General features: G+C 70.5%; 100 protein-coding genes and 1 pseudogene (1 of these 101 only partly in view). 46 read left to right on the top strand and 55 right to left on the bottom strand.

Annotation, left to right across the window (positions count from 1 at the left end; translation table 11 throughout):
* The 5 genes from D7044_RS12915 to D7044_RS12935 form a co-directional block, all read right to left on the bottom strand.
* Positions 1–778, bottom strand: partial view of a ketopantoate reductase family protein gene (locus tag D7044_RS12915; protein ID WP_233564967.1) — the 5' portion only. 212 nt of this gene lie to the left of the window's left edge; only the first 778 of its 990 coding nucleotides appear in the window; the start codon lies at positions 776–778; its stop codon lies off the left edge, out of view.
* Between the two features lie 177 nt (positions 779–955).
* The gene (locus D7044_RS12920; protein WP_233564968.1) at positions 956–3,499 is read right to left on the bottom strand and encodes a DUF6493 family protein; all 2,544 of its coding nucleotides are present in this window, start codon (positions 3,497–3,499) and stop codon (positions 956–958) included.
* On the bottom strand, positions 3,496–4,830 hold the full coding sequence (locus D7044_RS12925; RefSeq protein ID WP_120689247.1) for an SWIM zinc finger family protein: 1,335 nt from the start codon (positions 4,828–4,830) through the stop codon (positions 3,496–3,498). The genes D7044_RS12920 and D7044_RS12925 overlap by 4 nt, the downstream gene beginning before the upstream one ends.
* Before the next feature lie 80 nt (positions 4,831–4,910).
* Positions 4,911–5,744, bottom strand: coding sequence for an oxidoreductase (locus D7044_RS12930; protein WP_120688983.1), 834 nt, complete (start codon positions 5,742–5,744; stop codon positions 4,911–4,913).
* A gap of 177 nt (positions 5,745–5,921) precedes the next feature.
* Positions 5,922–6,440 carry a CGNR zinc finger domain-containing protein gene (locus D7044_RS12935; RefSeq protein WP_233563048.1) on the bottom strand — a complete coding sequence of 173 codons (519 nt, stop codon included), beginning with the start codon at positions 6,438–6,440 and terminating at the stop codon, positions 5,922–5,924.
* A 91-nt stretch (positions 6,441–6,531) separates the two neighbouring features.
* Between D7044_RS12935 and D7044_RS12940 the strand changes: the two genes are divergently transcribed.
* From D7044_RS12940 to D7044_RS12955, 4 genes are all read left to right on the top strand, one after another.
* The gene (locus D7044_RS12940) at positions 6,532–7,404 is read left to right on the top strand and encodes an alpha/beta fold hydrolase (RefSeq protein ID WP_120688984.1); all 873 of its coding nucleotides are present in this window, start codon (positions 6,532–6,534) and stop codon (positions 7,402–7,404) included.
* A gap of 161 nt (positions 7,405–7,565) precedes the next feature.
* A complete protein-coding gene (locus D7044_RS12945) occupies positions 7,566–9,938 on the top strand; it encodes an IPT/TIG domain-containing protein (RefSeq protein ID WP_158609984.1) in 2,373 nt (790 codons plus the stop codon).
* 224 nt (positions 9,939–10,162) lie between these two features.
* On the top strand, positions 10,163–10,486 hold the full coding sequence (locus D7044_RS12950; RefSeq protein WP_120675778.1) for a plasmid stabilization protein: 324 nt from the start codon (positions 10,163–10,165) through the stop codon (positions 10,484–10,486).
* Between the two features lie 380 nt (positions 10,487–10,866).
* Positions 10,867–14,052 carry a glycosyl hydrolase family 95 catalytic domain-containing protein gene (locus D7044_RS12955; protein ID WP_233564969.1) on the top strand — a complete coding sequence of 1,062 codons (3,186 nt, stop codon included), beginning with the start codon at positions 10,867–10,869 and terminating at the stop codon, positions 14,050–14,052.
* A gap of 116 nt (positions 14,053–14,168) precedes the next feature.
* Here D7044_RS12955 and D7044_RS12960 read toward each other — a convergent pair whose 3' ends face one another.
* Positions 14,169–14,570 carry a hypothetical protein gene (locus tag D7044_RS12960; RefSeq protein WP_120675776.1) on the bottom strand — a complete coding sequence of 134 codons (402 nt, stop codon included), beginning with the start codon at positions 14,568–14,570 and terminating at the stop codon, positions 14,169–14,171.
* A 286-nt stretch (positions 14,571–14,856) separates the two neighbouring features.
* On the opposite strand from D7044_RS12960, the gene D7044_RS12965 reads away from it, so the two are divergent.
* Together D7044_RS12965 and D7044_RS12970 are read left to right on the top strand one after the other, a co-directional pair.
* The gene (locus tag D7044_RS12965) at positions 14,857–15,246 is read left to right on the top strand and encodes an ester cyclase (protein WP_233563090.1); all 390 of its coding nucleotides are present in this window, start codon (positions 14,857–14,859) and stop codon (positions 15,244–15,246) included.
* A gap of 188 nt (positions 15,247–15,434) precedes the next feature.
* Complete coding sequence (locus D7044_RS12970) at positions 15,435–16,553, top strand: phosphatidylinositol-specific phospholipase C1-like protein (protein ID WP_199716602.1); 1,119 nt, start codon at positions 15,435–15,437, stop codon at positions 16,551–16,553.
* Positions 16,554–16,617: 64 nt separating this feature from the next.
* Here D7044_RS12970 and D7044_RS12975 read toward each other — a convergent pair whose 3' ends face one another.
* From D7044_RS12975 to D7044_RS13000, 6 genes are all read right to left on the bottom strand, one after another.
* Positions 16,618–17,358: a hypothetical protein gene (locus D7044_RS12975; protein WP_120675770.1), complete on the bottom strand. Its 741-nt coding sequence runs from the start codon at positions 17,356–17,358 to the stop codon at positions 16,618–16,620.
* 224 nt (positions 17,359–17,582) lie between these two features.
* Positions 17,583–18,821, bottom strand: a complete 1,239-nt coding sequence (locus D7044_RS12980) for a DUF1501 domain-containing protein (protein WP_120675768.1) — start codon at positions 18,819–18,821, stop codon at positions 17,583–17,585.
* A gap of 13 nt (positions 18,822–18,834) precedes the next feature.
* On the bottom strand, positions 18,835–20,136 hold the full coding sequence (locus D7044_RS12985; protein ID WP_120688986.1) for a DUF1800 domain-containing protein: 1,302 nt from the start codon (positions 20,134–20,136) through the stop codon (positions 18,835–18,837).
* Positions 20,137–20,233: 97 nt separating this feature from the next.
* Positions 20,234–20,998 carry a hypothetical protein gene (locus D7044_RS12990; protein ID WP_120688987.1) on the bottom strand — a complete coding sequence of 255 codons (765 nt, stop codon included), beginning with the start codon at positions 20,996–20,998 and terminating at the stop codon, positions 20,234–20,236.
* Between the two features lie 95 nt (positions 20,999–21,093).
* Positions 21,094–21,390, bottom strand: a complete 297-nt coding sequence (locus D7044_RS33275) for a LysR family transcriptional regulator (RefSeq protein WP_120675763.1) — start codon at positions 21,388–21,390, stop codon at positions 21,094–21,096.
* Position 21,391: 1 nt separating this feature from the next.
* A complete protein-coding gene (locus D7044_RS13000; RefSeq protein WP_120688988.1) occupies positions 21,392–21,904 on the bottom strand; it encodes a CGNR zinc finger domain-containing protein in 513 nt (170 codons plus the stop codon).
* A 109-nt stretch (positions 21,905–22,013) separates the two neighbouring features.
* Here D7044_RS13000 and D7044_RS13005 point away from each other — a divergent pair, with 109 nt between their 5' ends.
* Positions 22,014–22,691, top strand: a complete 678-nt coding sequence (locus D7044_RS13005) for a type 1 glutamine amidotransferase domain-containing protein (RefSeq protein WP_120675759.1) — start codon at positions 22,014–22,016, stop codon at positions 22,689–22,691.
* Positions 22,692–22,866: 175 nt separating this feature from the next.
* A complete protein-coding gene (locus D7044_RS13010) occupies positions 22,867–24,135 on the top strand; it encodes an Nramp family divalent metal transporter (protein ID WP_120688989.1) in 1,269 nt (422 codons plus the stop codon).
* A 131-nt stretch (positions 24,136–24,266) separates the two neighbouring features.
* On the opposite strand, the gene D7044_RS13015 is transcribed toward D7044_RS13010, so the two are convergent.
* Positions 24,267–25,592, bottom strand: coding sequence for a radical SAM protein (locus D7044_RS13015; protein WP_120675755.1), 1,326 nt, complete (start codon positions 25,590–25,592; stop codon positions 24,267–24,269).
* A 145-nt stretch (positions 25,593–25,737) separates the two neighbouring features.
* On the bottom strand, positions 25,738–26,142 hold the full coding sequence (sodN, locus tag D7044_RS13020; protein ID WP_120675753.1) for a superoxide dismutase, Ni: 405 nt from the start codon (positions 26,140–26,142) through the stop codon (positions 25,738–25,740).
* A 224-nt stretch (positions 26,143–26,366) separates the two neighbouring features.
* Between sodN and D7044_RS13025 the strand changes: the two genes are divergently transcribed.
* A complete protein-coding gene (locus D7044_RS13025) occupies positions 26,367–27,248 on the top strand; it encodes an NAD(P)-dependent oxidoreductase (protein WP_120688990.1) in 882 nt (293 codons plus the stop codon).
* A gap of 94 nt (positions 27,249–27,342) precedes the next feature.
* Entirely contained in the window at positions 27,343–28,227 is an 885-nt protein-coding gene (locus D7044_RS13030) for a ribokinase (protein ID WP_120688991.1), read from the top strand.
* A 147-nt stretch (positions 28,228–28,374) separates the two neighbouring features.
* Here the strand turns inward: D7044_RS13030 and D7044_RS13035 are convergent, their stop codons facing one another.
* Positions 28,375–28,662: a winged helix-turn-helix domain-containing protein gene (locus D7044_RS13035; RefSeq protein WP_120688992.1), complete on the bottom strand. Its 288-nt coding sequence runs from the start codon at positions 28,660–28,662 to the stop codon at positions 28,375–28,377.
* Complete coding sequence (locus tag D7044_RS13040; RefSeq protein WP_120689249.1) at positions 28,659–29,123, bottom strand: hypothetical protein; 465 nt, start codon at positions 29,121–29,123, stop codon at positions 28,659–28,661. The genes D7044_RS13035 and D7044_RS13040 overlap by 4 nt, the downstream gene beginning before the upstream one ends.
* 95 nt (positions 29,124–29,218) lie before the next feature.
* Here D7044_RS13040 and D7044_RS13045 point away from each other — a divergent pair, with 95 nt between their 5' ends.
* Positions 29,219–29,689, top strand: coding sequence for an SRPBCC family protein (locus D7044_RS13045; protein ID WP_120675743.1), 471 nt, complete (start codon positions 29,219–29,221; stop codon positions 29,687–29,689).
* Positions 29,690–29,796: 107 nt separating this feature from the next.
* Here the strand turns inward: D7044_RS13045 and D7044_RS13050 are convergent, their stop codons facing one another.
* On the bottom strand, positions 29,797–30,678 hold the full coding sequence (locus D7044_RS13050; RefSeq protein WP_120688993.1) for a helix-turn-helix domain-containing protein: 882 nt from the start codon (positions 30,676–30,678) through the stop codon (positions 29,797–29,799).
* 149 nt (positions 30,679–30,827) lie between these two features.
* On the opposite strand from D7044_RS13050, the gene D7044_RS13055 reads away from it, so the two are divergent.
* Positions 30,828–31,781, top strand: coding sequence for an aldo/keto reductase (locus D7044_RS13055; protein WP_120675739.1), 954 nt, complete (start codon positions 30,828–30,830; stop codon positions 31,779–31,781).
* A gap of 119 nt (positions 31,782–31,900) precedes the next feature.
* Positions 31,901–32,320 carry a hypothetical protein gene (locus D7044_RS13060; RefSeq protein WP_120688994.1) on the top strand — a complete coding sequence of 140 codons (420 nt, stop codon included), beginning with the start codon at positions 31,901–31,903 and terminating at the stop codon, positions 32,318–32,320.
* Here the strand turns inward: D7044_RS13060 and D7044_RS13065 are convergent.
* The 5 genes from D7044_RS13065 to D7044_RS13090 form a co-directional block, all read right to left on the bottom strand.
* A complete protein-coding gene (locus D7044_RS13065) occupies positions 32,317–32,769 on the bottom strand; it encodes a GNAT family N-acetyltransferase (RefSeq protein WP_120675735.1) in 453 nt (150 codons plus the stop codon). The two genes, D7044_RS13060 and D7044_RS13065, sit on opposite strands and share 4 nt — an antisense overlap.
* 103 nt (positions 32,770–32,872) lie before the next feature.
* Positions 32,873–33,166, bottom strand: coding sequence for a transcriptional regulator (locus tag D7044_RS13070; RefSeq protein WP_120676697.1), 294 nt, complete (start codon positions 33,164–33,166; stop codon positions 32,873–32,875).
* A 68-nt stretch (positions 33,167–33,234) separates the two neighbouring features.
* On the bottom strand, positions 33,235–33,933 hold the full coding sequence (locus D7044_RS13075) for a hypothetical protein (protein ID WP_120675733.1): 699 nt from the start codon (positions 33,931–33,933) through the stop codon (positions 33,235–33,237).
* A 338-nt stretch (positions 33,934–34,271) separates the two neighbouring features.
* On the bottom strand, positions 34,272–34,616 hold the full coding sequence (locus D7044_RS13080) for an STAS domain-containing protein (RefSeq protein WP_120675731.1): 345 nt from the start codon (positions 34,614–34,616) through the stop codon (positions 34,272–34,274).
* 333 nt (positions 34,617–34,949) lie between these two features.
* On the bottom strand, positions 34,950–35,435 hold the full coding sequence (locus D7044_RS13090; protein WP_120675726.1) for a DUF2975 domain-containing protein: 486 nt from the start codon (positions 35,433–35,435) through the stop codon (positions 34,950–34,952).
* Between the two features lie 156 nt (positions 35,436–35,591).
* Here D7044_RS13090 and D7044_RS13095 point away from each other — a divergent pair, with 156 nt between their 5' ends.
* Together D7044_RS13095 and D7044_RS13100 are read left to right on the top strand one after the other, a co-directional pair.
* Positions 35,592–36,137 carry a VOC family protein gene (locus D7044_RS13095; RefSeq protein ID WP_120688996.1) on the top strand — a complete coding sequence of 182 codons (546 nt, stop codon included), beginning with the start codon at positions 35,592–35,594 and terminating at the stop codon, positions 36,135–36,137.
* On the top strand, positions 36,121–36,924 hold the full coding sequence (locus D7044_RS13100) for a MerR family transcriptional regulator (RefSeq protein WP_199716603.1): 804 nt from the start codon (positions 36,121–36,123) through the stop codon (positions 36,922–36,924). Before D7044_RS13095 ends, D7044_RS13100 begins: the two co-directional genes overlap by 17 nt.
* Positions 36,925–36,955: 31 nt before the next feature.
* On the opposite strand, the gene D7044_RS13105 is transcribed toward D7044_RS13100, so the two are convergent.
* Positions 36,956–38,734 (bottom strand): glycoside hydrolase family 15 protein, encoded by a 1,779-nt coding sequence (locus D7044_RS13105; protein WP_120688997.1) that lies wholly within the window; start codon positions 38,732–38,734, stop codon positions 36,956–36,958.
* Positions 38,735–38,840: 106 nt separating this feature from the next.
* Between D7044_RS13105 and D7044_RS13110 the strand changes: the two genes are divergently transcribed.
* From D7044_RS13110 to D7044_RS13135, 5 genes are all read left to right on the top strand, one after another.
* Positions 38,841–38,984 carry an LPXTG cell wall anchor domain-containing protein gene (locus tag D7044_RS13110; RefSeq protein ID WP_120675718.1) on the top strand — a complete coding sequence of 48 codons (144 nt, stop codon included), beginning with the start codon at positions 38,841–38,843 and terminating at the stop codon, positions 38,982–38,984.
* A gap of 333 nt (positions 38,985–39,317) precedes the next feature.
* Positions 39,318–39,797 carry a nitroreductase/quinone reductase family protein gene (locus tag D7044_RS13120; RefSeq protein WP_120675716.1) on the top strand — a complete coding sequence of 160 codons (480 nt, stop codon included), beginning with the start codon at positions 39,318–39,320 and terminating at the stop codon, positions 39,795–39,797.
* 404 nt (positions 39,798–40,201) lie between these two features.
* The gene (locus tag D7044_RS13125; RefSeq protein WP_267901604.1) at positions 40,202–41,671 is read left to right on the top strand and encodes a YcaO-like family protein; all 1,470 of its coding nucleotides are present in this window, start codon (positions 40,202–40,204) and stop codon (positions 41,669–41,671) included.
* The gene (locus D7044_RS13130; protein ID WP_120688999.1) at positions 41,668–42,327 is read left to right on the top strand and encodes a TfuA-like protein; all 660 of its coding nucleotides are present in this window, start codon (positions 41,668–41,670) and stop codon (positions 42,325–42,327) included. Before D7044_RS13125 ends, D7044_RS13130 begins: the two co-directional genes overlap by 4 nt.
* A gap of 169 nt (positions 42,328–42,496) precedes the next feature.
* A complete protein-coding gene (locus tag D7044_RS13135) occupies positions 42,497–43,150 on the top strand; it encodes a response regulator transcription factor (RefSeq protein ID WP_158609325.1) in 654 nt (217 codons plus the stop codon).
* Positions 43,151–43,171: 21 nt separating this feature from the next.
* On the opposite strand, the gene D7044_RS13140 is transcribed toward D7044_RS13135, so the two are convergent.
* From D7044_RS13140 to D7044_RS13175, 8 genes are all read right to left on the bottom strand, one after another.
* Entirely contained in the window at positions 43,172–43,504 is a 333-nt protein-coding gene (locus D7044_RS13140; protein ID WP_120675710.1) for a hypothetical protein, read from the bottom strand.
* A 28-nt stretch (positions 43,505–43,532) separates the two neighbouring features.
* Entirely contained in the window at positions 43,533–45,503 is a 1,971-nt protein-coding gene (locus D7044_RS13145; RefSeq protein WP_120689000.1) for a TOMM precursor leader peptide-binding protein, read from the bottom strand.
* Positions 45,493–47,598, bottom strand: coding sequence for a YcaO-like family protein (locus D7044_RS13150; protein ID WP_147434646.1), 2,106 nt, complete (start codon positions 47,596–47,598; stop codon positions 45,493–45,495). Before D7044_RS13150 ends, D7044_RS13145 begins: the two co-directional genes overlap by 11 nt.
* The gene (locus D7044_RS13155; RefSeq protein WP_120689004.1) at positions 47,595–48,983 is read right to left on the bottom strand and encodes a SagB family peptide dehydrogenase; all 1,389 of its coding nucleotides are present in this window, start codon (positions 48,981–48,983) and stop codon (positions 47,595–47,597) included. Before D7044_RS13155 ends, D7044_RS13150 begins: the two co-directional genes overlap by 4 nt.
* Positions 48,980–50,080, bottom strand: coding sequence for a thiopeptide maturation pyridine synthase (locus D7044_RS13160; protein WP_120689006.1), 1,101 nt, complete (start codon positions 50,078–50,080; stop codon positions 48,980–48,982). Before D7044_RS13160 ends, D7044_RS13155 begins: the two co-directional genes overlap by 4 nt.
* A 3-nt stretch (positions 50,081–50,083) precedes the next feature.
* A complete protein-coding gene (locus D7044_RS13165; protein ID WP_120689007.1) occupies positions 50,084–51,055 on the bottom strand; it encodes a lantibiotic dehydratase C-terminal domain-containing protein in 972 nt (323 codons plus the stop codon).
* 1 nt (position 51,056) lies between these two features.
* Positions 51,057–53,636, bottom strand: coding sequence for a lantibiotic dehydratase (locus tag D7044_RS13170; protein WP_158609986.1), 2,580 nt, complete (start codon positions 53,634–53,636; stop codon positions 51,057–51,059).
* A gap of 186 nt (positions 53,637–53,822) precedes the next feature.
* A complete protein-coding gene (locus D7044_RS13175; protein WP_199716605.1) occupies positions 53,823–54,008 on the bottom strand; it encodes a thiomuracin/GE37468 family thiazolyl RiPP peptide in 186 nt (61 codons plus the stop codon).
* A gap of 422 nt (positions 54,009–54,430) precedes the next feature.
* Here D7044_RS13175 and D7044_RS13180 point away from each other — a divergent pair, with 422 nt between their 5' ends.
* The 3 genes and pseudogenes from D7044_RS13180 to D7044_RS32970 all read left to right on the top strand — a co-directional run bounded on the left by D7044_RS13180 (position 54,431) and on the right by D7044_RS32970 (position 56,284).
* Entirely contained in the window at positions 54,431–55,462 is a 1,032-nt protein-coding gene (locus D7044_RS13180; protein WP_325050642.1) for a JmjC domain-containing protein, read from the top strand.
* Positions 55,463–55,530: 68 nt separating this feature from the next.
* Positions 55,531–55,668, top strand: a pseudogene (locus D7044_RS32965) (IS5-like element IS4811 family transposase); the annotation flags it as partial.
* 196 nt (positions 55,669–55,864) lie between these two features.
* A complete protein-coding gene (locus D7044_RS32970; protein WP_120689011.1) occupies positions 55,865–56,284 on the top strand; it encodes a hypothetical protein in 420 nt (139 codons plus the stop codon).
* Positions 56,285–56,358: 74 nt separating this feature from the next.
* Here D7044_RS32970 and D7044_RS13190 read toward each other — a convergent pair whose 3' ends face one another.
* Positions 56,359–57,789, bottom strand: coding sequence for a serine/threonine-protein kinase (locus D7044_RS13190; RefSeq protein ID WP_120689250.1), 1,431 nt, complete (start codon positions 57,787–57,789; stop codon positions 56,359–56,361).
* 202 nt (positions 57,790–57,991) lie between these two features.
* On the opposite strand from D7044_RS13190, the gene D7044_RS13195 reads away from it, so the two are divergent.
* A complete protein-coding gene (locus D7044_RS13195; protein ID WP_158609323.1) occupies positions 57,992–58,525 on the top strand; it encodes a DUF2690 domain-containing protein in 534 nt (177 codons plus the stop codon).
* A 182-nt stretch (positions 58,526–58,707) separates the two neighbouring features.
* Here D7044_RS13195 and D7044_RS32125 read toward each other — a convergent pair whose 3' ends face one another.
* Positions 58,708–59,592, bottom strand: coding sequence for an AfsR/SARP family transcriptional regulator (locus D7044_RS32125; protein WP_158609322.1), 885 nt, complete (start codon positions 59,590–59,592; stop codon positions 58,708–58,710).
* Positions 59,593–59,866: 274 nt separating this feature from the next.
* On the opposite strand from D7044_RS32125, the gene D7044_RS13205 reads away from it, so the two are divergent.
* Complete coding sequence (locus D7044_RS13205) at positions 59,867–62,713, top strand: AfsR/SARP family transcriptional regulator (RefSeq protein ID WP_158609321.1); 2,847 nt, start codon at positions 59,867–59,869, stop codon at positions 62,711–62,713.
* A gap of 88 nt (positions 62,714–62,801) precedes the next feature.
* On the opposite strand, the gene D7044_RS13210 is transcribed toward D7044_RS13205, so the two are convergent.
* Both D7044_RS13210 and D7044_RS13215 read right to left on the bottom strand, forming a co-directional pair.
* Positions 62,802–63,659 (bottom strand): helix-turn-helix transcriptional regulator, encoded by an 858-nt coding sequence (locus D7044_RS13210; RefSeq protein ID WP_120676691.1) that lies wholly within the window; start codon positions 63,657–63,659, stop codon positions 62,802–62,804.
* A 93-nt stretch (positions 63,660–63,752) separates the two neighbouring features.
* Positions 63,753–64,754 carry an aldo/keto reductase gene (locus D7044_RS13215; RefSeq protein WP_233563046.1) on the bottom strand — a complete coding sequence of 334 codons (1,002 nt, stop codon included), beginning with the start codon at positions 64,752–64,754 and terminating at the stop codon, positions 63,753–63,755.
* A gap of 167 nt (positions 64,755–64,921) precedes the next feature.
* Here D7044_RS13215 and D7044_RS13220 point away from each other — a divergent pair, with 167 nt between their 5' ends.
* Positions 64,922–65,725, top strand: a complete 804-nt coding sequence (locus tag D7044_RS13220) for a metallophosphoesterase (RefSeq protein ID WP_120675686.1) — start codon at positions 64,922–64,924, stop codon at positions 65,723–65,725.
* 56 nt (positions 65,726–65,781) lie between these two features.
* Here D7044_RS13220 and D7044_RS13225 read toward each other — a convergent pair whose 3' ends face one another.
* Both D7044_RS13225 and D7044_RS13230 read right to left on the bottom strand, forming a co-directional pair.
* Entirely contained in the window at positions 65,782–66,168 is a 387-nt protein-coding gene (locus D7044_RS13225) for a hypothetical protein (protein ID WP_147434648.1), read from the bottom strand.
* A 222-nt stretch (positions 66,169–66,390) separates the two neighbouring features.
* A complete protein-coding gene (locus D7044_RS13230; RefSeq protein WP_120675682.1) occupies positions 66,391–67,329 on the bottom strand; it encodes a LysR family transcriptional regulator in 939 nt (312 codons plus the stop codon).
* Between the two features lie 73 nt (positions 67,330–67,402).
* Here D7044_RS13230 and D7044_RS13235 point away from each other — a divergent pair, with 73 nt between their 5' ends.
* Together D7044_RS13235 and D7044_RS13240 are read left to right on the top strand one after the other, a co-directional pair.
* Complete coding sequence (locus D7044_RS13235) at positions 67,403–68,413, top strand: DMT family transporter (RefSeq protein ID WP_120675680.1); 1,011 nt, start codon at positions 67,403–67,405, stop codon at positions 68,411–68,413.
* Between the two features lie 153 nt (positions 68,414–68,566).
* On the top strand, positions 68,567–69,916 hold the full coding sequence (locus D7044_RS13240; RefSeq protein ID WP_120675678.1) for a M14 family zinc carboxypeptidase: 1,350 nt from the start codon (positions 68,567–68,569) through the stop codon (positions 69,914–69,916).
* A gap of 144 nt (positions 69,917–70,060) precedes the next feature.
* Here D7044_RS13240 and D7044_RS13245 read toward each other — a convergent pair whose 3' ends face one another.
* Together D7044_RS13245 and D7044_RS13250 are read right to left on the bottom strand one after the other, a co-directional pair.
* On the bottom strand, positions 70,061–70,375 hold the full coding sequence (locus tag D7044_RS13245; RefSeq protein WP_120675676.1) for a TraR/DksA family transcriptional regulator: 315 nt from the start codon (positions 70,373–70,375) through the stop codon (positions 70,061–70,063).
* Between the two features lie 33 nt (positions 70,376–70,408).
* Positions 70,409–71,224 (bottom strand): rod shape-determining protein, encoded by an 816-nt coding sequence (locus D7044_RS13250; protein WP_120675674.1) that lies wholly within the window; start codon positions 71,222–71,224, stop codon positions 70,409–70,411.
* Positions 71,225–71,754: 530 nt separating this feature from the next.
* Here D7044_RS13250 and D7044_RS13255 point away from each other — a divergent pair.
* Both D7044_RS13255 and D7044_RS13260 read left to right on the top strand, forming a co-directional pair.
* Positions 71,755–71,979 (top strand): hypothetical protein, encoded by a 225-nt coding sequence (locus D7044_RS13255; RefSeq protein ID WP_233563045.1) that lies wholly within the window; start codon positions 71,755–71,757, stop codon positions 71,977–71,979.
* Positions 71,980–72,033: 54 nt separating this feature from the next.
* Complete coding sequence (locus D7044_RS13260) at positions 72,034–72,264, top strand: potassium transporter TrkA (RefSeq protein ID WP_120675670.1); 231 nt, start codon at positions 72,034–72,036, stop codon at positions 72,262–72,264.
* A gap of 4 nt (positions 72,265–72,268) precedes the next feature.
* Here D7044_RS13260 and D7044_RS13265 read toward each other — a convergent pair whose 3' ends face one another.
* Positions 72,269–73,498, bottom strand: a complete 1,230-nt coding sequence (locus tag D7044_RS13265) for a PucR family transcriptional regulator (protein ID WP_120675668.1) — start codon at positions 73,496–73,498, stop codon at positions 72,269–72,271.
* 327 nt (positions 73,499–73,825) lie between these two features.
* Positions 73,826–74,317 carry a winged helix-turn-helix transcriptional regulator gene (locus D7044_RS13270; RefSeq protein ID WP_120675666.1) on the bottom strand — a complete coding sequence of 164 codons (492 nt, stop codon included), beginning with the start codon at positions 74,315–74,317 and terminating at the stop codon, positions 73,826–73,828.
* Between the two features lie 72 nt (positions 74,318–74,389).
* On the opposite strand from D7044_RS13270, the gene D7044_RS13275 reads away from it, so the two are divergent.
* Together D7044_RS13275 and D7044_RS13280 are read left to right on the top strand one after the other, a co-directional pair.
* On the top strand, positions 74,390–74,977 hold the full coding sequence (locus D7044_RS13275; RefSeq protein ID WP_120675664.1) for a dihydrofolate reductase family protein: 588 nt from the start codon (positions 74,390–74,392) through the stop codon (positions 74,975–74,977).
* 17 nt (positions 74,978–74,994) lie between these two features.
* The gene (locus D7044_RS13280; RefSeq protein ID WP_233563044.1) at positions 74,995–75,804 is read left to right on the top strand and encodes an MBL fold metallo-hydrolase; all 810 of its coding nucleotides are present in this window, start codon (positions 74,995–74,997) and stop codon (positions 75,802–75,804) included.
* Between the two features lie 186 nt (positions 75,805–75,990).
* Here the strand turns inward: D7044_RS13280 and D7044_RS13285 are convergent, their stop codons facing one another.
* On the bottom strand, positions 75,991–77,211 hold the full coding sequence (locus D7044_RS13285; protein ID WP_120675660.1) for an MFS transporter: 1,221 nt from the start codon (positions 77,209–77,211) through the stop codon (positions 75,991–75,993).
* Between the two features lie 62 nt (positions 77,212–77,273).
* On the opposite strand from D7044_RS13285, the gene D7044_RS13290 reads away from it, so the two are divergent.
* The 4 genes from D7044_RS13290 (at position 77,274) to D7044_RS13305 (ending at position 82,482) form a co-directional block, all read left to right on the top strand.
* Entirely contained in the window at positions 77,274–78,032 is a 759-nt protein-coding gene (locus tag D7044_RS13290; RefSeq protein ID WP_120689013.1) for a DeoR/GlpR family DNA-binding transcription regulator, read from the top strand.
* Between the two features lie 4 nt (positions 78,033–78,036).
* Positions 78,037–78,654, top strand: coding sequence for an HAD family hydrolase (locus D7044_RS13295; protein ID WP_120689014.1), 618 nt, complete (start codon positions 78,037–78,039; stop codon positions 78,652–78,654).
* 154 nt (positions 78,655–78,808) lie between these two features.
* Complete coding sequence (locus D7044_RS13300; RefSeq protein WP_120689016.1) at positions 78,809–79,522, top strand: hypothetical protein; 714 nt, start codon at positions 78,809–78,811, stop codon at positions 79,520–79,522.
* Positions 79,523–79,641: 119 nt separating this feature from the next.
* Positions 79,642–82,482: an FtsX-like permease family protein gene (locus D7044_RS13305; RefSeq protein WP_147434649.1), complete on the top strand. Its 2,841-nt coding sequence runs from the start codon at positions 79,642–79,644 to the stop codon at positions 82,480–82,482.
* A 255-nt stretch (positions 82,483–82,737) separates the two neighbouring features.
* On the opposite strand, the gene D7044_RS13310 is transcribed toward D7044_RS13305, so the two are convergent.
* The gene (locus D7044_RS13310; RefSeq protein ID WP_199716607.1) at positions 82,738–83,571 is read right to left on the bottom strand and encodes a sulfite exporter TauE/SafE family protein; all 834 of its coding nucleotides are present in this window, start codon (positions 83,569–83,571) and stop codon (positions 82,738–82,740) included.
* Positions 83,572–83,583: 12 nt separating this feature from the next.
* Between D7044_RS13310 and D7044_RS13315 the strand changes: the two genes are divergently transcribed.
* Positions 83,584–84,486 (top strand): LysR family transcriptional regulator, encoded by a 903-nt coding sequence (locus tag D7044_RS13315; protein WP_120689019.1) that lies wholly within the window; start codon positions 83,584–83,586, stop codon positions 84,484–84,486.
* 162 nt (positions 84,487–84,648) lie between these two features.
* On the opposite strand, the gene D7044_RS13320 is transcribed toward D7044_RS13315, so the two are convergent.
* Positions 84,649–86,292 carry a carboxylesterase/lipase family protein gene (locus D7044_RS13320; protein WP_199716608.1) on the bottom strand — a complete coding sequence of 548 codons (1,644 nt, stop codon included), beginning with the start codon at positions 86,290–86,292 and terminating at the stop codon, positions 84,649–84,651.
* A 112-nt stretch (positions 86,293–86,404) separates the two neighbouring features.
* Between D7044_RS13320 and D7044_RS13325 the strand changes: the two genes are divergently transcribed.
* Positions 86,405–86,839 (top strand): VOC family protein, encoded by a 435-nt coding sequence (locus D7044_RS13325; protein WP_120675646.1) that lies wholly within the window; start codon positions 86,405–86,407, stop codon positions 86,837–86,839.
* 110 nt (positions 86,840–86,949) lie between these two features.
* Here D7044_RS13325 and D7044_RS13330 read toward each other — a convergent pair whose 3' ends face one another.
* Both D7044_RS13330 and D7044_RS13335 read right to left on the bottom strand, forming a co-directional pair.
* Entirely contained in the window at positions 86,950–88,515 is a 1,566-nt protein-coding gene (locus D7044_RS13330) for an IPT/TIG domain-containing protein (protein ID WP_147434650.1), read from the bottom strand.
* A gap of 189 nt (positions 88,516–88,704) precedes the next feature.
* On the bottom strand, positions 88,705–89,688 hold the full coding sequence (locus D7044_RS13335) for a helix-turn-helix domain-containing protein (protein WP_120689025.1): 984 nt from the start codon (positions 89,686–89,688) through the stop codon (positions 88,705–88,707).
* Between the two features lie 245 nt (positions 89,689–89,933).
* On the opposite strand from D7044_RS13335, the gene D7044_RS13340 reads away from it, so the two are divergent.
* The gene (locus D7044_RS13340; RefSeq protein WP_120689026.1) at positions 89,934–91,139 is read left to right on the top strand and encodes an MFS transporter; all 1,206 of its coding nucleotides are present in this window, start codon (positions 89,934–89,936) and stop codon (positions 91,137–91,139) included.
* 171 nt (positions 91,140–91,310) lie between these two features.
* On the opposite strand, the gene D7044_RS13345 is transcribed toward D7044_RS13340, so the two are convergent.
* The 3 genes from D7044_RS13345 to D7044_RS13355 all read right to left on the bottom strand — a co-directional run bounded on the left by D7044_RS13345 (position 91,311) and on the right by D7044_RS13355 (position 93,636).
* Positions 91,311–92,105 (bottom strand): maleylpyruvate isomerase N-terminal domain-containing protein, encoded by a 795-nt coding sequence (locus tag D7044_RS13345; RefSeq protein ID WP_120689027.1) that lies wholly within the window; start codon positions 92,103–92,105, stop codon positions 91,311–91,313.
* Positions 92,106–92,307: 202 nt separating this feature from the next.
* The gene (locus tag D7044_RS13350; RefSeq protein WP_120689028.1) at positions 92,308–93,210 is read right to left on the bottom strand and encodes a DUF2470 domain-containing protein; all 903 of its coding nucleotides are present in this window, start codon (positions 93,208–93,210) and stop codon (positions 92,308–92,310) included.
* A 129-nt stretch (positions 93,211–93,339) separates the two neighbouring features.
* On the bottom strand, positions 93,340–93,636 hold the full coding sequence (locus tag D7044_RS13355) for a DUF1540 domain-containing protein (RefSeq protein WP_120676684.1): 297 nt from the start codon (positions 93,634–93,636) through the stop codon (positions 93,340–93,342).
* Between the two features lie 632 nt (positions 93,637–94,268).
* Here D7044_RS13355 and D7044_RS13360 point away from each other — a divergent pair.
* The 3 genes from D7044_RS13360 to D7044_RS13370 all read left to right on the top strand — a co-directional run bounded on the left by D7044_RS13360 (position 94,269) and on the right by D7044_RS13370 (position 101,397).
* Positions 94,269–96,161: a CocE/NonD family hydrolase gene (locus D7044_RS13360; protein WP_233564970.1), complete on the top strand. Its 1,893-nt coding sequence runs from the start codon at positions 94,269–94,271 to the stop codon at positions 96,159–96,161.
* 121 nt (positions 96,162–96,282) lie between these two features.
* Entirely contained in the window at positions 96,283–97,776 is a 1,494-nt protein-coding gene (locus tag D7044_RS13365; RefSeq protein WP_233564971.1) for a glycoside hydrolase family 43 protein, read from the top strand.
* Between the two features lie 315 nt (positions 97,777–98,091).
* A complete protein-coding gene (locus D7044_RS13370) occupies positions 98,092–101,397 on the top strand; it encodes a glycoside hydrolase family 97 catalytic domain-containing protein (protein WP_120689031.1) in 3,306 nt (1,101 codons plus the stop codon).
* A gap of 173 nt (positions 101,398–101,570) precedes the next feature.
* Here D7044_RS13370 and katG read toward each other — a convergent pair whose 3' ends face one another.
* The 3 genes from katG to D7044_RS13385 form a co-directional block, all read right to left on the bottom strand.
* Positions 101,571–103,847 carry a catalase/peroxidase HPI gene (katG, locus tag D7044_RS13375; RefSeq protein WP_120689033.1) on the bottom strand — a complete coding sequence of 759 codons (2,277 nt, stop codon included), beginning with the start codon at positions 103,845–103,847 and terminating at the stop codon, positions 101,571–101,573.
* The gene (locus D7044_RS13380; protein WP_120689035.1) at positions 103,844–104,299 is read right to left on the bottom strand and encodes a Fur family transcriptional regulator; all 456 of its coding nucleotides are present in this window, start codon (positions 104,297–104,299) and stop codon (positions 103,844–103,846) included. Before D7044_RS13380 ends, katG begins: the two co-directional genes overlap by 4 nt.
* A 354-nt stretch (positions 104,300–104,653) precedes the next feature.
* Positions 104,654–109,819, bottom strand: a complete 5,166-nt coding sequence (locus D7044_RS13385; RefSeq protein WP_199716609.1) for a peroxidase family protein — start codon at positions 109,817–109,819, stop codon at positions 104,654–104,656.
* Positions 109,820–110,569: 750 nt separating this feature from the next.
* Here D7044_RS13385 and D7044_RS13390 point away from each other — a divergent pair.
* On the top strand, positions 110,570–111,037 hold the full coding sequence (locus D7044_RS13390; RefSeq protein WP_120689038.1) for an SAM-dependent methyltransferase: 468 nt from the start codon (positions 110,570–110,572) through the stop codon (positions 111,035–111,037).
* A gap of 86 nt (positions 111,038–111,123) precedes the next feature.
* Positions 111,124–111,666 carry an RBBP9/YdeN family alpha/beta hydrolase gene (locus D7044_RS13395; protein ID WP_120689039.1) on the top strand — a complete coding sequence of 181 codons (543 nt, stop codon included), beginning with the start codon at positions 111,124–111,126 and terminating at the stop codon, positions 111,664–111,666.
* Positions 111,667–111,755: 89 nt separating this feature from the next.
* Here D7044_RS13395 and D7044_RS13400 read toward each other — a convergent pair whose 3' ends face one another.
* Together D7044_RS13400 and D7044_RS13405 are read right to left on the bottom strand one after the other, a co-directional pair.
* Complete coding sequence (locus tag D7044_RS13400) at positions 111,756–112,526, bottom strand: SDR family NAD(P)-dependent oxidoreductase (RefSeq protein WP_120689040.1); 771 nt, start codon at positions 112,524–112,526, stop codon at positions 111,756–111,758.
* 135 nt (positions 112,527–112,661) lie between these two features.
* Entirely contained in the window at positions 112,662–113,267 is a 606-nt protein-coding gene (locus tag D7044_RS13405; protein WP_120689042.1) for a TetR/AcrR family transcriptional regulator, read from the bottom strand.
* 217 nt (positions 113,268–113,484) lie between these two features.
* Between D7044_RS13405 and D7044_RS32360 the strand changes: the two genes are divergently transcribed.
* Positions 113,485–114,315 carry a tautomerase family protein gene (locus D7044_RS32360; RefSeq protein ID WP_158609987.1) on the top strand — a complete coding sequence of 277 codons (831 nt, stop codon included), beginning with the start codon at positions 113,485–113,487 and terminating at the stop codon, positions 114,313–114,315.
* A 121-nt stretch (positions 114,316–114,436) separates the two neighbouring features.
* The gene (locus tag D7044_RS13415) at positions 114,437–114,736 is read left to right on the top strand and encodes a hypothetical protein (RefSeq protein ID WP_147434651.1); all 300 of its coding nucleotides are present in this window, start codon (positions 114,437–114,439) and stop codon (positions 114,734–114,736) included.
* 90 nt (positions 114,737–114,826) lie between these two features.
* Here the strand turns inward: D7044_RS13415 and D7044_RS13420 are convergent, their stop codons facing one another.
* Positions 114,827–115,195: a GNAT family N-acetyltransferase gene (locus D7044_RS13420; RefSeq protein WP_120689046.1), complete on the bottom strand. Its 369-nt coding sequence runs from the start codon at positions 115,193–115,195 to the stop codon at positions 114,827–114,829.
* Between the last annotated feature and the right edge of the window lie 148 nt (positions 115,196–115,343).

A 115,343-nucleotide genomic window follows, 5' to 3' on the forward strand; every position in this document is an offset into this window, starting at 1 on the left:
CCTGCTTCGGCACCGGATAGCCCGCCGCTGCGGCGACGGCAGCGGCCTCGGTCGCGATCTGCCGGCCGAGTTCCTCGCCGCCCGGGACCGCCGCCGCATTGCCCACCGAACCGCGGACCAACGTGTTCAGCGCGCCCAGCGTGCTGATGAAGACCCACTTGTGCCACATGGCTCGGCGAATGTCCGACGATACGGAGAATTCGAAGCCGGCGCCGGCGAGCGCTTCGGCGATCTGCTCGACGCGCTGGGACGTGCCACCTTGCTGTTCGCCGATGACGATCTCGGCCAGCGTGCCCAGCCGGACGATGTCACCCTCGGCGTCGAGTGTGGTGAGGACGCGGACGACGCCTCCGAGCACGGCATCCGAGGTGAACCGGTCGTTGAGCGTGTCCATGTGCGCCACTCCGTTCAAGAACGGAACCACCGTGGTGCGCGGGCCGACCGCGGCGACGACGTCGTCGAGCGCCGCCGGTAGCGCGGTGGCCTTCACGGAGACGAGGACGACGTCGTAGTGTCCGTCGATCTCGGCGGCGGTCAACAACCGCGGTGTGAGTACCGTCTCGGCCCCCAGGCCGGTGATGCGCAGTCCGCGTTCGTGGAGCACATCGGCGCGCTTCGGTCGGACGAGGAAGGTGACGTCTCGGCCGGCCTGCTGAAGTTGGGCGCCGAAGTAGCCTCCGGTCGCGCCCGCACCGACGACAAGAATCCTCATGCGCCGAGACGTTACTCGTCCGGCTGCACACAGAGGCGCGGCCGTACTTGAGGGGTGTCCGCTCACGTCAGGCCACCTCAACCGTCGACTCTTCGATCGGTTTCGGGCCTCACCGAGCGTGTATGCATCACGAATGCAGAAATGGCACGACGGCCGTCAATTCGCTTCGGCGACCTGCGGCCGTCGCAACAAAACCGGACCGGTGTCGGCCCGCCCGACGATACGGGCGGGCCGACACCGGGGTCAGGCGGCCAGCGCGGTGGTGAGCCGGCGCGCCTCGGTCACCAGCCGACTTCCGCCGCCGCGCGCCACCACGTCGGCGAGGCCCGGCACCTCGATGCGTACGCCCGTCGCGCCCGCCGTCTCGGCCGCCAGGGTGAGCAGGTCGGGCGTGCCGCGCGGCGGGGTCGACGCGGCCAGCAGCGGCGGCACCGCGGCGGCGAGCAGCCGCCACACGCTGAGCCGGGCACCGGCCGCGACCGCGTCGCGCAGCGGCGTCACCGCCCGGGTCAGGGTGACCTGGCCGTCGGCCGCCAGCGCGCCGAGCTGACCGCCGACGCCGGGGGCGTCCAGGTCACCGGCGGCCGCCAGCATCAGCAGGGCATCGAGGGCGGACACCCGGTCAACCTCGTGCCGGGCGCACAACCCGTACGCCAGCGCCAGGTCGAGCGCCGGGCCACCGGCGCCGGTGCACTCGGCGAGCACCGGCAGGACGGTGGCGGTTTCCCGGGCGTTCTCCTGCGCGGCCAGGGCGATCCGGGGTAGCAGGTGGGCGGCGACCAGACCCCGGTGGCCCGGCAGCAGCGCCGACCACAGGTCGCCGCGGCCGCCGTGCCACTGCCCGATCTGCCGTGCGGGCACGGTGAGCAGGCCGAGGGGGTCCGCGACGCCGTCGGGCGGGACGCTGGCGACGAGGGTCCGCCGGAGGGGCAGCCGGTCGTAGCCGTGATAGTAGGAGCCAGTTCGTTCTTGCCGGCCGACCGTCACCACCTGCTGCACCGGCGCGGGCAGGGCGTCGCCGCGCAGCCAGCTGGCAAGCTCGTCACCGGCCGTGGTGCCGAGCGCCGCGGCCCGCGACGCCAGCGTCTCGTCCACTCCGACCGGTAGCCGCAGCAGCGCTTGGGTGAGGTCCCACCGCCACACCGGGCGGTCGCCGAGGGCGGCCAGCCGCTCGTAGAGCGCGGCCGGATCAATGGCGCCGGTGGCCAGAGTCGGGGCAGCCAGCAGTCCCGGATCATCCCGGCCGTCCAGCCGCTGGCCGATCTCCGCGAGCCGGGCGCAGTACAGCAGCGTGAGCCCGGACTGGCGGGGTGGCTCCACGGCCGGGCGACCCCGGAACGGGCGCAGTGTTCGGGTCAGCGAGTCGCTGAGGATGCCGGACCACTGGTCGCGGCGGGTGGCCGCCTCCGCCGGCGCGGCGGCGGCCAGCAGGACGCCGTGCAGCTGGACCGGCAGGTTGAACACCGCCCACGGGTGGTCGTAGACGCCCACCTGCTCGCGCCGCAGCAGCGGCAGCAGGGCGGCTGCCAGCCGGTCGCGGTCGGTGGTGGCCAGCCGGACCAGCCCGTCGAGGACCCGCTCCACGGCCGGTGCGGACCACCGGTGCGCGAGCAGCGCGGACACCTCTTCGGTCAGCTCGTCCACGTCGGTGATCGGTGCCGATGCGGGGGCGGGCGGGACCGGCGACGGCAGTTCGTCGTGGGCTCTCGGAGCGGTGACCGTGGCGACCGGCCGGTGACCGTGCCGCTGCGCGAGGGCTGCCGCCCGGTCCCGCAGGTCGGCCGCCGGGTGATCGGCACCCACGGCGAGGACTTCGGCGATCTCCGCGGCCCGGTCCGGCCGTTGCCGGGCCAACCGGTCGAGCCAGGTCAGCTGCGCCCGGACGAGACCCTTCTCGGGTCTACTGAGAACGGTCCGGGCGGCGTCGAGGACGGCCTCCAGCTCGACCGTCTCCCCCAGGCTCTGCAGGGTCCGCTGGGCCAGGGTGGCCACCGGGCCGGGCGCGTCGGCGAGCAGTCGCAGGTAGGGGGCGGTTCGGTCGGCCGTCTCCGTCGGGGTGGGCGCCAGCAGGTCGTGCAGGGCCAGGAACGGGCGCAGCGCTGCCGGCCGGTCCCCACGCAGCAGCCGTCCGAGCACCCCGTCCAGCAGCACCGACCGGTCCAGCCGCCCCTGCTCGGCGAGAGCGGCCAGCGCCTGCGGCACCCGCTGCCGCTCGTAGGGGGAGTTCAGGTAGTCGCCGATTCCGTCCACTTCGAAGAGCCGGGGCAGCAGCACGTCGAGGAACGGATCGACGCGAAGCCGGTCGGCCAGCGGGGCGAGTTCCCGCGGAGAGTTCCGCCACCACATGGCGTACGCCCAGCCGGAGACGAACGCGTCCCCCGCCGGTGGCGCCGCCCGCTCGGCCAGCAGCAGCGCCTCGACGAAGAGCCAGTTCTCCCAGGGCCGGTTGCGTTGCAGCCGGTCTGCCAGCTTGTACGCCAGGTCGGCCAGCCAGGTGACGCCGCGCTGCCGCGCCACGGCGATCACCGGCTCGCAGTCGACGTCGCGCAGCTCGACCGACCGGCGGCCGAGCAGCGTCGCCGCCTTCGAGGCGGTGCTCAGCGTGCCCACGGCCACCACCGCCAGAGCGGTCGCTTCCTTTCCCGACCACCAGTTGTCCCGCAGACGCCGCACATGAGCCACGAGCTCGTCGCCGAGCGCCCGCCGGGCGGGCTCGTCCAGCCCGGCGAGCATCGACTGGACGACCGGCACGTCGCCGCGGCCCAGCGGGCCGAAGATCTTGTTCACGCCGGCACCTCCGCCTGCGCCGTCACCATGGACACCGCGAGGGCGTGCTTGCACGGGCCGCGTTGTCCCTGGTGCCGCGCCCACCAGCGGCAGGAGCAGGTGAGAACCCCATCGGGCAGCCGGCGCACCCGGTACTCCTCCTCGCCGCTGCGTACCGTGGCGTGCTCCCCGTCCCGGCGCACGGCGTCCTGCTCGACCAGGGCTCGCGCGGCGACCAGACGTGGGTTGTCCCGTTCGGCGCGGCCCGCGTCGTACGGCATCACCCGGTGGAAGTACGCGCCGTCGGCGACGTCGTAACCGACCCGCCCGGCCGTGCCGAGCTGCGCCAGGGCGGCGCGGACCCGATCGTCGGGCAGGCCGGCCGCGTCGGCCAGCGCGGCGACGTCGATCGTCGGGTCCCAGGAGAGCAGGGCGCCCACCAGCTCCGCGTCGTCGATCACCTCGTCGGCGGCGAGCGCGAGCAGGGCGGCGCCCTCACCGGAGAAGCCCCGGTACGGCTCCGGAGAGAGGGTCAGCGACAGCCGCATCGCCCCGGTGTCCAGCTCCCAGGTGCTCGGCACGGCCGGCGAACCGGGGCGCACCGCGGGCCCGTACACCCGCAGGGTGCGGGCGTGCCGGACCAGCCCACGCAGCGCCGCGAGCCGTCCCGCGCCGGCCAGGCAGACGGCACCCGGTGCGGGCCGTGAGGTCAGCCGGAGGGTACGCCCGGCCGGTAGCGCCCACAGCACCGAGCGGTCGCCGGCGCCGGGCAGCCGGCGCAGGAACGCGGCCGCCTCGGCGGCGGGGATCTCGGCGCGTGGCTCGAACCCGGCCGTGAGCACGTGCACCTCGGCGAAGCCACGCAGCCACCGCCCCGGCAGCGGTACCTTCCGCTCCACCACCGCGCCGTCGATGGTGGAGACGGTGAGGTCGTCCGGGCCGACGGCCATGTGCAGCGGCTCGATCCCGCCGACCCGGGCGAGCGCCTCCCGCAGCGGCGGGTTGACGTCGACGTTGGTGGTGCCGTGCCCGACGACGTCGCCGTCGAAGCCGGCCGGGCCGACATCCATCCGGGCGTAGACGCCGCAGCAACCGGAGAAGGACTCGAAGCGCAGCCGATCGCGGCTGCCGGTGACCACCGGATCCAGACTGGCCGGACTGACAGGCTGGTGGTAGCGGGTGCGAGCGACCTCGGCGACGGCGAGGAGGCCGGCGGCGGCTGCCGCCGGGGCGGTGAGGAACCCGGAGAAGAAGCGCGGGTTGGCCGCCGGGCCGCCGCAGGTCTGCAGGTCGAGGCCGGTGGCGCCGAGGGCGGACGGCTGAAGGTATCGGTACGTCTGGACGGCATTCACGGCGCACACCGTAGGGCGACCGACCGACATCCTCACCCGGGGACGGCCGCAGTCGACGCTGAGCCCTACGGGCCACGGCGCTATTCCTCGTCGTAGCCGACGGACTCGCTCACGGCGCGCCACTTGGCGTCGGAGGCTGCGAGGTTCTCCGCGGCGGCTCGTGCGACCGCGACCGCGTCGGATCCGAGCAGCAGGTGCAGCGGAGGGTCCGGGGCCTCGGTGAGGTCCAGGATGACCTGCGCGATCCGCGCCGGGTCGCCCGGCTGCTTGCCGCTCGAGGCCTGCATGCGGGCGACCGTGGGTTCGATGACCGGCTTGTAGGGCTCGCTGATGGGGTGGGTGGTCATCGAGGAGCCGGCCCAGTTCGTACGCATACCACCGGGCTCGGCGATCGTGATCTTGATGCCGAAGGTGGCCACCTCTCTGGAGAGGACCTCGGAGAACCCACCGACCGCCCACTTGGCCGCCTGGTAGGCGCCCAGACCTGGGCCGCCCACCCGGCCACCGACCGAGGAGATCTGGATGATGTGGCCGCCGCCCTGTTCGCGCAGGACGGGTAGCGCCGCACGGGTCACGTTGACCACGCCGTAGAAGTTCGCGTCGACCTGAGCGCGGAACTCGTCCTCGGGCATGTCCTCGATCGAGGCCACGTCCGCGTAGCCGGCGTTGTTCACGACGACGTCCAGGCGTCCGAACGCGTCGGTCGCCTCCCGTACGACACCGCGGGCCGCGGCGGCGTCGGTGACGTCCAACGCCAGGGCACGGACCCGGTCGCCGTGGCGTTCCACGAGGTCGTCGAGCTGCTCAGGGCGTCTGGTGGTCGCCACCAGGCAGTCTCCGGCCGCCAGGACGGCCTCGGCGAGTTCGCGACCCAGCCCTTGAGAGCTTCCCGTGATCAGCCACGTCTTCGCCATCGGCGTCCCCTTCCTCGTGATGACTACGATCGTCCACGACCACGAGGGCTGAGCGCGGTTCTTCGAAGTCGTGAGCGAGCAGGTGACGGGCGGGTGCGGGGAAGCGCCTGAACATGAGTTGGCCTCCACCTCGGTCTGCACCGTCTGCGACGCACCTGCCGTCGCGTAGCCCCTGTTTCAGCCGGCTTGCGGCCGGCGGCTGCGCTCGTAGTGCCGGCGGGCCTTCATCCGGTTGCCGCAGATCGCCATCGAGCACCAGCGGGCGCTGTTGGACTTGCTGTGGTCGACGAGGAACCGCCGGCACTCCTGGTTGGCGCAGGGGCGCAGCCGGCCGGGGCTCGACACCCGCAGCGCGTCCCAGGCGAGCACCGCCCGGGCGGCCGCCGACCGCCCTCCTGGCAGGTCGAGGGTCCAGGTGATCCCGTCGTCGACGATCGACGGCCGGTAGCTCACCCCGTCGACGAAGCGCGCGACGGAGCTGGCGGACCCGTCTCCTCGGACGAGACGCTGCAGCGCACGGCGCGCGTCGAGCAACGCGCGCCACTCGCCCTCGGTGGGCGGCTGGCCGTGGGCGGTGAGCCACTTCCGGGCGGCCTCGACGGCGCCCAGGTCGTCGCGCTGCACGCCGTCCACAACCGGGGTGGTGTTGAGCAGGTCGAGCAGCAGGGTCTCGTCCGCCTCGTCAATCTTCGACACGACCACCATCCTAACCCCCAAACGGCAGTTGACAGGTTACGCCACCTCATGCTTGGGTTCTAACCGCCAGCGCACGCTTTGGAGGTTAGGAATGACTGTCGTTCACCACCGTTACGCCACCGTTCAGGGCCAGCAGCTCTTCTACCGGGAGGCCGGCCCGGCCGACGGACCGGCGATCGTGCTTCTGCACGGCTTTCCCACCAGCTCTTTCATGTTCAGGAACCTGATCCCCGCGCTGGCCGACCGGTACCGGGTGATCGCCCCGGACCACCTCGGCTTCGGGCTCTCCGCCGCTCCGCCGGCCGACGAGTTCGACTACACCTTCGACGCCCTGGCCGACCTCACCGCCGGACTGCTCGGCCAGCTCGAGGTGCGGCGCTACGCGATGTACGTCCAGGACTACGGCGCCCCGATCGGCTGGCGCCTGGCGCTCGCCGACCCGGCCGCGATCACCGCGATCATCAGCCAGAACGGCAACGGCTACGACGCCGGATTCCTCCCCGACTTCTGGCGCACCGTGTGGGACTACCACCGCGAGCAGACGCCCGAGACCGAGGCCGGCATCCGAGGCGCACTGACGCTCGAGACGACCAGGTGGCAGTACCTCACCGGCGTACCGGACGAGACGCTGGTCAGCCCGGACACCTGGCAGCACGACTTCGCGCTGCTGTCCCGACCCGGCAACGACGCCATCCAACTCGCGCTCTTCCGCGACTACGCGACCAACCCACCGCTCTACCCGGCGCTGCACGAATACCTGCGCCACCACCGCCCGCCGGTGCTCGCCGCCTGGGGCAGGAACGACCCGATCTTCGGACCCGGCGGCGCCCGCGCCTTCGCTGCCGACGTCCCGAACGCCGAGATCCACCTGCTCGACGGCGGCCACTTCCTGCTGGAGAGCGCCGGGACCGAGGTCGCCGAACTGATCCGTGACTTCATGGCCCGCGTGACGGCCCGTCGCTGAGGCCGCCGCCTCGCGCTGGGCAGGGATCACCACCGGGACTTGCGTCGCCGCGCCGACACGACTAACCGTTTCATAACGTTTTGTCCGCTTTCTCGTTCCATCTGAGGACGGGTGGCCGTTGCCGCCGTCAACTGACTCGAACGGGGGAAGCGGTGGGTTCTGTGCTGCGAAGATTCACTACGGCGTCGGTGGCGACGCTGGTCGGCGCGGTGGCCAGTGTGGGCGTGGGAGCGCCGGCACTGGCCCAGCCCGGCAGCGCCAGCGCCAGGGGCGTGGTCGTCGACCTGTCAGCGGACGTCCTCGGTGTGGCGGTCATCAGCGCCGACGCGGTCATCGGTTCGGCCACGGCGCCGCCGGGCGGCGGCACGGACACCTCGACACTGATCACCATCTCCCTGCCCGGCGCGCTGGGGGTGAGCGCGAGCGGGACGGTCGAGGAGGTGACCGCCACGCGGTCGCCCGGAGTGTCGTCCGCGCTGTCCCGGGTCAGCGGCCTCAACCTGAACGTGCTCGGCATCGACGTGGTGGACACCGCGGAGGCGACGGCGAGCGTGTCGTGCCCGTTCGACGGCGCGCAGAGCGCCGACACGACCTTGGTCGATCTGGAGTTGTTCGGCCAGGCGGTGACGTTGGTGGCGAACGGACCCAGTGTGGACGCCAGCGCGGCGGCGACGGTGCCCGGGCTGCTCGGAGCGGCTCTCAACGCCTCGTTGACGCGCACCGAGACCACGACCGCCGCAGGTGCGGCGGCGGCTGCCGTACGAGCCTCGCTCACCCTCAGCGGCTCGGTCCTCGGGCAGCCGGTGGTCATTCCGGTCGGCACGGTCGTCGTGGCCGAGGCGATCTGTGAGCGTCCGGACGCACCCCAGCCGCCTACGGCTGCGTCGATCACTCCGGATGAGGGTCCGCAGTCCGGTGGGCAGACGGTGACGATCACCGGCACCGGGTTCGTACCCGGAAACACCACCGTCACCTTCGACGGGACACCCGCCACCAACGTGATCGTCGCCCCCGGCGGCACCTCGCTGACCGCCGTCACCCCGCCCGGCGCGGTCGGCCCCGCGACAGTCGTGGTCACCACCCCCGGAGGATCCGCACCACCGCTGAACTACACCTACCTCGCTGACGGCAGCGACGCCGTCATCACCGACCTGACACCCACCACCGGACCCACCTCCGGCGGCACCACCGTCACCATCACCGGCACCGGCTTCACCGGCGCCACCGGCGTCACCTTCGACGGCGTACCCGGCACCAACTTCACCCTCAACCCGGCCGGCACCGCCATCACCGTCGTCACGCCACCCAACACCGCCGGGCCAGCCGTCGTCGAACTGGTCTTCCCCGCCGGGGAAACCACCGCACCCACATTCACCTACATCGCACCCACCATCACCTCCGTCGTCCCCGACCAGGGACCCAGCACCGGCGGCACCACCGTCACGATCACCGGCACCGGCCTCACCGGCGCCACCGGAGTCAACTTCGGTGACACACCCGGAACCAACCTCGTGGTCGACCCCAGCGGCACCTCGCTGACCGTCGTCACCCCACCCGGCACACCCGGAACCGTCGACGTCACCGTCCTCATCCCCGGCGCCAACGCCACCGCACCCGACAGCTACACCTACCTCGCCGCCCCACCGACCGCTGGGGCGATCAGCCCGGATGAGGGTCCGCAGTCCGGTGGGCAGACGGTGACGATCACCGGCACCGGGTTCGTACCCGGGGACACCACCGTCACCTTCGACGGCACGCCCGCCACCAACGTGGTCGTCGCCCCCGGCGGCACCTCGCTGACCGCCGTCACCCCGCCCGGCGCGGTCGGCCCCGCGACAGTCGTGGTCACCACCCCCGGAGGATCCGCACCACCGCTGAACTACACCTACCTCGCTGACGGCAGCGACGCCGTCATCACCGACCTGACACCCACCACCGGACCCACCTCCGGCGGCACCACGGTCACCATCACCGGCACCGGCTTCACCGGCGCCACCGGCGTCACCTTCGACGGCGTACCCGGCACCAACTTCACCCTCAACCCGGCCGGCACCGCCATCACCGTCGTCACGCCACCCAACACCGCCGGACCAGCCGTCGTCGAACTGGTCTTCCCCGCCGGGCAAACCACCGCACCCACATTCACCTACATCGCGGCCCCGCCGACCGTCGGCACCATCAACCCGGGTCAGGGTCCGACCACTGGCGGCACCACGGTGACCGTAGGCGGGTCCGGTTTCGTCCCCGGGCAGACCACGGTGACGATCTGCGGGCAGACCATTCCTGCGGATGAGGTGAACGTGGCCGCGGACGGACGTTCGTTGACGTTCCGCACGCCGGCCTGCCGGGCAGGTGACACGACGGTCGTCGTGACCACGCCGGGCGGCTCGTCGGACCCGATGACCTTCCGGTACGTCGGTCAGGTCCTGCCCGTGACCGGCAACGCGATCGGGACGCCGCTCACCGCCGGCGCGATGCTGGTGATCATCGGCGGCTTCCTGATGCTGCTGCACCGTCGTCGTAGCGTGGCGTAACACCTCGCCGGTTCGACGAACAGGAGTCGCCTGGGCAGGGCCGCGAGGCCCAGCCCAGGCGACTCCGTTTGTGCGCCGTGGTCCGCTCGCCCATGACGTTTCGGTATCCGGCGGTCAGGGCACTTCTGCCCAGGTCACGTGAGCGCGGACGACCTGGGCGGTGGTGCCCGACGGACAGCCGCCGGAGCAGTCGCCCGGTCCCGTACCAGCACCGGAGGCGAGCGATGCCAGCAGGAGCCAGCCCGAAGCGGGAACGGCAGTACCAGCACATCAAGGCGAGCGCGAAGAAGCGTGGCGCATCCACGGACCGGGCCGAGGAGATCGCCGCCCGGACCGTCAACAAGGAGCGTGCCCGCTCCGGCGAGGCCCGCACGTCGAGCCGCTTGTCCCGGGAGGACGTCTCGTCGGGGCACCGGGGCGGCAAGCGTTCGCACAGCGGCGCGCAGGGGCGCACCAAGGAGCAGCTGTACAACGAGGCGAAGAAGCGTGGCATCAAGGGCCGCTCCGGCATGTCGAAGGCGGAGCTGGAGAAGGCGTTGTCGCACTGAGTCCGGAAGCACCGCGCCGCCGAAGGCCGCCCAGGCCTCGGCGGCGCTTCGTCTGCTCCGGGCCGGTTCGGCTACCCGGCTCCGGCGCGGACTGCTCCAGCTCCGCGAGCAGCGCCGTGGCCGGGCCCGGCCGCCCTGCCGATCGGCCGGCATAGATCCGATGTCTCCACCTCGATCGACCTGCTACCTCAGGCCGGATCGCGCCAGATTCTCGGACGCGAGGGATTGACGCGCAGAGACGTCCGATGTTAACTGCTCGATACAGATGTGAGTCGATGTCTTTCCGGAGTCGGCGAACCCTCCGGGTGGGCACCGTCCCAGATCCGTCTCGACATCGCCCGCGTTTCGGCGGACGCGGCCCCACCGGGGCGACTCCCGGGATGCGAGGCATCATCCGCGACGATCCAGAGGAGATCGTGTCGATGAAGGTGACAACGCCGCTGCGCATCGCCCTCGCCGTCCTGCTCAGCGGTGGCATCGTGGCCGCCGCACCGAGCCGGCCGGCCGCCGCAGCCCCCACCGACGCCGCGTTCAACGCCAGCACCGGAGCGCTGAACGTCAACCGCGCCGCCTATCTGGCCAAGCACGACATCGTCTACAACCGCCCGAACACCAACCCCCTGCACGGCCTCACCGTCGGCAACGGCCGTACGGGCGCCATGGCGTGGAACGCCAACGGCCTGACCATGCAGGTCTCCGGCGTCGACCTGTCCCAGCAGTCCACCTACGCCGCCGGCCTGGTCAATCTGTACAGCAACCCGCAGCTCGACACCGGCTACACCACTTTCCAGCAGCGGCTCTCGCTCCACGACGGGACGTTGACCACCAGGTACGACAACAACCGCACCGTCACGGTCATGGGCGCGCCCAACTCCGAGGTGATGGGCATCCACGTCGAGGACAGCCGGCCCGGCGTGACCAGCGTCGGGCTCGACCTGAGCCTCTGGGACATGAGCACCGTCCAGAACATCGCCGACGTGCCCGACCTGAACACCTGGCGGACGGTCTCCACCTTCGCCGATGCCAGTGGCGTCGGGCTGAGCCGGGGGCAGACCGACGCGAACAACTTCGGCTACACCCTGGCGGCCACGGTCGAGGGCGCGTCCTACACCTCCCAGGTCGTCAACGGCACCCGGGTTCGGCTGAACATCACCCCCACCTCCAGCTACACCATCTGGTTGACCGCGGCCAGCCGGATCAACTCCCCCGGCCTCAACTCGGTGGCCCAGGCGAAGAGCCAGCTCACGGCGGTCAAGAACACCGGCTACACGTCGACGTTGAACAGCTACCGCGCCTGGTGGCACGACTTCTGGGCCAAGTCGTTCGTGCAGTACTCCAACACCGCCGGTGACGCCGACTACCTGGAGAACGTCTACTACCTGGCGACGTACATGATCGCGGCCGGCGGGTACGGCAACTACCCGATGCACTTCATCAACGGCGTCTTCCGCGCGACGCAGGACAATTCCAAGTGGAGCAACGGGTACTGGTACTGGAACCAACGCGACGTCTACAACTCGTTCCTGGCCAGCAACCACGTCGACCTGCTCTCCGGCTTCAACCGTCTCTACAGCCGCAACCTCGCCGCGCTGAAGTCGTACACCACCACCCGGTACGGCAGTGACGGGCTCTGGGTGCCCGAGACGATGGGCTGGGACGGCAACGCCCGCGGCACGATCAACAGCGACTTCGTCAACGACCTCTACTCCACCGGCACCGAGGCCGCCTACAACATGTACCTGCAGTACCGGTACAGCAACGACGAGGCGTACCTGCGCAACACCGCCTACCCCTACATGCGGGAGGCCGTGAAGTTCTACGAGGACATGCTGGACTACGACAGCGGCACCGGCCGGTGGTACATGGCCAACTCCAACGCACACGAGACGTACTGGGACGTCCGCAACGCCATCACCGACCTGGCCGCGGTACGGCTGCTCTTCCCGCTCACTATCCAGGTCAGCCAGCAGCTCAACCTCGACGCAGGGCTGCGCGCCGGCTGGCAGAACATCGTCGACAACCTGGCGCCGTACCAGGTGCAGAACGGTGCCTACCTGCCGCACGACCCGCCGTCCTCGCCGACCCGCAACGGCGAGAACGTGGCGCTGGAGCTGGTGTGGCCGTACGACCGGACCGGCATCGGCTACCCCGACCAGCAGACCGCCATCACCACCTGGAACGTGCGCCCGCACCCGTACGGCAACGTCTGGGCCAACGACCACGTGCACGCCGCCCGCCTCGGCCTGGGCAACCAGGCATTCCAGGGCATGCGGACCATGCTGCAGAAATACCAGAACCACCCGAACGGGATGACCAACAACACCAACGGGGTCTTCGAGTACCTCGGCATCCACCTGGCGGCGATGAACGAGTCGCTGATGCAGTCGTACAACGACAAGATCCGGGTCTTCCCGGCCGTGCCGACCGACTCCAGCTTCGTCGGGAAGTTCACCCTGCTGGCGAAGGACGGGTTCCTGGTCAGCTCCGAGCGGGAGGCCGGCGAGGTCAAGTACGTCGGCCTGCGGAGCCTGTACGGCAAGACCGCCCGGGTGGTCAACCCGTGGGGCGGGCAGGAGGTACGGGTCCGCCGCGCCTCGGACAACGCGGTGCTGACCACCACCACGGCCGCAGAGGTCAGCTTCGCGACGACGGCGAACACGGTCTACGTGCTGGAGCGCACCGCGAAGCCCCTGTCGACGTACACCGGCACGACGCTCACCGGCACCGCCAACCAGGGCGAGAAGACGCTGTCGGGCACCGCCTCGACGCTCGGCCTCGGCGGCCCCGGCGCGGGCGGGCTGGTCAACGACACGATGCTGACCTACGACTCCGGCTGGCACCACACCACCAGCCGCGGGTACGGCGACTACAACGACGACACCCACCACAGCACCACCGTCGGCGCGGCGGCCAGCTACACCTTCACCGGAACCGGGGTGGAGTACCTCTCCGAACGGTTCAGCGACATGGGCAACGTCGACGTCTACCTGGACAACGTCTTCCAGACCAACGTCAACCTCTACGTCGCCGGTCCCCGTCAGGCCCAGCAGGTCGTGTTCCGCAGGACCGGGCTGACCAACGGCACCCACACCATCCGCATCGTCAACAGGGCCACCTCGGTGGGGATGGTCGACGCACTGCGGATCCTCACCGGCGGCGGCCCACCGACGAGCGGGGCGGTCGCGCTGCGGGCCCAGGCCAACGGGCGGTACGTCTCGGCCGGCAACGCCGGGGTCGGCAATCTGGTCGCGTCCGCCACGGCGGTCGGCGGACCGGAGCAGTTCGACCTGGTCGACCGCGGGGGTGGAAACGTCGCCCTGCGGGCCCGGGTGAACAACCAGTTCGTCTGCGCGGAGAACGCCGGCGCCAACCCGCTGATCGCGAACCGGGCGACGGCCGGGTCGTGGGAGACCTTCGCCCTGGTCCGGAACACGGACGGCTCGGTCAGCCTGCGGGCGACGGTGAACAGCAAGTATGTGGTCGCCGAGAACGCCGGGGCCGAGGCGCTGATCGCGAACCGGGACGCGATCGGCCCCTGGGAGAAGTTCGACCTGATCACCGTCTGACCGTGCGGCGGTGCGGCCGGACTCCCGGCCGCACCGCCGCACCCTCACGAGCGCGGGCCACCCGACGAACAACCCGTCAGCGCCCTCGTCGACCGATTCGGGTCGCGGTGCAACCGTCAGTGGTCGTTGAGCCAGAACGCGACGTTCCTGAACTCGTAGTCCAACCCGCCGGTCTCCATCAGGCTGATCGTGAACTTGTACTCGGTGCTCTCGTACAGGTTGTACTCGCCGCCCTGAGAGGCCCGGTGCGTGATGCAGTTGCCGTTGCCGCTGGCGTAGTCCCACCAGCCGTTCCCGAACTCGTCGTAGACGCCCAGGACGACGTAGTGGCCGTCCGCCTGGACGTCACAGAGCTTGATGATGTCGCCGTACTCGGTGAACTCGACCCGGCCGCCGGGGTTGTCGTCGAGGGTGTACATGGTGTGGTCGGCGGCCAGCGCCGGGCTGCTCATCATGGACGTCAGCAGGATGGCCGCGGCGCTCGCCGCGGTCATCCGCCCGAACCTGCCGAGCTTCATGATTCCTCCGATGTGGTCGACCCGGCCGGAGCGCCGGGCCGTTGATGGTGGTCACCGCGTTGCGGTATCCGTCTGCGGTGGGCAGGGGAACAGCCGATCTGCGGAGCGGGTGCAGATCCTGGCAGCCAACCCTTGCCGCCTCCTTGCCACCGAACGGCTAGCCGCCGGCAAGATCCGGTTCACCATGACTTCGTTCGGCGCGTACCGTCGGTGCCCCTGAAACGGATCGATCGAGAGCAGCGTGCGAAGCTGATCCGTGATCAACGCAGACGTGACTCGCCGCGTTGTGGCGGCATTTCTCGACCAGGTTCGATCCGGTCGTGCCCCCGATCGAGCGGTCGAGCTGATGGCCCCACGAGTTCTGGCTCATCAGGTGCATTCGGAGCATGAGGTCACGATCGAACGGACTCCCGCGGACTATGTCGAGCACGTGCGGGAGATGCAGGCGACCTGGGGCGACTTCTCACTCGAGGTGCACGAGTTCCTGGTCGACGGGGCGCGGGCGTACGTCCGGCTGACGCAGACGGGACGCCACCTGGCCTCCGTCGACGGCCATGCGGCTACCGGCCGGCTGGTACGTCAGATCAACTCCGTCGTCTACCACGTCGAGAACGGCGTCATCACGCAGTACTGGATGCAGATCGACCGGGCCGGGCTGACGCACCAGCTGACATGACAGCGGTTACCCACCCTGACCGGTTGGCGAAGGTTCACAACCCGGATGGACGAGCCACGAGTCCCTGACACGGTCAGTTCACACCGGATTTCGAGCATGATCGCGTGAAGATCCAGTTTAGAGAACGTTCTTCCGTTGTCGGGCGACTCGGGGCGGTTGCCGCCGCTGTCGTGGCCGCCGTCGCCGCCGTGAGCGTGCTCTCGGCCGTGCTGCCGGCGCAGCAGGAGGCCCTCGCGGCAGGCGCCGCGAACGGCGACAACATCCGGATGAACCAGATCCAGTTCATGGGCGCCCACAACGCCTTCCACCGTGAGATGCAGGGCGCGGAGCTCGTGGAGTCGATCAACATCGACCCCGGCTACCCGTCCTGGGGCTGGTACTCGCACGCCTCCATCCCCGACCTGCTCGGTCGGCAGAACATGCGCGGCATCGAGCTGGACCTGCTGCCCGATCCGCAGGGAGGCCTCTACCGCAACCCGCTCGCCCGCCAGCGCGCCGGCCTGGGACCGATCGACGACCCGGCGATGGCCGCGCCGGGCATGAAGGTGCTGCACGTCGCCGACCAGGACTACAACAGCACCTGCCGTACCTTCGTCGTCTGCATGCAGCAGGTGCGGAGCTGGTCGCGCGCCAACCCGGACCACGCGCCGATCGTGCTCCAGCTGGAGCTGAAGCAGACCGACGACCGTTGGGAGAAGCTCGGCGGCGCGGTCAGCCCGGCGTGGGACGCCGCGCTGCTCGACGACGTCGACGAGGAGATCCGCTCGGTCTTCACCGAGAACGAGCTGATCACCGCTGACGACCTGCGCAAGCCCGGCCTCACGCTCGAACAGTCGGTGCTGAAGAACGGCTGGCCGACCCTCAGGTGGGCCCGCGGCAAGGTGATGTTCTTCTTCGACAACGGTGGGCCCGGCACGATCCGGGACATGTACCTCGACGGCCACCCGAGCCTCGCCGGCCGGGCCGTCTTCACCCGCGGAAACCCGGGTGACGCGGACGCCGCGATCACCATGGTCAACGACCCCCGCGGCGCGAACGCCGCGACCATCACCGACCTGGTCAAGCGCGGCTACATCGTGCGTACCCGGTCGGACGAGCCGTTGAGCACGGTGAAGAACGAGGAGTTCAGCCGGCTGGACGTCGCGCTGTCCAGCGGCGCGCAGATGGTCACCACCGACTTCCCGACGGTGGGCATGGCCGCCCGGTACGACAGCGACTTCGTCGGTGAACTTCCCGGTGGGGTCTCGGTGCGCTGTAACCCGGTCTCCGCACCCCGCAACTGCCACGACGGCAAACTCGAGCGCTGACGTCCGCACTCCCGGCCGGGCGCCGGTGGCTCGAAGCCACCGGCGCCCGGCCGACATCGTTCACTCAGGCCACCGAGCCGGTGTGGCAGAGCAGCTTGAGCTGGTCGAGGGTGAGTTCCTGGGTACGGTCGGCCGCCTTGCTGCTGATCCAGCCGTACACTCGCCGGTTCGGCAGCTCGGCCGGGGTTCCGGGGGTCACGTCGGCGCCCTCCGACCGCACGATCTTCTCGATCATCCTCGCCAGCTCGGTGGGGCCTCCGCCCCCGTAGCCGACGCTGTACCCGGCCCCCTGCGTCTCGGGCAGGAGGTGCAGGTTGCCCCGGTCGCTGCGCACCCAGACCAGGTCCGCCTCCCGGTCGATGATCAGCGCGTCGAGGCGTTCACCGGCGGCGAGCGCGAGCGGCGCGTAGGTGAGGTGCTGCCAGCTCTCGTGATCGCCGCCGACCGTGCGGTGGTGGTGCGCGGCGACCGGGAGCCAGGTCAGCGGATCGCGGTACGTCTGCCAGCAGGCGCATCCGTCGCCGGAGACGGCGGAGGGCGAGTCGGGGTCGTCACGGACGCAGGGGTGCCAGAGGTTCGGCGCATCCTTCGGACCGACGAGGGTGACGTGGAGGGCGTCGGCGTCGCAGGGGACCAGTCGTTCGAGCCACTCCGCCGCGTACCGGCTTCCGGCGGGGTCGAACCGCTGTGCGGCGTTGAGGGCGCTTCCCGGGCCGATCGGCGGTTCGATGTGCAGGACGAAGTTCCAGTAACCCCTTGCCGGGTCGTGCGTCAGGTGCAGGTCGCGCTCGTACTGGTACGTCATCGAGGACCTTCTCCTTCCTGACCGGCGCAGGCCGGAAGAGTGATCAGCACGGCACAGACAGTAGTTCGATCGGATGGGATGAGCCACCGCTGGGACCGAAGTCCCGCCGTACGATCCGACATCGCCCCGCAGTCGCCTCGCCGATCAGCCCACAGTGGAGGCAGTCCGGTGCGCCGCCCGTCCACGCCGGAAGTCGCGCCCCAAGAACGCCCGCACGGCAGCCGTCAGAGCACGCCGTCGAGGCGTCCCCGCCAGCCCGCCAGGACCTTGCCGGGGTCGGTGGCCAGCACCCGGTCGAGGATGGTCGCGTAGACGTCCCGGAAGTCGGTGGTGAACTTCAGGTCACCGTCGTCGAGGTCGGTGAGGCTCGGCGGCTCGCCGTAGAGGCCGCCGCGCACCGGCGCGCCGACGAGCAGCGCGTTCGAGGCGGTGCCGTGGTCGGTGCCGTCCGAGGCGTTGGCGCGCACCCGCCGGCCGAACTCCGAGTAGATCATCACGACGACCTTGCGGCCCGCGTCGGTGCGCGACATCCGGTCGACGAAGCGGTCCACCGCCCGGTCCAGTTGCCCGAGCAGCACCTCCTGCAGTTGCTTCTCGTCCGCGTGGGTGTCGAAGCCGCCGAGCGACACCGAGAAGACCCGGGTGGAGACACCCGCGTCGATGCACTGCGCGACGAGGTCGAGCTGGGCGTCCAGGGAGGACCGGGCACCGCCGGTCGCGGTGGCGGGGGCCGCCTCCCCCTCGCTCCCCTCCCCCGGCTCGGCCGCGTCGCGTACCCCCTTGATCATGTCGTCGACGGCGTGCAGGTCGGCGAAGCAGGCCGCGGCGCGGGCCCGGGCCGGCGAATCGTCCGGCGCGGCGGCGGCGAGCGCGGTCAGCGTCGGTTGCGTCAGCCCCCTGGCCGCCTTGCGTTCGGTCACCGGCACCGACGCGCCGGCGCTCCTCTCCCCGGCCAGCAGCGGTGGCAGCGCGGGCTCGAAGGAGACCGCGAGTCGCGGATCCCCACCGGCGTCGTCGAGCCACCGGCCCAGCCAGCCGGTGGTGCCGGGGCGATCCGGCTGGGCGGTGTGCCAGATGTCCATGGACCGGAAGTGGCTGCGGTCGGGCTTCGGATAGCCGACGCCCCGCACCACCGCGAGCTGTCCCTCGCCGAAGCGCCGGTGCAGGCCGGTCAGCGCGGGGTTGAGACCGAACCCGTCGTCGAGCCGCTTGACCTCCTCCGCCTGGTACGCCAGGTCGGGGCGCGCATCCTGGTACGCGGCGTCGGCGTACGGGATGACGGTGTTCAGGCCGTCGTTGCCGCCGTAGAGGGTGACCAGGACCAGGGTGCGGGCCTCAGGGTCGCGGTCACCGGCGGTGGCGAGCAGGTCCTCCAGGCGGTACGCGGCGGCGCCGGCTGCGAGCGCGGTCGCACCGACCACGCCGCTGGCCACCAGGAACCGCCGTCGGGTCAGGGTGTCCACGAATGTCTCCTTCTCAACTCACCGCGTACTCGGGACTGACCAGGCCGGTCACCAGCAGCCGGCGTGGGTCGTCCGCCAGCGGGGTCAGCGCGGCCCGGGTGCGCGCGCTCCATCTGTCGACCACGAGCAGTCGGGCCAGGGCGTCGGGACGCCCGGCGGTCGGCGCGGCGGTGAGCCGTGCCAGGACCGCCGGGGCGGCCGCACCGGCGAGCTGGTTGGCGAGGCGCAGTCGGGCCTGCAACGACGAGGTGGTCAGCCAGGCGGTGCCGGCCGGCCAGCCGCCGACGCTCGGTGGGCGCAGCGGCATCTGGTCGAGGGCGTTCAGTCCGGCCATCAGTTGCCGCCGGCCCTGCTCGGGCAGCGCGGACGGTCGTACGCCCAGCTGGCGGGCCGCGCCGACCAACCACTCCACCGGCTGTTTCACCAGGTTGTCCCGGGTCTGCGGGAAGGTCGGGGCGGTGAACAGGCGACGCAGCACGGTGACCGTGTCCGGGCCGGTGATGCCTTCCGGGGGCGGCACGTCGACGCCGGCGTAGCGGAACCAGAGGCGGCTTGCGATGAACCGGGCGGCCTCCGGGCGGCCGGCGAGCAGCCGCGCGTACGACCCGGCGTCGAAGGCTCCCCGACTCCCGAGGATCGTCTTCGGCGCCTTGTCGTGGCGTCGCTCTTCGAACCGAGCGACGGCGGTGCGCCGGTCGACGAGCCAGCCGGTGAGCGCCCGCGCCCCCTCCTTCACGTCGGCCTCGGTGTAGCCACCGCCGATGCCGAGCGTGAACAGCTCCATCAGCTCCCGGGCCAGGTTCTCGTTCGGCGCCTTGCGGGTGTTCTTCTGCCCGTCCAGCCAGAGGATCAGGGCCGGGTCACGCACCATCGCCTCCACCAGCGGGGCCAGCGGGCCCCGTCCCAGCCGGCGCAGGGTGTCGAGCTGGCGCAGCATCAGCGAGGCGGCGCGGACCTTCTGCACGCTCGTCGCCCAGTGGCCGTGCCAGAAGAACAGCAACTTCTCGTCGGTCTGGTGCTCGGCGGCGACCATCCGGTCGAGCCACCACTCGGTCACCGCGGTGACCTGCTCGCGTCGCTGCTGGTTGGCCTGCTGGCGTTGCTCGCGGCTCGCCCCCTTCTCCAGGTGGGCGGCCGGGTCGGGGCCGAGCGTCGGTGTCGGTGTGGCCGCCGCGCCCCGGTCGGTACCGCTCGGGGTGAGCAGCCGGTTGAGCGTGGCCGGGTAGCCGGCCCGCTCCGCGGCGTCGACCTCCTCGGCGGTGGGTCCGAAGGTCGCCCGGCGTAACAGGTGCGCGACCGCTTCCCGCTCCGTCATGTGACCCGACGCTAGACCATCTATGTTCGAGGACGGTCAAGGCGAGGTGCGGGACGGGTCTGGCCGACCGAGGCCAATCCGTGCCGCACGGCCGGTCTCAGCCACCGAGGCCGAGCTGGGGATACAGGGCGGCTGGCGCGGGGACCGCTCCTTGCGGTCGGACGACCTCGACTGCCTTTCCGAAGTCGGCGTAGCCCAGGGACGCGGCCGGCAGGCCGTCGGCCTCCGGGATCACGAAACTGACGAGCCGGCCCTCGGCATCCAACGTGGCACGGAACGGCTGGCTACGCACGGTGTCGGGAAACGTCTCGCCCGGATTCGGCTGGAAGTTGATCCCGTTTCCGGGGCGCATTCGGGTCACGTCGAGCGTCCCGGCGACCTGGGAGCCCTCGATTCGCGCGGTGACGATCGCGTCGATGAGGCGCGCCGAGCCGCCGGGGTCGTTCTTGCCCGGTGCGAAGCTCAGGGCGAAGTCCGACGGCACGCGGGCGGGGTCGAGAGACATCCATTCCTTGCCGACGCCAGGGAGATCCGCGTTGGTCTTCATGTAGATCGCGTTCTCGATCATCCGGATCTCGATGACCTGCCCGGACGCCGAGAGCTTGGTGGCGGCGCGCCTCTTGACGTTGTCGGCGTACGACCGGATCATCACTATTCCCCCGATATCGGTGTCGACTCGGAAGCTGGTCTCGTCGATGAACTTCGTACCCGACCGCAGCAGGTCCACGGCCTCCAACGTCGCGCCGGCGTCAACGCTCGCGTGCGGCGCGGCGGCCGGTTCGTCTCCGCCGCTCGCGCCCACCGAGCAACCCAGCAGAAGCAGCACTCCCACGGCGATCCCGCCGACCGCGCCCCGCGTCATGGCCGCATGCTAGGTGGGGTTCGCAAGCGGGATACGGGCTCGGTGTGAGCGCGGCATTGCCCGTCGTCGGCGAGCGGCGGCTCTCCGAGCAATCGTCAGCGCGGGGTTGTCGACGGTTGCGGGCACGCGGCCGGACACGGTTGACGCGCGGCGTCGCGAACGGCCTCGGCGGCGGCGAGTGCCGCGCGAGCACTGTCCAGAGTGGCGTGTCCGGTCTTCGTCAGCTCCACGTAGTGCCTACTGCGTTCGAACAGTGGAAGGCCGAGTTCGCGTTCGAGCGCCTGCACCGTACGGGAGACCGCGGACTGGGCGACGCGCAGGCGGGTGGCGGCCCGGGAGAAGCTGCGCTCCTCGGCCACCGCCACGAAGGCGTGCAGGTGGCGCAGCTCCACGTCAGGCCACCTTCCGTCGGTTGCGGTAGGCGCGCATGGACGCCTGCGAGGAGCAGGTGGGGCTGCAGTAGAGGGCGGACGTGTTGCGGGTCTTGTCGAAGAAGCCCCGGTGGCAGTTGTCGTTCTTGCACACCTTCACCCGCGTCCAGGCCCCGCGGTAGGCGAGGTCGGTGGCCGCGCCGAGCACCTGGGCGAAGCGGCCGAACGCGCCGTCGTGTGCCGGCACGAGCGAAGATGTGTCCGCCCCGATCACCGCAACCAGCGGATAGCGCGCCGCCACCTGACGTAGGTGGCTCTCGGCGGCCTCCACCTCGGTCGGATCCAGCGAGCAGCCGGAGTGTTCGCGCAGCAGCACGATCAGGCTGGCGCGCAGCTCGGAGGCGGCGGCGACATCCGAAGCGGCTCCGGCAGGGGTCGCCCCGGAATCGCCGAGCCACTCGTCGAGCGACCCGGAGTTCACGAACGCGAGCAGCAGGTCGCTCGCCTCGCAGACCACGGGCGGGCAGTTCTCCATGTAACGATCGTAGCGCGTACGGCTCTAACCCTGATGCCCAGAAAGCATAACAACGTGAGGTTCTAAGTTCGTAAGGTGACAACGTCAATCGGCGTAAGGAGTTGATCCCATGTCATCTGTTCTGATCGTTCTGTCCGGTGCCCGCTTCTGGACGCAGAAGGACGGCAGCCAGCGTCCCACCGGCTTCTGGGCCGAGGAGTTCATCACCCCGCACCGGATTCTCACCGAGGCCGGCGTGCAGGTCACCATCGCAACCCCGGGCGGTCGCGTGCCGGTCGCCGACGCGGTCAGCCTGACCGACGAGAGCGAGAAGACCTACCTGGCAGGCCTTCGTGACGTGCTCGGGTCGCCGCTACGGCTCGAAGACGTGGATCCGGCCGACTACGACGCCGTGCTGGTCCCCGGCGGACACGGCCCGATGCAGGATCTCGCCGTGGATCCCGACATCGCACGCATTCTGGAGGCGATGCTGCCCGACGAGAGCAAGGCCGTCGCCGCGCTCTGTCACGGGCTGGCCGCGTTCCTGCCCGCCGGGAACGAGGACGGCAGTTGGCTGTTCCGCGGCCGTCGGATGACCTCGTTCACCGACGCCGAGGAGGACCAGGTCGGGCTGGCGGCGAACGCTCCCTGGTTGCTGGAGTCCCGGCTGCGCGCCGCCGGCGCGGTGTTCGACGGCGGGCCGGCGTTCGGCTCCTACGTCGTGGTCGACGGCAACCTGATCACGGGGCAGAACCCGCAGTCGGCTGCGGCCGCGGGCGAGGCGCTGCTCAAGGCGATCACGGCGTAGCCGGCCGGTCGGGCCGCCGGGTACCCGAGGTGTGCTGTCGCCGGAGCTTGCCGGCTCCGGCGACAGCCGCCGCGTCGGTGATCCTGGCCCGCCCGGGCCGCCCGGTGGCATCAACGGGTCACTTCCCCGGGAAGGAGAACGACGCTCGTTCCCCGTCGTTCTCGGGAGGTGTCTGGTGGTCACGAACGAGGTAGCCGCGCGGCCCGCGTCGCCACTGCAGATCGCCCGCGCCCGAGGCCGGATCCGGGGCCGGTTGATCCTCCTGGGACCGGCGTTCGTGGCCGCTGTCGCCTACGTCGACCCGGGCAACTTCGCGACCAACTCCACCGCCGGCGCCCGCTACGGCTATCTGCTGGTCTGGGTGGTCGTGGTGGCGAATCTGATGGCCATGCTGGTGCAGACGCTGACCGCCAAACTGGGCTTGGCCACCGGGCGCAGCCTGCCCGAATTGTGCCGGGAGCGGCTTCCTCGTCCGGTGAACCGGCTGATGTGGGGCCAGGCGGAGCTGGTCGCGATGGCCACCGACCTCGCCGAAGTGATCGGCGGCGCGGTCGCGCTGTACCTGTTGTTCGGCATCCCGCTGCTGCCCGGCGGGTTGATCATCGGCGCCGCCGCCTTCGCGGTGCTCGCGCTGCGCTCCCGGGGCTTCCGCACCTTCGAGATCACCATCGCCGTGCTGCTCGGCGTCATCGTCCTCGTCTTCGCCGCCAGTCTGCTCGCCGCCGGCTCCGACCCCGGCTCGACGGTGGCCGGCCTGGTCCCCCGCCTGCAGGGCACCGACAGCATCCTGCTCGCCGCCGGCATCCTCGGCGCCACGGTGATGCCGCACGTCATCTACGTGCACTCCGCTCTCACCGGCAACCGCATCCCCGCCACCAACGACGCCGAACGCAAGACCCTGTTCCGCGGTCAGCGCACCGACGTGCTGCTGGCGCTGGCCGCCGCGGGGACGGTGAACCTCGCGATGCTGCTCATCGCGGCCGTCAGCTTCCACGGCACCGCCACCCCCGACACCGACAGCTTGGAGGGGGTGCACGCGGGGCTCGGCCAGACCGTCGGCACCGCGGCGGCGTTCGGCTTCGCGGTCGCCCTCCTGGTCTCCGGGCTCGCCTCCACCAGCGTCGGCACCTACGCCGGCGAGATCATCATGCAGGGTTTCCTGCGCCGCCGGATCCCCCTGCTGCTGCGCCGGCTGATCACCCTCGTTCCGGCCGTGGTCATCCTCGCCATCGGCCTGGACCCGACCCAGGCGCTGGTGCTCTCCCAGGTCGTGCTGAGCTTCGGCATCCCCTTCGCGCTGATCCCCGTGGTGGCGTTCACCCGGCGCCGCGACCTGATGGGCAACCTCGTCAACCACCCGCTCACCACCGCCGCCGCGGCGGTGATCGCCGCCCTGGTCATCGCGCTCAACACGTTCCTGCTCTGGCAGGTCGTCGGCGGCTGACCGGCGCGGGCCGGGAGCTGCCCACGTCGGCCGCGGAGCTGCCCGCAGCGGCGAGGGTACGCGCCGCGGTGCCCGGCCGGTTCAGTCCGGTCGGGCACCGCGGCGTTCGGGACGGGAATGCCCGAGCCCGCTCAGCCGTGAGTCGCGGCCTCGGAGTCAGCGGGCAGGCTGTCCATGAACGAGCTGACCGAGAAGACCGCCCGGCCGGGGCCGGCGGGGCCGTACCCGGGCGGGCTGGTCAGGCCGTTGGCCTCCATGGTCGCGCGGTAGACCTCCAGGAGACGGATGTGGTATTCGAGCGGCGCGCCCTGCGGGTTGGCCCGGCCGAGCGGGGTGGTCGGCTCCGGGCACCAGGTGGTGAAGCGCGGGGTGATCCCGCGGGACATGAAGTACTGCAGGCCCTCGGCCGTCGAGTCGATCGCCTCGTCGACGCTGGTGAAGCCGTGCGGGGCGGCCATCTCGACGCCGGCGACGAAGTTCGGGATGACGTTGCGGGAACCGAAGACCTCGGCGGAGTCGAGGATGCGCCGGTGCCACTCCTCGCGGCCGACGTACCGCTCCTTGCCGGGGCAATAGAGCTCGAAGAGCCGCTTGTCCCACACCTCGTAGTTCGGGTGGTAGATCCGGATGCCGTAGTCGTGGAAGCGCTGCACGTCCGCCCGGGGCAGGGCCTGGGCGACGACCTTGCCGATCCACCGGCCGGGGAACCGCTCCTCGATCGCCTGTGCGTAGCGGCCGTAGAAGTCGGCCTCGGCCAGCCCGTCGACCTTCGAGGTGATGCTGCCGCCGGTGAGCGTGTAGGCGTGTGAGGTACGGGCGGTGTCGTACTTGTCGATGATGGCGAGCGCTTCGAGGACCTCGTCGACGGGCTTGACGCCGGTGTACGGGCGGCCCGCCTGCTTGTGCTGGCGCCAGTTGTGGTTGATGTCGCAGTACTGGCACTCCTCCTTGGCGCCGAAGTACTGGCAGACCCGGAACGCGGTCAGGTAGATGAGGTAGCCCCACTGGATCGTGGGTGCGACCTCCATCACCGACTTGCCGTTGCTGAGGGTGTGCCGGTAGTACTCCGGCATCGGAGGCAGGCCCACCTCGGCGATCGCCCGTCCGTCCAGGAAGAGCATGAGCCGGCCGTCGTCGTCGGGCTTGACCCGGTACGGCGAGTCGGGGTTGGTGCGGACCGACACCACCGTGCGGCGAAGGTCGTACGGTCCGCCGGTGAGCACGATCTCCTCCGGCGGCCGGCGCAGCGCGGCGGCGCCCAGTTCGGGCAGCGTGCGGTGGTCGAACGAGAAGATGAAGTACGACTTCGGCTTGACGTCGCCGTTCTCGTTGTCGGTGAGCGCCGAGTCGTCGAAGGCCAGGCCACCGCGGAGCAGGTCTTCCTTGATGACCGCTTCGCGCGGCACGTGCGGGAATCGGCCCATGAGATCTTCGATGAGATCGGTACGAGATTGCATGGGCCACTCCTGAGGGTTGTGCGAAGGGCTTCGTCGGTGGGGCGTGGTCGGTGGGGTCCTGACTGTTTGAGCCTACTTCCGCCGGAAGCCTGCGGTTTCGGGCACCCAGGGTTGCCCGGCCGGCAACCCTGGGGCTGCCGAGAAATCAGCTCTGCTTCGTCTCCCAGAAAATCTTCGAGATCTGCTCGATCTTGGCGAGGAGCTGATCCGCGACGGCCGGGTCCGCGGAGCCCTTCGCGCCGCCGGCGCCGGCCAGCTTGGTGGCCTCGTTGAACAGCGTGTGCAGCTCGGGGTACTTCTCGAAGTGCGGCGGCTTGAAGTAGTCGGTCCAGAGCACCCAGAGGTGGTGCTTGACCAGCTCGGCCCGCTGCTCCTTGATGATGAGAGCCCGGGTGCGGAACTCCGCGTCGTCGTTGGCCTGGTACTTCTCGCAGACGGCCTTGATCGACTCGGCCTCGATCCGAGCCTGAGCCGGGTCGTACACCCCGCAGGGAAGATCACAGTGTGCGCTCACGACGGTGCGTGGACGCAGAAGGCGCGCCAGTCGCATGAGGTTCCTTCCGTTGACGGTGTTGTCTCTTCGGATCATCGGCCCTGAACCGCTCCTTGATCCACATCGCGACGCTAGAGCCTGAACCTCACTTCATGTCAAGCGCGGTCGCGCAGCCGTCGGCCCCGGGGACGTCCGTCACCAATCGTGGAACCACCGGAGCATGATCCGTAGGGTTACCGCAGCCACCCGGAGCAGCACGAGAGCCAGGAGCGTGACCAGCAATGAAGATCGGATTCGTCGGGCTCGGGGCGATGGGCAGCGCGATGGCGAGCAACCTGCTCGCCGCCGGTCACCCGGTCCACGTCTGGAACCGATCGCCGGAGCCGGTGCGGGAGTTGACCGACCGCGGCGCCACCGCCGCCACCGACCTGACCGAGATCTTCGCCTGCGACGTGGTGCTGAGCGCGCTCAGCGACGACGACGCGGTGACCCGACTCCTCCTCGACGAGGACCTGCTGGCCGTCGCCCCGGCCGGCGCCGTGCACGTGAACACCGCCACCATCAGCACCGAACTGGCGGCCCGCGCCCATCGGCGCTACACGGAGCTGGGCCTGCGTTACGTGGCCGCGCCGGTGCTCGGCAACAGCGAGGTGGCCCGCGCCGGAAACCTGACCGTGCTGGTGGCCGGCGACGCCGCAGCGACCACCGTCGTACAGCCCCTCATCGACGTGATCGGCCGTCGCACGTGGACGATCGGCGACCAACCGCCGCACGCCAACCTGCTCAAGATCCAGGTCAACTACCTGATCGCCTGCTCCATCGGAGCGATGGCCGAGGCGACCACCGTCACCGAGGCCGCGAAGCTCGACCCCACGCTGCTGATCGACATCATCAGCGACCAACTGTTCACCGGCGTGGTCTACCCGACCTACGGCCGGAAGATCGCCGCCCGCGACTACGAGCCGGTCGCGTTCAAGCTGGCGCTCGGACACAAGGACATGAACCTCGCCCTCGACACCGCGCAGGCGCACGGAGTGCCGCTGCCGCTGGGCGCGGTGCTGCGCGACGCGTACATCGACGCCATGGCGCACGGACAGTCCGAGCAGCACTGGCTCGCGGTCACCGAGACCGTGCGACGTCGCGCCGGCCTCGACCACGAATGAGCGACCGGACCGCAGGACCGTCCGCCGCGCCGCGGCTGCCGGCCGGCGCGGCGCGCCGACCCACCCGGTCGAGGGCGTACCGGCGGACGCCTCGATGACCGACGAGCGTGACGCCGTCGGCGGTTTCGACGTCACCTTCGTCGGCCGGGCCACCATCGACCTGACGGTCCGGGTGTCGCACCGCGCCCTCCCGGGACGCGCCGCCTTCGGCTCGCCGCTGACCGCGAGCCCCGGCGGCAAGAGCCTCAACCAGGCCATCACCGTCGCCCAGCGCGGCGGACGCGTCCGCCTGGTTGCGAACGTCGGCGCGGACCCCTGGGGTCACCAGATCCGGGCCGCGCTCACCGATGTGGGCGTCGACACCCGCCACCTCACGCTGATCCCGGCCGTGACCACCGGCGCGGCAGTCATCGAGGTAACCCCGGACGGCGAGAGCTACATCACCCTCGCCCTTTCACCCGCGACCGAGCTCACCACACCCGACGTCGAGCGCGTCACCACTCTCGACAGCCGCGTCGTCGTCGTCCAGCTCGACCTGCCTCCCGAACCGGTGACGGCGCTCCTGCGGCGGCGGCCCGCACCGACCGTCATCGGCAACCTCGTACCCCACGCCGATCTCGAACCCACCCTGCTGCGGCACCTCGACGTCCTCGTGGTCAACCAGCACGAAGCCGCCGTCATCCTGCGTACCGTCGGCGGTGAGCCGCGCGAAGCGGCCAAGGCTCTGCAGCGCCTCGGGCCACCCACGGTCGTCGTCACCGCCGGCCCGCACGGCGCCGCCTACGCCCACCCGCACGGGTCCGCAGCGGTTCCCGCGCCCACCATGCCGGTCGTCGACACCACCGGAGCCGGCGATGCCTTCCTCGGATCCCTCGCCCTCGACCTCTCGCGGGACATCCCACTACCGGAAGCCGTCCGCACCGCCGTGCAGGTCGGCTCCCGAGCCGTCGGACGGCGCGGCGCGAACACCGCGACGTGACCTCGCCGGCGCGGGTTTCCCGCCGCCATTCCCGGTGCCCGCAACACCAAGCAGGTCAGGGGACGGCCGGGGGCTCCTGCCCGTGCCGAGCCAAGCGCCCACCGGGCGTACCTGGTCTCCGGGCCGTCGGTCGGCGGGCCGGTAGCGCTACGCGTCGCCGATCAGCGCCCGTAAGGCCGCGCAGTGATTCTGGTAAGCGGTCTGTCCGGCGCGGGTTATCCGGTAGGTGGTGCTGCCTCCGCGGCCGTAGCCGGTCTTGGTCGAGCTGACGTAGCCGGCGGCCTCCAAGGTGGACATCTGCCGCGAGAGGTCGGAGTCGCTGATCTGCAGGTGGTCCTTCAGGAACCGGAACGTCACGGTGGGCGCGTTGGCCAGGACGGCCATCGCCGCCAGACGCTTCGGCACGTGGATGACCGGATCCAGCCCGTCGATCACCGCAGGCGCGACCGGGTTCTGGCGGCGGCCCGGGCGTAGCGCCGCTCGTAAGCGCTCAGCCCGATTGTCACGAGGACGAAGGCCGTCCCGGCGGCCGCCGGGACGCCGATCAGCCACCAGACGAGCCCGACGAGCAGAGCGAGCACGGGCAGCGCGGCCAGGAACTCGCGCCAGACCTGGGCGATCTCGGTGGGTGGTGTTCCGGTGCCCGGCATCGGAAGCGCCCTGTGCCGGCGCCGCATCCAGACGACGAAGAGGATCTCGACGGCGAGCAGGGCGGCGAGCGACCCCAGGAACAGGCCGGCGCTCTCGCGCCACCAGGTGAAGGTGCCGACCATGGCAGCAGACCAGGCGCCGACGGCGGGCGCGTACCACCACGGTGTGGGCGGGTAGGTGGTGTAAGGGGCAGCGGCGCTGCGCTCGGCCGTTCTGAGCGCCCCCTCCAGGTCAATACTTTCCATCACGGAAACTTATGCGATAACTTTCCACATCCGCAAGTACGGGTTTGACCCGCAGCCGCGCCGCGTCGCACCGGTCGTTCCCGTAGATTGCCCATGTGCCGCTGATCGACCTCACCACCGTCGTCCGGGCACCGGTGGAACAGGTCTTCGACCTGTCGCTGGACGTGAACGCACACACCGCTTCGATGTCCTCGGCCGGCGAGGAGGCGGTGGCCGGCATCCTGTCCGGCCGGATGTCCCGGGGAGACTCGGTCACCTGGGTCGCCCGACACTTCGGCATCCGCTGGCGGATGACGTCCAGAATCACCGCCTACGACCGTCCGCACCGGTTCGTCGACGAGCAGGTCGCCGGCCCGTTCCGCCGTTGGCGCCACGAGCACGTCTTCGTGTCGGATGCGGCGAACGGAACCACGATCATGCGGGACGTCATCGACTTCGCCGCCCCGCTCGGCGTACTCGGGTGGCTGGTCAGCAAGGTCCTGCTGCACCGGTACCTGCGTCGACTCATCGAGGACCGTAACGCCTACCTCGTACGTGCTCTCGCCGGCAACCCGGCACGGAACTGACCGAATCCCGGTCCTCACGCACTCGGAAGCGCCTGCGGACCAGTGCCCGTGTCTACGGGTCTACTTCAACCGAACCCGCACCACGGATCGGGTGCACGGCAAACCACTCAGGGCAAGTTCTCGTTGCGGTATCCATGGTTCATCGACGGAGCGGGGTCTGCTGCACGCTCTGCGCTGACAGCGATGCTGCCGAGCAGGGCGAGCGCCTGCGCCGAGGCTGTGCCGGGTTCGGCGTGGTAGATCACGAGAACCTGGTTGTCGGTCCCGGCGACAATCAGCTTCTCCCGGTGCAGGTCGAGGTCACCGACCTCAGGATGATGCAGGCGGGTCCGGCTGCCGGTGCGGCGGACGATGTCCTGCCGGACCCAGAGCCGTCTGAAGCGTTCGCTTCTGTTGGAGAGCTCACCCACGAGCGCCACCATGCGAGGGTCGGCCGCTTCAGTGCCCATGACCGCGCGCAGTTGACCCACGGCGGCAGCGGTGGCCTGCTCCCAGTCGTCGTGCAGTTCCCGGTCGTGTGGGTCGAGGAACGCGGCGGCCAGTCGGTTGATTCCCGCACGCATGTTCGGCGACAGAGCTTGCGCCAGTTGGTTCGCGGCGAGCACCGTCAGATAGCGGTCCTCGACGAACGCGGGCATCGGTAGCGCGTCGAGCAGGCGGAGCGTGCCTTCGGGGACCTTTTCGAGGCGGGCGTGCGGGCCCCGCTTGGTGCGGGCCCGGGTGAGGGCGTACAGAAATGTCGTCTCGTCCGCGTCGAGCTGCAGAACCCGGGCGAGGGCGTCGAGCACCTGGGCGGATGGGGTACGGTCGCGTCCTTGCTCCAGGCGCAGGTAGTAGTCGGTGCTAATGCCGGCGAGCATCGCGACCTCCTCGCGACGCAATCCCGGGGTGCGGCGGTATCCGGTCGTTGCGACGCCGGCGTCCTCGGGCCGCAACCGTTCGCGTCGCGCACGTAGGAACTCGCCGAGGGCGTTCGTCCGTTCCTCCATGGCCCAACAGTAGGACGGCTGCCGCACTCGGTGACTGTCCCTGATTATCCCAGGAAATCGGGGACCTGTTTGAGCAGATAAAGAGGGGCGATTCTGGATCAGTCAACCTCACATGCGGTTGTGCGGATCTCCGGAATGGGATGAACAATATGAAAAGGGTAGAGCTCGGCGGCCTCAGCGTCTCCGCAGAAGGGCTGGGCTGCATGGGGATGAGTTCCGTCTACGGCGCAGCCGACTGGGACGAATCCATCGCGACCATCCGGCGGGCTCTGGACCTCGGCGTCACGCTGATCGACACGGCCGCCGCCTACGGCATCGGTCACAACGAGGTACTCGTCGGGCGAGCGATTGCCGGCCGACGCGACGAGGTGCAACTGGCCACCAAGTTCGGCATGGACTTCACCACCGCCCGCGGCAAGGTCGTCATCAGGAACGAACCCGCCGCGATCAAAGCCGCCGCCGACGCCTCGCTGCTGAGGCTGGGCACCGACTACATCGATCTGTTCTACCTTCACCGAGTGAACCCGCAGGTACCCTTCGAGGACTCGATCGGCGCCCTCACCGAACTCGTCGAGGAGGGCAAGGTCCGTCATATCGGCCTCTCCGAAGTCACCGGAGAGCAGTTGCGCGCCGCGCACGCGGTCCACCCGATCGCGGCCGTGCAGAGCGAGTATTCGCTCTGGACACGCGATCCGGAGACGGTCGTGGCGGAGGCGGCCCGCGCGCTGGGAGTCGGTCTCGTCGCCTACTCTCCGCTGGGCCGAGGTTTCCTCACCGGCACAGTCGACCCTGCTCGACTCGCTCCGACTGACGGGCGCCGCCGCCTCGCCCGATTCACCGACGAGGCAGCCACAGCCAACCAGGCCATCGCCGACGGGGTCAGGCGGATCGCGGAGGGCAAGGGCGCCACGTCGGGTCAGGTGGCCATCGCCTGGGTCGCCTCGCGAAGCGGGACGCTGGGCATCCCGGTGGTGCCGATCCCCGGCACCAAGCGGGTGCCGTGGGTGGAACAGAACGCGGCCGCCCTGCAGGTGCAGCTGACAGCGGACGACATGGCAGCCCTCGACGAGTTGGCCGGTCAGGTCGTGGGTGCCCGCTACTAGCGCGCGCACGCACGCCCGAGGCCGTGGCCGACCACGACGGCGGCGCGTGAACCTGCCGCCCGGCAGTCGCGAAGGTCGCGGGCACGCGAGCCCTGCCGAGCGGGTCTAATATCCGCTCCATGACGATCAGCGCAGTCGATGCGACTGCTCTCCCGGGCCGTTCCGGCCGGGCCTTGGCGCGCGTGCAGTTCACCCTGGCCGCCGTCTACGTCATTGCCATCGGTGTCGCGCTCGGTCGGGCCGCCTCCTTCTCCGGTCACCTCTACCTGCCTCATCAGGGCGACGAGTTCACCGGTAGCGCTGACCTCTGGCCCGGCCTCTGGGCGCCGACGGCGCTAGTGATGATCGTCGTGATCGGCGTAGCGCCGTGGGCCGCCGCAGCGGCGTCACTCGTTGCCGGCACCCGGCTCCTGACGGCCGGGATGCGGGCCTCCGCGCACGGCCGAAGTCTCATCGTCGGCACGGTTCTCGCCGCCCTCGTTGCCGTTTCCTCGTTGACGCCGCAGGTCAAGGCGTTGCTCGGCTGGCTCCTCGACTAGTCCGGCGGTCGCTGTAGAAGCTGTCGGGACGACTCGAAGCCCAACCGTTCGTACACCGGCACTGCCTTGCGACCGGAACGGACCGTCACGCGAAGGGACCCGAGGCGAGTCGCGTGCGCCGATGCAGCGTCCACGAGCGCGGAGCCGATTCCCCGGCCTCGTTGATCCGGCATGACGAAGACGCTCTGAATGTCGGCGGAGAGCCGACTCGTCGCGCCGGGTCTCGGGACGCGCGGGACGAGCGCGACCCAGGCCATGCCGACGGCCTCCGGCCGGTGGAGTCGAGCGACGAACGCCAGGTGCGAATCCTGGTGGGTGGCCCACCACTGCGCCAGCTCCGCTGCGAATGCGGCGACGGACAGCTGTGGTGGCTCCTCGGAGTGGGTGTCCAACCACAGCAGCCGGGCCAAGTCTGCGACGTCGTCCGCATTCGCCTGGCTTATTTCCACGAGGCGAGTCTGGCACGGTCACGGGATGGCGCATCAACCGGCGACACCTGCGCCCCCACGACGAGCAGGGCCCTCCTTCGCCGACGGTCACCCCTGTGAAGCGTCACCCGGATTCCCCTGTCTCGGCGGCGTCGACCCGCGCGATGAGCTGCTTCAGGCGCCCGATCTCTTCGGCGAGCGCGGTGTTGCCGGCTGCGGTGAGCGTGATCCAGGTACGGCCGCGCCGCCCGGCGTACCCCTTCTCGACCTCGACCAGGCCGGCGGTCTCCAGCACGGTCAGGTGCTGGGAGAGGTTGCCGGCGGTCAGCTCCAGCTGGCCGCGCAGGTAGCCGAACTCGACCCGGCGGGCCTCGTGGGCGATGGTGAGGATGCCCAGCCGGACCCGCTGGTGCACCATGTCGTCGAGGCCGGTGGCGGGATGGGGGGACTCGGCGTCGTCCGGCTCGGAGGTGTTGGCGGGGCCGTTCACCGGGGGCGTCGCAGTCGTTGCGCCAGCGCGAACCCTACGCTGCCGAGCAGCAGCAGGCCGCCGTTGATGGCCAGCTGCGGGGCGAACGCCCAGTTCGGGCCCCAGCCGACCCCCCAGCCGAAGTTGATCGGCGCCAGCACGACCGCCAGGTAACCGAGGGTGAATACCAGTAGCTCGACGCGCCGCTCCAGCCAGGCCAGCATGAGCAGGGCCAAGCCGATCACGCCGGTGGGGTCGAGTAGCCGGAACAGGAGCTGGACGGAGGCGGGTGGGGCGTCGGGGTAGTACGGGTGGTCGAGGATGCTCCACACCGCGGTGGCGGCGGCGGAGAGCACGACGAGCCCGACACCGGTGAGCACGTACGGCAGCACGCGGGTGCCCAGTCCGCGGGCCCGGGCGATCCGCAGGTAGCCGCCGGCGATCACCACGTACGCGAGCAGCAGCGCCGCCCACCAGTAGAACTGCGCGGCCTGGAACCAGGCCTTGCACACCTCGCCGGTCGCCGTCGTCTGGCAATCGCTGAGGACCGGTTGGGCGAACCGGTACACCGGGATCGCCCCGAACGTCACCAGGGCCAACACCAGCAGCGGCAACCACGTCGCCTGTTGGGCGAGACGAACTCGGCGCGCGAGGGCGCGCGCATCAGCGAGGAGCCGGCGGGGGTCGCCGCCCGCAGGTACCGAATCAGCAGTCATGCCAATAGGTTTCCATAGCAAACCTGTTGGCGCTAGTAGTTTCTTGCTCTTCCGGTGGCAAGTGCTGAGGCGACCGCGTCCCGCATCGGGTGATAACGGGCTGAACCTGCGCAAGCGTCAGGCGGTCGAGATGAAGATCGCGGCGCTGGAGCGTCGGCTGACAAGGCTCCGGGCGTCCCGGCGAGGCACCTCGCCACTTTGCGCATCCTTCGGATCTCGCCCGGCGCACCCGAACCTTCGACGCACCAGAACGCTGACCGCCGTCACCTCCGGGGGCGATCGAGCGTGCGCGCCAGGTGACGTGAGCGCTCACCACCGAGGTGAGGTCGGGTGCCAGTTCAGGGACGCGGCGGGTAGCTGAAGAGTCGGCCGACCGCGGTGATCGCGAGGACCCGAGCCGGCGTGCTGGCAGCCGCGGTGATGCTCACCTGCTGACCGCGTGTCAACGCGGCCTTCCTGACGGCTAGCAGCGCGGCGAGCGCGGCGCAGTCGAGAAACTGCAACGCCGTGAGATCGAGGATGAGACTGGTCACCCACGCTGGAGCCAGCAGGAAGTTCAGCTCCCGCTCGAGTTGGTGGGCGTTGGCCAGGTCGGCTTCACCGGTCAAGGTGACGTACCGTGTGCTTGGCGCTACGTCGTAGTAGTCGTGCCGTAATACGCCGGGACCAATGATTATGTCCATTGAACGGCTCAGTCCCCGTCCGGCGAAGGACGAATGGTAGGGCCGGATGAGGTGGCCACCTTCGATCCGGCGCCGAAGAGGACAGAGCTGGCGTGCGGCGATGCCGACCCCGACGTGGCGCTTTGGGCGCCAACTCAGACGCTACTCTCGGCCGCCGCCACCCGCCAGCTTCCCCAACTGCCGCGCTCGCGCGGCCGCCGATACGCCACCCCGTCCCCGAGGCAGCGTTTCGCGATGGTCGGCGTCGTCGCCGCGGACTCGACGGACCACACCCGGCGGCCACCGCCGCCTTCCGAGTGACCGGCACCACGTCGAGGTCGGCGTCGGCCGGCGTCAGATCACGTCGTCCAGCTCGGCCCGCAGCTGCGTCGCCTCGACGTCGCGCGCGACGGCCTGGGCGAGCAGCATTCGCAGCACGAGCACGATGAGCGCGACCCCCAGGATGGCCACGCCGATCCCGCACATGATGACGGTGACGCCCGGGTCGTCCCGCTGGCCGGGGGCGTTGACGGCCGTGACCGCGAACCAGACGAGCGCAGCCGCCACGATCGCACCGATCAGGACGTCCACGTACCGGAAGGCGGCATGCGAGAAGACGGTTCCGCGTCGCACCATCGCCACCAGCCGCCATACGCAGACCAGGGCCACCTGGGCCGACACCATGCCCAGGATCGTGATCACGCGCAGCGGGGTCAGCGGGAGCGACCCATCCTCCGGGTCGGTGAACAACGCCCACACCATCGACGCCTGCACGAAGACGGTGCCGGCGAGCAACACCACGAGCACGGCGCGCAGCCCACGCACTATCAGCTTCCCCATGACCTCATCCTCCCATCGAGTGGCGACAGGAACCTATCGAATCTCGATAGGGAAGGCAAGATTTGAGCGAGCGAATGGGCGACGGTTTCGCAGCGTGGCGCGACCGGCATGGGCCGGCTTGACCCTCACGCGGCGTGAGGCCGGAGGGTGGGGTGCATGAGTGACTACTACAACGCCTTCGAGATCAGTCCCGTACCCGATCCCGGCCCGGACGCCGTTGCACCGGAGCCGTTCCGCGGCATCTACGGAATGCCCGCGTTCGTGACGATCCCGGCGAGTGACCTGGCCGAGTCGGTGGACTTCTGGATCCGCGGGCTGGGATTCTTCGAGCTGTTCAGCATCCCCGGCACACTCGTGCATCTGCGTCGCTGGGCGTTCCAGGACGTCCTCCTGGTCTCGGCGCCGAGCGTTCCGGAGCAGGCACCATCGATGAGCGTCAGCTTCGCCTGCGTACTCAACCAGATCGACCCACTCGTCGAGGCGTGCCGGGCGCTGAACCCGAGCTCCGTCGACGGTCCCCGGGACACTTTCTGGAACACCCGGGACGTGGAGGTGGTCACGCCCGAGAACGCGCGGGTCGTCTTCACCGCGGCGAAGCCCTTCGATCCGTCCAGTCAGGAGGCGCGCAACCTTGAAGCCATCGGCATCACCGCACCGAGCGCCGGTCGCGGCGACAATGAAGGGCATGCCTCATCTCGCTGACACCGACGGCCTCACCGTCGGTCAGGTCTCGACGCGTCTGGGCGTGACAGTCCGCGCGTTGCACCACTGGGACGAGACCGGTCTGGCGCGACCGTCGCTGCGCACGCCCGCCGGATACCGGCTCTACACCGCCGGCGATCTGGAACGCCTGCACCGCATCGTCGTCTACCGTGAGATCGGCCTCGGCCTGGACCGGATCCGGGCCGTCCTGGACGACCCGACTGCGGACGCCACCAGCGCACTACGCGCGCAGCGCCGCCAGGTCGCCGAACGGATCGACCACCTCCAGCAGCTCAGCGTCGGACTGGACCGGATGATCGACGCCCACGAGCGCGGCCTGCTGCTGACAGTCGAGCAGCAGGCCGCGATCTTCGGCCCGGAATGGAACCCGGACTGGCCCGCCCAAGCCCGTCAGCGCTACGGAGACACGCTGCAATGGCAGCAGTACGCCGAACGCTCGGCCTCCCGCACACCAGAGGAGTGGCAAGCTGTCGCCGACGCCAATGCCGGCCTCAACCGCGCGCTCGCGGACGCGATGGACGCCGGCGTCACACCGGGCAGCCCGGAGGCGAACCAGCTCGTCGAGCGGCACCGCGAAGTCTTCTCCTCCTACTTCCCCCTCACCCGGCAGATGCAGGTCTGTCTCGGCCGCAAGTACGAGGCCGAGCCGGCCTTCGCCGCCTACTACGACGACCTCCGCGCCGGTCTCGCCACCTGGTTCCGCCAGATCGTCGACGCCAGCGCACGCGCCCACGGCATCGACCCCGACACCGCCACCTGGCAGTAGAGCGCGCGCTACGCCTCGGCGGACGGCGGGATCAGACGAAGCCGGGTTTGGTGAGTCGCCAGGCCGCGCCGACCAGGCCGGCGTGGGAGAGTGCCAACGGCGTGTTGCCCAGGTGCGCGCCCGTGCGAGGGTCGATCTGCTCAGCGAACAACCCGAGGTCGTTGGCGCGAGCGACGGTACGTTCGAACAGCGCCTCGGCCCGCTTCAACTCGCCGGTCATCGCCAGGCACTCGACCAGCCAGAAGGTGCACACCACGAATCCGGCGGGGTCGTCCGGCCAGCGGCGGACCAGCCCGTCGGTTGTCAGCTCCGACGCGATGGCGTCGATGGTGGCCCGCATCCGGGGGTCGTTCGGCGACACCATCCCCGTCGACGGCAGGACGAGGACCGAGGCGTCCAGCTCGGGCGAGCCGATGGCACCGGTGTAGGCGCCGACCCGTTCGTTCCAACCGTCCCGCAGCACGGCGGTCCGGATCTCGTCGCGGACGGCGGCCCAGCGTGCGGGATCGGCGTGCTCGCCGAGCAGCGGCGCGAGTTTGATCGCGCTGTCCAGCGCACCCCAGCTCAGCGCCTTGGACGCCAGGTAGTGCCGGCCCGGGCCGCGGTCCTCCCACATGCCGGCGTCCGGCTCCCGCCAGTGGGTGGCCTGCTCGGCGAGACCGACGAGCAGCGCCTGGGTCTCCCGGGAGAGCTCGCCGAGCTGCTCGCGGATCAGGTGGGTGCCGAGCAGCACGCCGCCGGGCACGTCCTGCTGCCGTTGCCGCCAGGCGTCGTTGCCCACCCGGACCGGGCGGCTGCCGGCGTACCCGCGGAGGTGGTCGAGGGAGTACTCGGAGAGGTCCCGTTCGCCCGCCACCCCGTACATGATGGGCACCGGTCGGTCGCCGGCGTTCCCCGCCGAGCGGGCGGCCCAGTCGAAGAGCCGGCCGGTGTCCTCCTGGCAGGCGGCCACCCAGAGGGCCCGCATGGTCACGACGAAGTCGCGCAGCCAGGCGTACCGGTAGTCGTAGTTGTCCGTGCCACCGAGCCGTTCCGGCAGTGACGTGGTGACGGCGGCGACCACCGCGCCGCTCGGCCGGTACGTCAAGCCCTGCAGGACCAGGCCGCTGTGCTGCACCAGGTCGGGATAGCGCCCGTGGTACTGGTGCTGCCCCCGCATCGCCCGCCAGGTCTCGACGGTGTCGGCGAGGGTCGGCACCGGGTCGAGTTGCTGCGGCGGAGGTCCGTACGCCGGAGCGTAGGCCAGGTCGAAGCCGAGTACCTGACCGGCGGCGACGTCGAACTCGGCGTAGGCCCGGCCCTGCGCGCAGGCCAGCGGCACCGGGCCGCGGAGCGTCAGGGCGAGCGGCCCGGCACCGACCAGCACCTTGTTGTCGCGGCAGTGCAGGTACGGGACGATGAGCCCGTACTCCGGCCTGGGCACGAACTCGCAGCGCATCCGCGTCGTGCCGGTGAGCCCTTCGACCACCCGGACCAGCACTGCCGGTGAGTTGCGACCCAGGTCGTGTCCGCGTGCTCCGGGTTCGGCTGCCAGCGCCTCGGTCACGGCGACGCTGCCACCGCCGGTGTGGTGCACGGTCCGCAGTACCAGCGAGCCGTCGATGTACGCCCGCTCGGTCCGTGTGCTCGGCTCGGCCGTCACCGGGCCGAGCGTCCAGTGCCCGGCTTCCGGGTCGAGGAGCCGACCGAAGACCGACGGCGAGCCGAACTGGCCGGGGCACCACCAGTCGACCGAGCCGCCGCGGGTAACCAGCGCGGCCGAGGCGCAGTCGGAGAGCAGGCCGTAGTCGGCGATCGCTGACTCGGGCACCGGGGGCGGTTACCCGATTCTCGGCGGTCATACCTCGCACGATGGCTGACAAGCACTCGCCTCCTCGTGCGGTGTCACCCGTCGATCCGCCGGGTAATGTGTCGGCGTGGATACCTCGCCCGCGAGCGACGAGCCCGAGTCAAAGGCCCTGCCGGAGGCGACCGTCGCGGGCGACTGGACGATTCTCGGTGTCATCACGGTGGCGATTGCGGGCCTGCTCTTCTGGCGCAGGCGCAAGCGACGCGGCTAGGCCCTGTCTTCAACGTGCACAAACGTTGGAGTAGCGCGGCGATGGTGACGGTCGCCTAGAAATCGGCATTGCTCGGGGTCACTCCCGTTGCCCGGTTGCGATGTGCTGACGCCCCGCCTGACCGGCAACGGCGGCTTCTACGTCTCCGCCCCGGCGGGTCAACCCGGCGGCACCGGCACGACCGATCTCCTGCTCGCGTATGCCTGAGAGCGGCCGGTCAGGCGTGTCAAGCCACGTCCCGGGCGACGAAGGCCCGTTCGGCGTGGCGGGACTGCCCGAAGCTGCGATTGGCGACCCGTTCACACCGTGGCCTGATACGGGTGGGAGGTCATCATGTCGGTCAATGGCGAGGCGAAGGTTCCGAAGCTTCCACCGCGCTGGTTCATCCGGCTGGCCTGGAGGGTCCACCGAGGTTTGTATCGGGTCTTCCGCGGCCGGGTCGGGCTCTGGCAACCACGCACCGACCGCTGGGGCACGTTGCGGCTGACCACCACCGGACGCCGCAGCGGCGAGCAGCGCAGCGTCATCGTCGCGTATCTGGAGGACGGGCCGAACCTGTTCACGTTGGCGATGAATGGCTGGGGCGAGGGTGAGCCCGCCTGGTGGCTGAACCTCCAGACCCATCCGGATGCGACGGTCGACCTGGTCGACGGCCGGCGGCTGGTACGCGGGCACGCCGCAGCGGGCGACGAGCGGGTGCGGCTGTGGGCCCGCTGGCGTGAGATCGATCCGAAGATCGACGCCTTCGCGACGCTTCGCCCGTCCGAGACCGCCGTGGTGGTCCTGGAACCCCGGCCCGACGCGGTCAGCTGACCAGGAGCCGATCTTCCACGCCCAGCCGTGGTCGGCCTCGGGTCTCCTCGAAACGGCGGACTTGATCGGCGGCCGACGCATTCGGGCTGTCGCGGCATTTTGGCCGTCACTCCGACCACGGACTGACAGTGATTGGGCCGCTCGTGGCCACTTCGATTGCACCGTTTCCCTTTGGGCACGACCAGCCAAGAATTCCGTTGCGGACGATGGGAATTTCGCGCTGCTCGATATCGAACGGATCGGCAGCGGGGGCGCTCCAGCCCGCACCGAACGATTCCGAACAGTCCCGAACGGGCGTACCCCTTGCCGGCGTCCCACCTCTGGATCATCGTTGACACCAGCGCTGCGGCAGTGACGGGTATCTAAGCAGCTCACACGAGCCTGGCTTACATCGTTCAGGCGGAATGCAATTCTCGCCGGAGAGCGAACGCCGCAGTGGCAACGGCTGCGCCCCTCGGAGAGAAGAGGTCGATGAATGCCTGACCAGCCTGTCGACAACACCGTTATTCGACCGACGGTGGTGGCCGTTGAAGCTGCGTGACCGCGTCCCCAAGGTCGGGCCTACCCGCGAGGTGACCACGCTCCGGACCCTTGAGCGCGTCACTCCCCTACTACGGACCGTGGGAGTGGCCCGGGTCGCCGATATCACCTGGTTGGACCGCATCGGCATTCCCGTCTACAACGCCATCGTGCCGCGATCCCACGACCTGCTGTCGGTCTACAACGGTAAGGGACGCACCCACGATGATGCGCGGGCGTCGGCGATCATGGAAGCGGTGGAGCGTTTCGCCGCTTGGCAGCCCAGGACACCGGACCTCGTGGCCGCGTACACCGAACTGGGCGCCGCCGGGCAGGCGGTGTTGGACCCGGCGGACCACAACCTCGCGCCGGGCCACGCCTACCGCCCGGACGTACCGATCTCATGGGCCCAAGGCTACGACTTGCTCCACGACGAGCCGGTCTACGTACCGCTGAGCCTGGCCGGCTACTACATCCGCTTCCACGAAGTCCAGTGCTTCGCGATCAACAGCAGCAACGGGCTGGCATCGGGCAACTCGCTGGAGGAAGCCATCTGCCATGCCATGTGCGAGGTCATCGAGCGCGACGCCCTGACACTGGCGGATCTGGTCAGCAACCGGATCACCCACATGATGCGCAACAAGCTCGGCGCGTCCGCCACCCGAGGGGCGGTGACCACGCTGGAGGACAGCACCCCCAGCGTCGATCTCGCCACCCTTCCCGAAGCGGCACGCTGGTTCGCCGACAGGATCCAGGACGCTGGGCTGCCCCTGGTCGTCAGAGACATCACCTCCTCGATCGGCATCCCGAGCTTCGCCGCCGTGGTCAGCGAGTCGTTGGCCGACACCTTCTCGCCGGGCCACTCCGGATACGGAACGCATCCCAACGCAGAGGTGGCGGTCATCCGCGCGCTGACCGAACTGGCGCAGAGCCGAGCGGTGGACATCCAAGGGATGCGCGAGGACATCAGCCTGCCCGCGGGCGAGGTCGACAACTGGAACCACCACGTCTCCCGCGGCGGATCGGTGGACCACTCGGTGTGGCCGTGGCGGGAGTCCGAGTCACCGGCGCGCTTCGGCGACGTACGCAGTTTCCCGAACGACGACGTCATGGCAGACATCCAGCTGATGCTCGGCCGGCTGCGCGACAACGGACTGAAGAGGGTGATCGTGGTCGACCGCACGCCACCGGGCTTTCCAGTACACGTGGTCCGGGTGATCGTGCCGGGACTTGAGTCCTGGGCGATCGATCAGAGCCGGCTCGGACCGCGGGCAAAGGCGCACTGGAACGAGTCGCTGCAACTGGTGGCCAGACCGCGTGACCGGGCAGCGGCCCAGGCGGGAGCGGGACGGTGACCCGCGCCGTCGTCTTCGCCGGGCCGAGTATCGACGCCGCCGCGATCGCCGAGATCGCACCGGTGGAGGTGCGTCCCCCGGTCAAGCGCGGGGACATCGACCTGCTACTGGCCGATCCGGAGCCGCCGACCCACATCGGCATCGTGGACGGCCAGTTCCTTCAGGGGCTCATGATCTCCCCCAAGGAGGTGCTACGAGCCATAGATCGCCACCCTGGCCCCGTGCGGGTGTTCGGCTCCTCCAGCATGGGCGCCCTACGCGCGGCCGAACTGGTGACCGAGGGCATGGTCGGGGTCGGGCAGGTCTTCGAGATGTACCGTTCGGGCACGGTCTACGCCGACGACGAGGTGGCGATCACCTTCGACCCGGATTCGCTGCGCGCCCTGTGCGAACCCATGGTCAATATTCGGGTGGCGATCGCCGCAGCGGTGGCGCGTGGCGTGATCTCATCAGCCAGCAGCGCGATTGTGCTGGCGGCGGCCAAGGAACTGTACTTCCCCGACCGCACCTACGCCCGGATTCTGCGGCTGTCGGTCGTCCGGGACAAGGTCAGCGACCAGGAGTTGGTGGCGTTGCGGGAGTTCCTCGACACGGATGCCCCGAACGCCAAGCGCGACGACGCGGTCGCCCTGCTTCGCCGTATGGACCTCGGCTAGCCGTCGGAGAGCCCTCGGCCGGCGGCTGCGAGCAGTGGCCCGCCGCGGCCGCCGGCCGAGGGTCCGGTCAGCACGTCTCACAGGGGGCACCTTGTCGGCATTGCACAACCCGGGAGCGGACTCGCGAGAGGTTCCCCGGGGCTGCCCGCAGCAGATGACGATCGAGATAGTGAGCGAGACGCCGCTGCTTCAGCATGGCCTCGCCGAGTTGCTGAGAAAGGTGCCGAACTTCTTCGTGTACGACGACCGCCCGCCGCTGACCGCCTCCCCGCTGTTGGCGAAGGATCGGTGGCACACGACGATTCTGATCACCGATGCCGGTGATGAGTTTCCCGACGCGATGGTCTCACCCATCCTCGGCGAACGGCCTGACTCGAGGATCGTCGTCCTGACCGACTCTTCTGATCATCTCTTCCTTTGGAAGGTGCTCACCTCGGGTGCGCACGCCTGCCTGGCCAAGGGCGTGCAACTGGACGAGCTGGTCAGCGTCATCCACGCGGTGCACCGCAAGGAGGATCGTTTCATTCTCTCCGCACCCGTCGGTGCGCTCCGCAAGCTGCGTCCGGCCACCGCGGAGCCGGGTCCGTTGACGAACCGGGAAGTTGAGATCATGCGGTTGGTAGCGGCGGGCATGAGCAATCGGCGGATCTCCCAGCAGTTGTTCATCACGGAGACGACCGTGAAGCGACATCTGACGAACGTCTACGCCAAGCTCGACGTCACCTCACGGGTCCAGGCGATCCAGAAGGCGTTCGGACGCGATCTGGCCGACGTGGCGGCGGCACTCGGCGCGCTGGACCTCGACGGTGAGCCACTGCCCTGACGCAGAACCCGGGTGGGAAGCTCAGGCGAAGGCCCGGCCGAGGGCCATGAGACCGTCGTAGGCGCTCGCACCCTCGGCGATGGCTTCGACGTCGAAGACGCTGACCGAGGTTGGCGGGTATCCGATCAGCTCGACGGCTCGGCTCACCCGGGCCGGGCCGTCCATGTATTCGGCGCCGTCCCACAGGTACACCGCGCCCCACACCTGCCGGTCAGAGTTGGCGAACCACGTCTTCAGGCGCATTCCCGGGAGCTGTGAGTACGCCTCGACGGCGTAGTCGCGCAGGTAACCGCGCAGGTCTTCGACGGAGACGCTCGACTTGCTCAAGTCCCAGAGGACGAACTGCAGATACATCCCGGTGGGCTCCTTGATCTCGGGGTGGTCAGGGGAACGGGTGCGGGTGCGGGTTGATGTCCGAGGCCCGCAGCCGTCGATCGCGATATCCGAGCCGGTGGGGAATCTCGTGAAGTCGAGGTATCCCGTCCACTCGACGCAGGCTGTGACCGAAGGTCATCGGCAGGGTTCCGGGGATGATCACCTTGGCGCAGGCGAGGCCCTGTGCGTGCTGTTCGGGGGTGGTCTGGTCGACGGCGACCACGTCCATGCCCTCGTCGAGATAGCGGCGCAAGAGCTCCCGGAGATCGTCGGCGAGGTCGGCGTTGCGGAACCCGTCCGGCTGTGCCATCTCCGCGAAGCTCGTCCAGCGCGGCGAGCCGGTCAGGAAGTCAAAGCGGGTGAAGGCGGTACGTGCGGCGTAGAGCAGGGAGTGGTCTGCCATCTCGGTGACCAGCGTCCCGTCCCGCACCATCCGTTCGGCGCGCTCGCGTTGTCCGGGATAGCGGCGCATCAGGTCCACCAGGATCGCCCCCAGTTCGCTCAATGCGTTCTCGGCGGCGATCTCCGGGTCGAGATGGCTGCCGGCGGCGCAGACTGCCCTCGGCCGGTCGTCGTCGTCGGACGGGTCCACCGCCATCGCCCACACGCACGGGATGCCCTGTTCGAGGGTGATGTCGAAGGTGTGGACCAGGTAGCCCGTCTCCGCCTGGATGGCCTCGGCGATGAGCGGGACGGTCCGGCGGCACGCGGAGCGCAGGTCGATCCGCGGCACCGGCATGCGCGCGTACCACGTCATCAGAAACGCATCCCGCTCGGCGATCTCGAGAATGCCGTGCAGGATCGCCTCCTCCAGGCTTCCGCCGAGGGCACAGCCGTTGGAGATCTCGTACACGAACGGCGCCGGTTCGTTGTCGGAGCGGTGGATCCGGTAGTAGGCGTACGTTTCCGGCACCAGAATCGGCTCGTCGCGCCGGAAGGAGTGTCCCCATACCCAGCGGTACCGCTGGTCGACTTCGAAGGGGCGGTAGCGAAAACCGTCGATTCGGTAACGATCGGCCGGGTACAGGCCGAGGTGCCGGGGGTCGAGGGCCCGCTCGCGCAGGTCGGCGTAGCTGCCGTGCGCCGTCGTCCGCCTGCCGCCGGGCTCCATCCCGCCGTGTCGCTCCAGTGCCTCGAGGATCGAGACCAGCTCGCTGCTCCGATAGCTGCGGGTCCGTCCGTAGCCGCCCTCGGTCGCGCCGTCCGGCAGTCCCATCCAGGCCGCGGCGACAACCGAACCGGCGTTGTTGTCCCGGGCCAGCAGCCGGATGAGTCCGCACTCGGGGTCCACGTAGGTGGCGATCAGGTCGTCCTGGTGCTCGGCCAGGTTTCGGGTCCGGTAGCAGTCGGGCGCGCTCTTCGGGCGGGGTTGCAGCACGATCCGGGCCGCGTCGGCGTTGTCCTCCGGGAGGTTCCCACAGACCGGGCAGGACGGGTCGGGCAGGAACGGGTGCCGGGTCACCTCCAGGGACTTCAGGTCAAGACAGATCAGGGCCCATCGGGTCCTGGGTGCGTGCGGGTCCCGGGTCAGTCGCGCGATCTCGTCGTCGACCAGCGCGGCGACAGCGTCGGCGGCCAGGTCGGTGATCCAGGCGGAGGGCCGGCTGCCCAGCGTCGAGCGGCTGTCGGCGATCAGCGTGTCGTGGGCGCGGGAATGTAGACGGTTGCGCCGGCGCCGCCGTTCGGCGCAGTCCACGCAGCCGGGCTCACCTGCGCGTTCCAGGGGTCCGATCACCACTCGGCCCAGTTCGGTGCGGACCGGAAGCCAGGACGGCCGGTCCGATGTTCCCGCGGCGCGTACCGCCGTGCGGTCGCCGAGGTCCCAGGCGTCGGTCGCGGTCACGATGACGGTGTCGGTGCTGACCGACTTGGAGCCGGCGGGTTCGGCCACCGCGATCACGCCCGCGGGTCGGTGGACGTTGCGGGCGATGGCCTCGGCGAGGGTGCCGGTGCCGAGCAGCCGCACCTCAGCGGTCATGGGTCACCACCACGTGCACGGTGTTGGACATCATGGCGCTCACTTCCGGATCGTGGTCGAGCGGTACGGCCACCGGCTCCCTGCCGTGTGCCGTCAGGGCGACCACGACCGCGTCCAGGTCCAGCGGGTCGGGGTCGGGTCGGCGGTCCGGCCCGGGCGGGGACGACGGCGCACGGGCCTGGATCGACGGCGCGGGCGACGACGGCACGGGGATCGGTGGCGGCGCGTATACGGGCTGTCCGTGCAGCGACGACTGATAGGACAGCACCGCCTCGGCCAAGGCGTCGCGCACCGCCTCGGCCACCGACAGGCCGCTGGCGCAGCCCCGCGCCTCGGGACCCACCCGGCAGAACACGGTCGGCACCGCGAGCGTCCCGGTGATGTCGAGCACGAGCAGGCTCTCACCGACGGCCGCCAGGATCTCGCGGTATCGCATCCCGACCGGATCAAGAGCGACGGCGTCCACGTCGATCCCGGGAAACAGTCTCGGGGCCGCGACCATCTCTTCGAGGGTCAACCGCCTGACCTGTCCGAGGACGCCGGCCGTCACGGCCTCCTGCCAGCTGTAGGCGGAGGCGATTCCGGGCGGGAGTGGGCGGGCCCGTTCAACCGAACGCAGCGCCGGGAAGGCTCGCGCCACCGGCACCAGCCGGCTCCGTCCGTCGGTGAGCGCGATACCTGGCAGATAGCCCGCCCGCACTCCGTCGTCGCGTAGGGCCAGATCCGGGTCCACGTCGTCGGCGAAGAGCGGCTCGTCGTCGATGCCGACCAGCCGGCGTGGGTCTAGCATGAGCGCCCCGTAGGCCGAGAACGCGTGGAGCCCGGCCGCGAGGCGGGCGGCGGCGAAGTCCAAGCCGGTGCCGAAGACGCGGAGCGGAACGGAGCCCTCACCGAGCAGCCCCACCGGATCCGGAACCTCGATCTCGCACACATGCAGCGGCAGCTGACCGAAGTCGCCTTCCGCAGGTCGCCCGAAGACTCCAACTCGATCGTCCATACATCCGGCGGCACGTCGAGAGAAGATCTCCGGGTCCAGCGGTGCGGCGGCACGTCGTTGCGCGATGCGTCCACGTACCGCCTCGGCGGTCGGGTCCTCGGCCGCCGCCTCGAAGGGATGCGGCACGACGCAGTGCGCCTCACTGCTCAGGCTGGCCTCGTCGAGACGGGTGACCCCGGCCGGTTCCGGTCGTGCCGCGCCGGTTGCCGTGCGGAACGCACGGGACAGGAGCTGGGCTGCGGCGACGCGACGGGTCGTACCGTCCAGTTGCGCCGATCGCGCGGCGCCGGCGCCATGACGCGCGCGGTGCCGCCGCGCCACCGACGACCATCGCGTGCCGGTTCCCGCCCTGGGGCCGGATGACAGGAACCAGACGCCGTCCCCCATCATGAGCGCCTGGAACAGGTCGGCGCGCGAGGCCGCGCAGACCTGTTCCAGTAGCCGTACCTGGTCGACCGCCGGTCGGTCGCACATGTGCAGGACGAGGTTCGCGCCGTGCAGCGCCGACGTGACCGCCGCCGCGTCCGCTTCGGCGTCGAGGTGGGTACGGGTGACGCGTTGTGCGGGGTCACGGCGGCCGCGCTCGACGTCGGCCAGCAGCGTGTCCCACCCCTCCGCAGGTTCCGGCGCCACCAGGCGCACCTGGCTCAGCCCTGAACGCAGCGCGGCGACGGCCACGGCCGGTACCAGATTTGCCGGGCCCACCACCGCGACCGTCTCGCCGCGGTACTCCCGGAACGCCTGTGGAGCGGAGTCGGTCAGGTGGTTGAGGAAGGAAATCTCCCCGTGGTGGTCGTCGACCTGTTCGGTGCCGGCTGGGGACGCCTGCCCGTACGGGGTGATCGCGCCTTTCTCGACCAGCATGGTGATGAGCTGCCGCACCATGTCCCGCCGCGGGCCGGTCAGTTTGGCGGTCAGGTCGGCCAGGGAGTACCGGCCGTCCAGGTAGGGGGCCAGCCGGGCGAGCAGCGGATACGCGGAATCGCCGCCCACGACGACCGGCCCCTCGTACGTCAGCAGGTACAGGCCGTCCTCGGAGCGGGTGTAGTAGGTGTCGGGACGCAGCAGAAGGCCCATGGTCTCCGGTTGTCCGTTCATCGGGCGGTAGGACGGCTGCCGAGCAGGAACTCGCCCACCGCGCTTTCGTGCGTGTAACCGACGCCGGTCACCTCGTTGAGGGTTTCGCGGTCGCCGCCGCCGAGCCCACAGGCGGCCAGACCCATGGCCGTGGCGGCCAGGTACATCGTCTGATAGAGCACCCCGACGTGTTTGAGCACGAGCGAGTACGGCATCTGCTCGTAGGTCCAGGCCAGCCGCCCGAAGCGCGCCGCCACGACGATCAGCACCTGCGGCCTCAGCTGCTCGAAGGTGCCTCGACGCGCCGCGGCGATGAGGCGGGACATGCCGGGCCCAGGCCCGCGCACCAGCCGCAACGCGTGTTCGTGATCGTCGTAGTGATACACCCCAGCGGCTAGCCCCGAGGCCAGCCGCACCACCGGATACAGCTCCAGCTCGTACACGGAACCGCCGGACGGGTACGGCCGACCGAGCTGCCGCTCCCCCTCGGGACCGGAGCCGAACCGCATCCGCGCGCACCGGTAGAGGAACTCGCCGAGCTCCTCCAGGGTGATCGGGGTGTCGTCGTCGTGAGCTCGGATGGAACGCCGGTCCTCCATCACTGCGGCGAGCGGCGGGTCGACGCGACGCAGCTGCCCCAGATCGGGGGTGGGCAGCGGGACGACCGGTCCGGGATAGGGCTCGTGCTGGGCGGGCAACGGCTCGAACAGGCCGTCGGCCCATCGGGTACGGCCGTATCCGCTGCCCAGCCGGTCACGGTGCCCGATCCGGCTGCGCTGGTGAAACCACAGCTCGTGAGCGCCCCACTGGCGCAGGTGTAACGCCTCGTCCTCGGCGCCGCCGACCGGCACCGCCAGCCCGCACTGGTACAGGTCGTGCAGGAACCGAGCGGCGGGCGCCCGCGCCGGCGCGCCCGGGTCGGCCGGTACGGGCTTCTCCCCCGTCAGCAGGCCGAGCAGTGCGGGGTCGTGGACGTGGACCCGGGCCCAGGCCAGGGGCGACTCGATGACCAGGTCCCGCTCGTCGCGTTCCCGGTGCACGATCGCGAACCGCGACAGGAGCAGCCGGTCGGGGGTGGGGTGCGGTGCCGGCACCGGCCGTCGGGTGGGCTGGACGGCGTACAGCGGCCCCTTCTCCCGGCCGATCTCCGTGACCAGCCAGCCGCCCGCGCCCAGTGCTGCGAGGAACCCGGCGCGCTGTTCCTGCGCAGCCAGTTCCGCGGCCGGGCACGGTCCCGCCGCGAGCTGCTGGAGAAGGTCACGTTTCCAGGTCTCCGCGACGCCGAATGTTTCGGCCCGGGAGCCCGCCACCAGTCGCAGCCGATCGTCCTCGCCGACCGCGCTGTAGACACTGGTGACCAGCGACAGGCGTTCGGTGAGCGGCGCGTCCGTCAACGGCTCGATCATCGTGCCGCCTCCGCGGCGGTCACCGACGGGTCGGCGAGGGTCCTGATCAGCTCCACCGCCGACACCCCGTGCGCCTGCTCCACCGCGCAAGCCGCGAGGTGGCACAGCAGGAACCGTTCGACGGGGTTTACACCCAGCCGGGTCAGGTGCAGGTACGTGTAGTTGAGCACCAGCTTGTAGCTGAGGAACCACTCGGTGGCTTCGGTCTGCTCCTGCCAGGCGCTGGTGGCGAACAGTTCCCGGTGGAACGGACTGACCTGTGTCAAGTCGACGATATCGGCGTCGGCGTCGACCGGCGGGGCTTGGTCCATCAGCAGCCCGGCGCTGACCAGCCGACCGGCGCGATCCCGGTACGGTCGCAGGGCGTCGAGCCAGTCCCGCGCGTACGGCACGGCCGACGTCGCGCCGTCCAGGTCTGCGACCACTGCCCGGACACGTCCGACCAGCGTCGCTGCGCTGCGCCGGTAGTGCCGGTCCCACGCGTCGCGCAGGCCCCGCCCCTCGGGAAAGCCGTGTAGAAACGCCTCGGCGTGCGAACGGAAGGAGAGGCCGCCGCGGGCGAGCCCGACCCCGGACAGCGAGTGCGCCGTGGCGATCATGAGATCGAACGCGATCCCGAGCCGCCGCCCGCCGGCAGCGATCTCCTCGGTCATTCGGAAGGCCAGCTCGGTGGTGTCCGAATAGAAGTCCGCCAGCAGGCCGGCGGTCGTCGCCTCGGACGGCGGCGGGTCCACCTCGGTGCTGAGGTGTAGCGAGTTGTCCGGATACCACGGAAGCAGGTCGCCGCTCTCCGACTCCAGTTCGGCCAGCCGCCGGTGCATCGGCAGGTGCTCCTGCGGATCCAGGCGTACGGTCGACGGCACCTCGGCCAGGAAGCGACCGACGAGTTCGTCGATCGCCGGACGAGCGAGCGTTGCCAGGACCTCGGGGGTGCAGCGGACGTACAGCCGCACGTGCGGACCGCGCAGCCAGTGCCGCAGGTAGTAGAGGGAGTCGACCTGGTCGCCGAGCCGCCGCGCCACCGGCCGGATCGCCTCCAGGATGAGCCGATCCTTGTTGTCGGCGTGGTAGTAGATCTGGAAGCAGTGCCATCGCATGGTTCAGTCCCCCTCGGCGAGCGTCGACACCGCTGCCCCAGCCAGCTGGCGCAGGGAGATCTCCGCCGGCAGGGTGACGGCGAGGCGGTTGCAGACGAGGTGTGCGCAGATGTCGATGATGGTCAGCACCGAGGTGGCTGGTCCCGCGGTGACGATGCCCCCGGGCCCCTCCCAGCCCGCGGCCGGAGGAGCCAGTGCGCCCCGGTCGAGCTGCTCGTTCAGCACGTCCCGCAGCGCCGCGACCGAGCGGGCCCAGCCGGCGAGCGTTCCCGGGTCGCTGTGCCGGTCGTTGGCCGCCACCAGCGCCCGCATCCGTTGGGCCACGGACACCGCCGTGCCGAGCTGCGCCGAGGGCTGCGGCAGGTCGAAGGGCGCCGCCCGGTCGTACCCGGGTCCGGATTCGATCAGGTCGCGTAGCCGCACCGGGTCCGTTTCACAGGTGAGCCAGGCGATGAGGATCATGGCGAACGCGGCGGTCGAGCGGGCCTGCGCAGAGGCCCCCTGCCGCAGCAGACGCATCGCCAGCGCGCTGGACTGCACGAAGTGCCGCTCCACCGCCTCGATCGCGGCACCGTGACCGTAGCGGTGATGCTCCCGGCGGTACGGGACGTACGCGACCGAGTCGTTGGGTTGCAGCGAGGTGAAACCGGGTGCGACCTGCTCCCAGGCCGCCAACATCGCCGCGGTCTCCGCGTAGCTGTCCGCGGTCATCACCGGGTCCGAGGGATGGTCCCGGAAGTAGCCGTCCAACTGCTTGTCGGTTGCCTCTCTGATCTCGTCCGGGTCGACGCCGTCGGCCGGGAGCAGACGCAACCGCACGTGCGGACCGCCGTCCCAGTAGCGCAGGTAGAACCATCCGGCGGCCCGGCCGCCGGACATCAGCTCCGTCACCAGCGGATCGACCGCCTCGACCAGCAGGTGGTCCTGGTCGCCCTGGTAGAAGGCGTGGGCGCTGACCCAGTTCGTCTCTTCCATCTCACCCTCGGTCCGAAATCTCGACCAGGTACTCGGCGACGGCCGGCTCGTCGGCAGGCCCTGACACGTCACCCGGTGCGGGCAACGCCTCTTCGAACACCATCACCGGCCCCGGCGTTCGCAGCATCCGTTCGAACACCGCGAGCAGATACCAGTTGGCGAAGTCGATGTAGACGGGCTTACGGGACTTGTCCAGCACCCACCTGCCCCACTTGTCGTCCGCTGGATCGTTGCCCCACAGCCCGTCGGTCCACATCCGCACATAGCAGCGGTCCGGGATCCCGTTCGTCCGCAGCCACCCGACCAGGCGCACCAGATAGTCGGCGTCGGCCTCCGCCTTCTGCCGCGTCGGCACCTGCGCGGTCGGCACCCGCCACCGCGCCCGACGCAGAACGACCCGGCCGGTCTCCACCCTCGGATGGGTGGTGAGGCTCTCGGGCGGCGTCAGGTCGGTGCCGCTGGCCAGCGGCGAGAAACTGGGGTGCAGGTAGTAGGTCACCCCGAACGACCAACTCAGGAACTGAGCGATGGGCGGCAGCAGAACGTCGGCCATCATGCCCAGATGCAGCGGCACGACCTGCTGAACCAGCCGGGTCGAGACGATGTTCACCAGGTCGCTGCGCGGATCGTGGACCACCCTCAGATCCCCCAGCGGCAACCGCTCGGCGTCCGGCCGCCCGGTGACCGTGAACGGATAGTCGATCTCGTAGTCGGTGCTGGCCGTCCGGGCGTTCAACGCCGACGAGAACGTCCCGCTCAACTCCGCGTGAATCACCGCACCGGACGCCCCGGGCCAGACCCGGCCCGGTGGCAGGGTCCCACCGGCCAGGGTGGTCAACCGTGTCGTGCGGCTGCGCCCCCGCCCGTATCCCGAATGCGCGACGTTCAGCGCGAGCGCCAGCTGCGGACCCCGCTCGACCACCTGCACGTAGCAGCCCAGCGATCCGGGCGGGGTGACCCACTGCGGCCAGCCGGCAGCCATCGCCCGCAGCTTCTCGGCCGGCGTACGGATGACTCCGTCCGCCTCCACCGGACCCAGCACCCCGCGCCGGGCCGCCTCCTGGATCCGGCCGAGCTCCCGGAGCCTGCTCAGCGGACTCGCGGCCAGGGCGGTGCTGTTGGCCAGCGGCGACGCGCGCAGAAACTGCGCCACCTCCTGCCCGGCGGCGGACCCACCGGCCGGCTCTCCGCGCGCGATCTCCTCGTGCACCGCTCGGCACAGCTCCAGCACCGAGACCTGGGCGCCTGCGCCGAAGCGTTCCCGGAAATAGACGCCCAACGCGAGCCGCAGGGGCAAAGCCGGATCGAAGACCGCCAGCCAGCGCCGGACCGCGTCGAGGTCGTCCAGTGCCGGACGCCACCGCCCGGTCGCGCACTCGACCGGCGGGTCGGGAAAGACCGCGTTCTCGTGGTACACGGCCTTGCTCATTTCAGCCACTGGCTGGAAGGGCAACCGGAGGCGGGTGACGATGGCGGCCACCGCGTCCCGCAGCCGGTCCTGGCGGGCGCAGTGCCCGTCGACGTCGTCGACCGGCACCGGCAAGCTGACCTCCGTACGCAACCGGTCCAGCAGCACCGCGACGTCGACGAGCTCGTCGCCGCCGTGCGCGGCGACCCAGGCGATCAGATCTGACAGCGGGTCGAGGGCCTGATCGGTCACCGGGGGCTCAAGGATGAGCAGACCAGCTCGCACCAGCGCGTCCAGGAACGGCCGAACGTCAGCGGGCGTCCTGGCGCCGGAGGCGAGGCGTTCGGCCAGCCCGCCCAGCGTGCCCGGCGCACCCTCCGCAACCAGGCGCAGACAGGCGCGGATGGCGGGAGTCTCCGGCATGGTCACGATCGGTTCGCGTGGCGGCAACCCGGAGAAGGTGACCTTCCCTGCCGACCTGGTCACGCTCGGGTTCACCCGTACCCACAGCGACGCCTTGAGCGCCGGCGTTTCCCGAAGGGCCCGGATCATGTTCTGTAGCAGGAAGCCGTCCAGTTCCAGGATCCCGGCAACCGGCGCCTTGGCGGCGAACAGCTCCGGTGCCGTGCCGTCGACCCAGGCCCCCTGACCACTGATGGTGAAGGTGCTGTACGGGCTGGTCTTGGCCGCCGCCCGCGCCACGTACTTCGCGAGGCGGGCCAGGCTCTGTGCCCTCGGCCGGTGCGCCGCGTCCGCCAACCACTTGCCCAGTTCCAGGTGCAGCGCGGGGCTGGCCTGGGACAGGGCCCGGCGAAAGCCGGGATCCGCGGCCACCTCCCGCAGTACCCGCTCCCGGTCGGTGAGTTCGGCGGCAAGGACCGCAGGCAGTTCAGCAACGACCCGGTCCAGAGTGTCGAGCTTCGACAGCCAGACCTCGATCCGCTCGGTGACGTGCGGAGCGAGCAGCGCCGCGACGGCCTCGTTCCACTCCTCGTCGCGCGGCCGCCGCGATTGGAAGACCGCCCGGCGTAAACCCACCAGCCGGGGCTTCAGGGCCGTGTGCTGAAGCGCCCCGATCTCGGCGAACAGGGCGTCGGACAGCGCCTGGCCCTCCAGAGCCAGCCACCGGCGCAGCCGCGCCTGCTCCTCAGCGCACCGGAATGACTTCGTCAAGCGCAGCCGGCCCAGCGCCGCCGCAGGTAGCCCGGCAAGACGCAGAATCGGAGGCGAGTCCACGCGTGCGCCACCCGAGAGGAGCACCCCCCCGTCCGTCATCATGCCAACGCTTTCGCCCATAGCCCCTCCCGGCCCTGGGGCTGTGCCGCCGGCCGAGGCCGACGGCACAGCCGATTTTCAAGGTCAGCTGCTGCTGCTCGGGCAGCAGCTGCAGGTCGCGCTGCACGAGCAGAAGGGCAGCGAGGCGCCGTGCTCGGGCATGCCGTGACCCGCCGTCAGCGACTCGATCGTGAGCCCGCTCTCGGCCAGGTCGAACACGTCCATCGGCAGGTCCTCGAGCTCGAAGTCGAGTTCGTCGGATTTCTTCACCGCTTCTCCTTTGCTTGGAATTCGCATGACTGGAAGACCTTCCGCCGAGGACGTTAGGCCACGGAAATCAATTGCGGGAAGGCGCAGAAATACCGGCCGTCGATGTTCGACGAAGGTGTCAACCGGCCGCTTACTACCGTGTACGCCCAAAGGCGTAGTCCCCGCTACACCGGACCCCGTCCTTGCGTCGACCAGCAGAAGAATCACATGATGGCGAGCGGGCAACAATCGGTGCAATTAGCGGAGGCGGCATGAACAGCCCACTGGAATGCCTTACGGCTCGGCCGGAACAATTCATTGAGCAATGGCCGCAACAGCCTGAGGTCCACCACAGCGATCCGGCCGCGCTGACTGCGCTCCTCGACCTCGACGACGTCGACCGGCTGATCAGCGACCAGGGCCTGCCTGCATCGTCAGTCACGATGACCAAGAACAACGTGATGGCGCAGCCGGGAAGCCTCGTCAGCCCCGACCTCGCGGCCTTCCCGGACGCCGCCGGAGCCGTCGACGCCCGTCGGGTCGGCGCGCACCTGCGCACCGGGCACACTCTCCTGCTCATGGGTCTGCACCGAAGCTGGCGACCGCTGACCCGCTTCTGCCGGCTGCTCTCGGCCGAACTCGGGCACCCGCTGTACGCGCACGCCTTCCTCACCCCGCCGAAGAGCCAGGGGTTCGCGCACCACTGGGACACCGAAGCCGTCTTCATCGTCCAGACCGTCGGACAAAAGACCTGGGAGCTGCACGAGCCGTACCTGGCCGATCCGCTCCCCCGGCACCGCTGGGGACGAGTCCCGGTCCCCGCCACCGCGCGTGCTCGGTTCGAGAAGGGCGAACCGTTCCTGCGGGTCCGCCTCGCACCCGGAGACGTCCTCTGGGTGCCTCGGGGCTGGATCCACAACGGATACGCCGAGGAAGGCACCTCCCTACACATCAGCGTGGGCGTCCTCCAGTTCACCCGGCACTGGCTGCTCGAACAGCTCTTGGACGTCGCCGCCGGGGAGCCCGAATTCCGCACCGCGCTCCCGCCCGCGCTCCACGACCACAGCATCGACACCGCCGTGGGCGATGTCGCCGAGCGCTTCGCCCGCTGGCTGGCCGACCTCGACGTCGAACGCGCCGCGCGGTCTCTGCACGCCCGGGCGCTACGCGCCCAGTCCGCGCCGCGCCGGCCCGCGGTCAGCGCGGCCGTGGGCGTGCTCAGCCACGACGTCGAAGCGGTGACGTACCTGCCGGGCGCGGTACTGGCCACCAGCAAGGGAACGGACGGCACCGTCCTGCACCTCGGCGACCACAACCTTCACCTACCCGACCCGGTCACCGAAACGATCACGCAGATGATCGACCACCCCGGCACCGTGGTCGCGGTCGAGGAGCTACGCGCCGCGATCGGTCTCGACGAGGCCCGCCGGCTCGTGCGCGAACTGATCGATGAGGGAGTCGCCGTCCCGGCCTGAGCATGAGTTGAGCGGTGCCTCTCGGCGGGCCCGGACTCCTCCTGTGCAGCGCCCGCTACGGATCACCCGGGCTGCCACCCGGAGCAGTCGGGGGGATCACCGACTCGCAGAGCGTGACGGGCGCCGAGACCGTCGGCAGACACAGCCGAGGCTACGACGCGGGCAAGAAGATCAACGACCGGAATCGGTTCATCATTAGCGACACCTGGGCTTGCTGGTCACCGTTGCCCTCGTGGCCGGCAGCCGCTGCCGACCCGCACGCCGTCAAACCCGCAGCACTCGCACCTGGAGCTGATCAACCGCATCCCAGACAGGCACTCAGGGCGAGGCCTGGCAGAACGCGAGCCGGGCCCAACCCAACGGTCTAGCCACAGCACCGATGGTTTTCTACGCTCCACCGCCATGGGAAACCTTGCCGCAGCGGGCTTCGGCGCCCTCGCCAGCCTCGTCGTCGTAGCCCTCGGTGCCTGGTTTCAGGCCCGACGGGAGCGTCGGCAGTGGCTCCGTGATCAGAAGCTTCGGGCGGCGGTCGAGTACGTCACCAGCACGCGGTACCTGCTGAGCCAGTATCGGAAGGTCGGCGAGCTGGGCATGGATCAGGACGACCGCCGGGAATGGCGGAATCGGATGCAGTCCGCTCGCTCGACCCTCAGCCTCCTGTGCGGCGCTCGCACGGTGTCACTGGCGAACGACGTCGCTCGGGATCTCTACCGACTCGGCCCGGACGCAGACGCGGCTCAACGGGCCGCCGCCGAGACCGCCTTCCAACAACTGGTCTGGCAGCTGCGCAGAGAGCTCGGTTCACCCCAGCTCAATGGATGACCGGTGACTGCGCCTGCCGACCACCCGGGAGCCGACGGTGCCGGCGCAGCCCCGCAGGGGCTCCCCCGCGTCGGTCAGGCCTGCGGCGCTGCGGTCCCTGCGGCTGCCGAGTCGTCCACCGACGGTTCCGCGGTCGGGTCCACCGATGGCTCCGGCGTCGGGTCCGAAGACGGATCCTCCGTCGGCTGCCCGGTGGGGGTCGCCGACGTGCCACCCGTCGGCTCCACCGTCGGTTCCGGGGAGGCGCTCCAGGACATGGTCGGGTCTGGCGCACCCGAACTGCTCCCACCCGAAGGCGTCGGCCGGCCCGCCGTCCTCTCTACGGCCGGACGGGTGGCCACCGGGGCGGCGGACCCGGTCGCGCGAACCGGGATACCGGCAGAATCGCGCGTCTCCGGTTCGCCGCCACCCGCGCCGGGTCCCGGCTCGTCCGGCTCGGACGGCGCGCCGGGCGGAACCGCGGGCGGCGCCGACGGTCGCCCGGTCGGCCCCGACCTCAGCCCGGTGGGATCGGCGAGCACCAGGACGGCGGCCACGGCTGCCAACAATCCGAGCAGCACCGCCAGGTTCGTGTTTCCGCGACTGGCAGCCCTGCGGGACACCTCGGCGGACCCCGGCTGCCGGGCGGCCAGGCGCACGGTCGGCGACTCGGTAACGGCCGTCACCCGCTGCGCGGGCGAGTCGGCGAGGTCCTGCGCCACGGCGGCCATCGCCGCCGCCGTCGGGTACCGCTGCTCGGGCTCCTTCGCCATCGCGGTGGCCACCAGCTGCCGAACCTGCGCCGGCACGTCCGCGGGTAGCGGCGATGGTTCGTCTTCGAGGTGCCGGAGCGCCACCGCGAGGGCGTTCTCCCCCTGGTACGGAGGTCGACCGGCGAGGCAGTGGTAGACGACGGCACCGAGCGCGTAGATGTCGATCGCCGGCGTGGTCTCGTTCTTGGACACCTGCTCGGGCGCCATGTACAGGGCGGTGCCGACGACCTCGTTCGCCGCGGTCAGGCTCGCCGCGTCCTGCGTGACGGCAACGCCGAAGTCGACGAGTACGACGTGCCCGTCGGGCTCGATGATCAGGTTGTGGGGCTTGACGTCACGATGCACGACCCCGGCATCGTGTGCGGCCTGCAGAGCGCGGGCCGTCTGCGCCGCAATCGACATCGCCTCGGCCGGGTCCAGTCGGCCGACGTCGGCGATGCGCTCCGACAGGGGCTGTCCCTGCACGCACTCCATCACGATGTAGGCGAGGACCGTCCCACCAGGTCGTTCCAGCTCGCCGTAGTCGTAGACCTGGGCGACCCCCGGATGGCGCAGCGCCGCCATCGCACGCGCCTCGCGCCGGAACCGTTCACCGAAGCCGGCGGCGGTGAGCAGGCGCGGGTGCAGCATCTTGACGGCCACGCAGCGGTCCAGGGTCTCGTCGACGGCCCACCACACGTCGCCCTGGCCGCCGCTGGCGATTGTCTCGACCAGGCGGTAGCGCTCTCCGACGAGTTGCCCCACATTCGGCATGAGCTTCCGGTACCCCGGATCGCCGATCTCAAGCACCCGGCGCCTGCGCGGCGCCGGAGGTGCCGCCATCGCACGGTCATCTCCGCCGGCCGGCCGGGTGCCCACGGGTTAGCGGATCGATGAGGGCCGGGGCGACCCTCTCCCCCGCACACGACTTTGCGAGGAGAGGTACATGCGGGTGAGGCTTACCGGCGCGCGACGGATGTCGCTGCAGGTGATGGCGATCATCTCGATGCTGGGGGCCGGCGTGCTCGGGGCCACGGGGCCCGCGCAAGCCGGCCCCGGCCTGGCCGGGCTCTCGAGCGTCGCGCGGGCGGAGATCGCCGTGGGGAACGCGGCCTACATCAGCGAGGCGCAGCTCGCGACCTCGGGGTGCGGTGTCTCCTGCGACGGACGCGACCCACAGACGTTCAAGATCTACTACAACGGCAGCAGCTACTACACCTGCGCCGAAGACGCCACGTCGCCGGTCAAGCAGGATTTCCGGAGTTACGGCGGACCGGTGGTGGAGATTCGGGTGAGTGCGCGCTGCCGCACCGCGTGGACGAAGCTCGACAACGGGAACTTCAACCCGACGATCAAGAGCTTCAACCTCTCCGGCGCGCTGCGGACGTCGGAGTCCGGCTTCATTCAGGGCTTGTGGACCAGGATGTTGAACAACAAGGACCTCCTGGCTCAGGGCTGCGCCGGCAGTGGTTCGATCGTGTACTGCACGACGGCGAAGTATCGGGGCTGACGGCAACCCCCGGATCGAGGAGGCGCCCCACCGACCGGTGGGGCGCCTTCTCGTGTGGCGGCCCGGCCGCGCGCCGCGGACTTCTGCGCCGCCGCGCCGGCACGCCGGGCGATGAGCCCGCGGTCGGCTGACGACGAGCCCCCGCGCGACGCTGCTCCGGCCGGACCTGTGGTCTACAGGCTCTACAGGCTCGACGGGCTCGCGCCCTGCCCGAGCCGGCCGCCCTCGATCGCCCTGGTCAGCAGATTGACGGCGGCGGTGAGTCGGACGAGAGCGGCGTGGAGCATCTCCAGGCTGGACCCGGCGACGCGTTCGGGCTCGACGGCGTCCGGTCGCGGTGCGCGTAGCTGCGCCTCGACCCGCGACAGCTCGGCCCCGAGGTCGATGCCCAGATCCGTTCGCAGCCGTCGCCGCACGCCGTCGATGAGGGTCAGCGCGTCCCCGGTACGCCCCACCGTGTGGTAGCCGAGCGCCAACTGGCCGTGCAGCCCCTCGTGGTAGGGCTGCTCCCGCGCCCAGGCCGACAGGTCACCCAGCACGGCATCGGCGCGCCCGCGGGTCATCTCGATGGCGACCAGGCGCTCCATCGTCCGCACCCGGGCCTCGTCGAGCTGCACCGCCGCCGGGGTGAGCGCGTCGGAGGAGACGTCCTCCATCGCGCGACCGTGCCACAGCCCGAGGGCACGTCGCAGCGTGGTGCAGGCGTCGTCGGTGTCGCCGTTCGCGGCCGACCGCTCGGCGAGCAGAACCAGGTCGGTGAAGATCCGGGTGTCCACGGCGTCGTCCCGGACCGAGAGCGAGTATCCCGTCGGCATCCGGTTGATCGACGGCTCGTGGCCGACGTCCACCAGCATCCGCCGCAGCGAGCTCACACAGTTCTGGACCTGCTGGACGGAGGTCGCGGGCGGTTGCTCGCCCCAGACGACGTCGACGAGTCGGTCGACGGAGACGACGCGATTGGCGTCGACGAGCAGCGCCGCCAGGATCCGCCGTTGCCGGGCTCCGCTGATGGTGCGGTAGCCGTCTGCTGCCCGCACGCGCACCGGGCCGAGGAGCTGATATCTCATCCGCGTACCGCCGATCGGTCCGCGGGCCGGACGGCGTGGGGTGGCACAGACCCCCGTTGAGGTGCGCTCTCGGCCGCCGCGGGGCCGGCAGGTCGGCGTTGTGGAAGCCCCCAGGACATTGATGCTCTCCCTCTTGCTTGTCTCGCCGGCGGTTGGGCGAGCGAGAAGACTTCGAGAATCAAAGACGTCTGTGGTTGTCCGCCGGTATGTCGGCAGTATGGTGATCCCCGATCTGCTGTACGGGGTCACTTTTGCAAGGCCCAGGAGGAGCTGCGTGAAGTTTCGGATCTTGGGTCCGCTGACCGTCGTCGATAAGGTCGGCGAGGTGATTCCGCTGCCGGCCCTGCGGATTCGTACGCTGCTGGCGGCGTTGCTGTGCTGGGCCGACCACGCCGTGACCAGCGACGCGCTGATCGACGCCGTCTGGGGATCCGACCCGCCGCGGACGGCGGCGAAGAACCTGCAGGTCAACATCCACCAGCTGCGCCGGCGGTTGGGCCATGAGCGGATCGTGCGCCGCCCGCACGGCTACCAGCTGATCGCCGAGACCGGCGAGGTCGACGCGGACGTCTTCGGCGCCCTGGCCGAGCAGGGCCACCAGGCGATCGCGGCCGGCGACGCCGAGCTGGCCCAGGAGCTGCTCACCCGCGCCCTCGACCTGTGGCGGGGGAATCCGTTCGCCGACATCCCCGACTTCGACCTGGGGCGCGAACTCTCCGCCCGCCTCGTCGAACGCCGCTGGCTGGCGATCGAGGACCGGTTCGATGCCGGCCTGACGCTCGGCCGCTACTCCCACGTGGCCGCCGAGGTCGCGCCGTACATCCGAGAGAACCCGCTGCGCGAGCGGCTGCGCAGCGCCCACATGTGGGCGCTGTTCCGGTCGGGTCGGCAGGCGGAGGCGTTGCAGTCCTACCGGGACGCGCGTCGGCAGCTCGTCGAGGACCTCGGTATCGAACCCTCCCCCGCGCTGCAGCAACTCTTCAAGAGCATCCTGGCCGGCGACACCACCGGCCGCGACGCTCCGGCGGACTCGACGCCGGCCGCGGCACGGCCCGTCGCCGCACGAGCGGGCGTCACCGGCGTGTCCCAACTCCCCCTCGACGTACGCGGCTTCGCCGGGCGGGCCGCGGAGCTGGCGCAGCTGACCGACGCGATCGGGGCGGCACCCGACCGAGCCGGCGTCTACGTGATCACGGGCGCGCCGGGCATCGGCAAGACCACGTTGGCGGTGCACCTCGCGCACACGATGGTGGGCGCGTTTCCCGACGGGCAGGTCTACGTCGACCTGCACGGCTCGGGCTCGACCAGGGCCGAGGTCTCCCCCGAGGACGCGCTCGGTCGGATGCTCGGCGCCTTCGGAGTGCAGCCGCGCCGACGGCCCACCGACCTCGACGCGCAGGCGGCCCTCTTCCGCGCCGTGCTCGCCGGTCGCAGAGTCGTGATCATCCTCGACAACGCCCGGAACAGCGCCCACGTACGCCCGCTCCTGCCCGGCGCGCCCGGCTGCGTCGTCCTGGTGACCAGCCGGAACAACCTCACCGGGCTGGTGGCGTCGTCGGGGGCCGAACATGTCGCGCTCGACGTGCTCGACCCGTTCGAGGCACGGCACCTGCTGGCCGGCCGGCTCGGTGACGACCGGGTGGCCACCGAACCGGAGGCCGTCGACGACCTCGTCGCCATGTCCGCGGGTCTGCCGCTCGCCTTGGCCGTGCTGGCGGCGCGGGCGGCTGCCGGTGGCCGCCGACACCCGCTCTCCGCCGTCGTCCGCGAACTTCGCGACGAGCATGTCCTCGACGCGCTCGCCACGGACGACGACCGCACCGACGTCCGGGCCGTCTTCTCCTGGTCGTACCAGCGCCTCAGCGCCGACGCCGCACGTCTGTTCCGGCTGCTCAGCCTGGCCCCCGAAGGCCTGCTGTCGACTCGCGCGGTGGCCAGCCTGGCGGGACGGCAGCCCGCCGCGACCCGATCGGCGCTCACCGAACTGACCGACGCTCACCTGGTCGTCGAACACCGCCCCGGCCTGTACGGGATGCACGACCTGTTACGACGGTTCGCCCGCGAACGTCTCCTCGCCGGCGAGGAGGAGAGCGTCCGGGAGTCGGCGGTGGTCCGGCTGCTCAACCACTACCTGCGCGCCGCGCACCTCGCCGATCGTTGGATCGACCCCAACCGGGACCAGGTCGACCTGCTGCCGCAGCTTCCGGAGGTGACCGTCGCGGATCCCGGCGATCCGGCCGCGGCGATGGCGTGGCTGGACCGGGAGTTGCCGGCGCTCATCGCGGCGATGGAGATCGCGGCCACGGCCGGTCTGCACAGCTACGTCTGGCAGCTGGCCTGGACGCTGGCCCCGTACCTCGACCGGCGCGGCCGCCGGCAGGCGTGGGTCTCGACCCAGCGCGCGGGCCTCGACGCGGCCGTCGCCGCCGACGACACGGCCGCGCAGGCCCTCTGTGAGCGCCTGCTCGGTGCGGCGCTCTGCCGCAGCGGAGACCTGCAGGAGGCGCTCGAACACCTCGGCACCGCCCTGCGCCTCTACGAAACCCTCGGCGACAAGCCTCGGCTGGCGACCACCCACATCAACATGACGGCGGTGCTCGAGCAGCAGGACCGGGTGAGCGAGGCGCTCGAGCACTCCACCGCCGCGCTCGCGCTGTTCCGTGCCGGGGCCTCCGCCACCCCTCACGCGGGCGAGGCGGAGGCTCTCAACGCGATGGGGTGGGAGCACTCGCTGCTCGGCGACCACCAGGCCGCCCTGACCTACTGCACGGAGGCGCTCGGCATCCTCGACGCCATCGGTGACCGGATCAAACAGGCGGCGACCTGGGACAGCGTCGGCTACGCCCACCACCACCTCGGCGAGTACCGGCAGGCGGTCGAGGCGTACCAGCACGCGCTGGACCTCTACCGCGAGTTCGGCGACCGCTACTTCTACGCCGTCGTGCTCACTCACCTGGCCGAGACCTACAGCGCCGTTCACCAGCCGCACGACACCCAGAAGGCGCTCCGAGAGGCGCTGTCGATCATGGAGGAGCTCGAACATCCCGGAGCGCCCGAGGTCCGGGAGCGACTCGGTGACCTCCAGGCCGACGAGCACGATGATCGGGCCAGCGGAAGCTGACGTACGCAGCGGTCGCGAAGCGTTCCACACCGTCGCCGGCGTCAGCATCTGCTGGCGCCGGCCCCCACCCGCCCGCGGCCAGGAGTTCTCAGACCGGCCCCACGTCGGGCGGAGCGAAGGACTGTTCGCCGAGGACGCGAAGGAAGTCGAAGCGGTCGGCAGTGGCCGTGCCGGGTTGCGGGCGGAAGATGACCAGCCGCTGGCCCACGGTGGTGCTCAGGACGACGTCGCACTGCACGTCGAGGCGTCCGGCTCGTGGGTGAATGAGGATCTTGCGGGTCGTCCGGAGCTCGGCGACCCGCATCTCGGACCAGTACCGCGCGAACTCGTCGCTGGCGCTGGTGAGATCGGCGATCAGCTGCTCGGCGGCCGGGTCGTTTCCGGGGCGGACCGCGGCGGCCCGCAGGTCGGCGACGTATCCCCGGCCGATCACCTCGTGCTCCTCCGGCGCGTTGAGTGCCCGTGACTGCGGGGTGGTGAACCAGCGCCAGGTCACGTTCGCGGAGCGGGCGTCACCCTCGGCCCAGGAGCCGAGAAGCGCACGGCTCAGGGTGTTCTGGGCGAGGATGGTGGTGCGGTCGTCCATGATGTGCGCAGGCACGGTGGTGAGTGCGTCGAGCAGGAACATCATCGCGGGATCCACGTAGCCACTGACGATGTCGGTCGTCGGCGGCGGGTGCCCGGCGAGGCGGTAGAGGTAGTCGCGCTCGTCCACGGAGAGCCGCAGCGCCCGGGCCAGGCTGCCGAGCAGCGCCTCCGACGGGTTGGCGCTGCGGGACTGCTCCAGCCGCTCGTAGTAGTCGACGGACAGGTTGGCCAGCAGCGCGACCTCCTCGCGGCGCAGGCCGGGGGTGCGGCGCCGCCCGCCTGCCGGAAGCCCGACGTCGGCGGGGCGTAGCGCCTCCCGGCGCGCCCGCAGGAAGTCTCCGAGTTCGGTAGGTGCCACGTACTGCCTCTCCGCTCGCGACGTCACCGACGTCACCCGGTGTTCGTCGATGACACCGGGTGACGTTGGATGACGCTTCCGTCAATCGGGATGTTATTCCTGAATCGCGGCCATCGCCGCCGCGGTGTACCGCGCGCCGACCGCGGCGCCGACCGGCGCGGCAGCGTCGAGGGCGGCCAACACACCGGCATCCAGGCTGAGCTGCGCCGCGGCCACGTTCTGCTCCAGGTAGCCGCGCCGCTTGGTGCCGGGGATGGCGGTGATGTCATCACCCTGCGCCAGCACCCAGGCCAGCGCGAGTTGGCCGGGGGTCACGCCGGTCTCTGCCGCGATCGCCGTGATGCGGTCCACCAGGAGCAGGTTCTGCCGCAGGTTCTCCTCGGCGAGCCGGGGCCAGGTGCGGCGGAAGTCGTCCTCCGGCAGGTCGTCGACGGTGCGTACGGCGCCGGTGAGGAAACCACGGCCCAGCGGCGCGTACGCCATGAACCCGATGCCCAGCTCGCGCACGGTGTCGAGAACACCGTTGGTTTCGACGTTACGGGTGAACAGCGAGTACTCGGTCTGCACCGCCGACAGCGGGGCCACGGCATGCGCGGCCCGGATACTGGCCGGCGACGCCTCACTGATCCCGAGATAGCGGATCTTGCCGGCGGCGACGAGCTCACCGAGCGCACCGAAGGTCTCCTCGGCCGGCACGTTCGGGTCGACCCGGTGCTGGAGGTACAGGTCGATGTAGTCGGTACCGAGCCGTCGCAGCGAACCGTCGAGTGACTTGCGCACGTGGTCGGGCCGCCCGTTCGGACCCCCGATGATCTTCCCGGTGCCGTCGAGCGTCACCCCGCCGAACTTCGTCGAGATGATCGCCTGGTCGCGGCGGCCTCGCAGGGCCCGGCCGAGCAGTTCCTCGCCGGTGTACGGGCCGTAGAAGTCGGACGTGTCGAACAGGGTCACGCCGAGTTCGAGGGCACGGTGCACCGTGGCGACCGACTCCGCGTCGTCCCGCGTGCCGTACATCGCGGTCATGCCCATGGTGCCGAGCCCCTCGACGGACGCCACAAGGCCGTGGCCACCAATCGCGTGCTTTCGCAGCGTCACTGTCGTCTCTCTTCCTGTCTCGCGAACCGGAGAAGGTCCGATCGCTGCGGACCAGCCTGCGCCTGATCGCGGCCGCCATCGGCGTCCTGCTTATCCCCGGTACGGCAGGGCGACGATCCCTCAGCGCTGTCTGTGCTTCCCAGCGCGCTCGTGGGTAGGGTGGGCCGATGCCAAGATCGAAGCCTCCGCTGTACGTGGTCGCGGATGTTCATGGTCACCGGTCCGAGTTGCGGACCGCGCTTCACGACGAGGGACTCGTCGACCGGTCGGGGCAGTGGTCCGGGGAAAACGCCCGGCTGTGGCTACTGGGCGACTACGTCGATCGTGGCCCGGACGGCATCGGCGTCATCGACGACATTCGACAACTTGCCGTCTCCGCCGCAGCCGCCGGCGGCGAGGTGCACGCGCTGCTCGGCAACCACGAAGTGCAACTGCTCGCCGCGCACCGGTTCGGCACCACGCCCATCGCCGGGTGGGACGAGCCCGGCGGCTTCCGAGGCGGTTGGGCGCGGTTCGGCGGGCGCGAGGACGACTTGCGCCGACTGGCTCCGCAGCACGTCGCCTGGATCATGAGCTTGCCCGCGGTCGCGGTCGTCGACGGGCACCTGCTCGTCCACTCCGACACCGCACGGTATCTGGAGTTCGGATCGAGCGTCGAAGCCGTCAACGCGGCCGTGGCCGCGGCCCTGGCCTCTTTGGAGAGCGCGAAGTGGCTGGAGTTCTGCGGCCGGATGAGCGACCGGGGCGCGTTTCGTGAGGCCGAGTCGGCGCGGCCGGACGATGCGGTGTCGACGATGCTGCGCGTGCTCGGTGGCGAGGTGCTCGTGCACGGGCACAGCACGCTCACCAAGTACTTCGGTGTAGCGCCGCAGGACGTCCGGGCGGCGCTGAGGTACGCCGACCGCCGGGTCGTCGCAATCGACGGCGGGGTGTACGAGGGCGGCCGAATCCTGCTCACCCGGCTCGTCTGACTCGTCGCGCTCCCCGCGCTGAAGGAGTCGGCCAGCCTCGGAGAGCGATCGTCCGATCAGTGAGTCCTGTGAAACTCGATCAGGTGGCAGTTGTCCGGGTCGCCTTCGAATCGGTACAGCCAGGGCTCCTCTCGGTCGCCGGAGATCCACACTTGGAGGTCGTCAAGCATCATGTCCTCGCTGCCCTCCGATTCGAGATCGAGAGTCCACGTGCCCTCTGCCGTACGGCCCCTATCCCCCAGCAGATTGTCAGCGCGGTACCCGTCCTCTCCTAGCTCGATTCGTCCACCTTCGGAGCCGCTGTAAACGCCGGCCAGGTCTGACACGGTGATGTCGTCGGGAGGTTCAGGTACACACCCCAAGAGCCGAGAACATCCTGCGACGGTCGTCGGCACGAGCAAGCTGAACGCCAGGGCGGCGGCAACTCGTCGGGCTCTTCGCATGAGAGGGCTCCGTCCTGCCCGGCGGGAGAGGGCAGGGCGCAGTGGACGGTAGCAGCGCTGCCTGCCCGGGGGCGTGCGGGGCCGCAGTCGGTCAGCGGTTCGCGGCCCAGCGAATTCAGACAACTTCGGGGTGCAGGAATGACCAGCCGCCGCGGGTGAGGCTGTTGTCAGACGGCTTGCGACCCGATCTACAGCCGCCAGCAGTGCTCGGGCCAGAAGAAGCTAGGCATCGGAGCCTGGTTCGATGTGGTCGAACTGGTGCGCCTGCTGGGTTATCGCGATCAGGAAGGCGGTCAGCGCGGGAGCGGGCGGGGCGTCTCGGGTGACGGCGACCAGGCGGCGTTTGAGCGTGGTCTCGGCGACGTCACGGATGGCGAGCGCGGGGTCTTCCCTCGGCAGGGTCAGCGCCGGCAGCAGGGCGACGGCTGCGGCGGCGCGGACGAGTTCGAGCTGGACGTCGGCGTCGCTGGAGCGGTGTCGCAGGTCGGGTTCGTAGCCGCCGAGGGCGCGGCAGGTGCCGATGACCATGGCGTGGTGGCCGGTGCCCTCGGCGGAGGCGGTCCAGATGTCGGAGCGCAGCTGCGTGAGCGCGACGGGTCCGCCCGGCGCGGCGAGTGGATGCCCGGCGGGTAGGACGACCTTGAGCGGTTCTTCGAGCAGGAGGGTGAAGCGGAGCCCGGCCGGGCGAGGACGCGGGTGGCCGTCGTACTCGTCGCCGATCACCAGGTCGACCGCGCCCAGCCGTAATCCGGGCAGCGCCTGTTCGAGTTCGAGTTCGAAGACCTCCAGCCGGACCGCTGGATGGTCGACCATCAGGTGGGCCACGGCCGGTACGAGCAGGCGTCGCGCCGCCGACTGCAGGCCGCCGGCGCGGACGGTGCCGCGGACGTCTCCGCCGAGCGCGGCGAGGTCCGCTTCGGCCGCCTCGGCGGCTGACAGCAGGACGCGCGCGTGGTGGGCCAGCAGGTGTCCGGCGTCGTTGAGCCGTACGCCTCGGCCGGCCTTCTCGAAGAGCCGGGTGCCGGCGTCCCGTTCCAGCAGGGCCATCTGCTGGGAGACCGTCGACGGGCTGTAGCCGAGGGCTGCGGCGACGGCGCCGAGGGTGCCTCGCTCCTCGAACTCACGGAGGAAGCGCAACCGCCGAAGATCCCACGCGACCATGCGGAAATCCTAATGAGTCTCCTTCGGTAATCGTCGCTGGACCTGACGGATCGGGGTGCTCGATGATCGACGCATGGGTGCGGTGTGGTGTCTCGTCTCCGCGGCGTGCTTCGGCGCCATGGCGATCTTCGGCAAGCTCGCCTACGACGCCGGGGTCACACCGCAGGCGCTGCTGCTGGTGCGCTTCACCCTGGCGGCCGTACTGCTGGGGCTGGTTCTGGTCCTGCGGCCGGGCCTGCGCCGGATGGCGCCGGAGCCGCACCGAGCGGCCCCGGCGGGCCGGGTGAAGGCCGGGCGCGGCCGGGTGCTGGCGACCGCCATCGCGCTGGGCGCGGTCGGGTACGCGGCGCAGGCGAGCCTGTTCTTCTCGGCCCTGCAGGTTATGGACGCATCGCTGCTCTCCCTGATCTTCTACAGCTACCCGGTCCTGGTGACCGTGGTGGCGGTGCTGCTCGGCCGGGACCAGCTCACCCACGGGCGCTCCGCCGCGCTGGTGGCCGCGTCGGGCGGGATGCTGCTGGTCCTGCTCGGCGCCGGCGACGTGAGCTTCCACCTGCTCGGGGCGCTGATGGCGTTCGGGACCGCGATCACCTACACGGTCTACATCCTGGTGGCGGACACCGTCGTGCACCGGCTGCCGCCGGTGGTGCTCTCCACGCTGGTGATGACCGGGGCCGCCGGCACCCTCGGCGTGCGTGCCTTGCTCACGGGCGGCGTCGACCTCGACTTCGGGATGTCGGGATGGTTCTGGCTGGCCTGCATCGCCGTGGTCTCCACAGTCGTGGCGATGCTGACCTTCTTCGCCGGTCTACAGCGGATCGGCCCGTCGAACGCCGCCATCCTCTCCACCTTCGAGCCGGTGGTCACTACCGCGCTGGCCGCGCTGACCCTCGGCGAATCGCTGACCCTGATGCAGCTCGTCGGCGGTGTCCTGGTGCTCTCCTCCGTCGTCGTACTGCAGATCCGACCGACCCGAACGCAGCACCCGACGCGTCCGGTCTCCGACCGCCCCGACCGGGCGGCCGCTGAGACGCCGTGCCCGGTCCGTGACGGCGCCGCCGAACCGACGAGGGTCGCGCCGTAACCGCGGGTGCACGAGGAAACCGCCGTAGTTACCAAAGGGAGATCGAAGTCGGGTGGCCCGTGCCCTGGTGGCGTTCTTGGATGGGGAAATCAAGTCCATCGATCGAGTTGATGAACTCGCAGACTCGGATCCCCGCGCAGAAGGGAATCACTCGTGATCGAAGCCCATCCGTCCCGATGGAGGCACCGGCTGCTCGCCGCCGGCGCAGCGCTCACGCTCAGCCTCGGCGCCGCCGTCGCACCCGCGACCGGCGCAGTGGCGAACCCGAAGTCCACACTGCCCAGCGGCAACACCGACTATCGGACGCTCGCTGACTACGAGAACGACATGGCCGAATTGGCGGCCCAGCACCCGACGCTGGTCAAGCCGATCACGCTGCCCTACAAGACGACGTCCGGTCGCACCGTACGCGGCATCGAGATCAGCAGGAACGTTCAGGCGAACGACGGCAAGCCGGTCTTCGTCGACGTGGGCATGCACCACGGCAACGAGTGGCCGAGCGGGGAAATGACCATGGAGTTCGCCATCGACCTGGTGAAGAACTCGCGCAACCCGTACGTCTCGAAGCTGCTCGACCGGGCCCGCGTCGTCATCGTGCCGGTGGTGAACGTGGACGGGTTCGCCCGCAACCGCCGGCAGACCGACACCAACACGGACATGAACCGCAACTACGGCCTGGGCTGGTCCCCGCTGTCGTCGGCCGGGGCCGCCCCGTGGTCGGAGCCGGAGAGCCGGAACATCGCGTGGCTGCTCTCCACCCGCCAGGCGACGGTCTTCAACACCCAGCACACCTGCATCCAGGTGGTGCTCTACCCGCCGCTGCAGCTCGCCGCCGGTCCGGCGCAGGACGTCAAGCGTCTGCACCGGCTGGCCTCCGCGGTCGCCGCGGAGTACGGCCCCACGTACCGGGCGCTGCCCTCCGCCGAGGACTACGAGACGACCGGCGAGGCCATCGACTGGGCGTACTACGCGACCCGCGGCCTCTCCATCACCAGCGAGACCTGCCCGGACCCGGGCGTGGCCCGGACCTTCCAGACGCAGGTCCTCGACACGTACGCCGCGCACCGCTCGGCGATGTTCGAAGCGCTGGAAACCGCCGCCGACCCCCGGGAGCACGCGGTCATCGAGGGTAAGGCGCCGAAGGACGCGGTGCTGCGGCTCACCAAGTCCTTCGACATGTACACCAGCCCGTACGCGCAGCCCGACGGGAGCGTCCGGCCGACGTCGTTCACCACGACACTCAGTTCGGACCTGGACATCGAGCGGTCGAACGGCAAGTTCGAGTGGGCGGTCAACCCGTCGTACCGGCCCATTCCCGCCTACCAGGCCGACGGCGTACGCGGAAACCAGACCGGCTTCTACACCGAGCCGTGGATCCTCACCTGCGAGCGCCCGGACGGCACGGTGCTGCAGACCACCCGGGTCAACGTGGACCTGGGCAAGCGTGTCGAGGTCGATCTGAAGCAGTGCAAGCGCGACTTCCACCGCAAGGACGTCCGTTGAGCCCGAACCACTGAGCCGTTGACGGCACGCGGGGCGGCAGGTGAGCACCTGCCGCCCCGCACTCTCTGACGACCGAAGGCATCAGGGCCGCGACCGTACGCCGCTCATCGGCCTCCCGCTGCACGGTCCGCGAGCGCCCGCCAGTCAGCGACGTTGCTGACACGGTACGCAGTGTCGGGCGGAGGGCAGGATCTCCAGGCGGGCCGTCGGGATGGCGCCGCCGCAGCCCTCACAGAGGCCGTAACTGCCCTCGGACATTCGCTTCAGCGCCTCGCTGATGTCGGCTATGCCTTGCTGCGCGACCTCGACCAACCGGCGCAGGGTGTCCGGGTCGTGGCCACCGTGATCGCGCTGCCGTGAGTAGACCGTCAGCTCTGCGAGCTGGTCGGTGTGCTCATCGAGCTGGCGTGCCAGCAGCTCACGCAGGAGATCGGGACGGTCGTTCAGGGTCTGCGTCATTGTCGGTAGCTCCTTTCCGGGAACATGTCGGGTTCAGTTGCCGACGGGGTGGCGGGTCGCCGCGGCGGCGGCGAGGCTGGCGCCCGTCAGTGCGGCGGTGCGCGGTGACGCGGCACGGTGCACCGCTGTGCCCAGGGTGGCGACCAGCCGGGCGGTCAGGTCGGGTCGGGTGGCTCCGTCCCCGACGACGATCACGCCACGGGCCAGGGACGCGGAGATCAGCGGGCGCACTGCTGGTGCCTGCCTCAGCTCACGTATCAGCCCGGCAGTGGTGTCGGCGAGCATGGCGACGGTCGCCGCATGGTTCAGGTCGCGGGTACCGATGTCGGCGCGCCGGGCTGCCACCACCCGCCCCTCATCCAGCACGGCCACCTCGGTGAGTTGGGCGCCGATGTCGACAAGCAGCAGGGTGCCGGCGACGGCACCGGCCCCGATGGCTCCCGCGCGAACGCTGTCGACGAAGAGCAGCCGGGAGGGCGCGAAGACGGCAGTGAGCACTCGACGGGTGGCTTCCTGGTCGGCCGTGGTGGCGAGGACAGGACGGCAGGCCACGATGAGCGCTCCCACCGGCACCGGGGTGCGGTGGTCGCGCAGCAGGCGCCGTAGCTCGGCGGCGCAGGCGGGGCCGTCGACGATCCGTCCTCGCCGCACGACAGGTGTCCGAAGGCCCTGGCCGGCCGGGACGCTCAGCACCCCGCCGGGCCCCAGCCAGATGCGCAGGTGGGCGCTGCCGAGGTCCACGGCGATCGGCTCCGGGTCGACGGTCGCCGCGGGGCGGGAAGTATGGGAGCGGCCGACCATCAAGCCGCTGCGCTGCCCGGAGCGGGTGGAGGTGATGTTGTCGGACATACCGGCCTCTCTGACGGTGGGGTACGGCTTCGCAGCCGTCCGACGGGACGGCACGGCGTGGAAACGATGCTCGGATGGCCCGGGTGCGGGTGGGCCTCAGGTCGCGGCGCTCAGCGGCGTCGCCGGGTCCGGGAGCGTCAGCCGCTGCTCGCGGTGGGACGGACGCGGCCGATCCGGGCAGTTGGGCCGACGAAGACCGGCCCTGGACGCCGGGCCGACCCGGGGCGGGACGGCAGTGGACGACCGGCCGGTACGGGTGGGTACGCCACCAGCATGCGGATCATCATCACCGCCTCCTCGCTACTCGGGTATCGCGTCGGACCTCCAGCGTCGCCCGAAAAGCAAGGGCTGACATTGCCCGGCACCGGCCAATATCGGCAGGCTCGATTGCCGATCGCCGGAAGAACATGGTCTTGACCGCGTGGCTGTGATCCCCGGGGGCGGCGGCCCGAACTGCGGCGACGGCCGCTTACGGAAGTTCCTGCAACCGGGGCCCGGACGATCTCCGACGGGCGGCTATGGTGTCCCGCATGCGCAACCAGCAGCACTCCATCGGCGTCGAGCGGCCGCTCGTGCTGTCGATGCTGGCCGTGCTTGCGGTTGTCGTCACCGCCGTTCGTACGGGTCGCGGGCTGGGCATGTGCATCGTGTTCCGGCTCAATCGCGCCGTGGCGGCTTGCGTTCCCGCCTGGTCGGCCGACCGAGCTCCGCCGGACGTCGCGGTTCTCGCCCGCCCGTCCACTGCGCTGCCCTGACGTCGACCCGCTCCCGGCCGGCCATGGGCAGCCATCCCTAACGGAGCTTTCCCCATGGACATCGAACGCACCACACTGCCCGGTATCGGAGTGCGGCAGACCTTCACCACGGATCAGGGTCGACGGATCGGCATCGTCGAGTACCAGGTGGGCGGCCACCGGGATGTCGTTCACGACGACCCGGACGACCCCGACCGGATGATCACCCTTTCTCTCACCCGGACCGAGGCGACGGCGTTGGCCACCCTGCTCGGCTTCCCGGAACTGGTCACCTTCAACGGCTGACCTGTCACGTCGGCAGCGGCCGGCGCGGCCAGTCCAGCGCCCGGGCGCCGAGCACTGCGGCGTGCAGCGTGAACCGGTCCCGCGGATCGGCGGGGTCGTAGCCGCTCAGCGTCCGGATCCGGTCCAGTCGGTAGGTGACGGTGCGGACCGACACGTGCAGGCGGCGGGCCGCCTCCGTGGCGACCTCGCCGCACGCGAAGTACTCGTTCAGGGTGTCCAGCAGCGATTCGGCACCACCCCTGGCCCGGGTCAGCGGCGTCAACACCGCCTGCACCAGGTCCACCATGGCAGGCTGGTCCCGCAGCAGGACGCGGTAGATGAGCAGCTCGTGGGCGTCGATCACGGCGGTGTCGGTGCGCAGCCGCCGCGCCGTGGTCAGCGCCTCACGGGCCTCCTCGTAGGAGCGAGCGATCCCGTACAGGCCGGGGTGCGGGCGGCCGACCGCCACCTGCCACGGCCGGCCCCGCGCCAGGCGGTCCAGCTCGGCATGCATCATCCGGCCCAGGTCCCCCGCCGATCCGCCGTCGCCCGCGCCTCGATCGGCCGTCACCGTATCCGCCGGCGCGATCACCACGAGCAGGCCCTCCTTCGTGGCCACCAGTACGTCCCGGTCACCCAACCGGTCGAAGATGACCCGCTCCAGGGCGCTGATCGCCGTGTCGGTGTCAGGCAGCCGCCGGCTCGGCGAGGCGAGCACCACCTGGTGCACCCGCGCCAGGTCCAGCCCGAACGGCTCGGCCCGCTCGACCAGCCCGCCGAGGTCCGAGTCGCCGCGCAGCAGGTCGTCGATGAGTTCCCGGCGCAGCGTCTCTTCCCTGCGGACCAGGTCCCGACGGGCCGCCGCGTACCCCTCGGCGAGCGTGGCGACGGCGGTGTCGACGACGTGGAGCACGGCGTCCGCCGCCGCGCGTACCGTCTCGCTGTCGGCGGAGCGGGCGAGGTGCGGCAGCTGCCGCCAGAGTCGCCGCGCAGCGGAGAGGTAGAGGCGGACGACCCTCCCCGCTGAGACGCCCTGCTCGGCGGCGCGCCGCCCGAGTGCGCCCACCGCGTCGAGTTCGCCGCGGCGCGGCCGACGGCCGGTCACCGCCGCGTCCGTCAGCAGCCGCAGATAGTCGCCGAGCAACTCCACCGGCACCCCGCCGGCGTCGGCGCTGGCCTCGCGCGCGACGAGGGTCAGCCATCCGTCGTCGGAGCCTGCCGCGTCGGGAGCCGCTCTACGGACGCTCTCGGTCATCGCGGTCCCTCTGTGCGGGGCCGGCACCGCGCCGACCCGATTCGTCCAGCGTATGGCGGTAGGCATGGCCACGACCCGGGTGGGCGAGGGTGGGTCGTTCGTGTGATCACCTGGCAGTGTCGTCGGCAGTGAATTCCGCACACCGCGCCGTCGGCTCCGCGAAATGGCTGACCCATCCGCAGGCGCCTGGCAGGCCGTGGGACGTTGGCCGCGACGAGACGCTCCTCGCCCGTGCCTCGAGAGGCTGTTTCGAAGGGGCCCGAGCGAGGCGAGGTCCAGCTCTCGTCTGGACCACGCCGCAGCCCGGATCTCCTTCTGAAAGGGGCCTTAGTCGCGGCGTTCCCGCTCGGCGGCGTAGGCGGCGTTCAGGCGTTCGAGGGGGCTCGGGCCGTCGTGGGGCTTCGGCGGGGCGTCGAGGTGGCGCACCCGCAGCTCGTCCATGAGCTCCTCGACGAACGCCGGGCCCGCGTCGCGCATGATTCGCTGCCGGATCTGGAGCTCCTCGGTGCCGGGGCGCCAGTCGAGGCCCCAGTTGCCGAGCGCGTAGAGGACCGGCAGGGTCCGAATGCCGGCTTCGGTGAGGCTGTAGCGGGCCCGCTGCCCACGTGCCGCGGTACCGCGGGTGAGGATTCCTGCCTCGACGAGTCGCACGAGGCGGTCGGCGAGGATGTTCGAGGCGATGCCCTCGATCGACCCGGTGAGCAGCGCCCGGAAGTGGCGGCGGTCGCCGAAGATGACGTCGCGGAGCACGAGCAGCGCCCATCGGTCTCCGAGCACCTCGATGGCCGCGTTGATCGGACACCCGGACCGTGGTTCCACGACTCCTCCTTGACAGGCACGTGGCCCCCAATATAGTGGTTGCAGATTGCAACCACTTGAGAGGTGGGGATGATGGGCCGTTTCCTGTACTGGATGAACGTCTCCCTCGACCTGCGGATCGAGCAGGTTCCCGGTGACGACGGCGCCGGCGAGTGGCTGCGCATCGACGAGGAGCTGCACCGGGAGTTCAACGCGCGAGCGCGGGCGCTCGCCGGCATGGTCCAGGGCCGGGTCATCTACGAGACGATGGAGGAGTACTGGCCGTCGGCGCGCGAGGACGCGTCGCTGCCGGACTTCATGCGTGAGTACGGCGAGATCTGGACCTCCGCGCCCAAGGTGCTCGTCTCCCGCACCCGACACACCGCCGATCACGGCACCCGGATCATCGGCGGGGACGACGCGATCGAGCAACTGGCCGCCCTCCGGGCCGAGACCGCCGGCACCCTCGGCGTCGGCGGCGCGACGCTCGCCACGCAGCTGCTCCGGGCGGGGCTCCTCGATGAACTGCTGCTCTTCACCCACCCGGCGATCCTCGGCTTCGGCAGGCCGCTCTTCGACGACTGGGACCTGCCGATCGAGCTCGACCTGATCGAGCAGCGCTCGTTCAAGCAGGGTGTCGCGATGCACCACTACGCCATCCGGGAGACGAACCCGTGCTGAGGCAGATAGCTGACGGCGTGCTGGTTCACGAGAGCGAGTTCCTCCGGAGCAACACCACAGTCGTGCAAGGCCACGCCGGGGTGTTGCTCATCGATCCCGGCTTGCAGGACCACGAACTGGCCTGCCTCGCTAACGACCTGTCCGGGTCGGGCCGGACCGTCCTGGTGGGCTTCTCGACGCATCCGGATTGGGATCATCTGCTCTGGCACGCACAGCTCGGTGAAGCGCCCCGCTACGGCACGGCCGGCTGCGCGGCCGCCGCCCGGGAACAGCTGTCCGACCCGGACACCAAGACCCAGATCACCGAGCACCTGGCCGAGACGGAGATCGCCGGGCAGGTCTCGCTGGACCTGTACGGCTGCGTCACCGCCCTGCCCGCCGGGACGACGCGGATCCCCTGGGACGGCCCCGAGGTCCGGATCATCGAGCATCAGGCGCATGCGCCGGGCCACGCGGCGCTCGTCGTCGAGGAGCGCCGGGTTCTCGTCGCCGGCGACATGCTCTCCGACGTCCTGGTTCCGATGCTCGACCTGGACGCCGCCACCGACCCGGTCGAGGAGTACCTCGCGGCGTTGCGGTTGCTGGAGGGCGTGGCCGCCGACGTCGACGTCGTCGTCCCGGGCCACGGTTCGGTCGGCGGGGCCGGTCAGGTGCGGGAGCGGATCGAGCGGGACCGGGCATACGTGCTCGCTCTGCGTGAGGGCCGCGAGCCCGTCGACCCCCGGATCGGCCCCTCGGCCAGGCCCGGCTGGGAGTGGGTGAGCGATCTGCACCACGGGCAGGCCCAGGCCCTCGCCGCTCGCGTCCGGGACGCGGCGGCGCGCTGACGTCCTCGGCGTCCCGCAGCGCGACGAGGCGCGGTTCGCGTCGCCGACCTCGACGGCGCGGACCGGGAGCGTCCGAGTCACTGCGACGGCCCGCGCCGGGCGGGCGCGGCGCACTCCCCCAGCTCGTCGGCGGCGCTCCCGGCAGCAGGATCGCCCGGCAGTACGGGAGGGATCGGCTGGCGGGGCTCAGGCGTGGACGTCGACCGCTGCCGGCCGGTCGCCCTGCGGCCGCGGCTGAGCCGCCCCGGGGCGCAGGATGCGGGCGCTGAGCGCGGCGGCCACGCAGAAGGCCACGGGCAGGAAGAACGTGTGGTTCAGCGGCATGAGATGGGTGAGGGGCCCGATGATGGCGGGCCCGGCGAGCACACCGAGGTAGCCGAGGCCGGCGACGCGGGAGACGTTGGCCCCGGCGGCGGCGGGATCGGCGTGGCCGGCCGCGCTGAAGAGCTGCGGGACGGTGCCGGACAGCCCGACGCCGAACAGCGCCCATCCGGTGATGGCGAGCGGGATCGACGGTGCGAGCGCGACCAGCGTGAGCGCGATCGCGGCGAGGGCCGATCCGTGGCGGACGATGGCGACCGGACCGAAGCGTGCGGCGACCCGGTCGGCGAGGAGGCGCCCGACCGTCATGGCGGTGGCGAAGGCGCCGTAGGCGAGGGCGGCGGTGGCGGCGGGCGCGTCGAGCACGTCGCGCAGGGCGAGAGCGCTCCAGTCGTTGGCGACGCCTTCGGTGAGCATCAGCATCAGGGCGAGTCCGGCGAGCGCCCAGATGCGCAGCGGCGTGGTCCGCCAGGTGGTGGCCTTGGTGGCGGAGCGCTCCGCGGAGCCGGCGGTCTCCGACCTGGGCAGCAGCGCGGGCGCGGCGGCTGCGCCGACGGCGACGGCGAGGATGCCGACGGTGGTCAGGGTGGCCGTGGTACTCCAGCCCCAGCCGAGGGCCTGGGCGCCGACCAGCGCGGCTAGGACCCCGCCGACGGAGAAGACGGCGTGGAACGCGGACATGATCGGACGCCGGTACCCGGCTTCGACCTGAACGGCGTGGGCGTTCATGCTCACGTCCAGGCTGCCGTTGCCGAGACCGAAGACCAGCAGGGCCACCCCCAATGTCCAGGCGTTCCCGGCGAGCCCGGGCAGGGCGAGTGACGCGCCGCAGAGTGCCGCGCTCAGCGGTACGACGCGGCGGGCGCCGAACCGGTCGGTGAGCGGGCCGACCAGTTGCATCCCGACGAAGGCGCCTGCGCCGAGGAGCAGCAGGAGCCAGCCGAGCGTGGCGTGGCTGATGCCGACCTGGTGCTCGATCGCGGGGATGTGGACCACCCAGAGGCCCAGGACGAAGCCGTTGAGGGCGAAGTACGCGAAAGTGGCCCGCCGCGCGGACCGCAAGGGCTTCGTCATGGCTCCGAACATATCAAACAGATTTCGTGTTCGATAACTTGCACTTCGAACAGCTCTGGCGTTCAATGAAGGGTATGGCGAGCGCGGACCGACACCGACAGATCACCGACGCCGTGCGGCAGACCGGTCAGCTCAGCGTTTCGGAGCTGGCCGAGCTGACCGGCAGCTCGGAGATGACGATCCGCCGGGACCTGGAGATCCTCGCCGAACAGGGCCTCCTGGAGCGCTACCGCGGCGGGGCGAGAAGCCTGCTGCTGCGCGGAGAGGAACCCCCGTTCGCGCTCCGCGAGCACGACGAGCTGGAGATCAAGCGGCGTATCGCCGCGGCGACGGCCGACCTGATCGCCGACGGTGAGGCGGTCGTCGTCGACAGCGGCACCACCTGCCTCGAAGTGGCCCGCGCCCTGAGCCACCGCCGCCTGACCGTCATGCCGCTGTCGCTGCACGCGGCCAACGCGCTGGTCGGCGCACCCCAGCTGAAGCTGCTGCTACCCGGCGGCGAGCCCCGCCCCGGCGAGCTGGCGCTCACCGGTCCCCTCACCGAGGCGTCGCTGGCCGCGCTGCGCTTCGACACCGCGATCATCGGCTGCTGCGGCCTGAACGCCGCCGACGGCCTGACCGCGTACGACCTGGCCGACGCGGCGATCAAGCGTGCCGCGATGGCCTCGGCACGCCGCGTCATCGCGGTCACCGACGCGGCCAAGTTCTCCCGTACCGCGCTCGCCTTCGTCGCGCCGGCGTCCGCGCTGCACAGCGTCGTGACCGGGAGCGACGCCCCCGACGACCAGACCGAGGCGCTGAGCGCCGCCGGCGTCGTGGTGCGCAGGGTGTGACCGGATGCCGCAGACCCTGCTCTTCGACCTGTTCGGCGTCATCGCCCGCCAACAGTCTCCCGCCGGTCAGGAGCTGCTGGTGGCGACGGCGGGCGCCTCGGCCCCCGAGTTCTGGGAGGCGTACTGGGCGCTGCGGGCGCCCTACGACCGTGGCGAGGTGACCGGGCCCGAGTACTGGCGGCAGGTGGCGTCCGCCCTCGGCGCGACCTTCGACGACCAGCAGGTCGGCCGCCTTCTCGCCGCGGACCTCGCCAGTTGGAGCGCTGTCGACGACGACATGGTGGCCCTGGTCGAACAGGCGGCGGCCGCGGGGCGGCAGCTCGCGTTGGTGTCGAACATCCCGGAAGAGCTGGCAGTGCACTACGAGCAGCACCACCAGTGGTTGCGGCACTTCGACCTGGTCGCCTTCTCCTGCCGCATCGGGCACGCGAAACCCGAACCGGAGGCGTACCGGTGGTGCTGCCGCGCCCTCGACCTCGCGCCCGGACGCATCCTGTTCATCGACGACCGCCTCGAGAACATCCGCGCCGCCGAGGCGTTCGGCATGCGCACGCACCTGTTCATCGGTTCCGCGCAGGCCCGTCAGGCCATCGCCGAAGTGGAGGCCGCGCGGCAGCACTGACAGTGGACCCACGCGGCCCCGCGGGCACCGGCGCCGACGCCGGACAAGGCCAGGAGCCCTGGCTCGCCTGCTCCCCCACCCCATCACCGAAGGGGGAAAGTCCCACGCATTAGCATTGCCGCGGTCCGGGACGGCGATGCTGAAACGAGGCGAAATGCATTGGCTGCGGCGATTGCTGGGCGGCAGGCGAGTCCAACTCGACCCGGGGCGACAGGCCGCGCTGCACCACGACGTCCAGCACCGGTACGGCGCCGGCGCGCAGGTGCGCTTTCCCGAGCAGGTCGAGGCCGTGACCGCGATGCTCGACGGTGACGACGGCCTGGTGGTGGCGGCCCGGATCGTGAGCCAGGTCGCCGACGAAGCCCACGCGGACCTACAGGCTCAGGCCCACGAGATACACCGACGGACCGGTCGTCGGCTCCTGGTGCACCGCCGGAACTACCGGCCCCTGTGGAAGGAGGCGGGCCACGCGCTGCGGTGGCCGCTGTTCGCGTTGCCGTCCGGCTTCCACCCGTACGCGCAGCTGACCGCCGCCGTCACGGTCGTCGGCGGCCGGGCGTCCCGCCTCGACCGCGTGACCGACCCGAATCCACTCGCGACCAGCGTCTTCGAGGTGCTCGACCTCACCACCGCCGGCTGGGAGTACGGCCGGGTGCGGGTCGACACCGACGCGGCAGCCCTGGCCGATCGACTGATCACGAGCGCCGCTCAGATTCTCGCGGCCATGGACGAGCCACCCCGGCTGCCGCCGCCGGTCCGGGAGCTGATGCGCCGTAACAACACCGTCCACGTACACGACCCGAACGGCAGGGGTGTGGTCGGTGGGATCAATCCGGGCGCGCGGATGCGCGAGAGCCTGCTGGCCTGAAGCCGACGCTGCGGGGCGTCGAACGAGTAACGGGTTCGTCGCCCGGTCGCCACCACGCCGGCGCGCGACTTACAGTCCCTTCGACGGTTCGTGGGCCGAGACGCGGAGAGGCCACGCCGATGTTGCGGATGGTCTGGTCCCAGCTACGGCACACGCGCGGCCGAAGCCTGGCGGTGTTCACCGCCGTACTGGTCGCGACCACCGGGTTCACCGTGCTCACCGGAGCCGCCAGCACCTCACGGCTGGTCGCCCGAGGCTCCGTCGACACGCAGTTCCGAGCGTCGTACGACATCCTGGTCCACCCCTCGGCGCCGGCCGGCGGCCTGCTCGACCAGGGCCTGCCCACCGCGGCCTACGGCGGCATCAGCCTCGACCAGTGGCGGCGGATCGAGGGTGTTCAAGGCGTCGAGGTCGCCGCCCCGCTCGCGGTCCTCGGCATCGCCGATCTCCGGCCCGACCTGACCATCGACGTGACCGACCGGGTCGACAGGTCGGCCGAGCGGCAGGTCATCGAGGTCGCCCCGCAGGTGAGCGGAGACCGCGCGCTGAGCACGCTGACCGCCGCACCGACCTACGTGTACGTCTCCCGCCGGCCGCTGATCCCGCTGTCACGGATCAGCGGCGACCGGCGACTCTTCGTCTACGCCGACGGCACCCGGGTCGACCAGACCAGCTCCGCCGCCGAGTGCCCCGGCACCGGCGGGGGCGGCGCGCTGGAGGTGCAGGCCGACGGTCGGCGCCTGCAGGTGTGCGCCACCGCCGCGGGCAGCTTCGAACCGACCGCCCGACGGACCCAGGTCAGCGAGGTGCAGGCCTACCAACTGCTCGGAGACGGCACCTTCCGGTTGGCCTCCGTGATCACGCTCGGCCGCCCGGCGTCCGCGATACCCGCCACCGCCCGGCTGGAGATCCAGCTCCCGGCGGTGATGCCGGCGCTGGTGGCCGGGGTCGACCCGACGGCCGAGACGCGCCTGGTCGGCCTGGATCGGGCGGTGCGCCAGGGCCGCTACCTGACCGGCTCCGACACCGTCGGCCCGGCCGCCCACGACACCTCGTCCTCCCCGTTCAACCCGACGGGGCCGGCTGGGCTGACGCTGCCGGTGCTCGCCGCCGCCGACCTCGCCGTGGACGAACAGATCGACGTCGCCGTGTCCCGGCTGACCGGCCGGACCGCCGACCGGGTGCCCGGCGCCACGACGGAGGCGCTGTGGCCGCTGCTCCGCGACTCGGCGAAGGCGCCGCCGCGGACCATCGAGCACGACCTGGCACAGCTCTACCGCGCCCGGCTCGACGCCGCCCTGACCGGACGTACCCCGCTCTCCGGCGTCCGGGCGCTGCTGCGGCCCCGACCTCAGCCGTACGCACCGCAGGCCGACGGGACCGCTCGGGTGCTCCCCCGCAGCGGCGAGCCCGGCTCGACCGACCCGGCGATCGACGACGTCTGGCGGGACTCCTGGCTCAGTGCCGGCGGCGTCGGAACGGGAGACCCGATGAGCCTGGAGGGGCAGGCGCAGGAGTGGTCGGTCACCGCGGTGGGCAGCTTCGCGCCGGAGGCGCTCGACTCCGTCGGCGGCGCCGCACAACAGGCACTCGACCTCTACCGCCGGGTCCCGCCGGTGGGCGCCGACGCGCGTACCCGGGACCTGCTCGGCGACCGGCCCCTGCTGCCCGGCGACGACCCACTGGGCTACCCACACCGGCCGCCCCACCTGCTGACCACCCTGACCGCCGCCCACGACCTCCACGCGAGCCTCGGGTCGGCGTCGGCCGCCCCGCCGCTGAGCTCGGTGCGGGTCCGCGTCGCCGGCATCGACCGGTTCGACGAGGTGGCCCGGGAGCGGGTCCGGTTGGTGGCCGACGAGATCGTCCGGCGGACCGGCCTGACCGTCGAGATCGTGCTGGGCGGCTCGACCGTACGCGGCCCGGTGCTGCTGCCCGCCGGCCCGCTCGGCCGCCCCGACCTGACCCTGCTGGAGGCCCGCACCCGCACCGGCGTGGCGGCCGAGATCGTCACCGCCGTCGACCGCAAGAACCTCCTGCTGCTCGGGTTGCTGCTGGTGGTGTGCACCCTGCTGGTCGGCAATGCGGTCTCCACCGCGGTCCGCACCCGCCGACGCGAGCTGGCCATCCTGGCCTGCCTCGGCTGGCCCGGCCGGCGGCTGAGCCTGCTGGTCCTCGCCGAGACCACTGCGCTCGGGCTGGCCGCCGGGCTGCTCGGCGCCGCCCTGGCACAGCCGCTCGGTCGGCTCGCCGAGGTACGGGTCTCCAGCACGGTGGCCCTGCTCTGCGTGCCGCTCGCGGTGCTGCTGACCGCGGTGGCCGGTGCCTGGCCCGCGCTGCAGGCCGCCCGCACCCGGTCGGCGGCGGCGCTCCAGGCGAGCGCCGTACGGGCCCGGCGGTCCACCGCGCTGCGGACCGTCGCCGCGCTCGCGGCGGCCAACCTGGTACGGACGCCGGCGCGCACCCTCGTCGGAGCGGTGAGCCTGGCCGCGGGCGTCGGCGCCGCCACGCTGATCGCCGCCGCGCTCTGGGCGTTCAACGACGGCATGGTCGGCTCGCTGCTCGGTCAGGCGGTCTCCGTGCAGGTACGCGGGGTGGACCTGCTGGCGGTCAGCGGAGTGCTGCTCTTCGGGGTGCTCGGCGTGGCCGACGTGCTCTACCTCAACGTGCGGGAACGGGCCGCCGAGTTCGCCACGCTCCGGGCCATCGGGTGGCCGGACGCCACGCTCAACCGGCTGCTGGTCTACGAGGCACTCGGCGTCGGGGCGCTCGGCTGCGCCATCGGGGTCGGCGGCGGCCTCGGCTCGGTCGTCCTGCTGGTCGGCCGGCTGGACGGCCGGTTGGCGGCGCTGGCGGTGGCGGCGACCGCGGCGGCGCTGCTGCTGACCGTGCTCGCCGCGCTGGTCCCGGCGATCCTCATCCGGCGGCTACCGACCGCCGTCCTGCTCGGCGAGCAGTGAGCAGCCCGGGGCGGGGCACAGGAACACTTCAGCCTCCACCTGATGGAGCATCCCCGAAACCGAGTTCCCCGGTGCATACAGCGCGATAATTTCGCGATATGGGCATCACCGGGGGGATAGCGTGCGTCATTCTGACCATCGTCCTTGTGGCGTACATCGTGCTCCTGGCGGTGCGTTACGGGTTCGGCCCGAAGAAACCACCACCGCCGTCAGAGCCGGAGGATTGAACGGTCGCGGCCGCAGTCCGGCGCCGGGTCACCCGCGCAGGAAGTAGAGGATGGTCATGGTGGCGGCGGTGGCCAGGATGATGCCGCGCAGTAGCCGGGCGGAGAGGCGACGCGCGACGTGGGCGCCGGCGAAGCCTCCGGCCACCGCGCCGGCCAGCATCGTGGCGAGCGGGAGCGGGTCGTTCAGGGCGTCCGAGGCGACGAGGAAGAACGCGGTCGCGGTCAGGTAGACGGCGGTGACCTGGGCGACTCGGGCCGGGTTGCTGCTCGCGGTGTCGAGCCCGAGGCCGATCCCCCACAGGGCCAGCATGAGGATGCCTACGGCGCCGCCGAAGTATCCGCCGTAGATCGCCAGCAGGAACTGCCCGAGCAGGATCGCGCGGCTGCCGAGGTCGAGCGGCCGGCCCAGCGCGGCGGTCAGGGCACGGGTGAGCCGGCGTCCGACGGCGAGGACCAGCGTGCCGAAGGCGAGCAGCCACGGCACCGCGGCGTCGAACGTCGCGGAGGGCAGCGCCAGCAGCAGCACGGCCCCGATCCCGCCGCCGAGCACGCTGGCCGTGGTGAGCGCGGTCAGAGAGGTCTTCCCGACCGGGCCGAGCTCTCTGCGGTAGACCCAGGCGCTCACCACGGACCCGGGTACGAGGGCGACGGTCGTCGAGGCGTTCGCGGTGACCGGCGGCACGCCGACGGCGACGAGGGCGGGCAGCGCCACGAAGGTCCCCCCGCCGCCGATCGCGTTCAGCGCCCCGGCGGCGAGGCCGGCGAACATCACGAGCATCATCTCCGGCATGAAGCCGAGCATCACCGCGCCGCCGGCGCCGCACAATGCGCTATCGACGTAGCCAGCCTTAGGCTGTGCCATAGGCTGAGCGGGATGCGGTACGACCTGGACGACCTACGCCTCTTCCTGCACGTCGTCGCCGAGGGTTCGATCACCTCGGGCGCCGGCCGGATGCACCTGAGCCTCCCCTCGGCGAGCGCCCGGGTACGTGCGCTCGAACAGAGCGCCGGAGTGGCGCTGCTGATCCGGGGCCGGCGGGGCGTCCGCCCCACCCCCGCGGGCACCGCGCTCGCGCGGCACGCCCGAGACGTCCTCACCCAGACCGCGCGGCTCGACGGCGCCGTCGCGAGCTACCGTCGCCCTCCGGCCGAGCCGCTGGTCCTGCTCGCCGGGGGTTCGGCGATGCACCGGCTGGTGCCGCTGGCCCTGGTCTCGTTCCTCCGGGAACATCCCGACGCCGACGTGGCCATCGCCGAGTGCCGCACTCCGGAGATCGTGCGGAGGCTCGCGGACGGTCAGGCGGACCTGGGCATCGTCCTCGACGGCGAGGCGCGCGACTGCGGTTTGGCGACCGAACCCCTCGGCGACGACTCACTCGTGGTCATCGGGCAGGCCGGCGGCGTCCTCGCCGGGCGGACCGCGCTGCCCTACAGCGAGGTCGCCGAGCACCCGCTCGTCGGTCTCGACGCCGGGGCGTCGCTGCGACGGTGGATCGAGAAGCACGTGGGCGCGCACGCCCCCGTCCCCCGGTACCGCACCAGCGTCGCCAACCTGAACACCGTCGTCGCGCTCGCCGCCGCCGGCGTGGGGTTGGCCGTCGTGCCGCGTCGTGCCGTCGACCCGAACCAGCCGCTGGCGATGTGCGAACTCCAGGAGCCCTGGTCACGCCGGCACCACCTACTGGCCTGGGGTACGAAGGCGGAGACGGCGTCCGGGGTCACCGGCGCGCTCGCGGAGCATCTGCGCCGCGCTGCGCTGTCGGACGCTAGCAGCTGAGCCTGGACCCGCGTCGGTCGGCAGCGCGTGGTCGAACTCTCTGGCGCCTGTCGCCATACACCGAGTTCAGTGGCGACCAGCAGCAACGCCAGGACGGCGAGGGCCGGTGCGCCTCGTCGATCAGGTCCGGCGCCGCGCAGACAGCGCCGGACCTGATGCGGATCAGGCACCCGCGGCGATGGTGTCCCAGAACGAGCACTGGTGCTCGGCCGCCAGATCGACGTTGCCGGTGCGATCGGCGGCGAAGAGCCGGTGGTACGGCGTTGCCGCGTTCGGGCGTACGGCCGGCCAGGGCGCCCGCCCGGTGGCCGCGAAGCGCGCCCAGGCGCTGATCATGTCGGCGGCCAGCTCCGGTTGCACCGTGCCGACCGTCAGGAAGTCGGCGACGTCGAAAAGGTACGGCAGCTCGTACCCGTGCGCGGCGCCCCACGGGTAGTCCGCGGTCAGCGCCGGTCCGTGCGTCTCGGCGAACTCGTAGCCGTAGGTCGGCGCGTGCCGGGCGAGCAGGCGCTGGGTGGTGAGGGTCGGGCAGGCCCAGATCCGGTCGGTGGCAACCGCCGCCCACGCCAGGCCCGGCGTCTCGTACGCTCCGAGCGGGTAGTGCGCGGCCACCTGTTGCGCCTGACCGCCGAACGCCGCCCCGAGCATCGCCTCGTAGTCGGCGGCGGTGTAGGCGCCTCGGGTGATCTCGAGGACGCCGAGGATTCCTCGGTGCTCGTCATGGTTGTTGCCGGCCAGCACCGGAACCCGCTGCGCCGTCCCGGCCCGCAACGCCGCCGCCGCCGGCGAGACCGGTAGCAGTGCCGTCCCGTACGCCGGGGTGATGAACGCCTCGACGCCGGTTCCGGTCGTCGCGTTGAGCAGCACCACCGGATCCTCGGCGCGCAGGCAGGCGAGCGCCTCTCCGGCAGGGCAGCCGAGCGTGGCAGCGAGAGCCGAGCCGGTCTGCTCGACCTTCGCGCGGGGGCTGAACTGCGATCCGGCCTCGATGCCGGGCAGGAAGAGTGCGTCCGGCCAGTCGGTCAGGCACGATCCGGACTGCATGATCGCCTTGTCGAAGAGGCCGCGGGCGGACGGCGAGGTGAGCTGTGCGCAGACGCTCTCCGCGCCCGCCGACTGGCCGGCGAGGGTCACGTTCCGGGGATCACCGCCGAACGCGGCCGCGTTACGCCGCACCCAACGCAGCGCTGCCTGCTGGTCCTGAAGACCGAAGGTGCCGGACCCCGCCAGCGCGGGCAGCCCCAGGTAGCCGAACACCCCGAGCCGGTAGTTGATCGTCACCACGACCAGGTCGCCCTGGGTGACGAGTCGGGTCGGGTCGTAGTCGGCGCCCGAGCCGTTCTGGAAGCTACCGCCGTGTACGAACACCAGCACCGGGTGTGGGCCGGGCGTGGTGGGCTTGGTGACGCTCAGGTAGAGGCAGTCCTCGACCCCGACCGGCGACCCGAAAATCGGGTTCTGCGCGCACTTCTCGTGCGGTTCGCGCCCGTCGCGAATCCCGGACCAGGCAGTCACCGGTTGCGGAGCACGCCAGCGACGGTCACCGGTCGGCGGCGCCGCGTACGGCACCGCGTGGAAGGTCCGGTAGCCGTCGCCGGTCACCCCGCGGATCAGCCCGCGGTCGGTCCGTACCACCGGCCCGGTCGTCGCCGGGGCGGCCGCCGCCGGGGCCGTCTGCACCGTGAGCAGCACGGTCAGCACCAGGGCGCCGCACCTGAGGATCCGCATCACGGTTCCGGGTTGGGAGTCCTTGTGCCGCGGCCGCTGTCGGCTCTGTCGAATGAGGCGTACGAGGAGGTCACGCATACCCGTCACGCTATGGACGCGCGGACGGCGCCGGCAGATTCGCCGGTACCGGGTGCGCGGTGACAAATGTCCCGGGTCGGAACGTGTGCTGCCGCACCCTTATGGTTGACCGATGGCAACGGTGAGGCAGGTTCAGATCACCTTCGACTGCGCGGAACCTGAGCGCGTCGCCCGCTTCTGGTGCGAGGTGTTGGGGTACGTCGTTCCGCCACCTCCGGAGGGCTTCGCCAGCTGGGCCGATTACAACGGCTCGCTGCCGCCAGAGCAGCAGGATGCGGCGTTCGCCTGCGCCGATCCGTCGGGGGTGGGGCCGCGGCTGTTCTTCCAGCGCGTTCCGGAAGGCAAGGTCGTCAAGAACCGGGTGCATCTCGACGTGCGCGCCGGCACCGGGCTCGTCGGAGAAGAGCGCGTGGCCGTACTCGAGGCCGAAGGCGCGCGACTGGTCGCGCTCGGTGCGACCCGCCTGGAGCTACTGCCCGCCGACGAGGAGAACGAGTCGTGCCTCGTCATGCAGGACGTCGAGGGCAACGAGTTCTGCCTGGACTGAATGACCGCTGAGGCGGCGCCTCCGCGCCGCCCGGCCAGCGAGGGTCTCCTCACCGACCGGGCGGCGCGGGGCCGCGCCTCGGGCATCGGGGCGCGGCCGGATCAGGCCGGTCAGACAGGCTTCCTGCGGTTGCGGGCGGCCAGCAGCAGCGCCGCACCGGTGAGCAACATCGTGAGGCCGCCCGCGATGGGCAGGCCGAGCGAGGCGCCGGTGACCGGCAGGTTCGCCCGGTAGTGGAACGCAGCCTCGTTCGACGTACCACCCGGCGTGGTGACCCGGACCGCGGCGTCGCCCGCCGCGCACGGCGGCGTACGGAAGGTCAACGACCGGCCGTCGGCCGCGACGGTGACCTCAGCCGCGGCGATCGTCCGTCCGCAGAGGCCGACGGTGGTCCCTCCCGGAACGAACCCGCTGCCCCGGACGGTCACGACGGTGCCGCCCGCAGTGCCACCCTGGTTCGGGGAGAGCGACTCGATCGTCGGCGCGACCGCGACCGGGCGGTAGGTGAAGGTGCCGGCGTTCGCGGTGCCGGCCGGGAAGACCAGCGCGACGGTCGCCGGTCCCGCCGGGTTCGGCGGGGTCACCACCGTGATCGTGGTGCCGGCCGGGTTGACGGTGAAGCCGGTGCCGGCCACTCCGGCGAAGGTCACCCCGGTCGCCCCGGTGAACTCGGAACCCGTGATCGTCACGGTCGTGCCGCCGGCGGTCGGCCCCTCCCCCGGCGTCAAACCGGTCACCTCGGCGCCGCTGCCGTCGGCCAGATAGGTGTACGGCAACGGGGGCGCCGAGCCGCCGGCCGTGGTGACCACCACCGCGGCCGGGCCCGTCGCCCCCGGCGGTGTCACGGCCGTCAACGACGTTCCGTCGGTTGTCACGACCACACTGGTGGCCGCCACGCCGTCGAAGGTCACCTCCGTGGCGTTCGGCACGAAGCCGGTGCCGGTGATCGTCACCTGCTGACCGCCCGATTGCGGGCCGGAGCTCGGTGAGATCGCCGTGGTCGTCGGCGGCGCCGCCGACGGGCTCTGGCAGGAGGCTTCCGCGAGGATCACCTGCCCGAGCGAGAACCGCACCGGTTCGACGCCGTCGAAGCCGGCGACGGAGAGCACCGCGCGCACGTTGATTCCGATCACGTTGTTCGGTGTGCCGGTGAGCTGCCGGTCGACGACGGCGTGCAGGGTGGCGTCGGTGAGGCCGGTGACGGTGACGTCCGCGCTGAACTCCTGGGCCGTGTCGGTGATGGTGATCTGCTCACCGAAGACCGCGATGTCCTCACCGGTGGCTTCGGCGCTGGTGTTGTCGGGCCTGCACCGGGCGCCCACGGCCAACTCGGAGACGTCCAGCACCTCGACGCCGAGGACGCTCAGCGTGAAGTCGGCGAGTCGGGACACGGCGGTCGAGGTGGCCGGCCCGCGGGTGGCGGTGACCTCCGCGACGGTGCCGGTGGCCACGACGTTCTCCGGATCGGAGAGGGTGACGTCGACCGACGTCTCGTTGTTCGTACCGCCGCCGGGCGGGGCGGTCACGCTTGCGAAGGTGCCCTGGGCCTGGACCGACTCGTCGCCAGGGTCCCCGACCAGGTCGAGGACGACTCCCCGGGCGGCGGCGTCGCCCGGGGCCGCGAGCGCCGGTGGTGCCAGCCCGAGACCGGCGGCACCGGCCACCAGTAACCCCACCGATGTCACCGACAGTCTTCGCCGGACAGATCCCATCGCTTCCCCCGTTTGCCTCAGGCTGGTGTCGGGGCGTGGAGCTGGATCCACGCCACCCGAAGGGCGAAACGAGACAGGGGGCGACGCGCAACGGGTTGCGCTACTCACCGCATACGCTCAACTACTGTGCGTGCCTGCGCTGGCGTGGTGGCGTCAGTCCTGACGCTGCGCGCCGCGTTCCGGGGCCGGCAGTTCGGCGACGCCGGTCGGTCGCTCTTGCGTGGCATCCGCTCCCCAACTGGCCAACAGGCGCAGCGCCTCCTGCGACTGTGAGCCGGGCTCGGCGTGGTAGGTCGTGAGCGACTGCTCCCGATCGCCGGGGAGCGCGAGGGTCTCGTAGCGCAGCGTCAGGTCACCCACCAGCGAATGCGACAGGCGCATCGTGCCGTACGTCTTCTTCTTGACGTCGTGGGCGGCCCACAGCCTGCGGAAATCCTCGCTCTTGAGGGAGAGTTCACCGATCAGCGAGGCGAGCAGTCCGTCGTCCAGGTGCAGGCCGGCCCCCAGCCGCAGCTGTCCCACCACGTCGTACGCCTTGGCCTCCCAGTCCGTGAACAACTTTCGGGACGCGGGGTCGAGGAAGGTGAACCGGGCCCAGTTCCGCTCCTGCGGGACGCGGGCAGCCCAGTCTCCGAAGAGGGCGGAGGCGGTCTGGTTCCACGCCAGCACGTCGGTGCGGCGGCCCCACACGTAGGCCGGCACGCCTTCCATCGCGGTGAGCAGCTCTCGCACCTCGGGCCGCACCTGCTGGCGGGGAGATTCGGGTTGCCGCCGGGCCCGCTTGGGTCGCGCCAGGCGCAGCAGGTGGGTGTGCTCGGCGTCGGAGAGCTGGAGTACGCGGGAAATCGCGTCCAGCACCTCTCGTGAGGCGTTGCGGGCGTTGCCCTGTTCGAGTCGGGTGTAGTACGCCGCGGAGACCCCGGCGAGCTGCGCCAGCTCCTCCCGCCGCAGGCCCGGTGTGCGCCGCCGCCGGCTGTGGTCGAGGAGCCCCACGTCGGCCGGCTTGAGGCGGGCCCGGCGCGTACGGAGGAACTCGCTCAGCTCCGCGCGCGGGTCGAGGGGCCGCTCCGGCTCCGGCCCCGGAACCGATTCCGGCACGGCCGGGAGGCCGCTGCGGGCGGCGCGGTGAACTGCCATTTCTCAAGTGTTGCTCGGATTCGGCGACTCAGCCTGTCCCTGCCGGTGGTAGCCATCCGAGACGTGGGCGAAGCGGGTGTCCGGTTGACCTCGCGCGCCGGAAGCAGGCTCGACGGGTCCCTGAGTCACGGCCCGCGAGCCGTGACCCGCCTCGGCCCTTCAGGTCACGGTTGCAGCAGTTCGTCCCGGCTCACGCCAGGGCGCTCCGCGCCGTGACGGGCCACGTACCGCCTGGGAAACGTCACATGAGCCGCACCAGCACCGAATCCGTAACGCCGACCCCAGCCGTCGCCCGACGGGACCGCCTCCCCGGCAAGGCCCTGCTCGGCCTCTTCCTGGCCGGCTTCGTCAGCATCCTCACCGAATGCCTCCCGGCCGGGCTGCTGCCGGAGATGAGCCGCACGCTCGGCACGAGCGTCTCACTGACCGGTCAGACCGTCACGCTCTACGCGCTCGCCACCGCGCTCGGCGCCATCCCCCTGGCGCGGGCAACGACCAGGTGGCCACGCAGGCACGTCCTGCAACTCGCCCTGGGTGTGGTCGCCGTCACCAACGCGCTCACCGCGCTCTCCGACGACTACAAACTGACGCTGGTCCTCCGCTTCGTCGCCGGCCTGGGGACCGGACTCATCTGGCCGCTCCTCGGTGGCTACGCCGCCCGTCTCGCACCAGCGGGGCGGCAGGGACGCGCCATCGCCATCGCCCTGGCCGGAACCCCGATCGGTCTTGCGCTCGGTATCCCGGTGGGGACCTGGCTCAGCGGTCTCGGCGGCTGGCAGCTCGCCTTCCACGCCTCGGCCGCCGCGACCGTCGCGACCATGGCCTGGGTGCTGGCGACCCTTCCGAACCTGCTGGGCCAGCCGGTCGAGGCACGTTTCACGATCTCGCAGGTCCTGGTCATCCCCGGGCTGCGTCCCATCCTCTTCGCGCTGGCCGCGTACATGGTCGCGCACAACATCCTCTACACGTACATCACCGACTTCCTCTCCTACGCGGGCATGGCCGGCCAGACGGGGTGGGTGCTGTTCGCGTTCGGGGTCACCTCCGTGCTCAGCGTTCTCGTGGTCGGCACGCACATCGACCGCCACCTGCGCAAGCTGGTGGTGGGCAGCACCGCGGTCTTCGCGGCCAGCGTGCTCGTGCTGGCCCTCTTCACCAGCGCGGCAGTGCTGGTCTACGTCGCCGTCGCGGCGTGGGGCTTCGCGTTCGGCAGCTCCCCGAGCCTCTTCATCGGCGCGGCGATCAACGCCACAGGCGACGCCGCCGACGTCGCCCAGTCCGTCACCATCACGGTCTTCTCCGCCTCCATCGCGGTCGGCGGACTCACCGGTGGTCTCCTGATATCGGGCCTGAGTACCGCGTCGATCACCTGGGCGGCGCTGGCCCTCCTGATAGCCGCCGCGGCGACCGTCATCGGTGGCCGGAAACACGCTTTTCCTCGGAATTCCTGACGACGAAACTCCGCAACGAGAAAACCCATCAACGGAGAGCCCAATTTCAACAAAAAAGATTCCCGAACAGTGCCATTGATTCTTCACGGGCGCCGGCGCGTGAACCGGACGCATCCGCACACCGTTCAAACGTCGGGAACCCGGCCTCCGCAGGGATAATAGGGATCGTTGTTACACGGACGGGTCCCAGGCGATGAGCTGGTCGAAGATGCGACGATCGCCGCCCAGCTCCAGCTTCAGAGAATCCGGCGGTATACGGCCGTAAAAGAACAGGACCAGGTCACTGGCCGTGCCCCGGGCGGAGGCGTCGGCCGGGTCCGGGGCCTCGCCGACAGCGGGCTCGCCGAGGCGGGCGACCCGTGCCCCGTTGCGGGACAGCCGAAGGCGCCAGGAGCGGCCCTCAGTGGCGTAGTAATCGACGACGGCGGGTTCGTGCGGCCAGGCGACATCCGTCGAGCAGAGGGTGAACTGGCAGTCGTCGAACCCGTCGAGGGCGACCTCGTCCGGCAGCGGCTCCGGGTTTCCCACAGTGAGCTGGACATCGTAGGTGTGCACCGCGATCTCGGGGACCTGTCGCCGCGCCCAGGCACCAGAGGTTTGGGGTGACTGCGAGTCACCCCACCACGTCCAACAACCGCGGTCCGGGCCAGCCTCACGCAGCGCGCTCGTCAGTCGCTCGACGGACTCGGTCCACCAGGCCAGCAGAGCCTCGCGTTCCCGAGGCGCGCCCATGCCGTCCTCCCAAGCTGACTTCTCCGGGGGCGCGTCTGCAGGCCCTGCGGCGACGATGGCGGCTGATTTGCGCCGGCCCATGCCCACGTGTTGCACGAGATCGAACAGCGTCCGCTCGGGATGGGTCGGAACCTGCATGTCGAGGCTGGGCGCCGCCGCGACCGCGGCGCGGAAGGCGGTCGACCGTTCGCCGATCAGCCGCAGATGATCAGCGAACGTGAGGAACTCGTGCACCCCGGCTTTCTAGCACTGCGCTCCGACAACCGGACAGCGATTTTCGCCGCCGACACGGCGGGCGCCGCGGCACTGGCGCGCCAGCGTTCCACCTGCCGCGACCTGCACCGTCACGATGAAAAAGGCTCACTGCATGTGCGGATCGGCCGGCTACCGATGTGGCCCCGGTCCTTCGGTCGCTGCACGGCCCGGTCGGCTCGTATCACACAGTGGGTAGGCCGCAGGCAGTCGCGGGCAGATCGCAGGGGGCCGCCGGAGGGCGTCCCACGTCAACCGTGGCGCGGGAACGCCCGCGCCCTGCCGCCGCGGCGAGCAGCGTCCGCAGCCCCTCGGGGAGGCCGGCGCTGCCGGTGATCGGCTTGGCGAACGCCAGCCGGACGTCGACATACCCGTCGAGGGCCTCCGCACGGAGCACCACGCCGGCGGTGTCGACAGCGACCGGCACGACCCGCGCCGACTCGGCGGTCAACGCCGGGTCGACGAGTGTCGCGAGCCGGTCGAGGACATCCCGGTGGTGCCGGCTGAGGTGTTGCAGGTGTACGGCTTCGGTGGCGGCGAGCGGGTCCGGACGCGCGGCACGGTAGGCGGTGACACTCGTCGTGGCTTCGCTGTCGTCGCGGGTGACGCGGACGTCGGCCGGTTCCACCGCCCACAGCGCGACGGGGGGCAGGTCGAGCAGGGACAGGAGGGTGTCATCGTCGCACGAGTCCAGACTCGCGGGGTCGAACCGGCGGACGGTGCCCCGCATCGACACCTTGGCTCGGACGCGGGACCGCACGGCGACGGGGACGAGTTGCGTGACGTCGAGCCGTACCGCCCCTGGACGGCCACGCGCGGCGACCAGAAGGCCACCGGTGCGGGTCATCGCGTCGATCGCGAGGACCACTTGACCGTCGGGCAGGACGACGTGGGAGTCGATGAGGTCGACGGTGCTGTCACCGAGTCCCAGCCGGAGCGACGAACTGGTGGACAGGGCTGAGCGTGCTGTCACGGCGTTCGGGTCGAGTGAGGCTTCGGGCGCTCCCGCCGCTGGCACCTCCGCTGTCGCGTCGACGCCAGCGGCGTGCGCCAGCTCCGCCGGCCGCCCGGCTGGATGGAGCGCCATGTCAGTCCCCTCGGCCAGATAGTGCAGGTCAACTCGGCCCAGGGCATGACTTTAGTAGGTAAGCCTTACCTATGACAACGTGACTTCGGCCCTTGTTGTCTTGGTCGAGGCGCTGTCACGTCGGGGTGATCAGCCGGGCTGGTACGTGAGGCAGTCGCTGGCGGTGGCGCCGGGACCGACGGTGATGGACTCGGCCGTGCAGGCGAGGTTGGTGTTGTAGACACACTCGGAACGCGCGCACGCGCCGACAGCTCCGGTCACCTCCGCGATCCCGCCGCTCACCGACGACTCCACGAACGTCGCGCAGGATGCGGCATCACCCGTCGAGGCGACGGTGATCGCCGGGGCGTGACAGCCGTTGTCATTGAAACTGCACGCCGTAGCGGCGCATTCACGCACCGGGGGCGATTGCAGCAGGGTCTTCATGGTGCCCTCCACACTCTCGAGGTCCACGGGAGATGAGCGCGCCGGTCAGGCGACTCGCATGCCAGCTTGTAATTGCCACTGAGCGGGAGAACCAAACCGCGGCCGGCAAGCATCCTCCATCCCATTTCGAATAGCGCCACCCTAGCAGCGGAACGTTGCCGCGGCAGCCCTCCGCGAATTCGATGGAGTGTCGTTATCCGCGAAAGCAAGCCTTACCTTAATTAGGCGAGTCTTGCTTTACCTGGAGGCAATAGGCGTACCAATAGGCCCGATCTCGTCAACGCGGCGAGAAACGCGGAGCTCGACAATGTTGCCGACCGGGGCGACAACCGGCCACCCCGGAGCACGCGGCGCAGGCGTGACGACGCACTCCGCAGCGGCGGACGATCAACCAGTCCCCCTGCGCAGCGGACTCTGTTCCCCCGCCGCCGGCCGCCGCTCGGCCGCACCGGTCGCCGGGTCGCGGTCGCTCGACGACGACCGCGCCCGCGCCTCGGCAGATGCCTATGCGGCGCGCCGCGGACTTCGTGCATCTGCCGGAAGACGATCAATCGCCCTTTTCGTAGCGTGCGGTGATGGTCGCGCCGGCGCGTCAGAAGCGCGTGCCCGCAGGCCGGAGGAGGAGGGAAGCCGTGAGGACGATCATTTCGGTCGGCGCGGTGATGACGATGCTTGCCGTGTCGGCGCCGGCGATCGCCGCGGAGCCGGTGAAGACGCCGAGGGTCACCGTGACGGGTGGGGTCACCCAGCCGGTGTTCGGCTACACCGATGCGATCCGCGAACGGGTCTGGGTCGACAGTGACTTCGACAGTGACCGCGACGGCGTCAAGGACGTCATCCGTGTCGACCTGATCCGGCCGGCCGCCACCGAGGACGGCCTGAAGGCGCCCGTCATCATCGACAACAGTCCGTACTACGCGACGCTGGGGCGTGGAAACGAGTCGGAGCTCAAGGAGGACGTCGACGGTGACGGCCTCCTCGACCGGTGGCCGCTCTTCTACGACAACTACTTCGTGCCCCGCGGCTACGCGGTCGCGCTCGTCGACATGGCCGGCACGGCCGGCTCCACCGGCTGCCCGACGATCCAGGGCGCCAACGAGAACGCCACCGGGCCGGCCGTGGTCGACTGGCTCAACGGCCGGCGGAGCGCGCACGACGCCGACGGCGATCCGGTGGTGGTCGACTGGCACAACGGCAAGTCGGGGATGATCGGGAAGTCGTACGACGGATCCCTGGCGATGGCCGCGGCGGTCTCCGGCGTGAAGGGCCTCTCCACAGTCGTTCCCATCGCCGGGCCGTACAACTACTACGACTACACCCGCGGCAACGGCATCGTCACGCGCGGCAACAACTATCTCGGGTCACTCGCCCGGACCATCACGGATGACGATCCGGCCCGCCAGGCCAGGTGCGCCCCGGTCTGGGACGAGATCGCGGCCGGCGACGGCGACGAGCACGGCGACTACACGCCGTTCTGGACCGAGCGCAACTACCTGGACGACGCCGCGAAGATCAAGGCCAGCGTCTTCCTCGTGCACGGCATCCAGGACGACAACGTCCGAGCCGACCACTTCAGCAAGTTCTGGCAGGCGCTGAAGAAGTACGACGTGCCGCGCAAGCTGTGGACCGGCCGGGTCGGGCACATCGACCCGTTCGAGTTCCGCCGGGAGGTGTGGGTCGACACGCTGCACCGCTGGTTCGACTACTGGCTCCAGGGCGTCAACAACGGGATCACGCGCGAGCCGAAGGTCGACGTGGAGCCGTCCGCCGGCGTCTGGGAGCAGCACGCGGACTGGCCGATCCCCGGCACGGGCAACGTGAACATCTTCATGCGCCCCGGGACGGCCGACAGCGCCGGGAACCTCGCGCTCACTCCGGCCAAGGGCGCCCCGACGACCCGTTCGTTCGTCGACAACCCGAGCCAGACCGAAGCCACGATGATGAACAACCCGGAGCAGGCGAACGGGAACCGCCTGGCGTTCCTGTCGCCGCCGCTGGCGAAGGACCTGCGCGTCTCCGGCACCCCGGTCATCAACCTCACCGCGTCGTCGAGCCTCGATCAGGGCTACTTCGGCGCGATGCTCGTCGAGTACGGGCCGAGCCGCCAGAACAGCCGATCCGGTGACGGTGTCGTCCAGACCACGCTGCCCGAGGAGTGCTACGGCGAGTCGAGCCCGACCGACGACGGCTGCTACCGGCCGATCGCGTACCGGCCGGCCGACGTCACGCAGTGGCGGGTGACCAAGGGCATCCGCGACGGGCAGAACCGGGACTCGGTCTCGTCGCCCAAGCCCATGACGCCCGGCAAGATGTACGAGATCAGTATTCCGATGCTGCCGGAGGATTACGTCTTCTCCGCCGGCAACCGGATCGGCGTCATCATCGTCGGCAGCTACCGCAGCTACTCGGCCCAGACGCTCTCCTCGCTACCGGCGATCACCGTCAACACCAAGGTCAGTCACCTCTCCCTGCCGGTCCTCGGCGGTCAGCAGGCCGCCCGCCGCGCCGGGATCCCGCACCGCTGACGATTCGCCGGCCCGCGACAACCAGTGACGCAACCGGAGGGGCACCCTCGCGAGAGGGTGCCCCTCGCGTCGTGCGGGGCAGACCTTGACGGCATCGAACACCACCGGAAAGCATTGTGAAATGTCGATGCTTAGATCTGTTCTCAGCAAGGTCGTCGCCGTCGCGGGGGTGCTCGCCGCCACCGTGGCGGCCGCTCCCGCCTCGGCCGCGCCGCCGGAGTACACCACCGCCGAGGCGGGCAACCCGATCGTGGCCGGGTGGTACGCCGATCCCGACGTGGCGATCTACAACAACCGCTTCTACGTCTTCCCGACCTCGTCCCGCCCGTACGCCGAACAGACCTACCTCGACGCCTTCTCCTCGACCGACCTGGTCAACTGGACCAAGCACCCGAACGTCCTCACCACCGCGAACGTGAGCTGGGCCCGGTACGCGGTCTGGGCGCCCGCCCCGATCGCCCGCAACGGCAAGTACTACCTGTACTTCGCCGCCAACGACATCCAGAGCAACAGCGAACTCGGCGGGATCGGGGTGGCGGTGGCCGACCGGCCCGAGGGGCCGTACACCGACGCGATCGGACGCCCGCTGATCGCGCAGTTCGTCAACGGCGCCCAGCCGATCGACCAGGACGTCTTCATCGACGACGACGGGCAGGCGTACATCTACTACGGCGGCTGGCGGCACGCCAACGTCGCCAAACTGAACGCCGACATGACGAGCCTCGGCACGTTCGCCGACGGCACCACGTACAAGGAGATCACTCCGAGCGGGTACGTCGAGGGTTCGCAGATGTTCAAGCGGAACGGCAAGTACTACCTGATGTGGTCGGAGGGCGGCTGGACCGGGCCCAACTACTCGGTGGCGTACGCGATGGCCGACTCCCCCATCGGCCCCTTCACCCGCCTCGACCGGGTGCTGGCGCAGGATTCCGCGGTGGCGCGCGGCGCCGGGCACAATTCGGTGCTGAACATTCCGGGCACCGACACCTGGTACATCTTCTACCACCGCCGGCCGCTCTCGGAGACCGGCGGCAACGCCCGGCAGGTCGCGTACGACCGGATGAACTTCAACCCCGACGGCACGATCCAGCGGGTGAAGATGCTCGTGAAGGACAACTTCGCCGACGGCAACGCGCTCGGCTGGAAGACGTACGGCGGCGCTTGGTCGGTCAGCGGCGGCCAGTACCGGACGAGCGCCTCCTACGGCGGGAAGTCACTGCTCGACGACAACCACGTGAACGCGACCTACGACGTCGACGTCCGGGTCACCTCGGGCATCGGCGACGCCGGACTGGTGTTCCGGGCCTCGAACGTGGGAACCGGAACCGACGCCTACCGCGGTTACTACGCCGGGATCACCCCGGCCGGGCGGGTGATCCTCGGCCGGGCCGACAACAACTGGACGCTGCTCGGCTCGGCGCCGCTGCCGGTCGTCGCCGGCCAGAGCTACCACCTGCGGGTGGTGGCGGTCGGGTCGTCGATCAAGGTGTACGTCGGTGACCTGACCGCTCCGAGGATCTCGGTCACCGACGCCACCCACGCGTCCGGCAAGTCGGGCGTCCGCGTCTACAACGCGGCCGCCGCCTTCGACAACGTCGTCGTCACAAACCAGTAGGCGCCGGGCCGCCGGTTCCCAGTTCGCGGTGGTCGGGTGCGATTCGCCGGTCCACGGCGGAGCGCCCCCGGCAGTACTGGGGACCGGCGGCTCATGGGCCGACCATTGTCACCGTCTGTCGAGGACCCTGCGCCCCGCCGCGTTCATACCGCCGGCCCGTGACCCGAGTAACAGAACGTTTCTTTCATAATTGCGGCGCAAAGTGCCCTAATTCGCAGGGAATCTGGCTGTTGACCATTGTCGCGCGGCGTCCCTAGGGTCCGTGAAGTATTTCGGCCGGGTTACGGCCGCTTCGGGCAAGGATGGGACAGACAAATGAACAGTGGTGGCCGAAGGCCGACGCTGAGAATCGGACTGGCGACGACGACAGCCCTCGTACTCTCCGCCGGGCTCCTCGCGGCGCCCGCGCGCGCGGCCGAGCCGGTGGCTCCCGCCGCACCCGCGGCCATGACCGCGGTCTCCGAGCGGGCCGGGCAGGTGGTGAAGTCCCCCGACGGATCGCTGGGCGTCGCGATCAGCGCCGAGGACGGCCGGCTCACCTACAGCGTCACGAACCACGGGAAGGTGGTCGTCGGCGCTTCCGGGCTCGGCATCGACCTGGCGGGACGGCCCAGCCTGACCCAGGCGATGAGCATCGAGTCCGTCGAACGCCGCACGATCGACGAGACGTGGAAGCCGCTCTGGGGCACGGACGCCAAGGTCCGCAACCACGCGCGCGAGCTCACGGTCCACGCCGTGCAGGCCGACACGGGATTCCGGCTGGACATCGTCGTACGCGTCTTCGACGACGGCGTCGGGTTCCGCTACCACATCCCGGCCCAGGCGGGGCTGGACGCCTACACCGTGACCGCCGAGCGGACCGAGTTCGGTCTGGAACCCACCGCCAGGAGCTGGTCCATCGCCGCCGGCAAGGACTGGAACGCCGACGAGCAGCACTACCGCGACCAGCCGCTGTCGGCCGTACCGACCGCGCAGACGCCGATCACGGTGGCGACCGGCAACACCTACCTGGTGGTGCACGAAGCCGACCTGACCGACTACCCGAGCATGACGCTGAAGGCGGTGCCGGGTCAGCCGGGCCGGTTCTCCAGCGACCTGATCAGTCTGCCGGACGGCACGAAGGCGAAGCTGCGCGGCGAGTTCTCCACCCCGTGGCGGACGCTGACCATCGGTGAGCGGCCCGGGGACCTGGCCGAGTCCCACTTGATCGAGAACCTGAACGACCCGTGCGAGATCTGCGCCGGCGACACGTCCTGGATCGAGCCCGCCACGTACGTCGGGGTGTGGTGGGAGCTTCAGCGCCGTCAGACCACCTGGAACTACGGGCCGAACCACGGGGCCACCACCGCTCGCGTGAAGCAGTACATCGACCTGGCGAAGCGGGCCGGTTCGAAGTTCGTGCTGGCCGAGGGGTGGAACACGAACTCCGGTGGCGCCTGGGCGAACCAGGACTTCCTCACCCCGCAGCCCGACTTCGACCTGCCCGCGGTGCTCGACTACGCCGCGCAGAACGGTGTGCAGTTCATCGCGCACAACGAGACGCGGGGCGACGTCGACTACTACGACGCGCACCTCGAGGAGATCTTCTCCCGGTACGAGGAGCTCGGGATCCACGCGATCAAGACCGGCTACGCCACCAAGTTCCTGCTCGGCGGGGTGAACCGCAGCCACTACGACCAGGAGGCCGTCCGGCACTACCAGCGGGTGATCGACGCCGCGGCCCGGCACCACATCACGATCGACGCCCACGAGGCGATCAAACCGACCGGCCTGGCCCGTACCTACCCCAACATGATGACCGGCGAGGGCGTCGCGGGGATGGAGCAGCAGAACTACAAGGGCGCGGGCGGCAACCCGCCGGCGCAGGCCACGATCCTTCCGTTCACCCGGTTCATGGGCGGCCCCGCCGACTACACCCCGGGCGTGCTGAACGTGACCTGGGACCCGGGCAAGCTCGGCACCCGTGTTCAGACCACCTCGGCCGCCCAGCTGGCGCTCTCCACGATCTTCTACAGCCCGCTGCAGATGCTGGCGGACACCCCGGAGAACTACGCCGCGCACCCGGGCTTCGCGTACCTGAAGGACCTGCCCACCACCTGGGACGAGAGCCGGGTGCTCGACAGCGCCATCGGCGACTTCACGACGACGGCCCGACGTCACGGCAACACCTGGTACCTCGGTGCGATCACCGACGAGAACGACCGGGTCCTGAAGATGCCCCTGTCGTTCCTGTCCCACGGCGAGTACGTGGCCGAGATCTACGCCGATGCGGCCGAGACGACCTGGCGCGGGAACCCGCTGCCGATCGAGATCAGCAAGGTGCTCGTCCGTTCGTCGACCGCGCTCACCATGTCGCTGGTCGCCGGCGGTGGACAGGCCGTCCGGATCCGACCGGCGACCGCGCAGGACCGCCGTACGCTCGACCGGTACGACCCGGCCCGCGTGAGCTTCGGCGCGGCGGACGCCACGCTGGACGCGCAGACGCAGCAGCTGACCGTGACCGCGTCGCTGGCCAACACCGGAAGCACCGTGGCGGCCGTCCCCGCCCAACTGTTCCTCGACGGGCGTGCCGTCGGTGAGCCGCGGACCGTGCGGGTCGCCGGGAACGGCAGCGGCGCCGTCGAGCTGACCCTGCCCGCGAGCCAGGTCCCGGACGACGACTTCAAGGTCGCAGTCGGTGCGCCGAACGGCGCGCGCGGTAAGTCCGTCCGGGTCGTCCAGACCCGGTCGACGCTGGAGCTGATTCGTCAGCTGCAGAAGTCCCGGCAGCTGACGCGGTCGGCGCTCACGACGCTGCAACACCCGCTGAACCAGGCCGAGTCCGAGCTGCGGCACGGCGATGTGACGGGCCGGCTGCTCGCCCTCCAGGACCTGCGCCTGGAGCTCTACCGCCTGCCGGTGCCGGAGGTGAGCGTGCCGGCGCGGGCCGCGATCGACGACCTGCTCACCGTGCGGCTCGGCGACGCTCGCGGGCTGCTCGCCATCGCCGGGGACGTACGACTGGCCACCGACGACGGGACCATCGCCCCGGCGCTGTCGCAGCGGCTGCTTGACGAGATCGCCGCGGCGGCGCGTTCAGCTTCCGCGAGCGACAGCACGGCGATGCGCACGGCGCTCGACCGGCTCGCTGCCCTCGTCACGGCCGCCCCGGCCGGACAGATCGCCCCCGACGTCGCGGCGGAGCTGCTCGCCTCCACCGGCGTGATCGCCGCCGGTCCCCGCAGCCACGAGGCGGAGGCCGCTCAGCTGCTCGGCGCGGCGTGTCTGCGGACCGATCACACCGGTTACACCGGCAGCGGATTCGTGGCGTGTCTGAAGACCAAGGAGAGTGGTCTGCGGTTCAACACCGCCGTGGCGGCGGACGGCGACTACACGCTCCGAATCCGGTACGCCAACGCCATGGGTGCCACCCAGACCATGACCCTGAGCAGCGGGGCGTCGTCAGTCGTGCTGCGGCTGCCGACGCTCGCGAACTGGGACACCTGGTCCGAGTACACCGTCGAGCTCCCGATCGCTGCGGGTGACGCCGTGAACATCGTGTTCGGGCCCACCGACAACGGCAACGTCAACGTCGACTCGATCACCCTCGAGCCGGATCTGGGTGTCGTTACGCACGCCTGAGCCGGAGGTGGGAGGGCCGGCCCGTCGGGGCCGGCCCTCCCGTCGTCTCCGTCCGCCGTGGCCGTGGAGTGCATGCTCGGCGGGTGCCGGCGTCGTGACCGTCGGCGCTCCTGAAAGGGGCGAGCCCCGGTCGATCCTGGTGGATCGGCCGGGGCTCGTCAGTTGGTGCAGGGTCAGGCGATGTCGAACCGGTCGAGCTCCATGACCTTGGTCCAGGCCGCGACGAAGTCGGTGACGAACTTCTCGCGGGCGTCCTGGCTGGCGTAGACCTCGGCGAGGGCGCGCAGCTGGGAGTTGGAGCCGAAGATGAGGTCGACCGCGGTGGCGGTCCACTTCACCTTGTCGGTGGCCAGGTCGCGGATCTCGTACACGTGCTCGTCGGACTCCGACGCCTTCCACCGGGTGCCCGGGGAGAGCAGGTTGGCGAAGAAGTCGTTGGTGAGCACGCCGGGCCGATCGGTGAGGACGCCGTGCTGCGCGCCGCCGACGTTGTTGCCGAGCGAGCGCAGACCGCCGATGAGGACGGTCATCTCCGGGGCGGTCAGGTTGAGCATGTAGGCGCGGTCGATGAGCAGCACCTCCGGCTGGGTCTTCTCGCCGGGGCGCAGGTAGTTACGGAATCCGTCGGCGCGCGGCTCGAGGACCCGGAACGACTCGACGTCGGTCTGCTCCTGGGTGGCGTCGGTGCGACCCGGGTGGAACGGCACGGTCACCTCGACGCCGGCATCACGCGCCGCCTTCTCGACGGCGGCCGAGCCGGCGAGCACGATCAGGTCCGCGAGCGAGATCTTCGCGCCGCCGGCGGCGTTGAACTCCCGCTGGATGCCCTCGAGGGTCTCCAGGACCGTCGCGAGCTGCTCGGGCTGGTTGACCTCCCAGCTGCGCTGCGGCTCGAGGCGGATCCGCGCGCCGTTGGCGCCGCCGCGCTTGTCGGTGGAGCGGTAGCTGGCGGCCGAGGCCCAGGCGGTGGAGACGAGCTGGGCGGTGGTGAGACCGGACTCCAGGATCTTCGCCTTGAGGGCGGCGACGTCGGCGTCACCCACGAGCTCGTGGTCGACGGCCGGCACCGGGTCCTGCCACAGCTGGGGCTCGGCGACCCACGGCCCGAGGAAGCGGTCGATCGGGCCCATGTCGCGGTGCAGCAGCTTGTACCAGGCCTTGGCGAAGGCCAGCGCGAACTCGTCGGGGTTCTCCAGGAACCGGCGGGAGATCTTCTCGTACGCCGGGTCGACGCGCAGCGACAGGTCGGTCGTGAGCATCGTCGGCTTGTACTTCTTCGCCGGGTCGAACGGGTCCGGGATGATCTCCGGGGCGTCCTTGGCGACCCACTGCTTGGCGCCGCCGGGGCTCGTGGTGAGCTCCCACTCGAAGCCGAAGAGGATCTCGAAGAAACGGTTGCTCCACTGCGTCGGCACGTCGGTCCACGTCACCTCGAGGCCGCTGGTGATCGTGTCCGCGCCCTTGCCGCTGCCGTGGGTGCTGAGCCAGCCCAGGCCCTGCGCCTCCAGCGAGGCGCCTTCGGGCTCGGGGCCGACGTGGTTGTCAGCGACGCCCGCGCCGTGGGTCTTGCCGAAGGTGTGGCCACCGGCGATGAGGGCGACGGTCTCCTCGTCGTTCATCGCCATCCGGGCGAAGGTCTCGCGGATGAAGTGCGCCGCGGCGGCCGGGTCCGCGTTGCCGCGGGGGCCCTCCGGGTTGACGTAGATCAGACCCATCTCGGTCGCGCCGACGCCGGCCACCATCTCCTTCTCGGAGGCGTAGCGCTCGTCGCCGAGCCAGGTGTCCTCCGGGCCCCAGAAGATCTCCTCGGGCTCCCAGACGTCTTCGCGGCCGAAGCCGAAGCCGAAGGTCTTGAAGCCCATCGACTCCAGGGCCACGTTGCCGGCGAGCACGAGCAGGTCGGCCCAGGAGATCTTCTGGCCGTACTTCTGCTTGACCGGCCACAGCAGCCGGCGGGCCTTGTCGAGGTTGGCGTTGTCCGGCCAGCTGTTGAGCGGGGCGAACCGCTGGCCACCGTCGCCGGCGCCGCCGCGGCCGTCGTGGATGCGGTAGGTGCCGGCGGCGTGCCAGCTCATCCGGATCATCAGACCGCCGTAGTGGCCGAAGTCGGCCGGCCACCAGTCCTGCGAGGTGGTGAGGACCTCGGCGATGTCCTGCTTGAGGGCCTCGACGTCGAGCTTGGCGAACTCCTTGGCGTAGCTGAAGCTCTCCCCCAGCGGGTTGCCCTTCGGGGAGTGGGCGTGCAGCACCGAGAGGTCGAGCTGGTTGGGCCACCAGTCCCGGTTGGTGCGCGGACGGCCGCCGGTCTTCGGCGTCGGCGAGTCGATCGCCGGGTTCTCGCTCTCGCTGCCGTGCGCGGTCACGGAGTCGTGTGCGACCGGGCAGCCGGCCGCCTCCTTCTTGTCCACACCCTGCGCGCTGGAGGGGGTGTAGTCCTCGGTGTCGCTCATTTACTTCCTTCCGAACTGGCGGATCGTTGGGAGGTGCGTTCGGTCGCGCAGTCGGGGCAGGTGCCCCAGTAGACGACCTCCGCCTCGTCGACCACGAACCCGTGGTCGTCGGAGGCGGTGAGACAGGGAGCGTGTCCCACGGCGCAGTCGACGTCGGCGATGGCGCCGCAGGAGCGGCAGACGACGTGGTGGTGGTTGTCCCCCACCCGTGACTCGTATCGGGCGGTCGCGCGGGCAGGTTGGATGCGCCGCACGAGACCGGCCTCGGTGAGTGCGCGCAGTACGTCATACACCGTCTGGTGGGAGACCGTGGGATGGTCCGCTCGTACCAGTGAGATCACCGTGTCGGTGTCGACGTGCGGATGGTCGCGCAGCGCGGCGAGCACCGCCAGCCGGGGCCCGGTCACGCGCAACGAAGCTGCCCGCAGCTGCGCCTCGAAGCCGGACGTCATGCCCTGAACATAGCCCATTCTTCTGGAACTGTTCAAGTTTTACCGGGATCATAATCCGCACAGTTCGCCGTAAACCTGATCACCCAGGCAGGGACCGACCCGGCGGCAGCCAACCGACAGGTGGGCCCGGCGGCGGCGGGCGGCGACCCGGATCCCGGCGTCCAACGCTCGCCGACATTACCGACCATCTGGGCCACGGCAAGGCGACGCGGCAGGGACGACGACGGGAACTTTCCGTGCCGGGACCCGGGACGTTGCGGCGGCCCGAAAGATCGGGCGAGCGCGCGACCCCGGTGACACGCCAGGGCGCTCCGGACCGGAGTCCGGAGCGCCCCACCGGGTCGTGCGGTCAGGTCACGAACCCGTGGTGAAGGTCCATGACGTGGTGAGCAGGGGGTTCCCGGCCAGGTCGCGCAGGGCGGTGGGGCCACCGGTCAGGGTGACCTCGTACGCCACGTTGGCCTGGAGTTGAACGTTCGGGTCGATCGTGAGCAGCCGGGTGGCGGGGTCGTAGCTGACCCGGGTCACCAGGACGTTGCCGTTGGAGACCCGTTTCAACTGCACGGCGGCGGCGCTGGCACCGGTGACCGCCTCGTCGAAGGTCACCGTGATGTTGCCGGTGCGGGACACGCCGGTCGCCCCCGGCTCCGGTGTCCGGGCCGTCACCTGCGGCGCGGGGCCGGTGGTGAAGGTCCAGCTCAGCTGTGTCAGGGCGTTGCCGGCGGCATCCGTGATCCCGGTCGTCAGGGTGACCCGGTACGTCGTGTCCGCAGCCAGGCCGGCGTCGGGGTTGAGGGTGAACCGCCCGACCTGACGGTTGTAGGCGACCGTGGCCGGGACCAGGGCGTTGGTGGCGGCGTTGCGCAGCTGGACGGTGTTCGCGTTCACGCCGTTCACCACCTCGCTGAACAGGCCCTGGACGTTCGTCCCCCGACCGACGCCGGTCGCGCCGGGCAGCGGCCGTTCCACCGTCACCGTCGGGGGCGTCACGTCGAGGATGGGCGTGACCTCGTCGGAGAGGGCCGAGTACGCCCCCGTGCCCACCTCGTTGACCGCCGCCACCTGGAACCGGTAGGCCTGACCGTTGGTCAGGCCGGTGACCAGCAGGCTCGTCGCGCCCGCCGGGGCGGTACGCGGCTCGCCGACCTGGGTGCCCGCGGCGTTCACGACCCGGACCAGGTAGCCGGAGACCGCCGGCCCGCCGTTGTCCGCCGGTGCGGTCCAGGTGACGGTCGCCGACTCGTTGCCACCGTTCGCGGTCCCGATCGTCGGGGCCCCGGGGGTGAGCATCGTGACGGTGGTGTCGGTGAACTCCAGCCGCTCGACGTTCCGGAGCGTGTCCGTGCCGTCGCCGCCGGCGCCGCCCTGGTCGCCGGCGGGTGGCACGTTGCGGGCGTGGACCACGGTCAGCGTCCCGTCGGCGTTCGGGATGATGTCGTAGTCCGCCCGCGGTCCGGTGAAGACGGCCGTGTCGACCCCGGCCGGTCCGGTGTGCAGGATCTCCCGGACGATCACGATGTTGTGGGGGTTGAGCGCTCCACTGAACACCGCCTGGTGCAGGGTCTGCCCGGTCGGGTTCCCGGCGGCGTCGCGCAGGTACTGGCCGTTCAGGGAGGTGGTGGTGCCGATCTCCGTCGTCGCGTCGGCCGGGTTGGTCCGAACGCTGAGTCGCACGTTCAGCCAGGCGTCCCCGTCGATGATGTCGTCGGCTCCCCGGCCGGTGATCTCGTCACTGCCACCACCGCCGAGCAGGATGTTGCCGCCGCCGAAGCCACAGACCGCGGCGGACGGGCTGACCTCCGGCGGGCTGGCGACGCACGCGGTGCGACCCGCCACGAGCGACCGCAGACCCTTGATCCGGTCGATGCCCTCCTCGGTCAGTACGTTGGAGCCCCAGGGCGTGTTCAGCTCCAGGTCCTGTTCGAGCGGGACCAGGTCGTCTCCCTTGAGGACGTCGTCCTTGTCCCAGCCCGACAGCGCCTCGGTCAACAGGAAACGGTCGGCGAGCATGATCGGCGCGTCGGCGATGGCGATGGTCAGGTCGGAGTCCGCCGCCTCCACCGAGCGGGCGTGGATCGCGAAGTCGAAACCGCGTACACCGTGGTTCCGCTCGATGCCCGGACCGGCGACCATGATGTCGTCGCCGCCCTCGGCGTCGTAGTCGTCCTCACCGCTGTTGCCGATCAGGACGTCGTGCCCGGGTTCGTTGATGTCGTCGAAGAACGGCGCGCCGCTGTCGCCCTGGAGCAGGTCGTTGGAGTTGCCGCCCTCCTGCCAGTCGTCACCGCCGCCGCCGAACACGGTGTCGGGCCCGTCACCGGCGATGACGAAGTCGTCGCCCTCACCGGCGAAGGTCTGGTTGCCGTTGAGGCCGCCGTTGGTGAAGTCCTTACCGTCACCACTCATGATGATGTCCAGGCCGGGCCCGGCGTCGATGGCGTCGTTGCCCGCGCCGCCCTTGTGCACGTCGTCCCCGGCCGAGTCGGTGATGATGTCGTCGCCCAGCCCGCCCAGTGCTTCGTCGGCGCCGTCGTTGCCCTCGATACGGTCGTTTCCGTCGTTGCCCCAGAACGTGTCGTTGTCGATGCCGCCCCACATCCTGTCGTTGCCCGCGGTGCCGTTGTAGGTGCTCTGGGCGTTGAGACCCGGCGGGTCCACGGAGTTCGACTGCCGGTACCGGATCGTCCCGTCAGCCATCCGGATGAGCACCTTCGACTCGTCGCACTCCGATTCCGGATCGTCCGCAATGTTGTTGCCGGTGCCGGCGAAGGTGGGCCGGTTCAGGTCGAACTTGCAGTCCGAGGTGGCGAAGACGTCGGCCTTCAGCGCCTGCGCGGTGGTGTTGCGCATGACGAGTTCGGCCATCGAGTTGCCTTCGAGCTCGGTGCGCAGGTTGAGCCCGGAGGTACGCGACAGGTAGTAGAGCCGGTCACCGTCCTGCAGGTCGGTCATCTGCCGCTCGAAGACGTAGTTGAAGGTGGAGCCGAGCAGGCCACCGAAGAAGACCTGCGACTCGGCGAGGCCACCGATCCACAGGTCGATGCCGTCGACACCGGTCGTGGAGCCGCCACCGGCGGTGTTCGCCCAAGCCCCGATGCTGTTGACGAAGTCGGCGCTGTCGGCCGGCGTCTTCGGCACCGGGTTCAGGGCGGCGTCGTTCTCGTAGATCAGCCGGGCGGCCGCGCGCCGCGAGGCCAGGGTGGCCGGCTTGTTGTCAGCACTCTCGTCGGCGGCGGTGTCGGGGACGTCCTCGACGATGTGGTCCGGGCCCGCGTCGGTCAGGATGCGCGGGTGCGTCCCGTACGCCGCCATGAAGTTGATGACGGAGTCCGGATGCTTGATGCTGAGCCCGAAGTCGACCCAGTTCGTGTACGGCTGCAGGGCGCTGTCGTTGGTCTGTGCGTACACCTGCTTGCGGAAGTTGTTCAGCGACGGGACACCGGCGTCGCGGGCTCGGGTCATGTTGACGGCGGCGAGGTCCAGCGGCAGCCCGAGCAGGTTGTTGCGGAGTGCTCCGGTGACGAACTCGTCGAGTTCGTTACCGGTCTGCTCGGTCATCCCCTGGGCGATCGCGCCGGCGGCCTGGGCCGCGGTGTACGTGCCTCCGTCGCCGTCGCGGAAGAAGGCCGGCGGGTTGAGGAACGCCTCCAGCAGCGGGATGTCGCTCTTCGAGCCGTCCTCATTGGTCCGGGCGACCGTGTCGGCCAGCATCGAGTGTCCGAACCGGTACACGGCGTGGGCGAATTCGGCGCGGACGTCGGGGTTGATGCCGGTGTCCGACTGGGTGAAGACGTTGAACGGGTTGATCCCGGGCTGGATCTTGCGGGCGAAGTCCTCGAAGACGATGTGCTGGTACTCCATCTCCGTCACGAACCGCGCGGCCTGGAAGATCCGCTCACCGTTCCAGCCGTCGGCGCCGGTCGGCGACTGCCACTCGGCGACGTCGATGTTCTCCTCGATGATGAGGTTCTTGATGTAGTCGACCAGCCGGTTGTGCTCGGAGTGGAACACCTGGTGCACGGCGACGAGACCGATGTTCTCGTTGACCCGTCCGTCGCCGGCGACGAAGTGGGCGTCGAGCATCTCGTTGTCGTACCGGTCGGCGGGCAGTTGGGTGCCCGGCGGGTTGATCACGGTGTCGGCGTCCGGGGTCTTGGCGACCGACGGCACCGCGTGGTGCGCGATGTCGTCGAGGAAGGCGATGTTGATCCGGCTGACGTTCGCCGGGATCGCGATCGGCGCGGCGGGGTTGCCCTCGACCAGGCCGGTGGCCGTCACCAGCTGCGGGTATCCGTTGGGGCCGCGCAGGAACCGGCCGTACTGGTCGGCGGCGACCATCGGCACGTTCAACACGTCGACGTCGGCGAGTCGGATGCCGAGCAGCGAGGCGGCCTGGTTCTTGACGCTCGCCCAGGTCCCCATGCCATCGGTCGGGCCGTTCAGCATCCGGCCGGTGGCGACCGGCTTGCCGGCGCTGTTGTTCTTGTACTGGCGCAGGAAGACCTGGTGGGAGGAGTGCGACGCGTACGTCTGGCTCTGGTCGACCCACGACGAGTTCAGGTTGGTGGCCTCCTGGACGTCGTCCGCGCTCTCGTCGGTCGCGGTCGCCGGGTTGTCCCCGAGGTGGCCGTCCGGACCGGGCTGGTTCTTCGCCCGGTTGACCACCATGAACCGCATGTTCGGCGGCAGGTCGTCGGCGGTGCCGAGTTCGCCGTCCGCGCCGGGGATCAGCGGGTCGTCGGCTTGGAGGGGCACGATGACCGAGCCGCTGCCGCCCTTGGCGGTGAGGTCGACGCCGTGGTCGAAGAACTGACCGAAGAGCGCGAACCACGAGTTGTACGGCGGGGAGAGGCCGAAGTCGGTGGTGACGTTCGGGATGAACAGGGTGCCGCCCCGGGGTGTACAGCCGGGCGGTGAGCCTTCGGTCGCTGGTGGGCCGGGGTCCGGCTCGACGACGCAGGGCACCGCGGTGGGATCCTGGTTCAAACTTCGGTGCGGCCTGCCGGCGGCCACCACGGCGGCCGGGTTGGCCGACGACTGGTCGACGATCAGGTTGCTGATCACCCGCGGCTGGGCGTCGGCGACCACGCCCTTCTTCTGGGAGTACGACGAGTTCGCCGGGCCGCCGAAGGCGGTGGCGTCGTCACCGGGCCGCCACTGCGGTGCGGCGTGCCGGGGGAACGTCTTGGCGACAGCACCGTAGGAGCTCTGGCCGGGGACGCCGTTGTTGTCCGACCCGTCCACCGTCCGCAGACCGTACGGCAGCAGCGCGCTGCTGACCTGGTTCGCTCCGGATCCGAAGAGCGGTTGTCCGGCGACCGGCTCCCCACCGGGCCCCTCCCTGGTCGCGTGGTTCTCGGCGATCTTGATCTGCCTGAGGATGAACCTCAGGTCGCCGGCGTTGAGCTCGAACCCCTGACCGACGGGTGCGGCCTGGGCCGGGCCGGCCGTCAGGGGCAGCAGGCTGAACCCCACGATGGCAGCGAGCCCCGCGGCCAGGATCTTTCGGCGTCTGGTCACCATTCTTCCCTCTCGGTAACTGATAGATATCGATTGGGGTGCACGATCGACGACAGGGAAAGGGCGTGCAGGAATGCCGACACCGTTACCCGGCGCGCGATGGGAATAGCGCGCGATGAACTGCGCCGGCTTCGTGCGGCACCTCACCCTGTATGGCGTTGCCTCAACGCTGTCTAAGGCGGACGGACCTGCGATAGGCGGTGTTCATCGAGCGGCTAACTAATGTTCCGCTAAGGCAACTTGCCAGCGATATTAGAACGGTTCCAGTCAACGAGTTGATGGCCGTTCGGGTGATGTCGGGCGGTCGCAAGGACCAGCAGGGGGCGGCGTTCGCTTGACGGAACGTAGCGGTTCGGCTGCACGGTGTGGAGCGGACGCGGCCGGGCACCGCTCCCGGCGTGGGTCCGACACTCGGCTCGGTTGGGCGCGTGACTACCCGCCGCAAGCGGCGGAGCAGCGCGAATCGGCAATCGAGCGCCTGGCGATCCGCGCTCCGCAGACGGCAGGCGGCCGACGAAATCACCTTTTCCGACAGCTGTGCGAATTGCTCGGCCGTATCAGCGACCCTGCCAGGGAAAAAGGGAAGTGTCGACTTCCGGACGTAGCCTGCCGGCCGCCCGGTTTCGCGCAGATACACCGGTCGCTCGAATGCCTCGGCGAGATCCGAGATACGGCGATATGGGAGCAAACATCGAAGATCGTCGCCCGTGGGTACCGACCGGACGGGCGCGTGGAGATTAGCCTCCAGCCATGCCGAGCTTCGAGATCACCCCGATAGGTACGGTCCGGAACGACCGCACGGACATCCAGCACACGGACAACTGGGGAGCCGTCCGCAGCACGATCACCATCGACGAGCGTTTCGGCGAGGCCAGCCTCCAAGGGCTGGAGGGCTTCTCCCATGTGGAGGTCCTCTTCGTCTTCGACCAGTTCCCGGAGCACGGCGACTACCGCGAACCCCGCCCCTACCGTGGCCGTCCAGACCTCCCGCCCGTCGGCGTCTTCGCCGGTCGCGGCCCCCGCAGACCGAACCGCATCGGGGTGACGTGCTGCGCCATCGAGTCCGTCCGCGGTCGCGAACTGACCGTGGTGGGCCTCGACGCGGTCTCCGGCACTCCGGTCATCGACGTGAAGCCGACGATGGTGGAGTTCCTCCCGGGCGAGGTCCGGCAGCCGGAATGGGTCAGCGCAATGATGTCGGAGTACTTCCAACCGTAGGCGGCGGCACCGAGGAGGCCGAGGTCCGGCGGCCGGCCCGTTGGGGGCTCGACGACGGTGAAGCGAAGGCCGATAGCGTCTCCGTCATGGAGAACATGATCGTCGTACCGGGCCTGGGTGGTTCCGGGCGTGATCACTGGCAGTCCCACTGGCTCCAGGACTGGGCCGGCGCTGTTCGGGTCGAGCAGCGGAACTGGGATCAGCCGGACCGGGACGAGTGGGTCGCCGAGCTGCACGGCACGGTCCAGCGGGCCGAAGGAGCGGTCGTACTGGTCGCACACAGCCTCGGCTGTCACACCGTCGCCCACTGGGCTCAGCGGCACGTCGCCCAGGTCCGCGCGGCGCTGCTGGTGGCGCCGCCCGATATCGACTACTCGGCGTCCCGTGGTGCGCCGATCGCCCGCTTCGGCCCGACCCCGGCGGACCCGTTGCCGTTCCCGACCGTCCTGGCGGCCAGCAGCACCGACCAATGGGCGGAGATCGGCTGGTCCCGGCTGCTGGCGAAACAGTGGGGCGCGCGCTTCGTGGACCTCGGCGCCGTCGGCCACGTCAACCCGGCGGCCGGCTTCGGCCCATGGCCCCGGGGTGAGGAGTTGCTCCGGGACCTCCTCGCCGAGACCGCCGACTGAGGTCGCACCTGTTCGGATGCCGGCGCCGCCGCGGCTTCAGCAACGTTCCCGAGGGTCTCGCGGCAACGCGCGGACGGCATGAGGCGCCGTCACCAGTCCAGCGGCGCGGCGAGGAACGGTGCGTCATCGGGCGCCGTTCTGCGCGCCGCCAGCACGGTCGTGGCCGTCTGACCCACGGGGACTCGGAATGGTGCCGTGGCACCCTGGTCGATCGTGGCGGCGACGGCGTCGGCTACCTCTTCGACCGAGACGGGCGCGGAGCGGAACGGTCCGAGTTTGTTCAGCAGGGGTCGGTAGGGGCTGTCCTCGTCGAGGTACACCTTGGCGAGCTCCGCGCCGCCGGAGGTGACCGCGGGTGGCTGCACCACGTGCACGGACACGCCGAAGTGGCCGGCCTCGATGGCGATGGTCTCCGCGAACGCCTCCAGCGCGTGCTTGGTCGCGCCGTACGCGCCGATCAGCGGGATGACCAGCCGACCCTGGATGCTGGACATGAAGATGAGCTGTCCCGATCCTCGGTCGCGCATCTGCGGGAGTACGGCCTGGGCGACCCGCAGCGCCCCGAACGTGTTCAGCTCGAACAGGTCGCGCAGCGCGTCGAGGGGGATCGACTCGAGCGGTGCCCGGACAGTCGTGCCGGCGTTGCTGAGCAGTACGTCGACGCGTCCCGCCCGGGCGACCGCGGCGTCCACCGAGTCCTGGTCGGTGACGTCGAGCCGCAGCTTCACCGCTGCGGGAACGTCGTCGAGGGTGGACAGGTCGCGGGCGGTCGCGATGACCTGATGGCCTCTGGCGGCCAGGGCGATCGCGGCGCCCCTGCCGATGCCGCGCGACGTTCCGGTGATCAGTACTCGTGCCATGCGAGGTAGGTCCTTCCTTGGGGTTGCCGCCGGTCCGGCGTCGCCGGCACTCCGAGCCGCAGCCATAATAGGTATGACGGCATGCATATTGTCTGGACATGGGTCGAGGGCCGGTCGACTCCGACGACCGGATTTTCAGGCTCTGCCGCGACGCGAGCCCTTGGGCGCCCCGCCGTCCGCGAGACTGACCAGGGCGGCCCGAACCGCGTCGAAGGGAGCCGGGCTACGCAGAGCGCGGGCGGTGACCAACGCGCCTTCGACGCCGGCGACCACCGCATCGGCCAGCACGCGTGCGGGCGCCTGGTCGATGCCGAGGACGATGAAGTGGAACGCGAGCCGGTCGATCATCTGCGCGAACGCGCGTCGGCTCGTCTCCGCCATGTCGGCGGACTGCTGGGCGGCTCCGTCGATCACCAGCGGTGCGATTCCGCAGCCCCGGGCGTACTCGCTGGCGATCATGCCCTCGCGACCCAGGTCCACGTAGCGCTCGATGAGCTCGGCGGCGGAGCCGGCCCCTTCGGCGGCCTGGTCGATGATGACGACCTGGTCGTGGGCGTGCGCCTCGGCCGCCACCATCGCCAACTGCGCCTTGCCGCCGGGAAAGTGGAAGTAGACCGAGCCGCGCGGCGCCTCGCTGAGCTTGAGCACGTCGGAGAAGGCCGTCGCCTCGTAGCCGCGCTGCCGGATCAGCTGCTTGGCCGCCTCCACCATCCTCTGCCGGGCATCCGACCGACGAGCCACGACTTCACCTCGCCTCTCCTCGCTCCGCCTTCTGTCCTGAATTATGTATGCTGCTCGGCATAGTTGCAAGCGGAAGCCCAGGAACTCTGGCAGGCCGGACGTCTCACCGGTACCCGGCAGGTCCTCCGCTTTCCCGGACTGCCGCCTGGAACGCGCCCCGGCTCGACAGAATTGACCAGACGCCGCCCAGGCCATCGGCCCGTCGAGAGGAGCGCGCATGCCCTTCGTCACCATCTCGCTGGCCCGGGGCAGGTCGGACCAGTATCTGGCTGCCGTATCCCAGGCGGTGCACGACGCGCTGGTCGCCGAGCTGAACATGAAACCGGACGACAACTTCCAGCTCATCCACCAGCACGAACCGGGCGAGATGGTCTTCGACCGTGGCTTCCGCGGCGGGCCACGCTCCGATGACTGGATCGTGTTCACGATCACCGACGGTATGGAACGTGGCGAACGGGCCAAGCGCAGGTTCTACTCGACGCTGGTCCGCCTGCTCGAAGAGGGTCCGGGCGTCCGTCCCGCCGACGTCTTCGTGGTCATGACCGTGACCCCGCCGGAGAACCTCTCCTTCGCCGGCGGAGTGATCGGCACCGACGTCGCCGCCGCCGAGTCGCTGGCCGCCGCAGCGCAAGCCCCAGGCACGCGCGACACGTACACCAGGGCCGAGATGACGTACGCCGTCACCCAACTCTTCCAGAACCGCGATCGCGGCCCCATCCTCCCGATGCTGCGCGACGACGTCGTCCTCACCCTGCCCACGACGCTGCCCTACGGCGGCCAGTTCACCGGCCCCGCCGCCTTCGACGACTTCTTCGCGAAGCTCCCGGGCGGTGGCGCCGTCTGGAAGTCGTTCCAGGTCGTCGTCGATGACGTCCTCGCCGCCGACGACCACGTCATCGCCCGACTCACCAACACGGCCGTACTCAAGGCGACCGGCAAGACCGTCGTCTTCCAGAACCTCTGGTTCTTCGGCGTCGCGGGCGGCCGCATCACCAGCGTCCAGCTCTACGCCGACACCGCCGCCACGACCAGTGGCGCAGCCGGTTGATCGTGGTCCCGCCCGCCCCGCGCTGCGCTCTCGCGCGACATCGCCACTCCCCCGGTCCATCGAGACGATCGTCGCTGGGCCCGTCGGGACACAGCACGTCAAGGAGGGCGAGACAGCATTGATGGCCCTTGCCGGGCATCGGACGAACACCATCGAGTACCTGTTGGGCAATCCAGTGACCGCCGAGAGCATGTTCGGTTACCACCCGGCGACCCTGCTCTACGCGCCGCTGCGCATCCTGGTGCACAGCGACGACGACGGCTGCGCCATCTTCACCCTGGATCAGCCGAGTGTGGCGTTCGGCGGCTTCGGCATCCCGCAGGTCACCGAGGTCGGCATAGGCCTCGACCGCAAGGTGGCCAACCTCCTCAAGCTGATCGGTGTCGAACCGCCCGAGGTGCTGGCCGGCCCCGCCACGTGACCCGAGCCGTTGCACGCTGTCGTCTGAATTCTCGGACCACGCGTTGCGGCCGGTCGGAGGTCAGAAATCGCCTGGGCGAGCCCGCTGGGCTCAGCCACCGACCTTCGCGCGCGCCGACTCGGCAGCAGCCCGGTCGGAGTAGCCGGGGTGTCGGGCGTCGATCAGATCGGCATAGGCGGTCGTTCGCGAAAGGTAGTCGACCACAAAGGGGCAGATCGCGGTGATCGTGCCTTCCCGGGCGCGGATCTCGTCCAGTACTCGCCGGACCATGGCGCCGGCCACGCCCTGGTGTTGATGACTCGACTCGACTTCGGTGTGCCGGAGGGCGTACCGGTTGGGCTTCAGGTGGGTGTAGTAGAGCCAGCCGACCAGCACGCCATCGCGATAGAGCTCGAAGCGGCCATGATCGAGGCTGTCGATCAACTCCTCCGCCACCGGCGCCTGTCCCTCACTGCTCATCGGCTCACCTTCCCAACGTGTAGTTACGCCGCACGATCAGACGGCTCGGTTCGGACCTTGAGGTCCGAGCATGGCTGCCGGCTGCCCGCTATGCACGGCGCGAGCGCCGCATCTTTGGACCAAATGGTCCCTTGACCGGGTCCACGCG

The sequence above is a fragment of the Micromonospora musae genome, from assembly GCF_003626635.1.
Taxonomy (GTDB): domain Bacteria; phylum Actinomycetota; class Actinomycetes; order Mycobacteriales; family Micromonosporaceae; genus Micromonospora; species Micromonospora musae.

Bases quoted from the DNA above. Each gene is read 5' to 3' on its own strand.
- D7044_RS13225 (WP_147434648.1), bottom strand. From the start codon at position 66,168: ATGCGAAGAGCCCGACGAGTTGCCGCCGCCCTGGCGTTCAGCTTGCTC.
- D7044_RS13090 (WP_120675726.1), bottom strand. From the start codon at position 35,435: ATGGGGAAGCTGATAGTGCGTGGGCTGCGCGCCGTGCTCGTGGTGTTG.
- D7044_RS13390 (WP_120689038.1), top strand. From the start codon at position 110,570: ATGCCGAGCTTCGAGATCACCCCGATAGGTACGGTCCGGAACGACCGC.
- D7044_RS13220 (WP_120675686.1), top strand. From the start codon at position 64,922: ATGCCAAGATCGAAGCCTCCGCTGTACGTGGTCGCGGATGTTCATGGT.
- D7044_RS13355 (WP_120676684.1), bottom strand. From the start codon at position 93,636: ATGAAGACCCTGCTGCAATCGCCCCCGGTGCGTGAATGCGCCGCTACG.
- D7044_RS12940 (WP_120688984.1), top strand. From the start codon at position 6,532: ATGACTGTCGTTCACCACCGTTACGCCACCGTTCAGGGCCAGCAGCTC.
- D7044_RS13305 (WP_147434649.1), top strand. From the start codon at position 79,642: ATGTTGCGGATGGTCTGGTCCCAGCTACGGCACACGCGCGGCCGAAGC.
- D7044_RS13145 (WP_120689000.1), bottom strand. From the start codon at position 45,503: ATGACCGCTGAGGTGCGGCTGCTCGGCACCGGCACCCTCGCCGAGGCC.
- D7044_RS13365 (WP_233564971.1), top strand. From the start codon at position 96,283: ATGTCGATGCTTAGATCTGTTCTCAGCAAGGTCGTCGCCGTCGCGGGG.
- D7044_RS13420 (WP_120689046.1), bottom strand. From the start codon at position 115,195: ATGAGCAGTGAGGGACAGGCGCCGGTGGCGGAGGAGTTGATCGACAGC.
- D7044_RS13415 (WP_147434651.1), top strand. From the start codon at position 114,437: ATGGCCCTTGCCGGGCATCGGACGAACACCATCGAGTACCTGTTGGGC.
- D7044_RS12930 (WP_120688983.1), bottom strand. From the start codon at position 5,744: ATGGCGAAGACGTGGCTGATCACGGGAAGCTCTCAAGGGCTGGGTCGC.
- D7044_RS13100 (WP_199716603.1), top strand. From the start codon at position 36,121: ATGCCTCATCTCGCTGACACCGACGGCCTCACCGTCGGTCAGGTCTCG.
- D7044_RS13230 (WP_120675682.1), bottom strand. From the start codon at position 67,329: ATGGTCGCGTGGGATCTTCGGCGGTTGCGCTTCCTCCGTGAGTTCGAG.
- D7044_RS13400 (WP_120689040.1), bottom strand. From the start codon at position 112,526: ATGGCACGAGTACTGATCACCGGAACGTCGCGCGGCATCGGCAGGGGC.
- D7044_RS13285 (WP_120675660.1), bottom strand. From the start codon at position 77,211: ATGTTCGGAGCCATGACGAAGCCCTTGCGGTCCGCGCGGCGGGCCACT.
- D7044_RS13295 (WP_120689014.1), top strand. From the start codon at position 78,037: ATGCCGCAGACCCTGCTCTTCGACCTGTTCGGCGTCATCGCCCGCCAA.
- D7044_RS13310 (WP_199716607.1), bottom strand. From the start codon at position 83,571: ATGGCACAGCCTAAGGCTGGCTACGTCGATAGCGCATTGTGCGGCGCC.
- D7044_RS12950 (WP_120675778.1), top strand. From the start codon at position 10,163: ATGCCAGCAGGAGCCAGCCCGAAGCGGGAACGGCAGTACCAGCACATC.
- D7044_RS13070 (WP_120676697.1), bottom strand. From the start codon at position 33,166: ATGGTGCACCAGCGGGTCCGGCTGGGCATCCTCACCATCGCCCACGAG.
- D7044_RS13050 (WP_120688993.1), bottom strand. From the start codon at position 30,678: ATGGAGGAACGGACGAACGCCCTCGGCGAGTTCCTACGTGCGCGACGC.
- D7044_RS13395 (WP_120689039.1), top strand. From the start codon at position 111,124: ATGGAGAACATGATCGTCGTACCGGGCCTGGGTGGTTCCGGGCGTGAT.
- D7044_RS12990 (WP_120688987.1), bottom strand. From the start codon at position 20,998: ATGACGCGGGGCGCGGTCGGCGGGATCGCCGTGGGAGTGCTGCTTCTG.
- D7044_RS13025 (WP_120688990.1), top strand. From the start codon at position 26,367: ATGAAGATCGGATTCGTCGGGCTCGGGGCGATGGGCAGCGCGATGGCG.
- D7044_RS13060 (WP_120688994.1), top strand. From the start codon at position 31,901: ATGACGATCAGCGCAGTCGATGCGACTGCTCTCCCGGGCCGTTCCGGC.
- D7044_RS13380 (WP_120689035.1), bottom strand. From the start codon at position 104,299: ATGACGTCCGGCTTCGAGGCGCAGCTGCGGGCAGCTTCGTTGCGCGTG.
- D7044_RS13245 (WP_120675676.1), bottom strand. From the start codon at position 70,375: ATGACGCAGACCCTGAACGACCGTCCCGATCTCCTGCGTGAGCTGCTG.
- D7044_RS13260 (WP_120675670.1), top strand. From the start codon at position 72,034: ATGGACATCGAACGCACCACACTGCCCGGTATCGGAGTGCGGCAGACC.
- D7044_RS13350 (WP_120689028.1), bottom strand. From the start codon at position 93,210: ATGGCGCTCCATCCAGCCGGGCGGCCGGCGGAGCTGGCGCACGCCGCT.
- D7044_RS13140 (WP_120675710.1), bottom strand. From the start codon at position 43,504: ATGTATCTGCAGTTCGTCCTCTGGGACTTGAGCAAGTCGAGCGTCTCC.
- D7044_RS32970 (WP_120689011.1), top strand. From the start codon at position 55,865: ATGGGAAACCTTGCCGCAGCGGGCTTCGGCGCCCTCGCCAGCCTCGTC.
- D7044_RS13335 (WP_120689025.1), bottom strand. From the start codon at position 89,688: ATGGCAGTTCACCGCGCCGCCCGCAGCGGCCTCCCGGCCGTGCCGGAA.
- D7044_RS13055 (WP_120675739.1), top strand. From the start codon at position 30,828: ATGAAAAGGGTAGAGCTCGGCGGCCTCAGCGTCTCCGCAGAAGGGCTG.
- D7044_RS12985 (WP_120688986.1), bottom strand. From the start codon at position 20,136: ATGACGGAGCGGGAAGCGGTCGCGCACCTGTTACGCCGGGCGACCTTC.
- D7044_RS13000 (WP_120688988.1), bottom strand. From the start codon at position 21,904: ATGGAGAACTGCCCGCCCGTGGTCTGCGAGGCGAGCGACCTGCTGCTC.
- D7044_RS13015 (WP_120675755.1), bottom strand. From the start codon at position 25,592: ATGCAATCTCGTACCGATCTCATCGAAGATCTCATGGGCCGATTCCCG.
- D7044_RS13265 (WP_120675668.1), bottom strand. From the start codon at position 73,498: ATGACCGAGAGCGTCCGTAGAGCGGCTCCCGACGCGGCAGGCTCCGAC.
- D7044_RS13165 (WP_120689007.1), bottom strand. From the start codon at position 51,055: ATGGAAGAGACGAACTGGGTCAGCGCCCACGCCTTCTACCAGGGCGAC.
- D7044_RS32125 (WP_158609322.1), bottom strand. From the start codon at position 59,592: ATGAGATATCAGCTCCTCGGCCCGGTGCGCGTGCGGGCAGCAGACGGC.
- D7044_RS13150 (WP_147434646.1), bottom strand. From the start codon at position 47,598: ATGAACGGACAACCGGAGACCATGGGCCTTCTGCTGCGTCCCGACACC.
- D7044_RS13255 (WP_233563045.1), top strand. From the start codon at position 71,755: ATGCGCAACCAGCAGCACTCCATCGGCGTCGAGCGGCCGCTCGTGCTG.
- D7044_RS32360 (WP_158609987.1), top strand. From the start codon at position 113,485: ATGCCCTTCGTCACCATCTCGCTGGCCCGGGGCAGGTCGGACCAGTAT.
- D7044_RS13290 (WP_120689013.1), top strand. From the start codon at position 77,274: ATGGCGAGCGCGGACCGACACCGACAGATCACCGACGCCGTGCGGCAG.
- D7044_RS12975 (WP_120675770.1), bottom strand. From the start codon at position 17,358: ATGACGTACCAGTACGAGCGCGACCTGCACCTGACGCACGACCCGGCA.
- sodN (WP_120675753.1), bottom strand. From the start codon at position 26,142: ATGCGACTGGCGCGCCTTCTGCGTCCACGCACCGTCGTGAGCGCACAC.
- D7044_RS13155 (WP_120689004.1), bottom strand. From the start codon at position 48,983: ATGATCGAGCCGTTGACGGACGCGCCGCTCACCGAACGCCTGTCGCTG.
- D7044_RS13235 (WP_120675680.1), top strand. From the start codon at position 67,403: ATGGGTGCGGTGTGGTGTCTCGTCTCCGCGGCGTGCTTCGGCGCCATG.
- D7044_RS13370 (WP_120689031.1), top strand. From the start codon at position 98,092: ATGAACAGTGGTGGCCGAAGGCCGACGCTGAGAATCGGACTGGCGACG.
- D7044_RS12955 (WP_233564969.1), top strand. From the start codon at position 10,867: ATGCGAGGCATCATCCGCGACGATCCAGAGGAGATCGTGTCGATGAAG.
- D7044_RS12960 (WP_120675776.1), bottom strand. From the start codon at position 14,570: ATGAAGCTCGGCAGGTTCGGGCGGATGACCGCGGCGAGCGCCGCGGCC.
- D7044_RS13075 (WP_120675733.1), bottom strand. From the start codon at position 33,933: ATGACTGCTGATTCGGTACCTGCGGGCGGCGACCCCCGCCGGCTCCTC.
- D7044_RS13195 (WP_158609323.1), top strand. From the start codon at position 57,992: ATGTCGCTGCAGGTGATGGCGATCATCTCGATGCTGGGGGCCGGCGTG.
- D7044_RS13030 (WP_120688991.1), top strand. From the start codon at position 27,343: ATGACCGACGAGCGTGACGCCGTCGGCGGTTTCGACGTCACCTTCGTC.
- katG (WP_120689033.1), bottom strand. From the start codon at position 103,847: ATGAGCGACACCGAGGACTACACCCCCTCCAGCGCGCAGGGTGTGGAC.
- D7044_RS13095 (WP_120688996.1), top strand. From the start codon at position 35,592: ATGAGTGACTACTACAACGCCTTCGAGATCAGTCCCGTACCCGATCCC.
- D7044_RS13005 (WP_120675759.1), top strand. From the start codon at position 22,014: ATGTCATCTGTTCTGATCGTTCTGTCCGGTGCCCGCTTCTGGACGCAG.
- D7044_RS13275 (WP_120675664.1), top strand. From the start codon at position 74,390: ATGGGCCGTTTCCTGTACTGGATGAACGTCTCCCTCGACCTGCGGATC.
- D7044_RS13120 (WP_120675716.1), top strand. From the start codon at position 39,318: ATGTCGGTCAATGGCGAGGCGAAGGTTCCGAAGCTTCCACCGCGCTGG.
- D7044_RS13325 (WP_120675646.1), top strand. From the start codon at position 86,405: ATGGCAACGGTGAGGCAGGTTCAGATCACCTTCGACTGCGCGGAACCT.
- D7044_RS13125 (WP_267901604.1), top strand. From the start codon at position 40,202: ATGCAATTCTCGCCGGAGAGCGAACGCCGCAGTGGCAACGGCTGCGCC.
- D7044_RS13300 (WP_120689016.1), top strand. From the start codon at position 78,809: ATGCATTGGCTGCGGCGATTGCTGGGCGGCAGGCGAGTCCAACTCGAC.
- D7044_RS13180 (WP_325050642.1), top strand. From the start codon at position 54,431: ATGACCAAGAACAACGTGATGGCGCAGCCGGGAAGCCTCGTCAGCCCC.
- D7044_RS13040 (WP_120689249.1), bottom strand. From the start codon at position 29,123: ATGGAAAGTATTGACCTGGAGGGGGCGCTCAGAACGGCCGAGCGCAGC.
- D7044_RS13080 (WP_120675731.1), bottom strand. From the start codon at position 34,616: ATGGACATAATCATTGGTCCCGGCGTATTACGGCACGACTACTACGAC.
- D7044_RS13160 (WP_120689006.1), bottom strand. From the start codon at position 50,080: ATGCGATGGCACTGCTTCCAGATCTACTACCACGCCGACAACAAGGAT.
- D7044_RS13315 (WP_120689019.1), top strand. From the start codon at position 83,584: ATGCGGTACGACCTGGACGACCTACGCCTCTTCCTGCACGTCGTCGCC.
- D7044_RS13340 (WP_120689026.1), top strand. From the start codon at position 89,934: ATGAGCCGCACCAGCACCGAATCCGTAACGCCGACCCCAGCCGTCGCC.
- D7044_RS13320 (WP_199716608.1), bottom strand. From the start codon at position 86,292: ATGCGTGACCTCCTCGTACGCCTCATTCGACAGAGCCGACAGCGGCCG.
- D7044_RS13190 (WP_120689250.1), bottom strand. From the start codon at position 57,789: ATGCCGAATGTGGGGCAACTCGTCGGAGAGCGCTACCGCCTGGTCGAG.
- D7044_RS13250 (WP_120675674.1), bottom strand. From the start codon at position 71,224: ATGTCCGACAACATCACCTCCACCCGCTCCGGGCAGCGCAGCGGCTTG.